The organism is Bacillus sp. 05T21, assembly GCF_056396785.1.
In genome coordinates, this window is sequence record NZ_JBFTMD010000016.1 from 1 (window position 1) to 115,343 (window position 115,343).

109 protein-coding genes and 10 pseudogenes (1 of these 119 running past the window's edge) are annotated in these 115,343 nt (G+C 33.1%); 28 read left to right on the forward strand and 91 right to left on the reverse strand.

Annotated elements, in window-relative coordinates:
* The 3 genes from AC1DKZ_RS22495 to AC1DKZ_RS22505 all read right to left on the reverse strand — a co-directional run.
* A partial coding sequence (locus AC1DKZ_RS22495) for an HBL/NHE enterotoxin family protein (RefSeq protein WP_476997073.1) occupies positions 1-895 on the reverse strand: 895 nt, incomplete at its 3' end.
* Between the two features lie 699 nt (positions 896-1,594).
* The gene (gene bla / locus AC1DKZ_RS22500) at positions 1,595-2,521 is read right to left on the reverse strand and encodes a class A beta-lactamase Bla1 (RefSeq protein ID WP_476997123.1); all 927 of its coding nucleotides are present in this window, start codon (positions 2,519-2,521) and stop codon (positions 1,595-1,597) included.
* A 282-nt stretch (positions 2,522-2,803) separates the two neighbouring features.
* Entirely contained in the window at positions 2,804-4,939 is a 2,136-nt protein-coding gene (locus tag AC1DKZ_RS22505) for a peptidoglycan D,D-transpeptidase FtsI family protein (protein ID WP_476997074.1), read from the reverse strand.
* A 411-nt stretch (positions 4,940-5,350) separates the two neighbouring features.
* Between AC1DKZ_RS22505 and AC1DKZ_RS22510 the strand changes: the two genes are divergently transcribed.
* Positions 5,351-7,111, forward strand: coding sequence for a peptidoglycan D,D-transpeptidase FtsI family protein (locus AC1DKZ_RS22510; RefSeq protein WP_476997075.1), 1,761 nt, complete (start codon positions 5,351-5,353; stop codon positions 7,109-7,111).
* An 11-nt stretch (positions 7,112-7,122) separates the two neighbouring features.
* Here AC1DKZ_RS22510 and AC1DKZ_RS22515 read toward each other — a convergent pair whose 3' ends face one another.
* The 16 genes and pseudogenes from AC1DKZ_RS22515 to AC1DKZ_RS22590 form a co-directional block, all read right to left on the reverse strand.
* Entirely contained in the window at positions 7,123-7,950 is an 828-nt protein-coding gene (locus tag AC1DKZ_RS22515) for an SH3 domain-containing protein (RefSeq protein ID WP_476997076.1), read from the reverse strand.
* Complete coding sequence (locus AC1DKZ_RS22520) at positions 7,940-8,473, reverse strand: RNA polymerase sigma factor (RefSeq protein WP_002127457.1); 534 nt, start codon at positions 8,471-8,473, stop codon at positions 7,940-7,942. The genes AC1DKZ_RS22515 and AC1DKZ_RS22520 overlap by 11 nt, the downstream gene beginning before the upstream one ends.
* A 203-nt stretch (positions 8,474-8,676) precedes the next feature.
* Positions 8,677-9,357 carry a lipoprotein BA_5634 family protein gene (locus AC1DKZ_RS22525; protein WP_476997077.1) on the reverse strand — a complete coding sequence of 227 codons (681 nt, stop codon included), beginning with the start codon at positions 9,355-9,357 and terminating at the stop codon, positions 8,677-8,679.
* Between the two features lie 35 nt (positions 9,358-9,392).
* Positions 9,393-11,330: an FtsX-like permease family protein gene (locus tag AC1DKZ_RS22530; protein WP_476997078.1), complete on the reverse strand. Its 1,938-nt coding sequence runs from the start codon at positions 11,328-11,330 to the stop codon at positions 9,393-9,395.
* On the reverse strand, positions 11,305-12,075 hold the full coding sequence (locus AC1DKZ_RS22535) for an ABC transporter ATP-binding protein (RefSeq protein ID WP_002017024.1): 771 nt from the start codon (positions 12,073-12,075) through the stop codon (positions 11,305-11,307). Before AC1DKZ_RS22535 ends, AC1DKZ_RS22530 begins: the two co-directional genes overlap by 26 nt.
* Positions 12,076-12,203: 128 nt before the next feature.
* Positions 12,204-13,190: a sensor histidine kinase gene (locus AC1DKZ_RS22540; protein WP_002017026.1), complete on the reverse strand. Its 987-nt coding sequence runs from the start codon at positions 13,188-13,190 to the stop codon at positions 12,204-12,206.
* Positions 13,191-13,192: 2 nt separating this feature from the next.
* On the reverse strand, positions 13,193-13,897 hold the full coding sequence (locus tag AC1DKZ_RS22545) for a response regulator transcription factor (protein ID WP_476997079.1): 705 nt from the start codon (positions 13,895-13,897) through the stop codon (positions 13,193-13,195).
* A gap of 396 nt (positions 13,898-14,293) precedes the next feature.
* Positions 14,294-16,267: a penicillin-binding transpeptidase domain-containing protein gene (locus tag AC1DKZ_RS22550; RefSeq protein WP_476997080.1), complete on the reverse strand. Its 1,974-nt coding sequence runs from the start codon at positions 16,265-16,267 to the stop codon at positions 14,294-14,296.
* 451 nt (positions 16,268-16,718) lie between these two features.
* Complete coding sequence (locus AC1DKZ_RS22555; protein WP_002085498.1) at positions 16,719-17,312, reverse strand: SGNH/GDSL hydrolase family protein; 594 nt, start codon at positions 17,310-17,312, stop codon at positions 16,719-16,721.
* Between the two features lie 169 nt (positions 17,313-17,481).
* Complete coding sequence (locus tag AC1DKZ_RS22560) at positions 17,482-18,513, reverse strand: VanZ family protein (RefSeq protein ID WP_476997081.1); 1,032 nt, start codon at positions 18,511-18,513, stop codon at positions 17,482-17,484.
* 162 nt (positions 18,514-18,675) lie between these two features.
* Positions 18,676-18,807 (reverse strand): annotated as a pseudogene (locus AC1DKZ_RS22565) (Fic family protein); the annotation flags it as partial.
* A gap of 89 nt (positions 18,808-18,896) precedes the next feature.
* Entirely contained in the window at positions 18,897-20,054 is a 1,158-nt protein-coding gene (locus AC1DKZ_RS22570) for an acyltransferase family protein (protein ID WP_476997082.1), read from the reverse strand.
* Positions 20,055-20,196: 142 nt separating this feature from the next.
* Positions 20,197-20,712, reverse strand: a complete 516-nt coding sequence (locus AC1DKZ_RS22575) for a transglycosylase SLT domain-containing protein (protein ID WP_476997083.1) — start codon at positions 20,710-20,712, stop codon at positions 20,197-20,199.
* A 911-nt stretch (positions 20,713-21,623) separates the two neighbouring features.
* A complete protein-coding gene (locus tag AC1DKZ_RS22580; RefSeq protein WP_476997084.1) occupies positions 21,624-22,937 on the reverse strand; it encodes a D-alanyl-D-alanine carboxypeptidase family protein in 1,314 nt (437 codons plus the stop codon).
* A gap of 1,046 nt (positions 22,938-23,983) precedes the next feature.
* Positions 23,984-24,121 carry a hypothetical protein gene (locus tag AC1DKZ_RS22585; RefSeq protein ID WP_372475720.1) on the reverse strand — a complete coding sequence of 46 codons (138 nt, stop codon included), beginning with the start codon at positions 24,119-24,121 and terminating at the stop codon, positions 23,984-23,986.
* Between the two features lie 359 nt (positions 24,122-24,480).
* Complete coding sequence (locus AC1DKZ_RS22590) at positions 24,481-25,950, reverse strand: aminoacyl-histidine dipeptidase (protein ID WP_476997085.1); 1,470 nt, start codon at positions 25,948-25,950, stop codon at positions 24,481-24,483.
* Between the two features lie 251 nt (positions 25,951-26,201).
* On the opposite strand from AC1DKZ_RS22590, the gene AC1DKZ_RS22595 reads away from it, so the two are divergent.
* A complete protein-coding gene (locus tag AC1DKZ_RS22595) occupies positions 26,202-26,591 on the forward strand; it encodes a YxeA family protein (protein WP_002085522.1) in 390 nt (129 codons plus the stop codon).
* 19 nt (positions 26,592-26,610) lie between these two features.
* Here the strand turns inward: AC1DKZ_RS22595 and spoIISB are convergent, their stop codons facing one another.
* From spoIISB to AC1DKZ_RS22665, 14 genes are all read right to left on the reverse strand, one after another.
* Complete coding sequence (spoIISB, locus tag AC1DKZ_RS22600; RefSeq protein ID WP_002017052.1) at positions 26,611-26,787, reverse strand: stage II sporulation protein SB; 177 nt, start codon at positions 26,785-26,787, stop codon at positions 26,611-26,613.
* Positions 26,788-26,862: 75 nt separating this feature from the next.
* Complete coding sequence (locus AC1DKZ_RS22605; protein ID WP_476997086.1) at positions 26,863-26,988, reverse strand: D-alanyl-D-alanine carboxypeptidase; 126 nt, start codon at positions 26,986-26,988, stop codon at positions 26,863-26,865.
* Between the two features lie 112 nt (positions 26,989-27,100).
* Positions 27,101-27,841, reverse strand: a complete 741-nt coding sequence (locus AC1DKZ_RS22610; RefSeq protein ID WP_476997087.1) for a type II toxin-antitoxin system SpoIISA family toxin — start codon at positions 27,839-27,841, stop codon at positions 27,101-27,103.
* 339 nt (positions 27,842-28,180) lie between these two features.
* On the reverse strand, positions 28,181-28,918 hold the full coding sequence (gene gpmA, locus AC1DKZ_RS22615; protein ID WP_002032137.1) for a 2,3-diphosphoglycerate-dependent phosphoglycerate mutase: 738 nt from the start codon (positions 28,916-28,918) through the stop codon (positions 28,181-28,183).
* Between the two features lie 153 nt (positions 28,919-29,071).
* The gene (locus tag AC1DKZ_RS22620; RefSeq protein WP_002017049.1) at positions 29,072-29,548 is read right to left on the reverse strand and encodes a MarR family winged helix-turn-helix transcriptional regulator; all 477 of its coding nucleotides are present in this window, start codon (positions 29,546-29,548) and stop codon (positions 29,072-29,074) included.
* Between the two features lie 484 nt (positions 29,549-30,032).
* A complete protein-coding gene (locus tag AC1DKZ_RS22625; RefSeq protein ID WP_476997088.1) occupies positions 30,033-30,446 on the reverse strand; it encodes a VOC family protein in 414 nt (137 codons plus the stop codon).
* Positions 30,447-30,564: 118 nt separating this feature from the next.
* Positions 30,565-31,275: a class I SAM-dependent methyltransferase gene (locus tag AC1DKZ_RS22630; protein ID WP_476997089.1), complete on the reverse strand. Its 711-nt coding sequence runs from the start codon at positions 31,273-31,275 to the stop codon at positions 30,565-30,567.
* Positions 31,276-31,381: 106 nt separating this feature from the next.
* Positions 31,382-32,143: an ABC transporter ATP-binding protein gene (locus AC1DKZ_RS22635; protein WP_476997090.1), complete on the reverse strand. Its 762-nt coding sequence runs from the start codon at positions 32,141-32,143 to the stop codon at positions 31,382-31,384.
* Positions 32,144-32,155: 12 nt separating this feature from the next.
* Positions 32,156-34,495, reverse strand: coding sequence for an ABC transporter permease (locus tag AC1DKZ_RS22640; RefSeq protein WP_476997091.1), 2,340 nt, complete (start codon positions 34,493-34,495; stop codon positions 32,156-32,158).
* 6 nt (positions 34,496-34,501) lie between these two features.
* Positions 34,502-35,764, reverse strand: coding sequence for an MFS transporter (locus AC1DKZ_RS22645; RefSeq protein WP_269729734.1), 1,263 nt, complete (start codon positions 35,762-35,764; stop codon positions 34,502-34,504).
* Between the two features lie 46 nt (positions 35,765-35,810).
* Positions 35,811-36,446 (reverse strand): TetR/AcrR family transcriptional regulator, encoded by a 636-nt coding sequence (locus tag AC1DKZ_RS22650; protein WP_476997092.1) that lies wholly within the window; start codon positions 36,444-36,446, stop codon positions 35,811-35,813.
* Positions 36,447-36,842: 396 nt separating this feature from the next.
* Positions 36,843-37,322 carry a DUF1648 domain-containing protein gene (locus AC1DKZ_RS22655; RefSeq protein ID WP_367964654.1) on the reverse strand — a complete coding sequence of 160 codons (480 nt, stop codon included), beginning with the start codon at positions 37,320-37,322 and terminating at the stop codon, positions 36,843-36,845.
* A 276-nt stretch (positions 37,323-37,598) separates the two neighbouring features.
* A complete protein-coding gene (locus tag AC1DKZ_RS22660) occupies positions 37,599-38,951 on the reverse strand; it encodes a DEAD/DEAH box helicase (RefSeq protein WP_476997093.1) in 1,353 nt (450 codons plus the stop codon).
* A gap of 73 nt (positions 38,952-39,024) precedes the next feature.
* A complete protein-coding gene (locus tag AC1DKZ_RS22665) occupies positions 39,025-39,294 on the reverse strand; it encodes a hypothetical protein (protein WP_476997094.1) in 270 nt (89 codons plus the stop codon).
* An 18-nt stretch (positions 39,295-39,312) separates the two neighbouring features.
* Between AC1DKZ_RS22665 and AC1DKZ_RS22670 the strand changes: the two are divergent.
* A pseudogene (locus tag AC1DKZ_RS22670) lies at positions 39,313-39,501 on the forward strand (hypothetical protein); the annotation flags it as partial.
* A 239-nt stretch (positions 39,502-39,740) separates the two neighbouring features.
* Here AC1DKZ_RS22670 and AC1DKZ_RS22675 read toward each other — a convergent pair.
* Positions 39,741-39,909 (reverse strand): annotated as a pseudogene (locus AC1DKZ_RS22675) (N-acetylmuramoyl-L-alanine amidase); the annotation flags it as partial.
* A gap of 529 nt (positions 39,910-40,438) precedes the next feature.
* On the opposite strand from AC1DKZ_RS22675, the gene AC1DKZ_RS22680 reads away from it, so the two are divergent.
* Positions 40,439-40,762: a hypothetical protein gene (locus AC1DKZ_RS22680; RefSeq protein ID WP_476997124.1), complete on the forward strand. Its 324-nt coding sequence runs from the start codon at positions 40,439-40,441 to the stop codon at positions 40,760-40,762.
* Here AC1DKZ_RS22680 and AC1DKZ_RS22685 read toward each other — a convergent pair.
* Positions 40,720-40,869: pseudogene (locus AC1DKZ_RS22685) on the reverse strand (exosporium leader peptide-containing protein); the annotation flags it as partial. The gene AC1DKZ_RS22680 and the pseudogene AC1DKZ_RS22685 sit on opposite strands and share 43 nt — an antisense overlap.
* Positions 40,846-41,532, reverse strand: a pseudogene (locus AC1DKZ_RS22690) (N-acetylmuramoyl-L-alanine amidase); the annotation flags it as partial. The pseudogenes AC1DKZ_RS22690 and AC1DKZ_RS22685, both read right to left, overlap by 24 nt.
* 270 nt (positions 41,533-41,802) lie before the next feature.
* On the opposite strand from AC1DKZ_RS22690, the gene AC1DKZ_RS22695 reads away from it, so the two are divergent.
* Positions 41,803-42,132 (forward strand): YkvA family protein, encoded by a 330-nt coding sequence (locus AC1DKZ_RS22695; protein ID WP_078174372.1) that lies wholly within the window; start codon positions 41,803-41,805, stop codon positions 42,130-42,132.
* A 273-nt stretch (positions 42,133-42,405) separates the two neighbouring features.
* On the opposite strand, the gene AC1DKZ_RS22700 is transcribed toward AC1DKZ_RS22695, so the two are convergent.
* The 10 genes and pseudogenes from AC1DKZ_RS22700 to AC1DKZ_RS22745 all read right to left on the reverse strand — a co-directional run bounded on the left by AC1DKZ_RS22700 (position 42,406) and on the right by AC1DKZ_RS22745 (position 51,201).
* Positions 42,406-43,641: an MFS transporter gene (locus AC1DKZ_RS22700; protein WP_476997095.1), complete on the reverse strand. Its 1,236-nt coding sequence runs from the start codon at positions 43,639-43,641 to the stop codon at positions 42,406-42,408.
* Between the two features lie 208 nt (positions 43,642-43,849).
* Positions 43,850-44,320 (reverse strand): MarR family transcriptional regulator, encoded by a 471-nt coding sequence (locus AC1DKZ_RS22705; protein WP_404493219.1) that lies wholly within the window; start codon positions 44,318-44,320, stop codon positions 43,850-43,852.
* Between the two features lie 240 nt (positions 44,321-44,560).
* On the reverse strand, positions 44,561-45,562 hold the full coding sequence (gene tdcB / locus AC1DKZ_RS22710; protein ID WP_113936510.1) for a bifunctional threonine ammonia-lyase/L-serine ammonia-lyase TdcB: 1,002 nt from the start codon (positions 45,560-45,562) through the stop codon (positions 44,561-44,563).
* A 106-nt stretch (positions 45,563-45,668) separates the two neighbouring features.
* A pseudogene (locus tag AC1DKZ_RS22715) lies at positions 45,669-46,364 on the reverse strand (GNAT family N-acyltransferase).
* Positions 46,365-46,481: 117 nt separating this feature from the next.
* Positions 46,482-47,030: a glycerol-3-phosphate 1-O-acyltransferase PlsY gene (plsY, locus tag AC1DKZ_RS22720; protein ID WP_219302265.1), complete on the reverse strand. Its 549-nt coding sequence runs from the start codon at positions 47,028-47,030 to the stop codon at positions 46,482-46,484.
* A 135-nt stretch (positions 47,031-47,165) separates the two neighbouring features.
* Entirely contained in the window at positions 47,166-48,065 is a 900-nt protein-coding gene (locus tag AC1DKZ_RS22725; protein WP_476997096.1) for a BadF/BadG/BcrA/BcrD ATPase family protein, read from the reverse strand.
* An 18-nt stretch (positions 48,066-48,083) separates the two neighbouring features.
* Positions 48,084-49,235 carry an anhydro-N-acetylmuramic acid kinase AnmK gene (gene anmK / locus AC1DKZ_RS22730; RefSeq protein WP_476997097.1) on the reverse strand — a complete coding sequence of 384 codons (1,152 nt, stop codon included), beginning with the start codon at positions 49,233-49,235 and terminating at the stop codon, positions 48,084-48,086.
* Positions 49,236-49,256: 21 nt separating this feature from the next.
* Positions 49,257-49,523, reverse strand: a complete 267-nt coding sequence (locus AC1DKZ_RS22735) for a hypothetical protein (protein WP_085311091.1) — start codon at positions 49,521-49,523, stop codon at positions 49,257-49,259.
* A gap of 77 nt (positions 49,524-49,600) precedes the next feature.
* Complete coding sequence (locus tag AC1DKZ_RS22740) at positions 49,601-50,884, reverse strand: PTS sugar transporter subunit IIC (RefSeq protein WP_404493212.1); 1,284 nt, start codon at positions 50,882-50,884, stop codon at positions 49,601-49,603.
* An 11-nt stretch (positions 50,885-50,895) separates the two neighbouring features.
* Positions 50,896-51,201, reverse strand: coding sequence for a PTS sugar transporter subunit IIB (locus AC1DKZ_RS22745; protein WP_000865888.1), 306 nt, complete (start codon positions 51,199-51,201; stop codon positions 50,896-50,898).
* Positions 51,202-51,427: 226 nt separating this feature from the next.
* On the opposite strand from AC1DKZ_RS22745, the gene AC1DKZ_RS22750 reads away from it, so the two are divergent.
* The gene (locus AC1DKZ_RS22750) at positions 51,428-52,987 is read left to right on the forward strand and encodes a glycoside hydrolase family 10-like protein (protein ID WP_476997098.1); all 1,560 of its coding nucleotides are present in this window, start codon (positions 51,428-51,430) and stop codon (positions 52,985-52,987) included.
* A gap of 56 nt (positions 52,988-53,043) precedes the next feature.
* On the opposite strand, the gene AC1DKZ_RS22755 is transcribed toward AC1DKZ_RS22750, so the two are convergent.
* The 3 genes from AC1DKZ_RS22755 to AC1DKZ_RS22765 form a co-directional block, all read right to left on the reverse strand.
* Positions 53,044-53,877: a DUF3974 domain-containing protein gene (locus AC1DKZ_RS22755; RefSeq protein ID WP_476997099.1), complete on the reverse strand. Its 834-nt coding sequence runs from the start codon at positions 53,875-53,877 to the stop codon at positions 53,044-53,046.
* 24 nt (positions 53,878-53,901) lie between these two features.
* A complete protein-coding gene (locus AC1DKZ_RS22760; protein WP_002119468.1) occupies positions 53,902-55,014 on the reverse strand; it encodes a toxic anion resistance protein in 1,113 nt (370 codons plus the stop codon).
* 348 nt (positions 55,015-55,362) lie between these two features.
* Entirely contained in the window at positions 55,363-55,956 is a 594-nt protein-coding gene (locus AC1DKZ_RS22765) for an O-methyltransferase (RefSeq protein WP_002085565.1), read from the reverse strand.
* A 305-nt stretch (positions 55,957-56,261) separates the two neighbouring features.
* Here AC1DKZ_RS22765 and AC1DKZ_RS22770 point away from each other — a divergent pair, with 305 nt between their 5' ends.
* Positions 56,262-56,420, forward strand: coding sequence for a hypothetical protein (locus tag AC1DKZ_RS22770; RefSeq protein ID WP_002085567.1), 159 nt, complete (start codon positions 56,262-56,264; stop codon positions 56,418-56,420).
* A 34-nt stretch (positions 56,421-56,454) separates the two neighbouring features.
* On the opposite strand, the gene AC1DKZ_RS22775 is transcribed toward AC1DKZ_RS22770, so the two are convergent.
* The 3 genes from AC1DKZ_RS22775 to AC1DKZ_RS22785 form a co-directional block, all read right to left on the reverse strand.
* Complete coding sequence (locus AC1DKZ_RS22775; protein ID WP_476997100.1) at positions 56,455-57,306, reverse strand: sigma-70 family RNA polymerase sigma factor; 852 nt, start codon at positions 57,304-57,306, stop codon at positions 56,455-56,457.
* Entirely contained in the window at positions 57,284-58,594 is a 1,311-nt protein-coding gene (locus AC1DKZ_RS22780) for a phytoene desaturase family protein (RefSeq protein ID WP_476997101.1), read from the reverse strand. The genes AC1DKZ_RS22775 and AC1DKZ_RS22780 overlap by 23 nt, the downstream gene beginning before the upstream one ends.
* A 72-nt stretch (positions 58,595-58,666) precedes the next feature.
* A complete protein-coding gene (locus AC1DKZ_RS22785) occupies positions 58,667-58,984 on the reverse strand; it encodes a luciferase domain-containing protein (RefSeq protein WP_219303719.1) in 318 nt (105 codons plus the stop codon).
* A 291-nt stretch (positions 58,985-59,275) separates the two neighbouring features.
* On the opposite strand from AC1DKZ_RS22785, the gene AC1DKZ_RS22790 reads away from it, so the two are divergent.
* Positions 59,276-59,908, forward strand: a complete 633-nt coding sequence (locus tag AC1DKZ_RS22790) for a cupin domain-containing protein (protein WP_219302258.1) — start codon at positions 59,276-59,278, stop codon at positions 59,906-59,908.
* 618 nt (positions 59,909-60,526) lie between these two features.
* On the opposite strand, the gene AC1DKZ_RS22795 is transcribed toward AC1DKZ_RS22790, so the two are convergent.
* Positions 60,527-61,807: an exosporium glycoprotein BclB-related protein gene (locus tag AC1DKZ_RS22795; RefSeq protein ID WP_476997102.1), complete on the reverse strand. Its 1,281-nt coding sequence runs from the start codon at positions 61,805-61,807 to the stop codon at positions 60,527-60,529.
* Between the two features lie 469 nt (positions 61,808-62,276).
* On the opposite strand from AC1DKZ_RS22795, the gene AC1DKZ_RS22800 reads away from it, so the two are divergent.
* A complete protein-coding gene (locus AC1DKZ_RS22800) occupies positions 62,277-62,567 on the forward strand; it encodes a DUF4183 domain-containing protein (protein ID WP_002136293.1) in 291 nt (96 codons plus the stop codon).
* Positions 62,568-62,632: 65 nt separating this feature from the next.
* Here the strand turns inward: AC1DKZ_RS22800 and AC1DKZ_RS22805 are convergent, their stop codons facing one another.
* Positions 62,633-63,553, reverse strand: a complete 921-nt coding sequence (locus tag AC1DKZ_RS22805; protein ID WP_476997103.1) for a DUF4183 domain-containing protein — start codon at positions 63,551-63,553, stop codon at positions 62,633-62,635.
* 139 nt (positions 63,554-63,692) lie between these two features.
* On the opposite strand from AC1DKZ_RS22805, the pseudogene AC1DKZ_RS22810 reads away from it, so the two are divergent.
* A pseudogene (locus AC1DKZ_RS22810) lies at positions 63,693-63,893 on the forward strand (BclA C-terminal domain-containing protein); the annotation flags it as partial.
* Positions 63,894-64,263: 370 nt separating this feature from the next.
* On the opposite strand, the gene AC1DKZ_RS22815 reads toward AC1DKZ_RS22810, so the two are convergent.
* The gene (locus AC1DKZ_RS22815) at positions 64,264-64,878 is read right to left on the reverse strand and encodes a helix-turn-helix domain-containing protein (RefSeq protein ID WP_242311477.1); all 615 of its coding nucleotides are present in this window, start codon (positions 64,876-64,878) and stop codon (positions 64,264-64,266) included.
* A 59-nt stretch (positions 64,879-64,937) separates the two neighbouring features.
* Between AC1DKZ_RS22815 and AC1DKZ_RS22820 the strand changes: the two genes are divergently transcribed.
* On the forward strand, positions 64,938-65,522 hold the full coding sequence (locus AC1DKZ_RS22820) for a LysE family translocator (protein ID WP_113936520.1): 585 nt from the start codon (positions 64,938-64,940) through the stop codon (positions 65,520-65,522).
* A 560-nt stretch (positions 65,523-66,082) separates the two neighbouring features.
* Here AC1DKZ_RS22820 and AC1DKZ_RS22825 read toward each other — a convergent pair.
* The 4 genes and pseudogenes from AC1DKZ_RS22825 to AC1DKZ_RS22840 form a co-directional block, all read right to left on the reverse strand.
* Positions 66,083-67,879 (reverse strand): ABC transporter ATP-binding protein, encoded by a 1,797-nt coding sequence (locus tag AC1DKZ_RS22825; RefSeq protein ID WP_476997104.1) that lies wholly within the window; start codon positions 67,877-67,879, stop codon positions 66,083-66,085.
* Entirely contained in the window at positions 67,872-69,626 is a 1,755-nt protein-coding gene (locus AC1DKZ_RS22830; RefSeq protein WP_113936522.1) for an ABC transporter ATP-binding protein, read from the reverse strand. Before AC1DKZ_RS22830 ends, AC1DKZ_RS22825 begins: the two co-directional genes overlap by 8 nt.
* Positions 69,627-70,213: 587 nt before the next feature.
* A pseudogene (locus tag AC1DKZ_RS22835) lies at positions 70,214-71,099 on the reverse strand (GNAT family N-acetyltransferase).
* A gap of 260 nt (positions 71,100-71,359) precedes the next feature.
* Entirely contained in the window at positions 71,360-72,046 is a 687-nt protein-coding gene (locus AC1DKZ_RS22840) for an MOSC domain-containing protein (protein ID WP_404511922.1), read from the reverse strand.
* A gap of 154 nt (positions 72,047-72,200) precedes the next feature.
* Here AC1DKZ_RS22840 and AC1DKZ_RS22845 point away from each other — a divergent pair, with 154 nt between their 5' ends.
* Positions 72,201-73,103: a LysR family transcriptional regulator gene (locus tag AC1DKZ_RS22845; RefSeq protein ID WP_219303718.1), complete on the forward strand. Its 903-nt coding sequence runs from the start codon at positions 72,201-72,203 to the stop codon at positions 73,101-73,103.
* A gap of 101 nt (positions 73,104-73,204) precedes the next feature.
* Here AC1DKZ_RS22845 and AC1DKZ_RS22850 read toward each other — a convergent pair whose 3' ends face one another.
* Both AC1DKZ_RS22850 and AC1DKZ_RS22855 read right to left on the reverse strand, forming a co-directional pair.
* Entirely contained in the window at positions 73,205-73,468 is a 264-nt protein-coding gene (locus tag AC1DKZ_RS22850) for a hypothetical protein (protein WP_113936527.1), read from the reverse strand.
* A 54-nt stretch (positions 73,469-73,522) separates the two neighbouring features.
* Entirely contained in the window at positions 73,523-74,647 is a 1,125-nt protein-coding gene (locus AC1DKZ_RS22855; RefSeq protein WP_088032974.1) for a C45 family autoproteolytic acyltransferase/hydolase, read from the reverse strand.
* Between the two features lie 390 nt (positions 74,648-75,037).
* Between AC1DKZ_RS22855 and AC1DKZ_RS22860 the strand changes: the two are divergent.
* Positions 75,038-75,468, forward strand: a pseudogene (locus AC1DKZ_RS22860) (hypothetical protein).
* Positions 75,469-75,575: 107 nt separating this feature from the next.
* Here the strand turns inward: AC1DKZ_RS22860 and AC1DKZ_RS22865 are convergent.
* A complete protein-coding gene (locus tag AC1DKZ_RS22865; protein WP_002085641.1) occupies positions 75,576-76,619 on the reverse strand; it encodes an aspartate-semialdehyde dehydrogenase in 1,044 nt (347 codons plus the stop codon).
* A 129-nt stretch (positions 76,620-76,748) separates the two neighbouring features.
* Between AC1DKZ_RS22865 and AC1DKZ_RS22870 the strand changes: the two genes are divergently transcribed.
* Complete coding sequence (locus AC1DKZ_RS22870; protein ID WP_002085642.1) at positions 76,749-77,618, forward strand: LysR family transcriptional regulator; 870 nt, start codon at positions 76,749-76,751, stop codon at positions 77,616-77,618.
* Between the two features lie 113 nt (positions 77,619-77,731).
* Here AC1DKZ_RS22870 and AC1DKZ_RS22875 read toward each other — a convergent pair whose 3' ends face one another.
* The 3 genes from AC1DKZ_RS22875 to AC1DKZ_RS22885 all read right to left on the reverse strand — a co-directional run bounded on the left by AC1DKZ_RS22875 (position 77,732) and on the right by AC1DKZ_RS22885 (position 80,149).
* Entirely contained in the window at positions 77,732-78,337 is a 606-nt protein-coding gene (locus AC1DKZ_RS22875; protein WP_219302247.1) for a PRK06770 family protein, read from the reverse strand.
* Between the two features lie 256 nt (positions 78,338-78,593).
* Positions 78,594-79,235, reverse strand: coding sequence for a nucleoside/nucleotide kinase family protein (locus tag AC1DKZ_RS22880; RefSeq protein WP_431183071.1), 642 nt, complete (start codon positions 79,233-79,235; stop codon positions 78,594-78,596).
* A gap of 17 nt (positions 79,236-79,252) precedes the next feature.
* Positions 79,253-80,149, reverse strand: a complete 897-nt coding sequence (locus tag AC1DKZ_RS22885) for a CPBP family intramembrane glutamic endopeptidase (protein WP_431183062.1) — start codon at positions 80,147-80,149, stop codon at positions 79,253-79,255.
* Positions 80,150-80,532: 383 nt separating this feature from the next.
* Here AC1DKZ_RS22885 and cspD point away from each other — a divergent pair, with 383 nt between their 5' ends.
* Positions 80,533-80,736, forward strand: coding sequence for a cold-shock protein CspD (gene cspD / locus AC1DKZ_RS22890; RefSeq protein ID WP_002012849.1), 204 nt, complete (start codon positions 80,533-80,535; stop codon positions 80,734-80,736).
* 86 nt (positions 80,737-80,822) lie between these two features.
* On the forward strand, positions 80,823-81,008 hold the full coding sequence (locus AC1DKZ_RS22895; RefSeq protein WP_000286202.1) for a cold-shock protein: 186 nt from the start codon (positions 80,823-80,825) through the stop codon (positions 81,006-81,008).
* Positions 81,009-81,051: 43 nt separating this feature from the next.
* On the opposite strand, the gene AC1DKZ_RS22900 is transcribed toward AC1DKZ_RS22895, so the two are convergent.
* The gene (locus AC1DKZ_RS22900) at positions 81,052-81,603 is read right to left on the reverse strand and encodes a GNAT family N-acetyltransferase (RefSeq protein WP_002031946.1); all 552 of its coding nucleotides are present in this window, start codon (positions 81,601-81,603) and stop codon (positions 81,052-81,054) included.
* Positions 81,604-81,833: 230 nt separating this feature from the next.
* Between AC1DKZ_RS22900 and AC1DKZ_RS22905 the strand changes: the two genes are divergently transcribed.
* The gene (locus AC1DKZ_RS22905; RefSeq protein WP_476997105.1) at positions 81,834-82,382 is read left to right on the forward strand and encodes a hypothetical protein; all 549 of its coding nucleotides are present in this window, start codon (positions 81,834-81,836) and stop codon (positions 82,380-82,382) included.
* 65 nt (positions 82,383-82,447) lie between these two features.
* On the opposite strand, the gene AC1DKZ_RS22910 is transcribed toward AC1DKZ_RS22905, so the two are convergent.
* The 4 genes from AC1DKZ_RS22910 to AC1DKZ_RS22925 form a co-directional block, all read right to left on the reverse strand.
* Positions 82,448-83,848 carry a protoporphyrinogen oxidase gene (locus AC1DKZ_RS22910; RefSeq protein WP_476997106.1) on the reverse strand — a complete coding sequence of 467 codons (1,401 nt, stop codon included), beginning with the start codon at positions 83,846-83,848 and terminating at the stop codon, positions 82,448-82,450.
* A gap of 158 nt (positions 83,849-84,006) precedes the next feature.
* Positions 84,007-84,156, reverse strand: coding sequence for an aspartyl-phosphate phosphatase Spo0E family protein (locus AC1DKZ_RS22915; RefSeq protein WP_002012842.1), 150 nt, complete (start codon positions 84,154-84,156; stop codon positions 84,007-84,009).
* Between the two features lie 164 nt (positions 84,157-84,320).
* Entirely contained in the window at positions 84,321-85,268 is a 948-nt protein-coding gene (locus AC1DKZ_RS22920; RefSeq protein ID WP_476997107.1) for a hypothetical protein, read from the reverse strand.
* 33 nt (positions 85,269-85,301) lie between these two features.
* Positions 85,302-85,862 (reverse strand): helix-turn-helix domain-containing protein, encoded by a 561-nt coding sequence (locus AC1DKZ_RS22925; RefSeq protein ID WP_033708329.1) that lies wholly within the window; start codon positions 85,860-85,862, stop codon positions 85,302-85,304.
* A 171-nt stretch (positions 85,863-86,033) separates the two neighbouring features.
* On the opposite strand from AC1DKZ_RS22925, the gene AC1DKZ_RS22930 reads away from it, so the two are divergent.
* Complete coding sequence (locus AC1DKZ_RS22930) at positions 86,034-86,921, forward strand: DMT family transporter (protein WP_476997108.1); 888 nt, start codon at positions 86,034-86,036, stop codon at positions 86,919-86,921.
* 42 nt (positions 86,922-86,963) lie between these two features.
* Here the strand turns inward: AC1DKZ_RS22930 and AC1DKZ_RS22935 are convergent, their stop codons facing one another.
* From AC1DKZ_RS22935 to catA, 4 genes are all read right to left on the reverse strand, one after another.
* Positions 86,964-87,473, reverse strand: coding sequence for a GNAT family N-acetyltransferase (locus tag AC1DKZ_RS22935; protein WP_002085659.1), 510 nt, complete (start codon positions 87,471-87,473; stop codon positions 86,964-86,966).
* 185 nt (positions 87,474-87,658) lie between these two features.
* Positions 87,659-88,603, reverse strand: a complete 945-nt coding sequence (locus tag AC1DKZ_RS22940; protein ID WP_476997109.1) for a GNAT family N-acetyltransferase — start codon at positions 88,601-88,603, stop codon at positions 87,659-87,661.
* Between the two features lie 37 nt (positions 88,604-88,640).
* Positions 88,641-89,165 (reverse strand): GNAT family N-acetyltransferase, encoded by a 525-nt coding sequence (locus tag AC1DKZ_RS22945; protein WP_476997110.1) that lies wholly within the window; start codon positions 89,163-89,165, stop codon positions 88,641-88,643.
* A 224-nt stretch (positions 89,166-89,389) separates the two neighbouring features.
* On the reverse strand, positions 89,390-90,040 hold the full coding sequence (gene catA, locus AC1DKZ_RS22950; protein ID WP_002085665.1) for a type A chloramphenicol O-acetyltransferase: 651 nt from the start codon (positions 90,038-90,040) through the stop codon (positions 89,390-89,392).
* Positions 90,041-90,392: 352 nt separating this feature from the next.
* Here catA and AC1DKZ_RS22955 point away from each other — a divergent pair, with 352 nt between their 5' ends.
* Positions 90,393-90,575 (forward strand): DUF4021 domain-containing protein, encoded by a 183-nt coding sequence (locus AC1DKZ_RS22955; RefSeq protein WP_002012828.1) that lies wholly within the window; start codon positions 90,393-90,395, stop codon positions 90,573-90,575.
* A 48-nt stretch (positions 90,576-90,623) separates the two neighbouring features.
* On the opposite strand, the gene AC1DKZ_RS22960 is transcribed toward AC1DKZ_RS22955, so the two are convergent.
* A complete protein-coding gene (locus tag AC1DKZ_RS22960; RefSeq protein ID WP_476997111.1) occupies positions 90,624-92,855 on the reverse strand; it encodes an MMPL family transporter in 2,232 nt (743 codons plus the stop codon).
* 122 nt (positions 92,856-92,977) lie between these two features.
* Between AC1DKZ_RS22960 and AC1DKZ_RS22965 the strand changes: the two genes are divergently transcribed.
* Positions 92,978-93,601, forward strand: a complete 624-nt coding sequence (locus tag AC1DKZ_RS22965) for a TetR/AcrR family transcriptional regulator (RefSeq protein ID WP_476997112.1) — start codon at positions 92,978-92,980, stop codon at positions 93,599-93,601.
* Between the two features lie 126 nt (positions 93,602-93,727).
* On the opposite strand, the gene AC1DKZ_RS22970 is transcribed toward AC1DKZ_RS22965, so the two are convergent.
* Positions 93,728-94,381, reverse strand: a complete 654-nt coding sequence (locus tag AC1DKZ_RS22970; RefSeq protein ID WP_476997113.1) for an MBL fold metallo-hydrolase — start codon at positions 94,379-94,381, stop codon at positions 93,728-93,730.
* A 66-nt stretch (positions 94,382-94,447) separates the two neighbouring features.
* Positions 94,448-94,855 (reverse strand): GNAT family N-acetyltransferase, encoded by a 408-nt coding sequence (locus AC1DKZ_RS22975; protein ID WP_113936542.1) that lies wholly within the window; start codon positions 94,853-94,855, stop codon positions 94,448-94,450.
* Between the two features lie 629 nt (positions 94,856-95,484).
* On the opposite strand from AC1DKZ_RS22975, the gene AC1DKZ_RS22980 reads away from it, so the two are divergent.
* Together AC1DKZ_RS22980 and AC1DKZ_RS22985 are read left to right on the forward strand one after the other, a co-directional pair.
* Complete coding sequence (locus tag AC1DKZ_RS22980) at positions 95,485-95,913, forward strand: MarR family winged helix-turn-helix transcriptional regulator (RefSeq protein ID WP_476997114.1); 429 nt, start codon at positions 95,485-95,487, stop codon at positions 95,911-95,913.
* A gap of 42 nt (positions 95,914-95,955) precedes the next feature.
* Complete coding sequence (locus tag AC1DKZ_RS22985; RefSeq protein ID WP_431183043.1) at positions 95,956-96,777, forward strand: class I SAM-dependent methyltransferase; 822 nt, start codon at positions 95,956-95,958, stop codon at positions 96,775-96,777.
* A gap of 372 nt (positions 96,778-97,149) precedes the next feature.
* Here the strand turns inward: AC1DKZ_RS22985 and AC1DKZ_RS22990 are convergent, their stop codons facing one another.
* The 4 genes from AC1DKZ_RS22990 to AC1DKZ_RS23005 form a co-directional block, all read right to left on the reverse strand.
* Complete coding sequence (locus AC1DKZ_RS22990; RefSeq protein ID WP_002085671.1) at positions 97,150-97,653, reverse strand: GNAT family N-acetyltransferase; 504 nt, start codon at positions 97,651-97,653, stop codon at positions 97,150-97,152.
* Between the two features lie 297 nt (positions 97,654-97,950).
* The gene (locus AC1DKZ_RS22995; RefSeq protein WP_476997115.1) at positions 97,951-98,478 is read right to left on the reverse strand and encodes a GNAT family N-acetyltransferase; all 528 of its coding nucleotides are present in this window, start codon (positions 98,476-98,478) and stop codon (positions 97,951-97,953) included.
* 84 nt (positions 98,479-98,562) lie between these two features.
* A complete protein-coding gene (locus AC1DKZ_RS23000) occupies positions 98,563-98,703 on the reverse strand; it encodes a hypothetical protein (RefSeq protein WP_002085673.1) in 141 nt (46 codons plus the stop codon).
* A gap of 398 nt (positions 98,704-99,101) precedes the next feature.
* Complete coding sequence (locus AC1DKZ_RS23005; RefSeq protein ID WP_219302235.1) at positions 99,102-99,587, reverse strand: DUF2798 domain-containing protein; 486 nt, start codon at positions 99,585-99,587, stop codon at positions 99,102-99,104.
* Between the two features lie 225 nt (positions 99,588-99,812).
* Between AC1DKZ_RS23005 and AC1DKZ_RS23010 the strand changes: the two genes are divergently transcribed.
* From AC1DKZ_RS23010 to AC1DKZ_RS23020, 3 genes are all read left to right on the forward strand, one after another.
* Positions 99,813-100,415 (forward strand): DUF2441 domain-containing protein, encoded by a 603-nt coding sequence (locus AC1DKZ_RS23010; protein WP_242311494.1) that lies wholly within the window; start codon positions 99,813-99,815, stop codon positions 100,413-100,415.
* Positions 100,416-100,448: 33 nt separating this feature from the next.
* Positions 100,449-101,390, forward strand: a complete 942-nt coding sequence (locus AC1DKZ_RS23015) for a nucleoside hydrolase (RefSeq protein ID WP_476997116.1) — start codon at positions 100,449-100,451, stop codon at positions 101,388-101,390.
* A gap of 136 nt (positions 101,391-101,526) precedes the next feature.
* A complete protein-coding gene (locus AC1DKZ_RS23020) occupies positions 101,527-102,177 on the forward strand; it encodes an SMI1/KNR4 family protein (RefSeq protein ID WP_476997117.1) in 651 nt (216 codons plus the stop codon).
* Positions 102,178-102,274: 97 nt separating this feature from the next.
* On the opposite strand, the gene AC1DKZ_RS23025 is transcribed toward AC1DKZ_RS23020, so the two are convergent.
* The 4 genes from AC1DKZ_RS23025 to AC1DKZ_RS23040 form a co-directional block, all read right to left on the reverse strand.
* Entirely contained in the window at positions 102,275-103,156 is an 882-nt protein-coding gene (locus tag AC1DKZ_RS23025; protein WP_431183038.1) for an MBL fold metallo-hydrolase, read from the reverse strand.
* A 375-nt stretch (positions 103,157-103,531) separates the two neighbouring features.
* Complete coding sequence (locus AC1DKZ_RS23030; protein WP_113734483.1) at positions 103,532-104,845, reverse strand: hemolysin family protein; 1,314 nt, start codon at positions 104,843-104,845, stop codon at positions 103,532-103,534.
* Positions 104,846-105,524: 679 nt separating this feature from the next.
* Positions 105,525-106,961, reverse strand: coding sequence for a YcdB/YcdC domain-containing protein (locus AC1DKZ_RS23035; RefSeq protein WP_476997118.1), 1,437 nt, complete (start codon positions 106,959-106,961; stop codon positions 105,525-105,527).
* A 232-nt stretch (positions 106,962-107,193) separates the two neighbouring features.
* On the reverse strand, positions 107,194-107,400 hold the full coding sequence (locus AC1DKZ_RS23040) for a tyrosine-type recombinase/integrase (RefSeq protein ID WP_427284051.1): 207 nt from the start codon (positions 107,398-107,400) through the stop codon (positions 107,194-107,196).
* A 208-nt stretch (positions 107,401-107,608) separates the two neighbouring features.
* Here AC1DKZ_RS23040 and AC1DKZ_RS23045 point away from each other — a divergent pair, with 208 nt between their 5' ends.
* Positions 107,609-107,932, forward strand: a complete 324-nt coding sequence (locus AC1DKZ_RS23045; protein ID WP_002116589.1) for a hypothetical protein — start codon at positions 107,609-107,611, stop codon at positions 107,930-107,932.
* A 117-nt stretch (positions 107,933-108,049) separates the two neighbouring features.
* Here AC1DKZ_RS23045 and AC1DKZ_RS23050 read toward each other — a convergent pair whose 3' ends face one another.
* Complete coding sequence (locus AC1DKZ_RS23050; protein WP_427284052.1) at positions 108,050-108,508, reverse strand: putative iron-sulfur cluster-binding metallochaperone; 459 nt, start codon at positions 108,506-108,508, stop codon at positions 108,050-108,052.
* Positions 108,509-108,537: 29 nt separating this feature from the next.
* Positions 108,538-108,941: pseudogene (gene merR / locus AC1DKZ_RS23055) on the reverse strand (Hg(II)-responsive transcriptional regulator).
* A 222-nt stretch (positions 108,942-109,163) separates the two neighbouring features.
* Between merR and AC1DKZ_RS23060 the strand changes: the two are divergent.
* Positions 109,164-109,901 (forward strand): ZIP family metal transporter, encoded by a 738-nt coding sequence (locus tag AC1DKZ_RS23060; RefSeq protein WP_219302231.1) that lies wholly within the window; start codon positions 109,164-109,166, stop codon positions 109,899-109,901.
* A gap of 82 nt (positions 109,902-109,983) precedes the next feature.
* Positions 109,984-111,684 (forward strand): pyruvate oxidase, encoded by a 1,701-nt coding sequence (locus AC1DKZ_RS23065; RefSeq protein WP_219302230.1) that lies wholly within the window; start codon positions 109,984-109,986, stop codon positions 111,682-111,684.
* 45 nt (positions 111,685-111,729) lie between these two features.
* On the opposite strand, the gene AC1DKZ_RS23070 is transcribed toward AC1DKZ_RS23065, so the two are convergent.
* The 4 genes from AC1DKZ_RS23070 to AC1DKZ_RS23085 form a co-directional block, all read right to left on the reverse strand.
* The gene (locus AC1DKZ_RS23070) at positions 111,730-112,734 is read right to left on the reverse strand and encodes an ABC transporter permease subunit (protein ID WP_016092643.1); all 1,005 of its coding nucleotides are present in this window, start codon (positions 112,732-112,734) and stop codon (positions 111,730-111,732) included.
* Between the two features lies 1 nt (position 112,735).
* Complete coding sequence (locus AC1DKZ_RS23075) at positions 112,736-113,602, reverse strand: ABC transporter permease subunit (protein ID WP_002141702.1); 867 nt, start codon at positions 113,600-113,602, stop codon at positions 112,736-112,738.
* Positions 113,603-113,826: 224 nt separating this feature from the next.
* Positions 113,827-114,858, reverse strand: a complete 1,032-nt coding sequence (locus AC1DKZ_RS23080; protein WP_476997119.1) for an alpha/beta hydrolase — start codon at positions 114,856-114,858, stop codon at positions 113,827-113,829.
* Positions 114,859-115,090: 232 nt separating this feature from the next.
* A protein-coding gene (locus AC1DKZ_RS23085) for an ABC transporter permease (RefSeq protein WP_219302229.1) crosses the window boundary here: on the reverse strand, positions 115,091-115,343 show its 3' end. 1,631 nt of this gene lie beyond the right edge of the window; the window shows 253 of its 1,884 coding nt (coding positions 1,632-1,884); its start codon lies beyond the right edge, outside the window; its stop codon occupies positions 115,091-115,093.

The following is a 115,343-nucleotide window of genomic DNA, read 5'->3' on the forward strand; positions in this document are numbered from 1 at the left end:
CAATTTCACCTTTTTTACTTTTCTCTATCGCTTCACGTACTTCTTTTTTGGCAGCTTCAATTTCTATAGCTGATTTTCCTTTTTCTGTTGCTTCTTGCTCTGCTTTCTTCTCTGCTTCTACAATAGCATTGTTTATTTCTTTTCCTTTGCTATACGCTACTACCGCTGTTTGAGCAGCCGGTTCAATGATATCTTTCGATAGGCTATAAATTTCTTGGAATACCTTTAGCCCTTGTTCATTTAAAGCTCCTGGTAATAATGCTATTTGCTCTAAATCATTTTGAATTGATTTTTTTGTATTTAGCATTTCATTTTTTAACTTGTCTATTTTTCCTGTTCCCTCTGAACTAAGTACACTCTGTGCTTTTACCACATCTGTATCAAGATTTTTCAGTTTCTTATCTACCTGTAGTTTAAGATCTGTTAACTCATTAATCTGACGTTGCACGTTTTCTTGGTTTGTTATAGTCATATCTTGAAGAACTTCCAGTCTATCTATAAACCCTTCTTTATCTTCCTTATTATCTACAAATCCTTTTAATGTTGGATAATAGCTATTAAATTTGGTTGCAAATCCTTTACTTTTTGAATTTAGTAGAATTAATTTTGGATATAGTTCTGATGACCACTCTTTCATATCTTGTTTAATTAGAAATTGAGTTGTATTTAAAGATGGAACTTCTTCAAGTTGCACATTCGGACTTGCTAAGGCTCCATCTATAAAGGTTTGTGTTAATTTGGAGTGTGCACCTATTTTTCGTAATGCTGAGGAAATATCTATATTTTCTTGTTTCGTTTCTGCCTGAACGATTGGCGTTGCGAGAGTATTGATAGGAATAGTCGCTCCAGTAACGATTGATGTTATTAAAAATCCTGTCATAATTTTATTCTTCATTCCGTACACCTCTTCACTATTGTTTTTTACAGTTTTAATCGTAAATGTTGTACAACCTAACGTTAGGATTTCTTCACATATACTTGAGGATAGAGATTTTTTCAAAAAAGTAATTACATCTCGTTTTTTATTTATTTTTGATAGAATATAAGGACCTTACTTCCCCCTCATTTTAAACACTATGTTTTTCATAAGTAAGCCAGAAAATCGCTTTGATTAAATTTGATTTTTCAGATATTTATTATTCAAATTATAAAATATTATATTTAAAAAAGTTAAATCCAAATTTCATTTCATAAAGTGAAATAATTATACTATGATAATTAAACATAAAAATCCTTTTATTCCCCAAATCCTATATGAATCCCTCATTCGAAAATGATTTTAATATAATTTAATAGTGATTGACGCATATGTGTCTTTTATATGGATATGTAAAATTACATATTCATATAGGAGTAACTAGCATACATACGCCAAAATATTATTATCGTATATATAATAATCATGTTACTACGAACACCACAGGAGAAAACTCCCCTCATGCACTTTAGAGGATAAATTATCCATGAAATAATAATTTTTTCTTATATACTTACTATTATTATAGGAATACAAAAAAGCGATTCTTTTCACAGTAAAAGAATCGCTTTCTAGGTTCCTATTTTCAATTACATTACATAAAGAATTGAGAAATTATCATTTAAGAGCCTTAACTATCACTTCAGTTGCCTCTGCAATTAGTTGATTATCATAGGCAGCCTCTTTTTCATCTTTACTAGATAAAATTGCGATGATAATGGGTGCTCTATTTGGCGGCCAAACGATAGCAATATCATTGCGTGTCCCATAACTTCCAGCTCCTGATTTATCTCCAACTATCCAGTCAGTTGGTACGCCTGCACGAATAAGTTTGTCTCCTGTAGCATTTCCTTTCATCCACTCTGTAAGAATTTTACGTTTATCAGCTGGAAGTGCATTTCCGACCGTAAAAGCCTTAAGATTGGTAGCAATCGCTTTTGCTGTACTAGTGTCACGAATGTCTCCTGGAATAGCCTCGTTTAGCTCTGTCTCAAAGCGATCAGCCATAGTAACCCGATCACCCATCTGTCTAAGCGCTTTTTCATATCCTTTAGGTCCGCCTATTTTATTAAATAAAATGTTCCCTGCAGTATTATCACTGGAACGAACAGCGGCCTCAGCAATTTGTCCTAATGTCATTCCGGTATCTACATGTTTCTCTGTAACGGGTGAATATTCCACCAAGTCGTCTTTCGTATAAGTGATAACTTCATTTAATTTCTCAGTTGAGTTTTGCTGTAGCAATACTCCTGCCGCTAATGCCTTGTAGGTTGATGCAAAGGCAAATCTTTCGTTAGGTCGATAAGCAATTGTTCGATTTGTACCAGTATCAATAGCATACACACCTAATCGAGCATCAAATTTTTTCTCAAGTTGAGAGAATTCTTTATACGTCGCATGATTTTTATGTTTAACTGGTCCGGTCTTTTCTTTCGCTTCAACTTGCAATGCCCCTCCTGTAAAAGCTTCTAGGCTTGTAAGACTTAAACCTAATATACCAACACATAAACCTATTTTTAACATCCTCTTGTTTTTCAAAATCATCATTCCTTTCAAATTTTCAATACTGAAAACAAGTAGTAAATTCAATACACTGTATCCTATTTGAAAACCTGTTTTTATACGTACACATAATAGACCATCTAAGAAACAAGTTTGTTCCATAAATTTAAAACCTTTTTAACTAGTAGCCAAGATATTAACAAAAGTAAGAGATAGCAACTATGATAGCCGCTATCTCTTATTTCAAATTTTCCTTTTTCTTTAACTTATAAAGGCTTTTATATAAACAGGGTCTCTTCCCCTGAGAAAAGTGCACAAATTTTACTAATTTTGATTCGAACTATCTGTACTAGCAGCTTCACCATGTATACGTTGCTTTTTTAAATCAAAGTATACATCTAAAATTTCCTTTCCAATTATAGAATTAATTCCATTTTTATCATCATGAAGCCATGGGACTACTACAGAAAATGCTACTTCTGGATTATCATATGGAGCATATCCAACTAATGTTAAGTTGTAACATTCCATACGTTCTCCTTTTGCATTTCTACCAATTGGATCATCTCCACCATATACAGTTTGAGCTGTCCCTGTCTTTCCTGCTGGTTTATATGGCGCATTTTTGAAATACTTCACGCCAGTTCCATCACCTTCTTGGAATACCCATCTAAAACCTTCTTTTATCCGATCAATATGTTCTTTCTTCATATCAACTCGATTTAATACGACAGGCTCTATAGAGCGTATAACTTTACCGACCTCTTCTTCTTTTATTGATTGCTCTCGTATTTCTTGTACAATTTGGGGTTGCATTCTATATCCACCATTTGCAATAGTTGAAATATATTGTGCCAATTGCAATGGCGTATACGTATCATACTGACCGATAGAAAAATCTAGTAAAAACCCAGGTTGACTATCTACTTTTCTCGTTTGCCCAATTATTTCATTCGGTAAATCAATACCTGTTGGTACCCCTAAACCAAATTGTTTAAAATAATAACGCATTTTATCAAATGCTTCTTGTTTAATATCCAATGAACCATTCGGTACGTAATTAACTCCCGCAATTTTTAAAGCTGTCTGGAACATGTATACATTCGAAGATACTTGTAAAGCTCGTAAATCATTAATATTACCAAATCCGGATACATTCCATGATTTCTTGGCTTGTGTACCTTTAAATTTCATCGGTGCATCATAAAATTGATCTCCTGGCTGTATTGCCCCTGTCTCATATCCAGTTAATAACGTTGCGCCTTTTACAGCTGATCCTAGCTCATACGAAGTTGTCATGTTACCTAATGCCAAATCCTCAATCTCTATTTTCCCTTCTTTTTCTACAATCTTTTTGCCTGCCATAGATAAAATCTGTCCGTTATTTGGATTTGTCATGACGACAAACGCTCGGTCCAACAATGGCTCTGAACTCTTAAAAGCTCTCAAATTTTTCTCTATACTTTCTTCCACTTTCTTTTGTAATTCCATATCAATCGTTAATGTTAAACTACTACCACTTTTTCCTTTAGAGATTATTTCTGTGTTTATAATGTTTCCTGATTTATCAGTAATGTTTTTCACTTCTTCTTTTGTGCCGTGTAATACATCTTCATATCGTTGTTCAATATAACTTTTTCCTACACGATCATTACGGTTATATCCACGTACCAAATAAGAATCTAAGTTTTCTTTCGGTAATCCTTCTTCACTACTTGTAATATTACCTAACACGGAACGAAATAAATTACCATTTACATAATTACGTTCCCAATCAACTGTTGTATCTACTCCTGGAAACTCCGCAAGTTTTTCACTTATCCGCGCATATTCTTGATCTGTCACATCTTTTTTTATAATTTGTGGTGTCAGTTGATAACCTGAACTCATTTTACTTTTAATAGCTAACACCTTTAAATCTTGTGCTGTTAATTCTGCCAATTCTACTTCTGTAACGCGACTTCGTCTTAAGTCTTGAATTTTTTTGTCGAGTTCTTTTCCCTCTATTCCCTTTTCTTTAAACTTTCCTATGTCGTTTTTAGTAATCTTTGATTCCGCACGTTTCGTATTCAATTGCATCCAAAAATCTTTTTTATCGATATCGGTTAATTTATTTATATCTTGCTCAGGCATTTCAAGTACCTTCGCCAAGTCTTTTGCTGTTTTTAAAATATCTTCACTCGTAATCCCCTTCACCCTTGTATACGTAATTGTGCGAAGAGATTTATTATTAACGACCGTTTTCCCTTCTCGATCTAGAATCTGTCCACGTGGAACTGGTATACTAGTTGTTTCATTTTGACTGTTTTCCACTTGGTTCTTATAAGCCTCTCCCTCAACGATTTGTACTTTTCCTAGCTGCATAATAATAGCTGAGAATAGTACAAATATGCAAAGGAACATTATATTCAATCGAATAGATATACATGTCTTCTGTTTCTTTACTTTTTGTTCTTTCATAAATCCTCCATATAATTCTTCAGGAAATCCTCACTAATACTTAGTAAATAAATATACTAAAAGCGTTCCCTATATATTAGAAACCACTATTCAGTTATAATAGTGTCTTATCTTTTTTGTTAAATCCTTGTAAGCATCCATTCCTTTTGGTTTAGCCGCGTAATTGATAAATCTCCCTTCCTGTTTTTTTTCTCTATTTTTTTGTCGCCTGCATTAGAAATGCTAAACTGTATAATGACTCATATTAAACTTACACATAGACTTACTATTAACATGTACTTTTTTTCATACTGATTGTTCCTTTCTTCATGCTGTAATACTTAATAGACAACCTAAGTAATAAAGTTGTTCCACATTTACAAAAAAAAAAATTAACTATAAGATGGAATAGGCTACATAAGGGAGGGTTATATGTTACATACGAAAAGATGGAGATTTTTTGCGGTTCTTTCTATTGTAAGTGTGATTTTACTAATTTTATTAAAAATCAACTTCATTTCAATTACTATCGCAACTTCTTCAGCTGAAAGAGGAAAAATTCTTGATCAAAATGGTGTAATACTAGCTACAAATAAGAAAGTTAAGTCTCTATATTGCACTTCTAATGATGAAAAACTATCGAATAAAGATACATCAAACACATTAGCTTTTTTCAATCAATTTTCAAACGAGTTTCAACATGACATTTCTACAGAGGACATAAAATCTCAATTACAACAATCCAGTAATAAGCAGACTATGAATGAAATATCCTTATACTCTGATATAAATGAAAATGAAATTTCATTCATAAACAAGAATAAACCTAAAAATGTAGTGATCAAAGACGAATTCATTCGATATTATCCAAAGAACGAAATTGCTTCACAAGTAATTGGGTATGTAGAAAATGACCTTAATTCTAAGTATGGACCTGTTGGTAAAAGTGGGATTGAGCTTCAATATGAAAATGATTTAAAAGGAAAACCCGGAAAAACTCTGATTTTTAAAATGAATAATAAAAAGTTCTTATGGAACATTCAAAAAATACAAAAAGGAAAAGATGTCCGGCTAGCTTTAGACTCTAAATTGCAGCAAAAAACAGAGGAAGCACTAAGATCTCAAATTAAGAAAGTACCTGATGCTAATGCTGGTTATGCAGTAGTAACCGATGTAAAAACTGGCGCAATATTAACTATGGCCAATTCGGCAGTTTTTGATCCAAATATATTAAATAGACATGTATCATCTAAAAAAGAAAACATTAAATCCCTTTCGCAAAATAAAGCAATTCAAAAATTAAAGTATGGTGAATCTTATGTAAATATGGCCTCTACTATAAAGCCACTTACTATTTTAATCGGATTAAACGAAAAGCTTTTTCAACCTGAGGATACATATTTGGATAATGGTAGTTTTCAGTATGATAATCAAAATAACATCACTAATGCTCCTGGAACACCAACAGGTGAAATTACACCGAGTCAAGCTATCATTAATTCATCAAATACATTTATGACAGCAAAAGTAGCTCTCCCCTTATTCAACCGAAATAATGGGAATATAGAAAAAGTAGCAAATATATGGACAGATTATTTAAAGCAATTTGGCCTCCGCTCTAAAACTGGTATTGATTTACCCTTTGAAGAAGACGGAGAATATGAATTTCATCCATCTAATAAGTTTGAAAATGGAATCTCTGCTTTATTAAATGCATCTTGGGGAGGAAATGAAGTACACACCCCTCTTCAACTTGCTCAATATGCAGCAACTTTGGCAAGTAAAGGTGATAAATATAAACCTCAAATCGTAAGTGCTATTATTGGTCAAGACGATAAGGAAACAAAAAAGTTTAAACCACTCTTAGAAAGTTCAAATCGTTATCCTATGAAATTTTGGGGTGTCGTGCAAGGTGGGATGAGTCAAAATATAGAGGAGATTAAAAACTTGCCCTTTGATGTCGCGGGTAAAACAGGGATAACTGGCTCTCCGAACGAGCAAGAAAGAATGATAAATCATTCTCTTTTCATTGCATATGCTCCTACCAAAGATCCAAAAATTGCTATTTCTGTCGTTATTCCTGGTAGTAATTCGGAAAAAAATATTGCTGCTCTCGTTACATCAGAAATTTTAGAGTGCTGGAATTCACTTCAAAAAGAGGATAAAGATAAAGAGAAAGGTTCATTAAAGTGAACCTTCCTCTTTTACCAAATAGAATCTATATTCGTTATTTTCCATTTACCTTCATCATTTTTTTCGAACATGAAAGAATATTTAATATCAGTTAAAACATACTTTGTTTGTACATATCCAGTATTACCGTTAATAGTCGATACTTTTATAAATCCATCATTCTGTACTTTTTCCGGAATCCAAGCTTTTACCATTTCATTAGAAACTTCATATAAAGCTTGTGATTCTAGTTTTGGTTCAGCTAAAATTTTTGTTTTGTTTCCAGTAACAGTTGCATATATAAAATGCGATTGCTTTGGTTGGTTACTTTCTGTCAATCCACTTGGTACTTTGTATGCTTTCTTTGTATCATTTGCAAATTCTCCCCCCATTGTAAGAGCGACTTGCAACTCATGAAAAATATCCTCATCAAACTTCAATTCATCCTTCTGATAACTTTTCCCTTTAAATAGAACTTCATCATTTAACGCTCTATACAGGTCATTTTCATTTTTTGAATTTGTACTTCGATATAACTCATTCATAAATTGTTTTAATGATGGATCTTGAGCAGACTCATCTTTTGTTTTAGGCTTAATTTGAGTACTACTTTGTACCGGTGATTTATTATCATCAAGCCAAGGTTGTTGAACAATAAAAAATAACATTGTACAAACCAAAACAACTACAATAGGCAATGCTTTTTTACGAAATGGTCTCTTGTATGGTACAGAGTCTACTTCACTATTTTGGTATATCGATTGCTTTATTTTATAAATAAATGCTTCTTCATCTTTACGACGCTCCATTGGTCCATTTTTTAATTTGCTATACCAGTCAGGATTTTTTTTACTGTTCATCACTTCTACCCTCCCCTATTAATTTTGAAACTTTACTTCTTGCTCTGCTTAACCTAGATTTGACTGTTCCAATGGATACACCTAATGTTTCAGCCATTTCTTCATAAGATAATTCATATTTCGCATCCAATATTAGTATTTCGCGGTGTTTTTTAGGTAGTTTTAATACAACATCCCACACATCATTCATTTCCTCTTGATTAAAAAATTCTTGTTCTGCCGATGGAGATTGCTTATCGTCACTAAAAAATCCCACTAAAGATATCCTTTTAAAATAAGAGGATTTCAAATAGTTTATTGCCGTATTTCTTGTAATTTTTAATATCCACGTTTTAATAGATGACTCCTTTCGAAACGAATTCCAATGTTTAAAAACCTTAATAAATACATCTTGTGTGATGTCATCTGATAAGTGTGGATCTTTCGTAATAATAAATGAATAATTCCATACATCTTGCCAATAGTCTTTTATAACATAGTCAAGCTCATCATGATTACATTTTTCAATAAACTTCTGTTCCATTTCCACACCTCAAACTTATTTGAATAAACATAAAGCTGCCCTCACTTTTAATATGGTTTCAATATATAGACATGATACAAGTTTCATTTGTTCCATTGTTTATCTTTTTTTCGACAGATGATATTTCTTAAAAAAATGTAATAAAAAAGACCAGGATAAATTCTTAAAATCATCCTGGTTTTTCTGTATTAAATATATTTTCATTATTTTTTTATAATAGAAACCGCATCTAATACATCCACTTGACTCCCCATAGTTTTAGTGAGTTTTTTCCATTCAGTTTCTGCTTGTGCAGCTTTAACATCATCTGAGTTGTATGGTCTATCTTCTCCATACGATTTATTGAAATGTAGGATTTCCATTGATGTTTCATTTACAGGAATCTGATTGAAAGTTGCATTATCAACAATTACAATCAATTCCTCGTAATTTGGATTACGATAGTGACCGAACCAAGTATCACTAGCATACTGGACATCTATTTTCTTTTCATTAATTGTTAATTCCTTGATTTTTTTATTTTTCTTACTAGCTAGTAAGACAGCTTTACCTTTTGGAACTGAAGGTACTGACTTAATTGGGTCTGAACTCCATACTTCATCATCATTATCTGACTCTCTTAATACACCTAACCCAACCATTTTTTTCGCTGTTTTTTGATCCATCATTAATACTTGTTTACCATCAATTTCTGCTTGCTTCACTTTATACAAAGTGTTGGTCTTAATTTCACTTTTATGTTGATTTACTATTCCTTTTAATGATTGTTCTCCTCCAATTAATAAAGCGGCATTCCTTGGTTCTTCTTTCTTTCCAAAAGAACAAGCCCCTAACATAGAAATTGATACAACTCCTGCCATACACACTTTCATTACTTTTTTCATTTCTTTTTCTCCTCTTTGCTTGTTTTATCAATACGCTACATAATTTTTTTATATAACCGTTGTAAATAACGCCAACGGACAGTGAAAAAGTACACACTTTGAATGGATATAAAGGCTAGTATAATTAAAATCGAAATCTTTAAAACAGAGTAGTCAATTAGCTGTTGCAAGGCTATAAAAGCGACCCCGCTATGAATAATCGCTATAATGATAGGCAAGAAGAACATTAGTATAAGCTGTCGTGTTACGATTTTCTTTAGTTCTTTTCTACTTAGACCGACCTTCGCAATCATTTCGTATTGTTGTTGTTCTCTTTCTAAATCTGCATATAGCCTGAAATATAATAGGCTGGCTGCAAACGTAAAGAATACGATCCCTACTAATACACTGACAATAAGTAAAATACCGTTCTCTTGTTTCGAAGAAATCCATTCAGAATACAACGCTTTAAAATAATGGTGTGCTTGCCCCGAATTATGATTACCCATTGTTTCTTCTAATTTTTTTGTAACCACTCTTGATTTCTCCCAATTTTCCACGACAAAACCATATTGACTTTTCATTACGTAAGAATCATCTTCCGTCTTTCTGTTAGGGATTTTATCGTACAGAGAATCCGAAACAACAATAATGGCTCCAATTGAATTTGGGAGAACTATATGTGGGACCGCCTTGTTGACCCGGAGGGACATTTCTAAGTTTTCCTGTACTACATCTATTTTCTCGGGTATATCTTTTCCTCTTGCATACTTTTCTTTTTGCGAAATGATTGAGGGTACTATAATCGCTTCTTGATCATTATCTATCTTTTCCATTTCATACCCGAAGATTTTTGCAAACTTGTTATACTCTGATACTTTGATTAGCACTAAATTATTTTCCGTGAATTTAGGATTCGTAACCGCTACCTGATAAGAGAAATTTGAGCGAGTAAGTTGTTTTTTTATTTCTGTAATGTGCTCTTCTTCTTGTGCATTTTCTCCTAACGAAGTATATGTAAATGCAAATGGATTGGTCATTTCGGTTAATCCCTTATTTCCCATTGCTAGGCATGTACCAATCCCTGTGAAGGCCACAGCGGAAACAATCGCTAGCATAAAGAACATAGTTGCATTATCCTTCATACGATAGGCCAATTCAGATATAGTAAGAAGGTTTGTTTTATTAAAAAACAAAGTGTCTTTTTTCTTTAAGACACGTATTACATACACGCTCAACTGTGAAAATAGAAAATATGTCCCTATCACTACAAAGACTACCCCTCCAAGTAAGTAAGGCATAATGAAGTTTCTTTCTAGTACGAAATAGAACACACATCCATACCCTAACCCAATTAATAATACGGAAAGTAATGCTAATGCTTTTGATGCCTTTGGCTCTGGTTTTGGCTTTTCCTCTGATTTCATCAAATCAATTAACTTGTTTGCTTTTACCATTTTAGAAGTAAACAACGAAATGACTAGAAACAGAATCAAAAATGCGCCAGTTGTCGTAAAGACAGCTTTTATAGGAACGTAAAAAGGAAGACCCTTATCAATCGCTAATATATTTTCACTTGCCAATAAATTGAGCTTTGAAAATATCAAACCAATTAAGATACCAAATGTAATTGAAGCGACTCCAATTAACATATTTTCTAAAAAAATTAATTTATTTAACTGCGCCGGTGTCATACCATGCATGATTAAAATTCCAAATTCTTTTTTTCTTGTTTTTAAAAAAGAACTCACCGAATATAAAAGAAAGAAGAATGAAAATACAAAAATGAGATATTGAGAGATTTGCATCCCCATTGTTCCTAAAAGGCTCATTGTTTTACTTGTGGAGGCTAGTTCTCCTTGTAAATCAGGATGAAAAAGTAAGAGTGAATATGTGAAAAAAACCATAACTGAAAATGAGCTACTTAGAAAGTGTGCAGCATAAGTCCGCTTACTTCGAATGATATTATTAAAAGCGAATCTTTGAAAAGTCATGCTTACGACCTCCTAGTAATGCAAGTACATCTATAATTTTTTGATAAAACATTTGTTGGTTTTCTCCGTTATAAATTTCGTTATATAATTTTCCATCTTTAATAAATACAACGCGATCACAAAAACTTGCAGCCACTGGATCGTGCGTAACAAGCATCATTGTTGCATCTTGTTCTTTATTTAATCGTTTTAATAACTCCATTACATCATTAGCCGCTTTTGAATCTAAGTTTCCTGTCGGCTCATCTGCAAGTAATAATTTAGGTTTATGAATTAGAGCACGTGCAATTGCTGTTCTTTGTGCTTGTCCGCCCGATATTTCATATGTTCGTTTATTTAATATATCTTGAATGCCTAATTTTTCTGCAATACCTTCTACACGCTGATTCATATCCTCAACTTTAGTACCATCTAACGTCAGAGGAAGAACAATATTTTCTTTTACAGTTAATGTTGTAAGAAGATTGAATGCTTGAAACACAAAACCTAATTCACGTCTTCGAAATAATGCCAGTTCATTTTGAGATAATTGATATGGATTTTCTCCATTAATCAATATTTCTCCTGATGTGGGAGAATCAATAGTAGAAACCATGTTCAACAAAGTAGTTTTTCCACTTCCTGATGGTCCCATTATTCCTACAAACTCCCCTTTTTTCACACTCAAATTAATGTCGGCGAGCGCTTCATAAGATACCTTTCCTGTATAGATTTTACTCAGTTCACAGACCTTTAATATTTCCATATCGTTTTGCTCCTTTTTATCTTTTAATAACCTAAGTTTATCTAAGCGTCCCTTCTTCTCATATCGATTAACCTTTCATATATCTAACAGGTCTGTAATATTTCTGAAAAATCAAACTAAACACCGTTCTAACGATTTGCATAAGGGAAAATAATACAGATTGTTGTTCCTTTTCCTACTTCCGACTTTATTTCAATATCATGTTCCAATCTTTTTATAATATTTTTCACAAGATATAATCCCATCCCAGTAGATTCCTTAAATTTCCGACCGTTTATTCCCGTATAAAATGGGCGGAATACTCTCGGGAGGTCTTCTTTTGGAATTCCCACACCATGATCGTGTATTTCAAGGATTACTGAGCGCTCTTCTTCTAATGTAGTAATAGTAACGTTTTTTCTACTTCCTGCTGAATACTTAATGGCATTGGATATCACTTGATGAATAACAAACCGAAGCCACTTTCTATCGGTTTCTACCATAATAGTTTGTTTTACTTTTACTTCTGGATAAACATAGCTACGGATAAACAGACGTTTATTTTCACGGATTACTTCTTGAACGATTTCCTGTAACGAAACTCTTTCCACATAAAAATCTTGCTCAAACGTTTGTAATCGCGCCATATATAAGACCATTTCTAATCCGTACTGCATTTGATCTACTTCTTCCACAATACTTTCAAAAACCTCCCCATTCTCTTCTTGTGTGATCAGTTCAATAACTGATAGGGGCGTTTTCATCTGATGCACCCATTGATTAATAAATGTAAGGTGCTCTTTTTGTTTATATTCCCAAGTCTTTAACTGTTGATGATATTGACTGTATTGTGTCTTTAACACACGCTGAAGTGCTACTGATAATGGAGTGGAATCGAGTTCTTCTAAGGAGTCCTCTAATGTTTCAGAAGGGTTGGATAATTTGTTATAAAATCTACGATGGCTAAAGTAGCGATAAAGTAAAAACGCAATTAAAAAGCATCCTCCTAAAAACACACTATATAACGCAGTAGATAAGTGGTTATATCCATCCAGCCAATAAACAGTTAGAACGACAAATAGCTGAATGATTGAGAAACAAATGAAAGGGATATGTTCACGTAAAAATAAATTCATTATTATACCTCATCATTCTTCCAAGTTATTTTCAAACGATATCCAGCACCACGAACTGTTTCTAATGCATTTTTTATTCCGATTTCCTCTAATTTTTTTCGGACACGTGTAACATTTACACTTAACGTATTATCATCTACATACGTATAGTCATCCCAAAGTTTTTCTAAAATTTTCTCTCGACTAACAATACTAGGAGATTGTCGTAAGAGAGTTTCTAGTAAAACAGTTTCTTTTTTTGACAGTATACACATGCTATCATTTAGCTTTAATTCCATTTTTTCTGGATAAAGTATTAAACCGGATTGCTGAACAACTCTTTCTTCCGCTTTCGGTGCGTATTCTCCGTAAATTCTTCGAAGATGACTTCGGGTTTTTGCCATTACAACTTCATAATGAAACGGTTTAGTGATATAATCGTCTGCACCATGTTCAAGTGCCATAACTTGCTCCATCTCTCCACTACGTGCTGATATAAATATAATGGGACAAGTAGAGACCGTTCTAATTTGTCGGCACCAGTAGAAACCATCAAAACTCGGTAAATTTACATCTAATAAAACTAAATCAGGTTGAATTTTTTCAAAGTTAGCCAAAATATTTTCAAAATCCTCTGTAATATTTCCTTCATACCCGTACTTATTAATATGGGATTGAAGTAGTTTAGAAATTTTTTGGTCATCTTCTACAATCATGATTTTATACATATATTTAGCTCCTTTTATTTATGTATCTATTTATTATCTAGAAATATCTAATTAATACTTTTATCTTTTAGTATAAAGAAATTCCCCTCTTACTTATATTGAATAACCTTACTTCAAACTAACAGCTTTGTAATATTTCTGAAAATAAAGTTAAGTATAATAGCTCTTATTTTTTAAATTTCAATTATCTAATTTAACATTTTAAAATTTGTTGTTTTATAATTTTTAAATAAAAAATAATCGTATTTAATTGTGTAAAAAAACACGTAATTAAATACGATTATTAAAATCATAAAATCTGCGTTTAGACATAAATTAACCGATTCCTAATATAATCTTGAATCGGTAAGGTTTGTATATTTACTAAAGAAGTAAATTTCACCTTCTAATTAAGTATTATTTCTGAAAAACATGTTTTATTTTTTCACCTGGAACGTTGCTCCCGCCCCTTCCTTTTACATCTTCAATCATCATGGTAACAATCATGTTTGGCGCGCTTGCATCGAAAGCTGCAAACCATCCAAGTTCTTTACCCTCTGCTTCTTTCGATTCTTTCAGTTCTGCTGTACCTGTCTTACCAGCGAGAGTTACACCATCAACTTTAGCAATTCTCCCAGCACCATCAGGATCATTAATAACCTTTATTAACGCACTTTTTAATATCTCTTGATTCTTGGTAGAAATCACATTTTCTTTCCAATTTCCCGCTTCTTTTGTTTTTTTTATAAGATGCGGTGACGGAATGTTACCCTCATTGACAATCGGTGCATAAGTCAATGCTAAATGAAGAGGTGTCATTAATACTTGTCCTTGTCCGTACCCCGTGTCTGCTAGTTGAATATCATTTTTTATCCCATCTTTTGCAATGATTGAAATAGGGAATTCGTATTCAATTGGTAATTTTTCATGAAATCCGTATTTCTTAAATTCATTTACATACTGATCTTTTCCTATTTTCAATGCTTGTTGAGCAAAATAAATATTATCAGAGTACTTCATTGCCTTATCAAAATCAACTGGACTAGCATCCTTCACACGTGTTACATAATAATTTCCCCAAGATGAATCTTTTGTCCACTTTAATCCTTGAATTTTAAATTCTTCCTTAGGATTTATTGTGTTTGTTTCCAAACCAATTGCACCTGTAATCGTTTTAAATACGGAACCTGGTACAAATGCTTGTGTGAAGCGATTCATCATTGGCAGTTTCGAGTCGTTATTCCATGCTTCCCGTTGAGCTTTTGATGCTCCTCTAACTATTGTATTTGGATTATAAGCAGGGCTACTTACAAGTGCGATTGTTTCACCCGTTTTAGGATTGACCGCTGCACTAGATCCTGCTTCATTTTTCATCTCATTAAAGATTTTTTCTTGAATTGCAGCATCAATAGTTAACGTAACATTTTCTCCTTTTTTTGCTTCTTGTTTTGCTACGTTTTTAATCTCTTTCCCGTTCTCATCTTCCATAAATACGCGTCCACCCTTTTCACCACGCAATTTATTCTCTAATACTTTCTCTAAACCTGTCTTACCCACTAAATCATCTGCTTGATAACCTTTTTTTTGAAGCGATTTTAACTCCTCTGCATTTACCTTTCCTATATATCCCGTTAAGTGTGCCGCTGCTTCTCCTAATGGATACGTACGAATATTTACTGGGCGAGATAAAACTCCTTCTAATTCAATATAATCATTCTGTCTGGTTCCCTCTTTTAAAATACCAATTGGTACAAAGGAATCTGGTTTTATCCATTTCGCTGCGAGCTTCTGATCGACCTCTTCTGTAGACATATCAAGTAATTGTGCTACTATTTCTTTTGTTTGCGCTGCCGTTTCACCTAGTTTCTCTGGAATAATTCCAACTTCAGTCGCTTTACCATTCGTTGCAAGCCCTTTTCCATTTCGATCATATATTTCTCCGCGTTTTCCTTGCTCTGTTTGCATACGTACTTTGTAATCTTTTTTCATACCTGGGAAAATGAAGTCTGGTGTCCAATCTATTTTCCAAGATTCCTTATCTTTATCTTTCACGAGTTTTGCTTCATGGATGAATGAAACTGTTCCTCCATCCGTATCCATATTAACTTCAAAAAGAAAAAGTTCTTTATCTTTATTATTCTCTCCTTTCGTTTTAATTTTTAAATTCTTAACTCCAATACCCTCATAAATTTTTTGATATTTCTCTGTGAACTCCTTTTTAGAAATCGTTTTTTTTGCATGTTCTGATAAATGATCATACATATTTGTAAATTTTTTATCATTCCATAAATTGATATATTCTTCAAATGCTTGTTTTGAGGGTTCGTTTTTATTACATCCTACCAACATAATTCCGAAACAAAAGAAAAGTAGCATCCATATTTTTTTCAATTCAATCTTCTCCCTTAGTTATAAATGATTATTCCTTTCTTAATTTATTAAATAAAAAATGTTTTGACGCTTAATAGACAGTGTAAGTAATGAAATTGTTCCACATTTACAAAAAAATTTAATTTATGGTTAAGCTGCATTCAAAAAGGGAAGATTTTAAGATTCTTACAAACGACGAATATATTTAGCGAACGTTATCATTATTAGTGTTGTTTTAACAATTCATTTAAAATACCTTTTAGTTCATTTTCGCTAATTTCATCTTTTTTCTTTATAGATTATTGATACAAAAAAAGAATCCTTATACTAAGGATTCTGCAACAGAAAATAACAAAAATATAAACAATAAAAAGAATTACTTAAAGTATAATTTATAGGCACTCTATATCCTTCTTTTTCGCACAAAAAACCCCTGTACAGCATGCGACAGGAGTTTAGGTCATTCTACAGCTTATTTAAAAGAGTCATGTACAGGCAAACTACTAAAAATCAATTCAGCAACTTTTACATATCCTTTTGAGTTTGGATGAATTAAATCCGTAGACCAAAGCGTATTGTCATTAACTAAATGATGATTCCAAAAGTCAACATGATGAAGCTTATACTCTCTACTCAGTGAAAGTATAACTTCATTTGCCTCTAATAATTGTTCTTTTAATACTTGTTTTTTTTCAGAAGGAAATGGAAGCCTAACTGTAAAATCTGGAAGGTTTGCTATAATAATATCAGCACCTGCTTTACTTAATTTATCTATCATAAATTCCATATCGTTCTTATATGCTTGATGATTCCAACGTCCTTTTAAAACATCGTTTGCACCTGCAATTAGACTAACCAAATCTGGATTAAAAGTTAATGCCTGCTCCAATTGCTGTGAGCGAATTTCTTTAGTTACTAACCCACGTTTTGCAAAATTAGCATATTTTAAATCATCTACACACAGTTGAACAAAATGATCTACCCAGCTTTTTAATGCTATTCCCTCAACTTCATCCCCTATCCCCTCTGTAAAACTATCACCAATCGCTACAAATCGCTTCCACATATCTAGTCCCCCTTTTTTGTTATTCATATCTACACTATACAATAGCCCACAGCGTAATTGTTCTTCTTAAATGTTTTTCAATTTCAATTAAATTCCATAGGAGATTTTTCAAATGAGCAAGACAACTCGATTTAACTATTTCACATGAACAAAAACATGAAAATCTACGTTATCTTCTCGCAGAAATAGGTTGAGACCAACTATCTTTCCCATTATCATTTAAGCGTACTTGAAAAACATATATAGGTTGAGAAAAGCCTTTTGTATCAGCGTAGTAATCTATATTATAATCTGTAATGACTAATGTATCACCTGCTTTGAAAGATATTATAGGATCAAAGTCTCCTTGTTTTAGTTTTTGAAATACTTCTTTGGGAGACAGAATTTCGACATCTCGAATATGTAATTTTTTTGTAACTGGCTCATTGTCATTAGGCATTTTTGTAATTTCCTCTTTGTAAACAGGCATTTTATTACCTTCGTCTTTTAACTCTATTGATGTTTTTATAATGACATCAGTCATGTCTGTTTTTGTAATGGGATCTAAAGGCATATTCCCAAATTCCTTCATTTGATACGAAATCATTATTCCAAGTGTAACAAAACTTACTGTAATCGGAAGAAATAAATATTTGGTCATTTGTGTATCTGTTTCTTTTTTCTTCAACAATATAAGAACTATATTTAACATAGAATATCCTAGCATCATTCCTAAAGTATTATGAAGTAAATCGGCTAGTTCCATACTTCCACGTTGCATTATAAATTCAAGGATTTCAATCAATAAACTTGCTATAATTGAGCTGATTAACATCCATTTTGTTTTTTGAAAAACATTACTAAATAAAGGTAATAAAATTCCTAACGGAAAAAGCATACCTATATTCACAATGATATGGAAAAAAGAAGAAAATGAAAAGGTATTCCATGCTTTTTTATAAACACTAAGTACATCAAAGTCAATTGTTCTTGCAAAAGTTATATCATCTGGACGACCAAATGAAGTAGCTGATAATACAAGGGAATAATATCCTATTATCAATATAAACAATATAACTTGTTGTACGGTAAATTCCCCCCCTCCTTTACATACCTTTTTGTATACTACAAAGTAACTAAAAACAAAAATGAGTAGTAACAAGAATGTGAGTTGTATTGTAGGAATTGCAAAGGTAACAAGTAGTTCGGAAATAAAATTCATTTTACACCTCTGTTTTTACGAATAAAATATTCAATAGTTTTATATAACATTTTAGATATAGATAGCGATGTGTTGTTACCCCTAATAATTATTAATACAGAATTAAACCTGTATACATTGAGCATTTCTTCCTCTTAAAACTAGCTTTATTTGACCAAGCAGCTACAAGGAAACTAGCGTTTTACTAATTGTACTTTCGGCTATGTCTGGAAAAACGTTACGAAGATTCTCTTTAGTAAGAGGATTTTTGGAGTTAAGTATAAAATTAAAAATTTGTTCAATTTTAGTATATTTATATAGAATCCGTAATTGACCGATTCCTAATATACTTAGGAATCGGTCATATTCGTATATTTACTAAAGAAAAAAAATTCCTTCAAGCATTACACTTTTTTTCGAAAATTTGTTGTTCTTTGTTTTGCCCAGTTGATACATTTCTTTTCAATTAAATGATACGAAACTATAGAAAGAAGTATTGTCATTGAAATACACAAAGCAAGAAGGAAAAAGATAGGTATCTTTGTATACAAAAGTTTAAATAGTACCATCATGATTGGAAAATGACACAAATAGATACTGTATGAAATTTCTCCTAAGTATACAAATACACTCTTATTTAAAAATGCTTTCACTTTTAGGTTACTCATGGCCATTATTATAAATATACTAACACCAATTACGACACCCCAATCTTTTAATAAGAAAGTAGTATCATTACGGGAAAAACCATAAATTAAAATGGAATATAAATATAGAATAATCCCTAATGCAATAAGAAATCCTTTATTAAATTTTTTCATATTCCTATATAAGTAGATAAGCTTTTCCTGATGCTTAAAAAGTAACATTCCAACCATAAACATCGATGTGAAATGCAGTGTATCGGCATAACCATTATAAAATCCCTCTGCTTTCCCTATATGCAACATATTAAGGAAAACACTAATTAAAGAAAAGCTCAAAGCAAATAGTATCGTTTTCTTCCAACTCAGTTTATAAAAAAGAAGGAATAACAACGGAAACACAATAGATATACGCATTTCTTGAGCCAATGACCAGATAACTGGATTATAATTTTCCGTAAAAAAGTTATTAAGAAGCACAAAATGGTTTATAATATCTATTTTTGTTATAGACCCTTGCCACCTATCATAGAACCAATCCCGTAGTCCAGCCACTTCATACGGCGAGAACAAAATAAATAAAGCAAAGGTAATGATTATCCAAAAATAATAAGGAATATAGATTCGTACAAATCGCTTAATTAAATATCCCCAATAATTTGTTTTTGAATGATAAAGTGCCATAGATAACACAAAACCACTGAGTACATAAAAAACGATTACAGCTTCCCCGCCAGCCCATAAAAACCTAAGCGGAGAAAATTTAATAGAATTAGGCAACGATGGTAGCATTAAACAAAAATGTCCAAATACCACTGTCAGTGCCGCTAACCCTCGTATGGAATCTAATTCTTTTATTCTCTTACTCATAAAATGTTCTCCTTGTAAATTGTAGATTTTGCTGTTAATAAAGGCCACTATACTATTGTAGTGGGATAATTATACATATTGTTTCTTTAAATTCCTAATATAAGCAGTACAAAGTCAATCTATGTATCTGTTTTAGGAAACTTTCGTATTTAGGCATAAGTTATATAATAATAGAAAGAAAAAAGAAATTTCATTCTATAAAATCATATTGTCGTTTAGAAAACATTTTAAAACTGTTTTCTAAACCCTCGTTATAGTCTGTCTGCTTATTTGTCCATTGAACACCCTTATTCCCAGGCCTCCCTGAGGTATTAGCAACATATTTTAATAGCTCTGGTCCTTTTAAATTTTGCTGTAAACCACGGTTATATGCATTTATCATATTAGATATTGCAATTCGAGTATTGGTTTCTGCATTTTTCAAATCTTCGTTCGTTAAATCTTTAGGTGCTAGTCCACCTCGATGAAGCTGAAACAGTCCAAATGATGTGCCCTGATCTCCAATTGCGTTTCGATCAAACTTACTTTCATGGAATGCAATAGATAAAGGAATCCATGGCGGTATACCATGCTCTATTGATATTTGTTGAATCGTGTCTCTTACTTTAACTCGGTTAGTATGATGGTCATATGCGTATTTTGTAAGATATAGCCCTCCTGTTAAAACTAAAATAAATACTCCACTTTTTATTAATGTCCCTCTCATCGACGTCACCTCAATTGTCAGTATCAAAGATTGTCACTAGTAATCCTATCTTTTGGGGATATTAACTCGTAATCATGTATCATCTTGTTATTGTTTGTTTCATTAATTACCGATTTTCAGGTGAAATTATTAGGGGGTTCCCTCCATATAACATTCGCTTTTATCACTTTCGGTACAATTTACTTTTGTATGGCAGAGCGTTTTCTCTGTATGGTACCGTACTTTTTTCTCGAATACCTTGCTTTTTTGTTCGATTGAAATTAAAGAATAACTATATACATAGGGATAAACACTATAAAAAGATACTTAAATTTCTTTAAAAAATTCATTTTTCGGCCTCCATTTCTTTATATAATTAATTTAAAACAAAATATTTAATAAGAAGAAAAGATTTTATTAAATTTTTATAAAATTTAATAACAGGAATAAGTACCAGGTATTTATTTTTATTGTCACTTGATGGAATAATGAATGTGTTTTCATCATGTAACTTTATTAAACTAGCCTTGCACCAGAACCCTTTGAATCGAACAATTCATAATAAACGCCATCCTTTCTGTATATTTCTACAAAAAGAATAGCGTTTTTTGATTATATGGATATAAATTTATCTTTGCTTGATAGCGATTTGGTACTACCCCATCGCCATCAAGCTAACGAAAATGAGATATAAAACCGTAGAGAAATTTAGAAACCAAATATTTAATTAAAAATTTTATGCTAGTAATACCCACAGTTACGATGAAACAAATTTGAGAATTAACGCAATCCTCAATTCCAAGCCCTTCACATAGGAATCTATAATACTTTAATCCCTTTTGTTTCAAGCTAATCTTTAGCCTTACCCTATAGATATAAATGGTATTGAGTATATCGTAAGAAAGGGCTCCCACAAGGGGGATCTCTTAAAACTAACCTTTTACTATATCAACCGCGCTATTCCACATGCCGCTAAAGAAAGATCCTATTTCGCGCATAAAACGTGTAAACCAATTTGCTTGTTCTACTTCAGATTTTGTTACAAGGTCTACTTGTAATGATTTACCTGATAAGAACCCAGGATCTGTAATATCTTTAGGCGATATAATCATTTGACTAATTGTTACACCTTTTTTAATAGGCGCTTCTTGTTCTTTATTCGATACTTTAAATTCTTTTTTATAAACGTCTTTGTTGCCCTTTGGCATTGGAAATGAAACAGCTTGCTTCGTTTGAACAACTACATCTTTGTCCTTTGCATTTGCTACTCGCACTGTTTCATGACCTTTTACTACTGAATCTTTTTCATAGACCTGCTTCACTTCAAAATTCGCAAATCCATAATCATATAATTTCTTTGTTTCATCAAAACGTGCTGTATGAGAGTTTGCTTTTATAACTACAGAGATTAGACGCATACCGTTTCTTTCTACTGTACCAGTAAAACAATCTCCGGCTTCTGGAGTAGTTCCTGTTTTTAACCCATCTACACCTTCGTATTGCTTAATTAAGCCTTTTAACATCCAGTTAAAGTTCGTCATATCAATCGGATACTTGCCACCCTTTTGGAATGTTATTTTAGGGATTTTTGCTGTATCTAATATTTTCGGGAAATCTTGAATAAGACGTTGTGCTAAAATCGCACAATCTCTTGCGGACATTTTATTTTTCTCGTCTGGAGTTGTCCCTTCTGGGTGATGTCCTTTTAAATCATGGTTTGTTAAACCTGTAGAGTTTACAAATTTATAATTTTTCATTCCAAACTCTTTTGATTTATCGTTCATCATTTTCACGAAATTGACTTCTTTTCCAGCAATCTCTTCAGCTAAAGCAATTGTTGCACCGTTTGCAGAGTAAATTACCATTGCCTCATATAACTCTTTGACCGTATAAGAGCCACCATTTTCTAATGGAACGTTTGATAATGAGCGATCTTGCGAAATCTTATATGCATATTCAGAAATTTTAACTTTTTGATCCCATTTAAGTTTTCCTTTATCCACCGCTTCATGAACTAAGTATTCACTCATCATTTTTGTCATACTAGCAATTGCTAATAATTCATCTGCATTTTTTTGATATAAAATTTTTCCGGAATTTGCTTCTACTAAAATTGCTGATCCTGCTTCTACGTCTAAAACAGGGACTGTTTCCGCTGATGCTCTTCCAGATGTAACAACCATGCTACAAAATAGTATAAGCACTGTTCCTATTGCAATAAATCTCTTGTAAAACATACCTTTCACTTCTGTTACCTCCAATATCTTTGTGCTCAAAAAAACGTTATTTTAACATAATCCTCCAAAAAATAGACAGTGTTATCAAATTCTATATACATATAAGGCATTAGGATCGCTTTCATATAGACCATCTCATCACACCCTTTTAGGCTCACTGACACTTAGTATTCCCACACACATCCCTATTTTTAATACCCTTGTATTTTTCAAAATGATCCGTACTTTCATATTTTTTAGGATTACACTTAATAGACAATCTAAGTAATACATTTGTTCCACATTTACAAAAAATAAAAACAGTGCGCCCCGATTAAATATCGAAACACACTGGTAGCTTAGCCGTTTTTTTATTATCTACTTGACAGGGTCTGTCGGTCTCTTTTCAAAAATTACTATATTTGCACCATTTGCTAGACTCATACCAAATATGATTACACAAGTCAAATTAACCAAGTTATAATAAATCCTAGAATGCGGACAAGAAAACCATTTTATATTTTTTTGAAACTCTTTATTTTTTTATTTAAATTACGGCACATGAAATTCACATGACACTTGTGTAGTAATACTTTCTCCTTATCAAGAGGATATAATATTACAGCAGAACTTTTACATAGGTGTAGCTTTTGAATAAAGTTTGATTAAATTAACTTAATAAACCTTGATAAAAGAGCGAATAGAAAAAGCGTGTTTTGAAAAAAAGATTGATCAAAACACGCTTTTTCTATATTCAATTGAATCATCCTTTTATAAAGAAGTTTGATGATTTTTGTGAACCTTACTCAATTAAAGCGCCCGACTGTGGTAGATACATTATCCTCAATTACTGCTTGGGGTAGCGTCAGGAAAATGCGGATTTACAACGCTAAGGAAATGTCACTTATTAAAAAAGCCGATTTCCATCTCAAGGAATCGACTTTTTAGTTCATTAAGTATGAGGTTTAAAAAAATAGCCTGTATATATTTGAACGATGAATAACTTACCTATTTTCTTGTGTTTATTTGCATTACATAAAGAAAATTCAGAAAAACATAACGTATTATTTATCTGTTTATTTTTGCTTCTTTTTCAAATACTCCGCACGCAATTTTTCAAGTTGCTGCTTTTTATCAAATTTGGCAGGCGTCTGTTTTTCATGAAACTTTGCCACAGCTGCCTGACCTTTGTAATCCAATTGATATTTCCCCACTTTGTTCACCTACTTTTCTTGTCTTTAAAGAGAATCTATTCAACAAATATAATATACCTTATTTTACTGAAGTAAACCTTATTAGTCAAAGGAACTTAAAGTAAAAAGCTTGATAACAAGGGGAAAAACAATCTAAAAAGTCGCTTTCCTTAGGTAAGGGACAGCGACTTTTTGTTTAGTCTTATTCAATTAAATGGCCCGATTGTTGAAGAAAGAGATCCTCTGCAAAATAGATCTTTTTATCAAACTTTATTTTAAATCAACAATAGGTAAATTTCTTGGCCATTATTTTGCTTCACATAAAATTCTATACAAAAAAGCAACCTATAAATTTAGGCTGCTTTTTATTCCGTCTTTTATTACTTAGCTAATTCTTTCGTTCCCTGCATTACATCAACGAAAAATCCCCAGTTATTCACAACAGAAGAAATACTAATATGTTCATCTGGAGTGTGAACATTAAAGATATCTGGACCGAATGAAATAGCATCTAACTCAGGCATTTTTTGAACAAATACACTGCACTCAATTCCTGCATGTACTGCGAAGATTTCAGCATCTTTGCTGTATTTTTCTTGGTGCACTTTTTCGAATAAATTACGGATAGGCGAATTAGGATTATATGGCCACTCTGGATATTCAGACTCTTTTTCAAATGTTGCCCCTACTAATTCCGCAATATACTTAATTCCATCTACAATATGTTGTTTTAAACTACTTACAGAACTTCTCACTTCGCTTCGTAATTTAATCTCATCTTGCAGTGTTTGAATAACTCCTAAATTAGTTGAGCTTTCTACAAGACCTTTAATATCCATGCTCATACTTTGTATACCATTTGGAATTAAGAATAATGAAGAAATAAGCTGTTTTTGTGTTTCTTTAGAAAAGACTTTTCCCGCCTTTTCTTCTACTTTTGTAAGTGAAACATGAACATCCGGATCAACAGCACGTAGCTCTTCTTGTAACATACGTGTCCATAATTTTAGTTTTTCTTCTACTTGCTGTACATCTTCTGCACGTAATAAAATTGTAGCTACACTTTCACGCGGAATTGCATTTGTTTTTAAGCCGCCATGAACTTCACTCATATTAAACTGAATGTGAAGTGATAAATCACGTAAAACTCGTCCTAATACTTTATTCGCATTACCGCGTTGTTTATCAATTTCCAAACCAGAATGTCCACCTTTAAGTCCCCCAACATATAGTCGATATGTGTCCATATCTACTGACGCTTCATCCCAAATCACTGAAATCGTTTCAACTGCTTTCGCACCACCTGCGCTACTCACTAGTAATTTATGATCTTCTTCAGAATCAATATTAATAAATATTTTTCCGTCAAAATGATTTGAATCAACAGCGAATGCACCGCCCATTGTCGTTTCTTCTTCAGTTGTAATAACAACTTCTAAAGCTGGATGCGGGATGTCTGTTGAATCTAATAATGCTAATGCATATGCAACGGCAATACCATTATCAGCACCTAAGGTAGTTTCGTTTGCATATAACATATCTCCAATAATTCTTAATTCAATTGGATCTTTCTCAAAATCATGAACTGTCGCTTGGTTTTTTTCACACACCATATCAGAGTGCCCCTGAATGATAATAGCTGGAACATTCTCATAACCAGAAGTAGCTTCTTTTTTTATAATGACATTTAACGCTTCGTCTTGAATAACTTCTAAATTACGTTCCTTTGCGAAACTCACTAAGTAGTCACTAATTTCTTTTTCATTACCTGATCCTCTAGGAATCTTTGAAATTTCTGCGAAATGATAAAATACAGGGTGCTTTGTTAATTGTTCTAAAGTAGAATACATTTTTAAGCTCCTCTCCAATTGACAAAATAATATGTACGTCCTTTATTATTATACCATGATTCATTATTTTACTTTTATTTTAAGATTTCAAAAATTCATTATAACCTATTCATTCCATCCTTATATTTTTTAATTTAGTATAAATAAGCTATACTCTTACAAGATTGTAAGAGTGCTGTAATCAAAATCGATTTTTCTATTAAAAAAATAACCGTATACTTTAAATACATAATTTAAAGGAGATAATGAAAATGAAAAAAATTTTATCTGTTATTACACTAAGTTTATTATTTTGCAACTTAACTATCGGGTGCGAAAGAGCTTCTCTAAATAGAATCGGTAAGGATGTATATTACGTACAGATAAAAGGTGAAGGGTTTATTGAAAAGATAGAAGGTAGAAACTTAAGGAACTACACATTGCCGGCATATGATGAAGATGGAGTAAGAAAACAAATTACATTTAGAAGTAAAAAACAATCAAACGATCAAAAATTAAATGAAAAGGCATTTTTGTGCATTTATGTAGACCAAGAAAATAAAGATAAAAATGAAATATCATCGATTGAAGTAAAATCCTATGAAGAAATTCAAAAAGCGGATTTACCTTTAAAAGTAAAAGAAAAGTTTAATGCAAAATAAAAAATAAAGGAAAATGCTCTTATGCATTTTCCTTTATTTTTTTCACTCGAGCATATTTCGAACTATTACTATCCATAAGTTTTTCTAAACGATTTATATTTTCTGTCAATGCACCTTTCACAAGAGAGAAATCTGTATTTGATTCTTCTTTTTTAGTTTTAAAAAACGAAGATTTTTGAGCATTTACTTCTGCCATCTCTTCTCCCCCTTTTCAAAAAGATACAACCTTTTATTTATATTATATAGCAAATGCAGACAGAGTGTACACGTATCATTTTCTTTTTAATTCTTCTTCTAACTCTTCTACTTGCTGCAAAGTATCTCCTTTTATTAAAGAGAAATCTGTTGTATCTTTATTATCTTCTTTAAAAAAATCATTGTCATAATCTTTTATCACTACAATCACCTCTACGTGCTAGTGTAGGAATGATTGTCCAATTTTATACAAGCTTGTCTGAATTTGTTCTCCCTTTATGTATAGGTGAAAAGGACAGAAAAAGATTCTGTCCTTATTTACTAAAATAACTATGATGAATTGTTAAATTATATACATTTTCAAAATCTCGATCTTGAAGGTTATTTTTCTTCCCATCAATAACAATGAAAACATCACTAACTATTTTTGCTGGTATAATTCCGACATTTTCTACTTGCACCGCTTTCTGCTCATTCAATTGCTCGATGTGTCCTAATGGTACAATAATACTAAATTGAGAGCGGATACCACGAAAGTTTGTATTTAATTCCTTCACCGCTTCAAATACAACAATTTTCGCACCAATCTTTTCCCCATATGAATCTAAAAATGCGTTTAAGCTTTTTGTATATTCCTCTTCCGTATGCCATTCCATTGTCCCAAAGGCTGTTGGATTCACATTTTGAATAATTGTCGTATATATTTCTCCTCTTGCTTTTGAAGCAATTAATGACCTTTTAATTGATTGGACCGTCTTTCCAATATCGCTGAATTTTGCGCCCCATATTTCTGAAATATTTGGTGTCAAAATGAATGCAATATCAACGAAAATTACCATCGCAGTAAACATTAAAAGATTTTTCCAGAGGGTTAAATCTATTCCTTTTATCGTGAAATAAACTGTGACTGATGTTATGAACAAACCGTACCACGTTTTTCGAATTCGTTGTTTCTTCTCCTCGTACAACTCTTCATTTCTCCAATAAAAGAAAACAAGAGCAATAAAGACGATTGCTAAAATAAATAAGCCAATTCGAATGTTAGAGATCGTCAATCACATCACCCTCCATTCCAAAACTACTCACGATACCATTACATGCACAAACAGCTCTATTTATGACAAAAGACGTGGACAACCTTCTAAAGTTAGCAACATCGCATATACATTAGAAGCAGGCCACGTCTTTTATCCCGCATTAACGGGCAGTAAGACCCCCACACCTCAAAATCCAGCGAAAGCAAAGACGTTAGGTGAGGGATCAACTGCCCATAAAAGCCCGATTGGTGAAGGCTAATAATCAGTGCGGGATGAACACCCTCCACTGATTAAAGTTTCACTTTATCATGAATCTACATTGTATATGTAGACAAGCATGCGTTTCAAATTTGCATGTTAAAAAGAAATATGTTTCGGAATTTCCCCTTCAGGTACTTCTCCATCCATGCTTAAGTAATAATGACGAATCGGACGTAATTTTTCATCTAACTCATAAACAAGCGGAATGCTAGTTGGAATATTTAATGAAACCACACCATCACTTGAAAGGTTGTCTAAGTATTTCACTAGCGAACGAATTGTATTACCGTGCGATGAAATAATTACTTTCTCACCACTTTTTAATGACGGTGCAATTTCTGAATGCCAATAATCAACTACTCTTTTCTCCGTATCCTCTAAACATTCAGTCAATGGGAATTCATCTTTTTTTAACGTTTTATATCTTGGATTGTTCGCCTCATATCGAGGATCATCTTCAGTAAGTGCAGGCGGTCTCACATCTATACTTCTTCTCCAAATATGAACTTGTTCATCTCCATATTTTTTTGCAGTTTCGTCTTTATTCAATCCTTGTAGTGCACCATAGTGGCGTTCATTCAACTTCCATGAGTTATGTATAGGGACCCAAGTGAGATCCATTTCATGCAGTACAATCCATAATGTACGAATTGCTCGTTTTAGTACCGAGGTATACGCAACATCAAATGTATATCCATTCTTTTTTAATATTGTTCCTGCTTCTCTCGCTTCACTTAATCCATTCTTTGATAAATCCACATCTGTCCATCCTGTAAATCGATTTTCAAGATTCCACAAACTTTGTCCGTGACGAATGAGTACAAGTTTTATCATTATAATTCCCCTCTCGGAAATATGAATTTTAAAATTTCAATACGTACACATATAAAGTTTTTGGCAATGTGAATTTTTTATCCATAGTTGCCAAATATACAGATAAAAATTTATGATTTTTCAAACTACAAAACAAGATACTGTTTCTATCTTTTATTCTACTGGTATTTCACGCTTAGACGTCCATGCATCAAATCCTGAACGGCTATTTGCCATTTCATTCATAACTTGATGCCAATTTTCTTCACATGATTCGCCAAACTGTGAGAAAATAGCTCCCATTTGTTCTCTTTGAACATCGCTCAGTTTTTTCTCTAAGTCTGTTCCTTCTTCTGTTAAAGACAGCTGTTTCACACGACGATCATGTGCAGCTTCATTACTCTCAATAAGTCCTTTATCTAACAGTTGGCGCAACGGTCCGTGAAGAGCTTGTTTACTTATTTCTAAAAGTGATAGCAGCTCATTTACACTAAGCCCTGGAAAACGAGCGATAAAAAACAAAATTCTATGATGTACACGCTGTATACTATACTCTTTTATTATTTCATCTGGTTTTTCTGTAAAAGTTTTATATGCAAAGTAAAATAATGCTAATGCCTCATTCATTTGCTCTTCTTTATGTTGTGTCATCTACTTTCCCCCTGTATGTAAATTATACCACAACTCAATTATGAATAATTGAGTTGGTATATTGAGCCTAATTTCTTCATTCTAAAACCAACAAATTTCAACTATTATATTTTTTGAAGGTTGTTTAATTCGTAAACCATAACTTCAAATAAAGTATCCGAATTACTTTTTAAAGACTTCTTAAGGAAATTGGTTACATTCACCTGAATGCTTCTTCCAGTTAATGAACTCCATTACTAGATAAGCTGAAAAATTAAATTAGCAGTTTTATATTATATACAAACCTAAAGTTGTTATAAATACAACGGGTAGCTAAATCTATTTTAATCTTATTGAATAACGATGGTCTTTCTTCTTTAGTTATAATAATGAAACGTTCTTTAAAAACCAGTGACGTTTGTAAAACAAAAAATAAAAGGGATGATACATATTAATCTTGAATCATCCCTTTTGTTATGACGTTAATGTCACCATATTATTTTAATTATTTATCTTCAGCAAGAGTTAACTGCCAAGATACACCATACTTATCATTTAACCAGCCAAACTTTTTACTAAATGGATAGGCACCTAAAGGCATAAGTATTGCTCCATCCTGCGCTAGTTTATTAAAGACCGTTTCAATTTCTTCTTCCGTCTCACAAGTTACATAAAGAGACATAGCTGGAGTGAATGTAAAATCATGCTTTACATAACTATCAATACACATGAACTCTTGTCCATTTAGCGTAAAAGTTGCATGAATTACAGTTCCCTTTTTACCTGGTCCGTTCTCATCATAACGAGAGATACTTACAATTTCTGATTGATTAAATAGTGATGTGTAAAAATTCATCGCTTCCTCAGCTTTGCCCTCAAACATTAAAAACGTAGTGATTTTTTGATTTGTGTTACCCATTTAGAGACATCCCCTTGTTATGTATTTATGCAAAACATACATCGGACAATAAAACCGAACGTACATTCTCATAAGTGTATTGTCTATAAAAACGATGAGTTTGTCAATTATCTATGTTTTATTTCTTCTTAAATAATGCTGTCCAAAGAAATGACTCTCCAAACATATTATTTGGTTGTTCAATTTGTTTCATCTTCCTAATTTCAATCACTTCAAACTCTTTAAATATTTCCCTTAATTTTTCTTCCGAATAGGCAAGACCACCTTGTAAACTCCAACCTCTATATACGTCCCAATCCGTTATTTCTGATCCATTCCTCTCATCTAAATCGCCAGCTGCAAAACATGTTAATCCGAAATAACCACCAGATTTCAATGAGTTTTTAATTAAATCCACATAATTTATTCTTCTATGCGGTGGAATGTGATGTAAACAGCCCGAATCGTATAAAAAATCAAATTCATTTTGAGCACCTAAATTAAAAATTGAATCACAAATAAAGTGAATTTCTATTCCTTTTTCTAATGCTCTCTCTTTCGCCCAATTAATACCTTCTATAGATAAATCTACTGCTGTTACATCAAATCCCTCATTCGCTAAATAAATTGCGTTTCTTCCTGGACCACATCCAAGTTCTAATACTTTCCCTTTTGAAACACTCTCTTGTTGTATATACGAAACTAGATTCTCATCTGGAACATTTTCAAAAAACGGAACATCTTTTTCTCTATTCACATAAAATTCATTCCAAAATGGTTCTGCAGGTCTTAATAATGAATCAAGCATTTTTAATATATCTTCTTGTGTACGTAACGTTTCATTTTTCATTTATACCCCTCCATAATCAATAGTCAGAAAATTATTATATCTCTTTTTGAACTTTCAAACAAAGAAAAAACTCCTATATTCAATAGGAGTCAAAAATATTATCTCTTTAAAATCCAAGTACGGTTAACCATTTTAACAACTGCTCTTCTCGCACTTTCAAATCATCGTTTCTATACTTACCCATCTGTATTTCGCTAACAATTTCCCCGTCCACCATAAAAAGAACTCTTTCTGTTTTAGCTGCTACCTTTACGTCATGAGTAACTAGCAAAATTGTAGTTCCCATACGGTTTATATTTGCTAAAATATCCATTGCCTCTTCTGTCGCTTTTAAATTCAAAGCACCCGTTGGCTCGTCAGCAAAAATAATATTAGGTTTATTTATGAGTGCTCTACAAATAGATACCCTTTGTAATTCTCCTCCTGATGCTTCAGTTATATTATTAGTTGCAATTTGACTAATTCCCGTTTTTTTCATCAATTCAAGTGCACGTTTATTTATTATTTTCCTGCTCTCAAATTTTGCTAAATACGCAGGCAAAACTATATTATCAAAAAGATTCAAATTTCTAAGAAGATTGCTCTGTTGAAAAATAAATCCCATTTCGCTGAGTCGTAATTTTGCTAACACTTCTTCTTTCATACATGTTATTTCTTTACTATCAACTTTCACACTTCCTGATGACATTTGATCCATTCCGCTAATATTATATAGTAACGTCGATTTCCCTGAACCAGAAGGTCCCATAACCGATATAAACTCTCCCTCATAAATCTCTAAATTTATATTTTTTAACATATGGTAAGTTTTATTTCCATCCATTTCGTATTTTTTATTTAATTGTTTTACTTCTAAAATTTTTTTCAAATTACACACCTCCTACTCCCCATTTAGCTTTAAATCATTTGTTTGTTTCACTGTAAAACTACTGAAAAGTGTTGCTACGGTCACAGATATAAATAAAATAGCTGGACATATTACATAAGAAATGATCGGATTAACAACAAACTTTATGTGAGCTGCTCCCATAAATGAACCTAACCAGCTTATTAGTGTTTCTCCAAACGTAGCAGCTATAAATGTCCCTGTTAAAATACCTACTAATACTATAGAGATAGAACGAGTAACATATTGTATACGAATATCTTTGTAGGAAAAGCCGATACTTTTCATAATTAATATTTGCGAAGAATCTTTTACCAATAACATTTTAAAAAACATCGCAGTTATTAAAACCGATATCAATATAGCAATCAAAATTGCCACTTGTGTCACGAGTCTTAATTGTTTAATTGTCTCTCCTAAAGTTTGAGATAAATAATTATCCGTATCTGTTATTTTTGCAGAATTAAAATTTTGTTTATACTCCTTCACTTTTTCTTGTAGATTCACTTTGGGTTTCATATCTACATTTACTACGTACCATAATATATTTTCTTTATTATAAGAAAAACTCGCTTTAGCTGTTTTTCCTCCATTCGTTACATCTTGATATATACCACTAATAGTTAGCATTTTCTCTTTTCCTTCTACAAATAAAACGATTTCATCCCCTATATTCTTTTTTAATTCATTTGCGTTCATATAAGAGAGAGCGATCTCATTTTCATTTTTTGGTGCCATACCTTTAACATATTCTATTGGAAATTGGGCGAAATCTCCCACTTCTACATTTAAGTTTTCATGTGTACCATCAGCTTTCACCATTTTAAATGTACTCGTTACAAATGCTGCATATTTTTCTACCTCTTCATCGTTTCCGACATACGATATAACGTCATTAAACCGTTTTTCTATATTTTCAGATTGCTGTAAATCTATTCGTATATCACTCTTTCCTGTTCCCATATAATTAACAAATTGCGGTGACTGAATCGTGTACAAAAAGTTAACTGGTACAACAATCATGAACACTGCAATAATTAAAACGATACTTAATACTCGATATAACTTAAATCGTTTCACTACATCTTGTATACCAATAAATATATTTACATTTGTAATTTTAGTTTGATAGAGAGAAAAAAATCTTCTAATCTTTCTTTTTCCTAGTTTATCTCTTGATCGTAAAGCGTCTATTGCTGTAATTCTCCTGAAATTCCGCAAAATGATGCGGCAAAAAAGGCTAACGGCTAGAAATAACAATGTTGTGACTATCAATGGCACAACATAATATAAAATACTTTTATTAGCTGTCCCCATATAAAGTGCGATATTAGAGGTAAATATTTTTGTAACAAATAACGAAAGGATATATCCACATATACATCCGATAGCTGAAATAACAACATATTTTGTTACATATAGTTTTTGAATATCTTTACTTTGAATGCCTATAGCTTTCATAACACCAATTTCCCGATAATCTTCTTCCATTGAAGTCATAATCGTAAATCTAATACATAAAATCGCGATTAGCATTAATAATGCACTTATAATGATCAGCACTGCAGCTATTATTCCATCTGTTAATGAATTGAGTGTTTTAAAGAGTGAATACGTAATAGAGGGACCTTTTTGAGGTAAGTTTGATGACTGGTATAAAGTTTCAAATTCATTTATTTTATTTAAATCTGTTAGCTGGAATTCAATAAGATATTCACTTTCTCCAAAATTACCCTTTATTCTTTCGAAGTCTTCATCGCTTATTACAAATCGTTTTGAACTAACAAGTGATGGGTTCATTTGAACATCACGAACAAATGCCGAAATAGTAAATTCTAGCTCATTATTATTTTTCACAAGCCTTATTTTATCTCCAATACGCAAATTATATTTTTGCATATAATAAATTGGTACACCTATTTCCCCTTTCCTAACATCGATCAATTCATTATTTAAATCTAATAAAAAGTCAAAAATAGTATTTTGCTTAACGAAGCTAATGTCCATTACACTATTATGTTCCGCTTGATTTTTCTTCTTTATAAAAATGTTAGATCCGCCTATTTGAACCATCTCTGCTGTTTGTTGTTTTTTTACAAAAGGAGTTTGCGCTACAAATGAATCAATTGACTTTTGGTTTATTTCTCCGGCATGCATTTGTACGAAGTGCGGTGCGTTTGATGCTTTAAACAATTGATCCGTTGAGTTCAATAGATTTATAACGTTACTTGAAGCACTTGCGATTAAAAGACTTGATAACATGATAAACATAAATAGAATGGTAATTATCATTTTATTTTGAGAGAAATCTCTTTTTAACATTCTCCTAATCATATGGAGCTAGTTCCCTTCATTCCATAATATTTTCTTCGTCACTATCGCTATTATTATCATTATGAAACTAATAACTAATATAGGTAAATAAATTTTCATACTGAATCCTTCAAACATAAAACCATAAATGACTTGCCCAATTGGTGCCATACATTGAGATACCGCTGTTATAATTGCCATTACTTTTCCTAGGTTTTCATTTGGTGTTTTCTTTTGGACTACAGTAATCACATAGATGGATACAATTGTCACGATCATTGCAATTAGAATAGAGGAAAGTATAAAGAGGATAAATGGTGGATAGTATCCTAAATTAAGAATAACTGGCGTAACTGATAGTGCCATTGGTAGTACTAATAAAGCTATTAAAAGCATCCAGTAATACAATGTTTTCATCTGTAGCTTTTTCGCAAAAAAACCTATCGATAATGCACCTAAAATAGTAGCAAAATCGATCAATCCCATTCCAATTCCGTATAACGTGTCGCTACTTTCCATTGTTACTCGTATAATAATTGGAGCACCAACAACAAATAGCGGTGTAAGTATTAAATTTAGTAATGCAGCTAAAAGCATAGATTTCAAAATAAATGGTTGTTTTAAAACATATATAAATCCTTCTTTCATATCCTTTACAATTGTCGGTATTATATGACTTTCTCGTGCTCTTTTTATAAAAGGTATTTTAATAAACATTTCTAAAATCGCAGATAAAAAGAAAGCAAGACAACTTATTATTACGAGCATTTTCAAACCAATTATGCCGTACAGTATTCCTCCTAATACAGGAGCAACTATATTCGATAATGCTTGCACACCATTTACGATACCGTTCGCTTGCTCTAACTTATTCTCTGGAACTAATTGCGGAATACTCGCCATTACAACAGGTGAATACATTGCACTAACGACTGCTAGTAAAAACATAATTGTTCCAATCAATATAATAGATACAGGTCCAGTAAATAACAAAACTATAAAGCTTAATACAATCGCAGCGTTGATAAAGTCAAAAATAACCATTAAATTACGGCGATTGAAACGATCTGCTATCGCTCCGCCGAGAGGAGCTAGTAAAAACGGAATACTCGTTACCGCATATAATCCTGCGAATATATCAGCACGCCCTGTTATATCTAGCACATATAATGACAGGGCAAAACGTAAAAGTGTTGAACCTAAAATAGTAATAATTTGTCCACTCACCATTAAGTGAAAATCTTTCATCGAAGACCTTATACTAGCTGACATACTTATCACACCTTTCATTCGATTCAGACCGACTGTCGGTCGATAATATCCAAACAGAAAATTACTATTTCTGTTTGATTAAAACCTCCACCATGTAATCAAAGGCTCCCTCTTTCGCTCCAACAGATGCTTCCATCATTTTGATATAAGCTTTAGCTCTCCTCATCATTTCTTCCGGCTCCCACTGGAATAAACCCTCATCAAATATGACTTGTGCTGAAGAGAGTAATAATTCAATCGTTTCTTGTGGGTATGGAGTAGAAAATATGCCTTCAGCGATTCCTTGTTCTAAAATTTCTGCTAAAACAGGAGATAAATGAATAATTGATTGTACTATACTTTTTTGATGCATTTCCGCATTATTTGGCTGATGAAATTGTTCAATCATTTTATCTTTTACATCTCCTGATTTTGGTGATTGTTCCATTAAAACTCGAAATAACTTATCCAAAACTGGGATATTAGGGTTAGAGACAATTGCTTTCGCTTTAGCAACATCCGCTTTAATAATCCTCATAATAATTTCATCCATTACTTCTTCTTTCGACTTAAAATAATGATAAAACGTCCCCTTTGCTATACCAATCTCTTTTAAAATGTCATTTACTGTAGTTTTCGTATACCCTTTTGTAACAAACAAACGTTCAGCAGTTTCTAAAATTTCATTTCTACGCTCCCCATATTCTTTTACGATCCTCATTCATGTACTCCTTCCTACGGACCGACTGTCGGTTTATTTAAAGTATATGTTTAGTATGTGAAAAGTTTCCTGTTATCGTATATATACAACAACCTACTTTATATTTCCTTTATGAATTTTAAAATTTATTTTTAATACGGTGAATGAAATTTTAAAATTTCATTTTTGGTATCCCCCTGTAGAAAGACATTAAAGTTATTAAATTTTAAAACCGCAAACACGCATACCCCCGTCCTAAAATTAGGATGGAGGTAAAATAAAGTTGTTTAATTTTTGATTAAAAGAACTTCCCTATACGAAATTTATAATAAATTCATTTAAAATTCTAAATTGCATCCCATAATAGCGCCCGATAACGAAATAACGTCATAAATTAGAATGTTTATTCACTCCGTATTATTTAATTTTCCGTTGCCTTATTATTCCTATAACAATTGGAATAACTGTTCCGATAATTATTATTGGTAAAAATAATTTACCTAAACCCCCGCTCCAACCTAAAGCTATTGAAATTGTCTCAAATTGGATTAAAGCAAAAATAACTAAACAAACATTTTTTAATTGATTAATCATTTTTCGGCTATTTAAATAAAACTGCTTAGCATTCGATTCATTAAGTCTTTGCGGATAGTTATTAACTTCTGGAAACTTCTCTAAAGTCTGCATTAAAAGTAGTATAAATGTCCCGATTCCTGGTAGAATCAAAAGTTCCCATTTTGACCCCCAGCGATCTACAACCCCATTTGCGTTATAATGTCCCGGTACTTCCTCAGGTAATCCTCCCCAAATGGTGATCAAAAAAATTATTGATCCTAAGAAAAATGAATATCCAATGATATCCCAAATCCATTCACTTTTGGTTTTTTGGATTTTCATTCTAGGTCTTCCCCATGAATTCACTATATTTCTCCTCCCCCTTCTACGATATCTATAGTAATACATATCCTGTATTACATTTTAAATTCCGATTCATATAACCAAATCATCTCAAATTTACGATATTTTCTCAATTGATTATTATAGAATATGTCCCAATTATTAAATAACAGGACTCGTGTTTTTTAGAAAATCTCATTATCTTTCAAACGACTTCATTGTATAAAAATAAAAAAGAGCCGCAATTATTTGCGCCTCTTTTAAAATTATAACTATTTAACGGCCACGTCTTTGCTGACCTTGTTTTTCACTACTTTTCTTATTAATTGGCTTATTAAATGATCGATTGTTATCATTTCTAGAACTATTTCTTGAATCGTTTCTTGGTCCACCTTTTGAACCACTTCTTGAACCTTCACGGCTATCTCTTTGACGATATTGACCTGATTTCTTTGGAGCCGGCTTTTGTACCGGTTTTCCATTTTCATCTACATTTTTTATCATCGGTTGTTCGATTATTTCTCTTTGTATTGGTGCACCAAGCGTTTTTTCAATTTCTTCTAAATGTTTTTCATCTTTCGCTGCAACGAACGTAATTGCAAGACCTGATCCACCTGCACGTCCTGTTCGGCCAATGCGGTGAATATAACTTTCTACATCTTCAGGGATATCAAAGTTAAATACGTGCGTTACACCATCTACATCAAGTCCACGAGCTGCTACATCCGTTGCGATTAAGTACTGAATTTTTGCTTCGCGGAAACTCTTCATAACTCTTTCACGTTTCGCTTGAGGTATATCACCATGAAGTTCAGCACAATTATAACCTAGTCCTTTTAAATTATCATAAAGCTTACTTGCTCTAACCTTTGTACGACAGAAAATAACTGCTAAAAATGGCTGATCACGATCCATAACAAAACGAAGTGCATCTGGCTTTGCACGATCTGTCGTCTCAATGACACGCTGCTCAATTGTATCTACCGTTACTTCTTCACTTTGTACTTGAATCATTTGCGGCTCTTCCATATAACGTTTCGCCAATTTTTTAATATCTTTTGGCATCGTTGCTGAGAATAACATCGTTTGTTTACTATCAGGTGTCTCATCTAAAATATCTTCAATATCATATAAGAATCCGAAATAAAGCATTTGATCTGCTTCATCTAGTACAATCGTTGAAAGATTACTTAAATCAATTGTTTCACGTCGTATATGATCTAATAATCGTCCTGGTGTCGCTACAACAATATGTGTATTACCTTTTAATTTTCTCAATTGTTGTGCTACATCTTGTCCGCCATATATCGCTAGTACATTAATATCTTCTCTTTGAACAAGCATTTTTTTAATTTCAGTTGTAATTTGCAGTGCTAGTTCCCTTGTTGGTGCAACAATTAAAGCCTGAACATCACTAGACTCTGGATCGATTTTTTCTAAAATCGGTAACACGAATGCTAACGTTTTACCCGTTCCTGTTTTCGCCTGCCCAATAATATCTTTACCTGACATAATAACAGGAATTGCCTTCTCCTGAATCGGTGTTGCTTCTGTAATTCCATTTTCACGTAATGTATGATTAAAAGTTTCACTAATTCCTAATTCTAAAAAGTTTTTCAAATAGACCACTTCTTTTCCTTATTTTTCACATTAGCTTTCATTGTACCATTTGTTTCGCCAAATATGAAAAATAAAAAAATTCTTATCTTCTTTTTTTATATTCATCCTGTACTAGATGAACAAATTCTTTTTGTTTTTTCTCGGATTTTATTAATGCTTCCATATTTACAGAAGTCAAAATATACTTTTTAATTTTTCTATTACTCCAAATTAAACTTGTATAATTCGGATCTTCATGTAGATTTCGAAACCACTCTAATTCACTTAATTTTGCGATATAATGTTTTAATTTCATGTCATTTCGAGGATAAAATAAAATAACATCTGCTATTACATCAAATAATGAGCCCAAGTTATTCCCTCCTATAACTTCTTTAATGAAGATATTAACGTAATTTTAAAAATCATTGTTTCACCAATTCAAAATAAATTACACCAATATGTACATCAAGGAACTAAGTTCTACAATTTAATATGTAATACGAAAGCATTATATAACCTTCATTTTGATTTAGCATATGAGCTTATCTTTCAGAAAGATGGTTTGCAATATAAAATGAAAAAATCCTAATAGTGCATTAGAGATATTTATTATTTTTCATTATAATTTTTATAGCCTTACCATATCAATTTGGGAATTTTGTGCGTTTAGAAAACCATTTAGATACATTTAGCCATATATTGTACGCCAAGAATATAGTAGTAATAAATTTACAAATTAAGGATATAGAAAGAGTAAGGGGGCATGGTTAATTACTCATGAAGGTATAGTGCGTTAGATGAATAAATAGGCTTCATTTAGTATGTTTTCCCTTTACTGCTGTGTGCTTTGTACTGTGGCGAACCATTGACACTCACTTTTGCATCAATCATAAATCCCTGCATCTACAGAACCAGCTCCATCTTTATATTTCCAAGATGGAACATCCTAGAAACGTAGATTGTCCACTTTGAAAACAATACGTTTTCAAGGTGGACAAATAAACTGTGCTTTTCTTATCGAGTAGCAACAGATACTTCTGAAAGAAATAGACTACATCGTAATAGGGGTTATATTCACAGCTGTAATTTTACAAGTTGAAATTGCAAACCTAACGGTTGTAGTTGGATTTATAGGTAATGTCCCTAGTACTATCCCAAGTCCTGTTTGTTCCACGCTAAAATCTGCTGCAATAGAACCATTACTTGCTAAAAGACTTACTGTAGATCCGATAAACGCATCCAGTAATTGTCTAATTGGTCGTTCACGACATTCACACTCGCATCCTACATCGGTAGGTGGAAGTAATGTAATAGGTGGTCCTGGTGGTAAAAAACCTACCCCTGTTACATCAGATATATTGACCACAAAGGTTGTGGTGCCATCTGTAACTGTAACTAAAAAATCATTCACAGAAGTGATAGTAAATAGAAAGAAAAGCGGGGGCGTGTTGGGTGTGTCTGCAATAGTGCCAAGAATAACAGTTTCTCCAATAAGTTGTTGTAAAACGCTTTGCATAGGTAAAACACAGCAATCACAAAGACAACCTTCAGTTCCTCCTGTTGGACCCGTTACTCCCGTTGGACCCGTTACTCCTGTTGGACCCGTTACTCCTGTTGGACCCGTTACTCCTGTTGGACCCGTTACTCCTGTTGGACCCGTTCCCCCCGTTGGACCCGTTACTCCCGTTGGACCCGTTACTCCTGTTGGACCCGTTACTCCTGTTGGACCCGTTACTCCCGTTGGGCCTGTCCCTCCTGTTGGACCTGTGGGTAAAGTAAATGGTGGGATTGGGGGAAGTGTAGGGCCAATTAAATTTGGATTTAATGCATTAGCTTGAAGTATCCCATTTATCTTTTGTATTTCATTTTTATCAAACACATAACTACCTCCTATGAGTGTACTATACTGTAGTAATACAGTTACATATACATAAACTTCATTGATCGTAATATAATATGTTTTCCCTATACTATTGTGCACCTTAAATTGTACTGAATCTTCCATATTTAACTTCCTAAAAATTGTAAATACCTCACCTACATCTACAAAACCATCCACGTCTTTATCCTGCCAAGATCGAGCATCATAGAAACGTAGAATGTTAACTTTAGAAACAACACGCTTTCCTACAATAGAACAATCTACTGTACTTTTCTTACTAAACTTCACATAGGATGGATTGTTCTTAATCCATTGCTCTCCACCAAGGTTTAACCAACCAGGCTTTTCGCCCCATTCAGCATAAGCTAGTTGACGAATCTTAGAATAGCTTGTGTCTGGTCCTTTACGTAAATTAACGTTGTAGCCTTCAATATAAGCTATAACCATTGGTTACAGCTGTTGGTACTTCTGTTGGTTTAGGTGGCTTTCAGGTACAGAAACATCCACACTAGAATTATTGTATGCGCGTTGTACATCAGCACGGGATTGAGTTCCTGATCCCCCATGAGATTTTAAATAATCAAGTTGATCTTCATGATCTGTACCGCCAAGATATTTAATCATATCGTAGTGAATCCACAATCCTTTTCCTACAGATAACTTGTTATCTTTTAAGATTTCCGCTAAAAGTTTTACGTATTTTTCATATGAACGCTCGAGCTTTGTATTAAGAAATCAAAAGTTTTTTCTGCCTTCGTTGCAGAACGCAAATAATTCATTGAAACCTCTATCGGAAACTTATTTGCTTTCCAAAACAGATTTTCTCTTCATCCATCTCCATAATCGTATCCGCTTAACAAGCATTGTTTTATTTTGAACAGGTATTCGCTTATAAATATCGAAATATACAATAAGAAAAAACAATAAAATTGATTATTCTTTCGCTTCTTTGTCCATCCTTTTAAAAAATCTATTTTTTGGAAAAGGAGTGTTTATATGGAGAAACAGACACTTTGGAAAAAATTCAAAAAAAGCTCAGCAAACCTCGGGAAATCAAGCGTATATGAAAGTATTATTTTATACTACACAATGAGAAAAAAAGGGTTACCTACTAAAGCGAAATTCATAATATTAGCTGCTTTATCTTATTACGTATTAGCAATCGACTTCATTCCAGATATAGCTGCTATTATTGGGATCGGCTTATTAGATGATGTTTTAGCAATCGCTATAGCACATAAATTTGTAATGCGCCATGCGGACAGTGAAATTCGAGAAAAGAGCAAAGTAAAAATGGAGTCATTATTTACTTCAGCACAAGCATAATTAAACTATCTAGTCATTTACATAGCTTTTTACTTTCAAAAAAGCTAACTTTAATTATTGATAGTTCTATTTAACCTTCACCATGAGAGCATTACAGAATAAATTCTTAATTTTTCTTAGCTCTCAAACTGTAAACAAATAGGGGCCAGTACTTGTTCCTAAGTTCTGACACCCTATTATTTGTTCTTATATTTATCTGTTATACAATTCATTCAGGAAAGATTCCCGTAGAAACATCCTTATATAAAGAAAGACCATAATAGTGCAGATAGTTTATACAGTTACATGCGTCCCTTTATACAAAACTGCTATTGCAACTACTATAAGAATCATCCCCATAAAAGCAGGAGCAGCATGACCAAGTGATACATAGATTTGTCCTCCAATAATTGGACCAATCATTCTTGCCAAAGCTTGAATAGATTGGCTACCACCTTGAATCCTCCCTTGTTCACTAGAATCGACAGACTTTGAAAGCATCCCATTGAATGAAGGTCCGAAAATTGAGTCACCAAAACCAAACAGTAACATCCCAACGATTAGAAGAGGATATAGGGAAAACAAAGCAGATGCTGCAATAAAACTGTAGCCAATAATCTCCGAAACCATTCCAAGTATAGCTATTTGTTTATCACTAAGCTTGATCAAAAGCTTTGGCATTATAAAAGCTTGTGAAATGATGTCTTGAAAGCCCATAATTGAAAACATAAGTCCGATTAGTGCAGGCTTCCAGCTAAAAGTATCCATCGTAAATTGTGTGAAAATTGCTTGTAAAGATCCGTTAGGTATCCAAAGTAAAAACGCTGAGACAAGTAACCATTTTAAGTTTTTCATGGAAAGTATGTTTGCAAGTTGTACAAAAGGATTTAACCTTACAAAAGTAATCTCTTTTAACCTATTATTTTTGTCAAGACTCTCAGGCATATATTTCATCCCATATAAGACATTTAATAAAGTTATGAACGCTCCAAAATATAAAGGTACAGAATGACCAAACTTGGCAAGTAATCCCCCAAGTGTTGGTCCAATAATGGTTCCTGCACCTACCACTGCACTCACCCATCCAAAGTACTTCGTTCTCTGTTCTGGAGGAATGATATCTGCAAAATATGCGAAAATTGTACTTATACTCCCGCCTGTTATACCTTCTATTATGCGTCCAGCAAATAGTACCCATAAGGCCCCTCCTATACCAAAAACTAAGTACCCGATTGCGGAACCGAAAAGGCATATTAAAAGTAATGGACGACGGCCATATTTATCGCTCAAAGCCCCGAGTGCAGGAGCAGCAAAAAACACGCAAACCGCATAAACAGWGGTCAGTAGCGTAACAACTAGAGCCTGTTCTTCCGGACTACTTATATAAGGCTGCACTAAGAATGGCACTACAGGCATAATGATACTGAAACCTATTCCACAAAGAAATACAGAAATAAGGCCGAATATTAAAGCATGTTTATCTATGTTTTTTTCAGTTTCGCTTTCATTTTGTGATTTAAAAATAGACATTTAACTTCTCCCCTTAAAACATTTTGTTGCTTTGTCAACAAAATAATAACTCTTTTTTGTTGATTAGTCAACAAAAATACAATAATAAAAAGGTAGCCTTACTATGAACAGGCTACCTTTTTATTATTTAAATGTATCCCGCATGAACGGGAAAATAAGTTAGTTTTCGGGATTAACTACCCGTAAAAGCCCGAATGCTTCAACTTTATTATGACTTAATATGTATACCTTGTTTCTTTATTTCTGCATCCAAATGCCTACTATACTTTTCCACGAAGTTAATTATACTGTCAAATTCTTCCTCGGTTACTTGCTCAAATACAGCTTTATCCCGCTCTTGAAACTCTTTGTGCAGTTCTTCATGAATTTTATAAACTTCTTTCCCTTGTTCGGTAAGCCTAAAATAAATCTCTTTCTTATTTTCCGACTTTTGATAGCTTTCAATAAGGCCTTTTTTTATGAGCTTCTTAGTCATTCTACTTATTGCACCGCGAGTCACATAAAAAGCCTCTGCAAGTTGTGTCACGTTAGAATCTGTATTGTTTTCAATATATTCAATACAATGTACTTCAGAAGACTTAAAACCCTTCAGACCTGCTTCCATCTTATCCTTATTTAGCCAAACCATCTTATTATATAATTCCCTGAAACCGTTCATGACCTGTTCTTCCTTATTCATGGCCTATCCTCCTAACAGCTCATTCATACATTAAAACCATTATATTAAATTTCTGTTTCTGTTTCGACAATATTGATATAATTATTTGAGTTATCTATGAAAATAGACGCTTAAATAAAATAATTCACTATACGGAAAATACAGCATGTGTATTACAACTTGTACCATATAGTAGACAAAAAGCAGAGCTAAGATTAGTTTTCTTAGCTCTGCTTTCATAAAATTTATGTTTTTTAAATACTATTTCACTTCATTGGCTACAAAAAATTGCTCACAAACACTCGAAATGCGTTGCAAGTCTACGTTTCCACCAGATATAACGGCTACTACTTTTTTTCCTTTTATATATGTATCCACTTTCCCTGCAAGTAGAGCAGCAGTAGCTAATGCACCTGCACCTTCTACAACGGCTTTACCACGCTGTAATAAGTCTTTCATCGCTACTTCTAATTCACCTTCTGACACTGTTACAATATCATCTACTAATTCTTTTACAACTTCAAAAGTTAAATCACCTGGTATTTTAACTGCGCAACCATCTGCTATAGTAGGTGCCTCATAATGTTCTACGATTGTCCCTTTATCATAAGATGCCTTCATCCCATGAACATTTTCAGCTTGTACACCAATTATATTGATTGATGGATTAAAAGACTTTAATGCAACAGCAATACCAGAAATAATGCCACCTCCGCCAATTGGTACAATGACCGTATCTACATCCCACATATCATCAAGAATGTCCAAACCAATTGTACCTTGACCAGCCATTACCTCCACATCATCATATGGATGTAAGTATGTTTCACCTGTTTTCCTAATAATCTCCTCACATTTTGCCTTCGCATCATCAAAAGTTTCACCATATAAAATCACTTCTGATCCGTATCCTCTAGTTGCTTCAACTTTCGCCTTCGGTGCAGAAATCGGCATCACAATTTTACTCTTAATACCAAGTAAATGAGCAGATAAAGCAACTCCTTGCGCATGATTACCAGCGGAACAAGCAATTACGCCTCGCTCTTTTTCTTGATCTGTCAACTGTGACATTTTATTAAACGCACCACGAAATTTAAAAGAACCCGTTAATTGCATATTTTCTAATTTCAAGTGAATTTCTCCGCCTGTTTTACTAGTCAAATAAAATGATTTTACTAAAGGAGTTTTACGAGCATTTCTGTCTAAAATGTTTTGAGCTTTTTTAATGTCTGTTATATGTAATGGTAGTTTTTTAGTTATCATGCTAACACCTCTTCTAATAATTTATAATCTACTGTTTGTCTCATTTTTAAGTTTTCGTAAGTAATAATCCCTTTATACGCAACCAACTATGTTCAAAAATCATTGCTCATATATATACGCCATTCTTTAATGTACATCTGTGTAAACAATTCAACATCCTTTTCATATCACGTTCTTTGTAATGATTCAGACATGCAATTTGGATCCAGTTATTCTTTTGTAAATACGCTGATTCATAATGAACAATATATCCTTGTAACGCTAACGCATCACCTAGCGCCTTAGAAGACTGATCTTCATTTAATTGAATGGTAACTATAATTGGCACGGCATGTTCTTTAGGTGAAACAAGATTTAAACCCATATTAGTAATAGCTTGTTCAATATATGTATACGTCTCTTTTATTTTTTCAAATACCATTTCATCTTCAAATATTTTTAATGCTTCTTGCAATGCATAAATTAAATTCCATGAATGGGAGTATGGGATACTTTCATTTTCTTCGTACATACCAATGTCCATATAAGCAGGTACTGCCTCGTTTACTTTTACAATTGAAAGTAAACGAATTTCATATACGTTTTCTCCATGTTCTTGCAAGTAAAAATCTAAATTTGAAATTTTATGATCTAATGAGAATGGTCGTTTTCCTCGCAACGCAACCATACCTACTAACTTATCACCATCTAAACAAATTAAATAAGTATTTTCTTCATGAAAACGATCTATACGAACATGCTCTTTCGTTTCTTCATGTTACGGAATTTCTTCTACAAATGTTTTATAATTCAATTTATGTATACTTTCAAATTCCCAAGCTTAATCAGCAACTTTATAAATTAACCCCATGTTGTATCTCCTTTATGTATTTAATAAAAATTATAAGTGGAGATTAACTCCACTTATTAAAATTTCATTTCATTCTCGATTTACATATAAAATAAGTACAATGATAAGTGCACTTAAAATAGTCGTAACAATAGAGTAAGAATACAAAATCATGCAAACTGGTAAACAAGCGATTGTAATTAGTCCGGGCTTAGTAAATCCTTTAAAGATTAAATAAAATATAATGAAAACAGCAATAAGAGTAAGCGCTATCAAATGATCAAATGCAATTAACCCTCCAATAAATGTTGAAATGCCTTTTCCGCCCTTGCCTTTAAATAAAATTGGGTAAATATGTCCAAGTATAACAGCCAATAATGCCAGCATTACGAATGTAGCATCTTCAAAAAGGTATTTTGCTATATAAACTACAATTGCACCTTTAATCGCATCACCTATAAATGTAGCGACAAAATACCCTTTTCCATATACTCTCCCCATATTTCTTGCACCGGGATTTCCGCTTCCTTCATCACGAATATCAACGTTATGTCTCCATTTTGTTACTATATAAGCGGTCAATATGTTTCCAAACAAATAAGAAGCCACTACATAAAACAATTGCATACTATTAATCATGTAATCATTCACTTTCTACATGGGAGTACTTATACAATATTCAATAACTATGTATATTGTACTTTTTCTTGCTTTACATCCCTTTGTATATTTTAACATCATATTTTTACAAATCATACAAAAATTCTCATACTTCTATTTTATAAAATATACACCCTTCATTAAATGATATGTTCCTTTCACTGCCATTTCTGATGGTGATACGAATGTAACTTCTCCCATACTTTTCTCACAGCATTTCTTAAATTCAGCATATATTTCAGGTACTGAACACAATATACTACCACTAACTGCAATTAAAGGTGATAAATCAAACTGCATCTTGTTGTAAATATTCACCGTAATTATCGTTAATTCCTTAGCCGCTTGCAGAATAATTTTATGTGCATCATCATTCCCATTCCTCGCTTCCTCTATAATTAATGGTGCAATTGCTGCAACTTTATCTTTTGAAGAACTATATACTAGTCTTTTTATATGAGATGATGTTAAAAGTCGAAACTCGTCTTGAACCCTTAAGCTTAATGGACAAAGTCTAACTCCTTGATCAAATTGATTTGCCATTCTCTTTAAACCTTGTAACGCAATCCAATAACCGCTTCCCTCATCCCCTAAAATATGTCCCCATCCACCGCTATACTCGTACACTTCGTCTTTCTTTCCTATACAAATTGCACCTGTACCACCTATAGTTAATATTCCATTCTTACCTTTTAAAGCAGCTGCATGTGCAATCATTGCGTCATTAAAAACTTCAATTTTCGTTTCATATTTCTTTATTAATCGTAATGTTAATTCATTTGTATTCGCTCCACTTATACCCGCTAACCCTAAACAAATACAAACGCAGTGCCCATCTATTAAAGCTTTCTTGCATTGATCGATCGCCTCCATAATATGCGAAACTGCTTTTTCATAATCTATTAATATATTTCCAAACCCACTCGTACCTCTTACAACTTCGTTTCCGTCTTGATCAAATGCAATTGCTTCTGTCTTCGTGCCCCCACCATCTACTCCAATCATATACTTCATATGTTCGCCTCATTTTCATCATCTTATTGGAGGGAATGTTATATTCCCTAAAACTACAGATTGCTTTGCACCTGTTGCGCTTGGCACATTACTCGGATTACGATGATGCGTTTCGTTTGCTAAAATCGCAAAGGCGATTGCTTCTTTCGCCTCTGAAGAATAGCCTATATCTTCTTGAATGAATATCGCGCACTTTTCTTCCTTCAATCCATTTCGTATCATTTCAACAAGTGTACGATTATAACTGCCCCCACCACCTAAAATTACTTCATCGATTTCATAATACGGCAGAATAAACTCCTTATAATGATGAACAATTGAACTTGCTGTAAACATCGTGACAGTCGTCAAAAGATTTTCTTTACCATGCTTTTCAAACCGCTTCAATAATTCACTTACAAACTCTTCTCCAAACTGTTCTCTACCAGTTGATTTCGGTGGATTCATTTTCAAAAATGGATGGTTCATACAATATGTCAAAATTTCATCTACAACTACTCCTTGTTTTGCAATCCTACCATTTTGATCATATGGCAACTGAAATAATCTTTGACATACATCATCGATTACCATATTTCCTGGGCCAGTATCAAAAGCAATAACGCTCTTATCACTTAGATGACTTGGTATTACTGTAACATTACCGATCCCGCCAATATTTTGTAGTAATCTATTTTTAGTTTGATGACGATACAAAATGACCTCTGAATATGGCACAAGTGGTGCACCTTGTCCCCCTGCTGCCATATCCATCGTTCGAAAATTAGAGATAACCGAAGTGTTCGTTTCATACGCTATAACTGCTGGTTCCCCAATTTGAAATGTTGAAGAAATAATATTACCTTCTGGTGCTGGTTGATGATAAATCGTTTGTCCGTGAGAACCTATTAAATCTAATTGTTTTAGCGACAAATCAGCCTGTTTACAAACTTCCTTTACAGCATTGGCGAAACATAAACCAAGTTTGAAATTTAAACTACATATTAGTTGCACATTTGAATTCTCTATTGATAATGCATGTTGTATCTCATTTTTTATATCATTGCAAAATGGAACAGTAGTAAAATGGATGAGTTCGACCTTAGAATCTACACCGTTCCCTTGTATATGAACGAGCGCTACATCTATTCCATCTAACGATGTACCGGACATTATTCCTGCAATATACATAAAATGCATGCCCCCTATTCACTAAAAAACAATTATGTAAGTAAACAACGTACAACCTACAGAAAACAATATAAATCTAATAAACAACTGGACTTTCGATACAAATGTGCCATCAATGAAAGAAACAACGATCGTAAGCAAAACACTTGCCGCAATGCTTGTAACGATCCATATACTATGCATTTGTGGTAGATTTAGCATTCTTAATAAAGGTACTAAGAGTAAATTTGCACATATTACTCCAAACAATAATATAAATACACCTTTATAACTAAATTTTATATTCATTCCATTTCACCTCTCTCGATTTAATATGAAAGAAGTGATAGACAAAAAGTCTATCACTCAAAATAACAGTATAAAACTTAAGGGCTAACAGATTCCCCGTCACCATTCTTTTCAATTTCAAGCATATTTTTGTCATACATTTTAAAGAATGGTAGGTAAATAAGGAATGATATTGCTATATTTATAAAAACTAATACTACTGCACGCCAATCTCCACCTGTGGCTAAATACGCGCCAATTGGAGCTGGTAATGTCCACGGCGGCATAATATGTGTTGGCGTTACAAATCCCATCGCAGTTGCTGAATATGCAACAGTTGCTGTTACGAGTGGTGTAATGATAAACGGGATAATTAAAATTGGATTTAGTACAATCGGCAATCCAAAAATAACAGGTTCATTAATATTAAAGATACCAGGCACAATACAAGTTCTTGATAATGCTTTCGAATATTTTGATCGACCAAATACAATCATAGCTAATACAAGTCCTAACGTCGCACCAGAACCACCAATCCATATAAACCATTGGTATAATGGTTCTGGTGAAATGAATGGCAACTGGTTTGCTCCACTAGCAACTGCTTCACCATTTTTCCCTAAATATACTTCCCATAATGGCCTGGCAACAGTTCCAACAACCGACACACCATGGATTCCGAATGACCAAAAAAATGTAATTAAAAATACTGGAATGATTACACCGAAGTAACTATCACCAGCTTTTACTAACGGTGCCGCTAATTTATCAACTACATGATGTAAATCAATACTAAAAACGACAGTTACTAAACTCATTAAAATAATAACGAATGCAGCAGGTATAAGTGCTTCAAACGAACGTGAAACAGACGGCGGTACTTGTTCTGGCATTCTAATCATTACATTTTTCTTCTTACAAAATCTTAAAATCTCTACTGATAAAATAGATACGATCATCGTTACGAATAATCCATGCCCCCCGAGATTTGTCATCGGAAGCATAAATCCTTTTTTATCGATTAATTCAGGCGTCAATGTTAAAAGTAGTGCGCATACTGCTAACTGCGCCCCTGATAAAGCATCTAACTTATAACTTTTCGCTAAATTGTATCCTATTCCAAATGCTATATATAAAGACATAATAAACATCGTTAAACGATATGGTATTAATATACTTGTTTGATTTTTCAATGCCCAAACTGATATGAAACTATCTTTCGGTAATGGTGGAAATGCTACTATTAAAAAGAAACTCCCTACGATAATAAATGGTAACGCCGAAATAACTCCATCACGGATTGCTTGTAAATGCCTCTGTTCAGAAAGCCTTGCCATCGGTCCAGATAAGTTTTTATCAAGAAACGTGACAAACTTATTCATAACGCTTCCCCCTAACTAATTAATTCATTTACAGTTTTTAACAAAGTCGGACCACCAAGCGGCGTGTATGCTTGCGGCGGAATAATACCGCACGGAATAGATTCTTGTTCTGTAAGTTTTTTTACAGCGTCAAATCGATGTCTAACTTGAGGTGCAACCATTACAACATCCCAACCATTCTTTACTTCTTCCTCCACCTCACTTGTTCCAATAGCATGCACTTCCATGTTCATACCTTTTTTCTCTGCTTCTTTTTTTAAAGCGTTTACAACAATTGCGCTGGACATTCCTCCAGAACAAACGAATAAAACTTTCATTATTGAATCCTCCTATACTTATAAATTGTTTCCTTCAAATGAAAGAAAGTTTCACTTTACTAACAAGCATATGAAGAAATGAAACGATTTAGTTATACTGAAAGTAAATTTCACTAAAAATATTTTTCCTATTAAATTAATGTTTCAATATGCAATTTTCTCTATTGCAAGGCCAACCCCGCCTCAAATAATATATTAGATAATCATATGATAGGGAGGCGTATAAATGATTGTTAAACGTTTATTAATGATATGTTGTACCGTCATCTTTTTTATTCCTTTCTCTTTCATTTCCCCTCACTCTACTTATGCTGAAGTAAATACTACTTACAAAAAACATGAATTACGGGCTGTATGGCTAGCATCTGTTCTCAATATTGATTGGCCTTCAAAAACTGGCTTACCTATTGAAAAGCAGAAACAAGAATTTATAAGACTATTAGACGATGTAAAAAACACTGGTATGAATGCAGTCGTTGTACAAATTAAACCGACTGCTGATGCTTTCTATCCTTCAAATTACGGTCCTTGGTCTGAATACATTACGGGTACACAAGGAAAAGACCCTGGATACGACCCACTCGCATTTATGATTGAAGAAGCACATAAAAGAAATATCGAATTCCACGCATGGATTAATCCATACCGAATAACGATGAATCACACTGATATAAATCGATTATCGGATAATCACCCTGCAAAACAGCATCCCGATTGGGTTGTACCTTACGGCGGGAAGCTATATTACAACCCTGGTATTCCAGATGTGAAAAACTTTATAACGGAAAGCGCTTTAGAAATCGTAAAAAATTATGATGTTGATGCAATTCATATGGACGATTATTTTTATCCTTATAAAGTAGTTGGCGAAGAATTTCCTGATCAAAAAACATTTGAATCATATAATAATGGGAATTTTCCAACTATCGAAGATTGGCGTCGCAATAATGTAAATGAACTCGTAAAAGGTTTAAATACTGCTATAAAACAAGAAAAATCATACGTAAAATTTGGCATTAGTCCATTTGGCGTATGGCGAAATATAGCTGATGATCCAACTGGCTCTAACACAACTGCAGGTCAAAGAAACTACGATGACCTTTACGCTGACACACGTGAGTGGATACAAAAAGGATATATTGACTACATTACACCGCAAATATATTGGAATATAGGTTTTACACCTGCTGCATATGATATATTAGTAGATTGGTGGGTAAAAGAAACCAATAATAAACCCATTCACCTATACATCGGTCAGGCGGCCTATAAAATTAATAACAACTCTGTCCCTGCTTGGTCTGATCCTGAAGAATATCCAAAACAAATCGCATTAAATCGTCAATATCCTGAAATAAAAGGAAGTATGCATTTTAGCTTAAAAGATATTAATAACAATCCACTAGGAGTTAAAAACAGACTCTCAAAAGACATATATAAGCATCTTGCATTAATCCCACCTATGCCTTGGCTTGATCAAGACCCACCAAAACAACCTACTTTAAAAGGTGCTATTCCAAGAGAAGAAGGTATTGCTATAGGTATCATTGATGATAGAGAGAATGACTCTGCTTATTACGCAATTTACCGTGTAAATGGAAAAAATGAAGTGGATATAGAAAATCCAAAACATTTACTTACTACTGTAAGAAAAACAAAACTTGGAGAAATTTACGTAGATAAAACGGCTATTTCTGGAGAAACGTATACGTATGTGGTAACTGCAGTTGATCGATTGCATAATGAAAGCATTCCTTCTAGTTTTACTACCGTTAAGGCAAAATAAAATCTCAAAAAAGGCGCCTTAAAGCTGAGAAATACTTAGCTTTTAAGGCGCCTTTTTTATTTATTCTTAAACTTCTCAGTCGCTGCTCTCATCTTCACATTCAAATCATGATCAATGGAGTCGCGAATATCACGCTCTACTACTTCCAGTTCTTTTTGGAAATTTTGCAAGTAGACTTTTAACTCTTCTTCTTTTTCTGGTCGTTGTGATGGAGGTAATTGCACCACTAAAGATAACATCGCAGTTAAATCTTTCATTAAAAACGTTTCAAGTTTATGTTGTTGTTCAAACATACGCTGCTCTTGATAGTACGGCAATGCATTTAATACTGAAATTGTAATGTCATCAACCGTTCTTTGTAGTGAAGGATTAATCGAGCGTTTATATGCTTGAATTGTATTTAATGCATCTGGATATCGATCATAGAAATACAGTTTATAAAACGATAAGTCTGTCGGCTTTACAGTTTGCTGCGTTTCTTGTCTTAAGAAATCTTTCACTTTCATCGCGGCCACATCGATATCTTCATTTGTAAGCTTTTTCGTTGTTTTTGCCATTACATGCACTTTTTTCTGTTTTTCTTTCGGTAACATTGAAAATACTTGTTCTCTCGTACGTTGACCTGATGTACAGAAAAGAGTATTCAATGTATGTTGTTCTTTCTTTCCTTCCGTACGAATCCAGCGATAAAAGAGTGGATGTTGCGTAAACTCTTGTAAAAACGGTGTCGATTTGTTTGATAATTTCTCAATGGAATCGTGTGCTCTCTTATATGGTTTCGTCCATGAAAAATAAAGTTTACGTCCGAAGTATACAACTAAAACAACGACAGTAAATGCGATTAAAAGTAATGATCCTAATAGTAATAATACTCCTTGAATGAAACTCATTTTTTCACCTCCTCTAAAAGTCTGTTATTTCCTTGGACGCTGAATGAGTTTCTGCTTCATCTCATCATTAAATGTATCTAGTTCAATTACAAATTTCTTACTAGACTCAATAATACGTTCTGACGATTTCTCAGATGCTTCAATAGCGGCAAATACATTTTGGAATGATTCACGTAATTTATCCATGCTAATTGCAGGATTTTCAAGGAGTTTTGTTGTTTCTTCTGTATTTTGTTTTAATGCTTGTGAATTGCTTAATACCATTGATTCAATCGCTTCATTTGTTGCATTAACAGCATCAATTGTTTTACGTTGATTTGTTAATGCAAGCTGTATTGCAGCGGAAACCGTTACAACATTTTGCGTCATCGTAATTGCATTACGAATTGCCTCTGATAGCTTTTCATTATTTTTCTTAATGATGTCTACAGATGCGATAGATTGTAATAATACACTTTTTGCTTGTTGCATATTACGAGTACGCACAAGTATCTTTTCTAATGCATCATTTATTAACGGAATATCCCTTTGACGTTCTGGATTTTGTTTCTCAGCTTCAAGCATACCAGCAAGTTTTCTTCCTAAGTATACTTGTTTATCAAGAGCGTGAATTTTATCGTGTGATTGCTCTTTTAACATTTCAAGACCAACCGTATCCTCTTGCAAGTTATCACGGCCAATGAGAAGTGATCTTATAATCTCCTCGATTTGCTTATCTATAGATTGATATTTATGCACGTAATTTTCAAGCGGATTTTTCTTAAACACTTTAAACATAAGTTTCTTCATACCAGTTGCTTTTAATGAGTTTGGATCAAGTTCTGATACCACTTTTCGTAATTCTAACAATGTATTTGGAATTTCTTCATTCTTTCCATTCATCATCGCTGTCACTGGACGTTTTAAAGCTGATAGCGTTTGTCCTGCCGCTTGCTGCTCTTTATCCCCTAAGTCTCCAAGCTGCGACAATACTTTTGATAAATCTGTATTTTGCTCGCTATTTAACTTTTGTACATAAAGATCTGCTTCTTTATTCAGTTCTTCAAGTTCTGCATCTTTTATTACTGTATCCACTACTACTTCTACATTATTATCTTTCACAATCGATACAGGTTCTTTTTTCTCGAGTTCAGTCAACAAAATCGCTCCTTTATTTATATGTGCGAATTTATGTGCACTATATTTCATCTAATATATCGTATTTCATATACATTTTTGCTTGCTTGAAATCGATTTTTCAAGAAATACCTGCTTATGCAGTCATTCCCTGTTTCATAGTATAAGTATACCTGTTCTCGTCATTATTTTCCTCAGACTTAAGACCTAGAGAACAACATGCTGAAGACGGATTCTTCACAGCTTACCTTACTTATCACCACTGACTATTAATTTTAAATTCCATTTAGTTACCTTCTTAAATTCATACAATGCTCTATCTTTTGACATATACTATCTTTCAATGTGATAATTATATTAGGTCCACTTCTAATTATTCTTCCGCGCAACAAATGCTCCCTTTTGAAAAGCTAATAATACGGTTTCAAACGTAACGTCTTCTTCAATCATCTTTATAAATCCAGCTAATTCCCCCGCATGAGAAGTTGCATTATCAATTACAAGAAAACCTTTTGGCTCTAAAATACGTTTTATATGTTCCCACCACCACATGTATTGCGTGCGCTCTGAATCTAGGAAAATAAAATCAAATGAACGATCTACTTGCGAATCTAAAAATGCCCCAGCCTCTTGATTATGAATATCGATTCTCTGTGTAAGATTTGCCCTTTCAAAATTTCCAAGTGCCTCTCCAACCCGTTCTGAAGAAAGTTCTACAGTTATAACATTTCCATTTGTTTCTTCTACCGCATTTGCTAGCCACAATGTAGAATAGCCATTTGAAGTTCCAATTTCTAAAATTTTTTTTGCATTGCACCCCTTTACTAATACTGATAAAAACTGCCCCATTTCACGAGAAATATTTCTTAATTTTTCTTCTCTTTTTTCTTTATGTCGATCATGCTCTTCTCCATATTGTTCAAGTTGCAATAATAATGAATCTAGAGTATTCATTTTCTCCATCACCTTTCCAAGCAATATGATGAAAAAGTACATGATGCCCGTCTACTTTTCATTATATGCGAAATGCACACCTTTTTCCTGTTATACGACAAAGAATTAAAATTTTTTATAGCATATTGTTTCGTTTTTTGGTAAAGTTAATTTCTACGTGCAATTATTTAATTCACATTATTTTACAATCAGTTTTCAATTATAAGATAATCTAAACCCCATTTAAATGAATCGGTATTTCTAATTCAACTAAGCGCCCTTTTCGGACGCATTTTCTTTTGTTTATATATTTCTGTAAGAAAGGATGCTTACACATGAACGTGATTAACTTAGATGCTGCTAGAAGACGTAAACAGCATAAAAAACTAATGATAACTATACCGATTATTAAACGCATTTATGAAGAAGACGGGGAAATTAAATTCGAGGTAGCCGGCGAAAAAGATGTACCTCTTGAAATGTTAGAAAAATAAAAAAAAGACGCACTTCTAAAGAAATGCGTCTTTTTTATACTATTACATTTAAGTGCATAAGTTTTTCAGGATTAACCATCATATAAATGTTTGAAATTTTCTCATCCTCAAATATGAATGAAAGTACATACGTCACTTTATTATTTATTGTAACTATAACGCCTGGTGCACCATTTACTATTTTGAAATCAACACTATACTTTTCTGGCAATCGTTTTGCAATTCCAAAGAACAAACGTATTATTTTATCTGCAGAATAAATCGGATTAATTGCAGTTGTAACTTTACCACCACCATCTGTTTTTAATACTTCTAACATGCCTTGCGTATCCCCACACTGTAATGATGATACAAACTTTTCCACATAGGCAGCCATTTTCTTCGTACTTAATGTTGATTGCTTCGGCTTATCTAAAATACTTTTTCGTGCGCGTTGAAAGATCTTCCGGCAATTCACACTACTCTTATCAACAATTGAAGCTATTTCCTCGTAGTCATAACTGAAAACCTCTCTTAATATGAAAACAACCCTTTCTACCTCAGACAATTGTTGTAAAAGTAATAAATATGCCGTAGAAATTGATTCTTTCATTACAAATGACTCTGCTGGCTCATCAGACTCTTCCACAAATGGCTCTGGTAACCACATCCCTACATATACATTACGTTTGTGCGCTGCCGAACGTAATGTATCAATTGAACGATTTGTCGCCATTTTACACAAATATGCTTTCATATTTTCTATAGATTGAACATCCTCTATATTATTTACCGCGATAAATACGTCATGAACGATATCTTCAGCGTCCATAACACTCCCAAGGATTCTATATGCTAATGAAAATAATAATGGTTGATACGCTTCATATAATTGCTCCGTTTCCATGATGAACTGCCTCACTTTCTAATTGCTTTAAAATGTGTAACGCTGCACGTTTCCCGCTTGCTACCGCAGCATCAGCTAATATTTCATCATGCCCAGCCCAATCTCCTGCAACGTAAACACCTGGCATTTCAGGTATATTAGGGCCCGGTTTTTCAACACGGTCAATATGAGGAAAATCATGTACTACCGTTATTTTCGGTAAATATTGCTTTGCAACAACTTCTCTTTTCCAATTAGGATGTAGCAACTCCATCGTATTTTCTAACTGTTCTTGATCATCATGAAAATGATTTATCTCTAGCATAGGATTATGGTACTTAATTAAACTCACTACAATTGCTCCATCTTCACTTAATTTTGCTGCTCTTGATTGATTCGTGAAAAATATAGGTTGATCTAACCCTAATGCAAATTGATGTGTAGGATTGGTTAAGCGTCTTAAACCAATATCTAATGCAGCGACGGTAACCCGTACCGATTGTTCACTCCATCTATACAAACTTGTTCCTTCTGCACCTTTTATTATTTTACAAGCTTCTTTAGGTGGCATCGTCACGACAACYGCATCAACTTCAAATACTTCATCATCCAAACATCGAATTTTTTGTACACCTTCACAATGTTCTACTTCCAATACATGCTTACTAGCCTGAAATTGCACCCCAACATTATTCGCTATATCTCTTAATTTTGTTATTATCGTCTCCCAACCACCATCTACATAAAATACTCCTTCTTTCATAGACAGCTGTATTTGCTTTAGTACAGATGATGCTAATTGTATTGTAGGAGCAAACGTATATGTTGTTGTTCGGCATAGTGCATAAAATATATTTCGAACCATCGGATCTTTTATTTCATTTTCTGCCCATGTAGATAAACTCATTTTTTGAACTTCTCCTACATCTAATTTCCCTAAATGAATCATAAGACGAGAGAATTGTACTTTTGCAGCCCATGAAAGTAACGGTGTTGATAAAATGGAGCGAAAATCTGTTGGAATGGTAAATACATCCCCTTTCCATATTCCATGTGCTTTTGTAGATGGCATTCCACCTGGAAGATTCAAACCTAACTCATTAAAAGTTAAAAATGCTGCTCCTCCTCTGTATAAAGCATGTGCACCAAGATTCATGCAAATGCCATTTTTATTTATAGTCATCCCCCGACCACCAAAGCGACTGGATTTTTCTAATACAATAACTTTCCTTCCAGATTTCGCTAAATATATAGATGCTGTTAACCCAGCAAGCCCACCGCCAACAATTGCTACATCAAATGTATTCATAATAAAATCCCTCCTTATCGTTCTACATACAAGACGAACGATTTAGGAGGGATGTGACATAAAAATAAATTTTTATTTATCTACTTTATTTCTTTTTTGTATTCGGTCATATTGCATACGAAATAACTCAACTGCGAATGGAATATCCTCTTCACTCTTTATATAATAACTTATCCATCCTGATTCGGGTAATACATGGTGTGGTTGAACTGATCCTTGATTAATTAATTCATCTCGCTTTAGTTTCGGAAATGGTAAATCAGCTAACTTATCCCCGTGAAGATGCCCTAATTCTTTCTTGCCATAGTTTAATTCTACTCCACCAAATCGGTGTGGCTTTTCAGAAACACCTCCCCAGCTAAGCACTTCTTTTCTAATTACTTCACTAATAAAAGGCCAATTCCTTTCTATAAGGCATTAGTCTTTTCATATAACGTAACCATTAAAATATACGAAATAAATTTTAATATTTTTACTCCTAACCTAACATCAATAATTCCGACTTTCATTAGTTCGCTCTAATTTTTATCCGTATTTACATTATGAGAAATAAAAAGCACAACCTATATTATTTATAAAACAGGTGAATTTATTATGATACAGACAAATGCACATAACTAACACTAGGCACATATCCTAAAGTTGTATCCATACTTACCTATAGAAAGGCGGGTAATACAATTGACTTCTAATATCGACTACGCTTCCCCCTCAACTAATTTCACTCATGATTTAAGTAAAAGTAATTTTTTTAAGAAAGATGCCCAAAATTATATAAATGTACTTGGCATTAAACAATTAAATACTTTAGAAAATACTTCTTTATTAGATATTTATTTAAGTACAGGCAACGTTGTAGAACCACATATTCATCAAAATGCAGCTGAACTTGTTTACTGTATTTCAGGATCTGCAGTTGTTTCTTTACTTAACCCATTTACGAATCAAATATTAAACTTACCGATAAAACCAGGGCAAGTTGCCAACATTCCACAAGCGTGGTGGCATTATGAAATTGCTTCAGCAGATAATACTCATTTATTAGCTATATTCAATGCCCCAACCCCAGAAGTTATTTTTGGTTCTGATATTTTAAGATTAACTCCCGCTAATATGATGGCTCATACTTATTGCCTCAATGAACAACAATGGAAACAAGCAGTATCCCCAATTCAATCAACTACGGTAATTGGTCCCCCGGCGAACTGTAATCAAAACCGTGACATGATAAATCAGTCAACTCAGCCCCCTACTCAACAACAAAATCTATATTACCAAGATTCTTATTACTTCCCTCTATACTGGGGGTATTAATTAGTATCATTTTAATAGAACCATCATTTATCTCCTCGGAAAATACCAAGGAGATTTTTTATCGTAACAATTAATAGAGTTCATACATATAATATTTATATATTTAATTGGAGGTGATAGTACTATGAGTAATTATAACTATCGAAAAAACTACTCTAATAATAAAAATAGTAGCTCTTCAGCATCCTCTCAATCTTCGAACTCTCAATCTTCCGATTCCCAGTCACAAAGAGATTTAGCCGAGCAAGGCTATGTAAAGAAAAAAGGATGTAACTGTAATAAAAATAAATAGTTTATTACTAATTTGAGCAATGACATTTCACCGCTTATGATTAACAATTTAACCCACTAGTATATAGTTTATTTAATGGATGAATTCTGTTTTTAATAGAATTCATCTTTTTTGTTTATATGTAATTTTTCAAACCATATAACTTATTCCATAAACAATAAAGTGTAAATCATAAATTTTGATTTTTCTTATATACCAACTTAATAAAGAGTAATTTCCCAATTGGTTTATTACCTATCTTTCAAAAAAATATAGCCCCACCTAATAAAATTAGGTGGGGCTATATACAAATGCCTGTTTAAATTTCAAACAAACATTGTAACAAGTTAGACGATATTAATACCTGCACTTACAAATCCAGCAACTGCAGCTATTGGACTAGCTGCTGTTAATGAAACATATAATAGTATTTGATCCCCAGCAACTACTGGAATACTTTCAGCTACGATCCCTGATGCTGTGTCCAAAATTGCTATTGTAGTAAATGTTGGTGTTAATAATAGAGGCGCTCCCTGAACTGTAAACGTATTACTTCCTGCAGGTGCAATTAATATTTGCATCTGAATTTGTACCGGTGTTAATACCGCTAATGCAGCTGTTGCACTAAAGAAACCTGCTAATGACGTAATAGTTCCTGCACGTGGCGCTACAAATGCATAATCACCTACCCCTAACGCTAGTGTGATATCAGTTCCACCTGTTAATGCTACGCCAGGCTGACTAAAACCAAATCCAAGGAGAGTTCCTGTATTAGCTACTAATGCGTTAACTAACGCAGCTGGCGTTGTACCTGAAGCATACGGAATAATAGCTCCGCCTCCTGTTGCTCCGGTTGAACCTGTTACTCCTGTTGCTCCTGTTGCTCCCGTTGCTCCTGTTGCTCCTGTTGCTCCTGTTGCTCCTGTTGCTCCTGTTGCTCCTGTTGCTCCTGTTGCTCCTGTTGCTCCTGTTGCTCCTGTTGCTCCTGTTGCTCCTGTTGCTCCCGTTGCTCCTGTTGCTCCTGTTGCTCCTGTTGCTCCTGTTGCTCCTGTTGCTCCTGTTCCTGCCGGGCCTGTCGCTCCTGTTGCTCCTGTTGCTCCTGTTGCTCCTGTTGCTCCTGCTCCTCCTGCTCCTGTCGCTCCTGTTGCTCCTGTTGGGCCTGTTGGGCCTGTTGCTCCGCCTCCTGGAGTAGCACCAATTAGTTGTGTTAATAAGTTTAATAGAAGTTGTAAACTCGCAGGATCAATAATTAAAGAGAAGAAGAATGGTGCAAGGGCACTGTAGAATTGTTGTAATAAAGAAAGTAATTCGCTTAAGTTTGGATTAGGGGATTGTAGTACATTGATAATACTTTGAATTAGTTGTTTTAAATAATTACCCTCTGGAGATGGTGCTAATCCATTTAGTAAATTTAATAGTTGAGTAAACAAATTGAGTAAATTTAATCTGTTTGCATCACTTGGATTTGCAAAAAACGCTGCAATAGCTGAAATTAAAGAATTTAGTAAAGTGATTAATTGTCCTAATTGAGTGCTAGTAATTGGAACTGTTTGTGGATTATTACAACATTCTGGAGTGAAAACTATCGGATTGCAGTTATTATGACCAAAACAATTGTTATGTGACATTTATTTCCTCCTGACTTGTCTTATAGTTGAGTGTTTTCCTATTATAAGAACCATAAAAGTGTACAAAGAGTTATGTTATATATTCACTTAAAATAGGAAACATGAATTATAATTAAACTTTAAAACGACATTTAATTATGTTCATGACTCACATATTAATTATATGTTTTTAATAATTGACTGCTTAGATTAAACACCTAAACTTAAGAGTTTATTTTATTTTTCCACGTTTATCTATTAGGTCCAAAAGCACATTTTCATTTAAAAATTAAAACATAAATAAATCATTAGCATATATTCCACAAGTAACAACATCATTCTTTCAAATAATTAAAAATGATACCTTTACTAATATTGTGTTCCTTCTATAATCATGAAGCCGTTTCTATTATAAAAAACTTTCATACAATATAGTGGACAAGTTTTTCTATACTTCGTTCAAAAAAATAATTAAAGGAGTGAAATTTAATTGCCAATCATTCAACCATTTATCGCTTCTAGGAGATTTACATCTACACTAGGAGCTGGAACAGGAACAGGTGCTGCTTTTGCAATTGCTGCAACAGCTTGTTTAAACGATGCCGGTACTACTGCAACTGCCTTTCCGACTTTTACGTATTACAACCTCTATGTAAACGGCATAATTCAACCTAGCGTGAACTCCAGTGTCACCACAGGTCCTACTGGTGCTATTACAATTCCTGGCGGAGATGCATTAGACGGTGGAATCCCAATAACAATTGAATTTATCGTCACTTAATTTTAACTAATGTAATTTAGAACAAAAAAAGACAGATTTCTTTTTCCATTAAGAATCTGTCTTTTTTAATTAATAATAATAAATTGTAATATAATTGATGACCCTTGCGAAGGTGGTTGATTATCCAATAAAGTTAGTTTACCAGTACTAACTTCATAAAATGGTTGTGGTTGCAAAATTCCATTAATAAACAAATTTATATATGAAACCTCACTAGGTGATAATATATTCGTTGTCCCATATTGAGCTATCCCATCTGCATCTGTATATATAAGTTTCTCTCCATCTGAAAAAGTATAATATAATAAATTGGTTGTTGTTATGGGACCAATAACCCCAGGTTCTCCTGTTGGTCCTGTTAGTCCCGTTGTACCTGTTGGTCCCGTTGTACCGGTCGGGCCTGTTACACCTGTGAATCCCGTTGTGCCGGTCGGGCCCGTTACACCTGTGGATCCCGTTGTGCCAGTCAGGCCCGTTAGACCTGTGGATCCCGTTGTGCCAGTCAGGCCCGTTACACCTGTGGATCCCGTTGTGCCAGTCGGGCCTGTTACACCTGTGGATCCCGTTGTACCAGTCGGGCCTGTTACACCTGTTGGTCCCGTTAGACCGGTCGGGCCTGTTACACCTGTTGGTCCCGTTGTACCAGTCGGGCCTGTTACACCTGTTGGTCCCGTTAGACCGGTCGGGCCTGTTACACCTGTTGGTCCCGTTGTACCAGTCGGGCCTGTTACACCTGTGGATCCCGTTAGACCGGTCGGGCCTGTTACACCTGTTGGTCCCGTTGTACCTGTTGGTCCCGTTGTACCAGTCGGGCCTGTTACACCTGTGGATCCCGTTAGACCGGTCGGGCCTGTTACACCTGTTGGTCCCGTTGTACCTGTTGGTCCCGTTGGAATATAAATTGGGGGAAGAACTGGAAATGTAGGTCCAATATTTCCAGGTTCTATCATAGCTTTATTTATTGATAATTTATCATCTCGCTTCAATTTAATACCTCATTCCACATTTTTGTCTACTAATTTATATAATAATAACTCTATCATTTTAGAAAAATTCCATAACTAATCTTTTTTTCATTCTCAAATGATTTTTACATATATTAAACATTTACCTTTGCTATAACTACTACTTTTAAACTCTTCCACTCCACTTCCTAGATTTATTTTTACTCCCGCAATATCAACTTCAAATTATAATAATAATTTAATTACCAATTTATTTGCTGGTAATACAATTTCGCTTCAATTATTCGGCATATTATCCATCTTTAATTTAGTTGAAGGTGGTTCAACAGGTACCTTTCTAACAATTATACGAATCGATTAAAAAATGATTCATTCTTTTTTTAATAAACATTTTTAGATACTAAACTAGTAACTATGACGACAGTGATTATGCAACAAAAACACATTGCACTATATTCATAGTAGTAACTATCTTTACTAAATTTTCCGTATATATATTATCAATTTACACTGCGCCCATGCTGATGTTACATTAAATAAGAAGACAGTTTCTCCTTTACGAACCATCTCAATACGTATTTGAGAAATATTCTCCAATCCTATACGCGAGAGCAATACTGTGTTGACACTCAAATGAGTGTCTTTTTTTGTAAATTGTAATAAATAAAACCATCTTTTATAGATGGTTTTATCAAAACGTATCTCTTTATATTTTAAATAAAATAGCAAGTTTATGAAGCTGGATAATAAATGGTCATACTTAACCGAGTTAGCGTTCGTCCGGAATTATGATAAGAGTGCGGTCTATCCGCCTTAAAGCGAATTGAATCTCCGCTATTTAATGTATATTGACAATCATTTATTTCAATTGTCAATTCTCCCTCAAACACCGTTATAAATTCTTCGGTCCCTTCTTTATGGCCTTCCGAACTTAATTTTCCTTCCTTTTCAATTTCAACCGTATAGATTTCAAAGTTCCTATCATCTTGAAAAGGAAAAGAAGGATACACTTTATATCTCCCATTGTCTTCTGATAATACTTGAACATCGTTTCGTAAAACCACTTTCGTATCAGGCTGTGGATTATTAATTAAAGACGTAAAAGACACTTTTAAACCATTCGCAATTTTCCATATCGTTGTTAGTGTCGGGCTTGAATCTCCTCTTTCAATTTGTCCAATCATCGTTTTACTCACACCCGTTAATTGGGAAACCTTTTCTAAACTTAATTTTTCTTTCTCACGTATTGCCTTTATATTTTTCGCCAAAATAAGTTGAATTTCTTCCATAAAAAACACTCCTATACTATATACAACATAACGACCGTTATGTATAATAAAAAGCACACGTTATATTGTTCTTTTCGGTCATTATAACACACAAAAAATACTTAGGGGGTTTTGAAATGCCTTTATTTTCTTTTTTATTATTTGTTTTTATTAGTAGCTTCACACCCGGTCCTAACAATTTTTTAGCTATGACATACGCAAATCAACTTGGTTTGAAAAGGAGCATGCAATTTTGCTTTGGAGTAGCTTTCGGTTTTTTCCTCCTCACTTCTTTATGTAGTTTCTTTAATATCGTACTAATTAATATTTTACCCAAAATCGAATTACCTTTAAAAATTTTAGGAGTAGCATACATGCTATATCTAGCTATTAAAATACTCACTAGTAAAGGCAGTACAGATCCCGATGAAAAAGATAATAAAAACTTATTTACAGTGGGGATTTTTCTTCAGTTTGTTAACCCTAAAGGGATATTATTCGGACTGACTGTAGTTTCTACTTTTATTCTCCCTTACTACAATTCATATTCCAGTTTTCTACTTTTTTCATTATTTCTAGGTGTAGTCGGTTTAATGAGTACATTTAGTTGGAGCCTGTTTGGTTCAATATTCCAAAAACTTTTATTACAACATACTCAATTATTTAACATCATTATGGCTGTTTTATTGGTTTTCAGCGCTATATCAATCGTTATAAACTAGCTCTATACTCATTCCGGTTACTTATAAACTACCTTTCTATATATTTTTAAAACTTAGATTGTTTTTAATAGTAATCTATTTCATAGTTCTAATTCATTCATGGGTTGAGGTGATACTCTATATACCATTTGTGACATATCGAAACGAACTAATTCCGATATGTCACAAATGCTTAAAGTTTTTACCTAGTCAGCTCAAATCTCCCACCTATTTATTGGACTCTGCTCTATTCACTCCTTAAGGCGGGAGTTTTCTGCAAAAAAATAATAACGTATAGCTTTAATCGAAGCGGATTTTTGTTCATTTCCCACTAAATATAAGCTGAAACCAAACTGACTTGCCCCCCAACATAACAAAGCAACAAACACCGAATCAATCTTACTTCAAATTTACTCAACTTCATACCACCACCCTTATGATCAAGCCAACCTCTTTTCACCTAGTCTGCAAAAGTACGCTGTTAAAACATTCAGTGAAAGACTATTCGGATAGCAATGTTTGCAAATATAAAAAATGAGGTTTCTCTTTTCTAGAGAAACCTCACCACATCAATATTTTTGTTAAATTTTAAACTGACTCGTATACAAATCAAAGTAGAATCCTTTCTCTTCCATAAGAGATTCGTGATTTCCTCTTTCAAAAATACTACCATCTTTAATTACAAGTATTTGATCTGCTTTTTCAATCGTTTTCAGCCGATGAGCGATTACAAAACTTGTTCGCCCTCTCATTAAATTATTTAATCCAGATTGAATTTGTAATTCTGTTCTCGTATCAATATTAGATGTTGCTTCGTCGAGAATTAATATATCTGCATCTGCTAAAATCGCTCGTGCAATCGCAAGGAGTTGTTTTTGTCCTTGACTTAAATTCGAACCTTCTGAAGCAATTTTCGTTTCATATTGATTTGGTAGATGTTTTATAATAGAATGTGCTGATGCTGCTTTTGCTGCTGCAACTACTTCTTCATCACTTGCATCTAAACGTCCATATCGAATATTTTCCATAATCGTTCCTGCAAATAAATACGTATCTTGTAAAACAACCCCTATTTTACTCCGCAAAGAATTAATATCATAATCCTTTATATCTTTTTCATCAATGCTAATTTGCCCTTTTTGAATGTCATAAAAGCGAGTTAACAAATTAATAATTGTTGTTTTTCCTGATCCAGTTGGACCGACTAAAGCGATTGTCTCCCCAGGATTCGCCTTGAGACTCACATCTTTTAAAATCATGTTGTCCTGTGCGTATCCAAATGAAACTTTCTCAAGCCTAACATGTCCTTGTAAATTTTGTACAAGTACTGCATCTTTTTTATTTTGAATTTCTGGTACTTCATCCATAATTTCAAAGACACGTTCTCCTCCAGCAACTGCCGCTTGAATCGTATTCATTAAAGTTGCAAATTGACTAAGTGGCCTTGAAAATTGTCGAGAATAATTAATAAAAGCTGCAATGACACCTACTGTTGTCATTCCGTTTAATACCATTACCGATCCAGTTCCAATTACAAGCCCCATTCCTAAGTTATTAATAAAGTTCATACTTGGAAAAATAAATGCTGAAAACGTTTCAGCCTTCGTTGCTGAAATTCTTAGCTGTTCGTTAATTTTATTGAAGTTATGTACGGTTTCTTTTTCTTTTCCGTATAACGTAGTTACGTCTGCACCTGTAATGGCTTCCTCAATAAATCCATTTAATTCTCCTAAATCCTTTTGACGCTTCGCAAAGTTTTTCCCACTATAAGCAACTAGTTTTTTCGTAACGAAAAACATAATAGGTACTGTAATTAAAGTTACAATCGCTAAAATCCAATCTAATGAAAACATCGCAATTGTTACACCTATAAACGTTAACGCTGATGAAATGATTTGCACAACACTTTGTGTCAAAGCTTGATTTAAGTTATCAATATCATTTGTCACACGGCTCATTAAATCACCTTGAGAACGTACATCAAAGAATCGTAGAGAAAGTGTTTGGATTTTTCCAAAAATATCTTGTCGTATTTTTTGTATCGTCTTTAATGCAACATTAATCATTACAAATGTTTGTAACCATGTTAACAATACGGTTATCCCATATATTGCAATGAGTAGCATGCACATTCTCGCTGTCCCGCTTAAATCCTTCGGTACAATGTATTCATCAATGATGACCCCCATATAATATGGCCCAAGTAAACCTAGTAATGTCGTGATAAATACAAGAATAATAACGAACATAAGAGATGCTTTTTGATACCCCATGTAGTTCCATACTCGCATTATAGTTCCTTTAGTATTCTTTGTTTTTCCAGTTTTCGGATTGTTACGTCCACCTTTATTTCCAAATTGTCCTTGAAAATTACGCATGCTCTTCCCCTCCTTCTTGCTGCAGGCTACCACCTTGGGAAAGATAAATTTCCTGATACACTTCACAAGTTGCCAATAAATCCTCATGCGTACCATTTCCAACTAATTCACCGTTATTCAAAACGAGGATTTTATCAGCATCTATAATAGAAGATATTTTTGATGCAATTAAAAATGTCGTTGTGCCACTATATCTTGTCCTTAACGCTTCCTGTATTACAGCTTCTGACTTCGCATCAACTGCCGATGTAGAATCGTCTAATACAAGAATAGATGGCTTTCTCACTAGGGCTCTTGCAATAGATATACGTTGTTTTTGACCACCAGATAGATTGGTTGCACCTTGTGTTAAGTTATATTCATAAGAGTCTTCCAGCTTATTGATAAACTCAGTCGCACAAGCAGATGAAGATGCTAATTCCAATTCATCATAAGTTGCATCTTCTTTGCCATAACGTAAATTCTCTTCTATACTACCTGAAAAAAGAAGTGCCTTTTGTGGAACGAAGCCAATGGAAGCACGAAGTTTTTGCAAATCGTATGCTTTCACATTAACATCATCTATACATATTTCACCTTGATCAACATCGTAAAGTCGTGGCAATAGTTTCGCCAATGTAGATTTACCACTTCCGGTCGATCCAATAATCCCTATTTTTTCACCTTTACGTACAGTAAATGAAATATCTTTTAAAACATATTCATTATTTTTCGTATAACTATAGCTAACATTTTTAAACTCTACATTACCACCCACTTGTTTTGGTTCATATACGTCGCCTTCAGTTGTAATATCAACTTCAGTATGTAAGACTTGTTGTACACGATCAGCTGATGGAAAAGCACGGGCAATTTGAATAAATACCATACTAATAGACATAAGTGACATTAAAATGATATTTAAATAGTTAATAAAAGCTAAAATGGCCCCTACTTGGAGTGTACCGTTAAAAACTTTCTCGCCACCAATCCATAAAGTTGCTACAATTCCGCTATTTACAACTAGCATAATAATTGGCATCATCAATGAAATAATTTGTATTGCACGAATATTTATTTCAGTTAAACTTGTATTAACTTTCTCAAACTGTGCGATTTCATATTTTTGTCTTACATATGCTTTTATAACACGTACACCGGATAAATTTTCTTGTAGCTTTGTGTTTACTTTATCTAATGCTTCTTGTACTCGCTTAAATGAACCGCTCGATTGACCTGCAATCAATACAATTGCAACTAATAATACGGGTACCACAACAAGTAAAATTGGAAATAGGTCTCTCGCTGTTACAAAGACTATAATGATACTTCCAATAAATAATAACGGTCCACGGACAAGTACACGTAACGTCATCGTCATTGCCGATTGAATAGATGTAATATCATTTGTCACGATTGTTAATAATTTACCTGTTCCAAATGAATCACGATTTTTGCTAGAAAATGTTTCTATTTTCGCAAACACATCTTTTCGTATGTCTGTAGCGAAATTAACAGCAGCTTTTGTAGAATACATCATACAACCAAGTCCTCCAACTAAACCGATTGCTGCTGCTCCTATCATAAGAAGCCCCATTTTTATTACATAATTCAAATCCCGGTTTGCAATTCCAACATCAATAATATGTTGCATTATTGTCGGTTGAATTAAGTCCATCGCAACCTCAAGTACCATAAATAGCGGTCCAATAATAGCGAAGAACATGTATGGTTTTAAATACTGTAACAACTTGCGAAATGATTTCATACACAATCTCCTTTTTTCATGAAATTACCATCGAATAATTTATATTCCTCCTTATTTGAGCGATATAGTCTGTAATTTCTCCATTAGTCCTATTATATTAGGTAAATTAATATTTAACATTATTAAATGATAAGCATTTATGACTTCCCGGTCAATAAATGTGCTTTATCTTACGTAAATAAAAAACCACATTCTTAATAGAAAGAATGCGGTTTTTATTTATATTTGTTCAATTGTAAAATTCAATCGCGAATCATTATTTTAGATGAATTTCGGTTTGGCATAGCCAAAAACTTTTGCTAAACTAGCTTTATGGAGTTCTTTGATAACTTGATATAGAAGGTTGCAGGAAGAAAATAGCGTGCGAAAACCAAGCCATTCGGTTCCTGCGTAAAATATCAACCGTATAAAGAGAGCATCCAAGCGTTGGACATCTAGGGGTGGATCGCCCCGAAGTAACACTCATGGAGACGAAAGGTTACTTTCGTCGTGGAACTGAGAAGCTCCCACTTCTAGCTTTGCTAAGTGGTGAATAGTTCACTAGGATTATTACCTTTATCCTCCATCAAAAGCATCTATATAAACATTTAAAACTCCGTTAAAACTGGGAATTTATGTCCTTTAAAATCTAATTCTTTATTACTTCGAACCATCAAAGATTTACTAGACTGTAATTCTGTATATTGTACATCATCAATCCCTAATTGATCTGGGCAAAAATAAAATTCAATCTCTGTAAATGATTCAGAGATTTCCTCACATAGTTCATCTAAAATCGGAAGTACTGGAGCAAATACTCCATATAACTTTAGCTTTTCATTTTCTACTTCATAAACAATGATCGCATCTAGTTTCTTAGAATAATACAGTTTCTCATTCCATTTTAGGTCATACATTTTCAAATAAAATGAAGATTGATAATTTATTGTCGAAAACATATTAGAAAGTCTTTGACTATTTTCAATGATTTCATTTATTAAAATTCTATCCTCTTCATTATAAAAATCTAGCTTTCTAAGTATAGAATCTTTATTATTCTTTAAATCATACGGTATAGTCATCAGATATTCCTGCACCACTTGAAATCCAAATGATTTATATAGTTCAGGGGTCTCAGTAAACAAGAAAGCACATTCACATTGCTTATCTATTTCTTCTATCATCTTATTAAGCAATTGTGTCATTAGCCCTTGTCTACGAAAATCCGGATGTGTCATTACCGATTGAATACCCGCTGCATTTTATTTTTTCACCGTTAATTAGTAACGGGAGTGAAAATACCGCAACATTTGCAATCGCATTACCATCTTGTAAATATGAAAATGCTTTAAATGTATTATCCCAATATCCTTTCTCTGAAAAATCATGTAATGTTTGACTCGTAATCCCAAACACTTTTTCAAATAAAGGAAATAACTGCTCTCTGTTCGGTTCTTCAAATAGAATATTTGCAACCTTTTCAACATTACCCATGTTGTACCTCCATACGTCGATTCCATTAAATTATATAAGCTTATAAGACCTACCCAAAAAATAGTCCTTATAATTCAATATAATATCATAAAACATAAAAAAATCATCTAATTAATTTTATGTTTTGACTCTTTAAAACTAAGTCGAATAAACCAACATTGAGATTGTTGAATATTAATAAGTTTATTATATAAAAATAATGCTTTTTAACTAGCTTTTACTAATAGAAATGCACCATTTATAAAAATATTATTCACTTATTATTTTGTTCCTTCAAGTCGCTCCTTCGTACTAATTTCTTCGCCCCTAATACGCTTTTCAAACGTCTTTCTCCAACTAGTAGACAGTGCATTTACTTCTAAAATCCTTTTTAATCCTTCAGAGTTTTGTTTTTCTTTATGCATTATGCGATTCGCAAACGAAACTGACACACCTTTTGGATCAGGCTTCAACAATTTTAAAGTATCTACCGGTAATATCCATCCTTCTTTTAATACTCGAAAATAAAAACCTGTGTATCCTGTATCTTGAAAATATAATGGTAGCTTTGGAATATTATATTTCTTTGCTAATTTAAAACAAGGTTGTCTTGGCTGCGTTACTTGTACAATCGCTTCTCCGAGTTGAAACGTGTCACCAATACAAACATCTTCTTCACGCATTCCGCTTACTGTTATATTTTCACCGAAAGCCCCATATACAAGTTCCTGATTCAATTCTTTTTCCCAGTACGGATAGTGATCACCAGTATAAACACAAACCGCTTTATCTACCCCTCCATGATGAACTAAATCCGCCTGTCCATCTCCATTAAGCTTTAAAAATGATAAAAAAACAGGTTCCTTTACTTGCTTTTTATTTATCCCTGTTTGAATTAACTTCCCACCATACATAACCTCTTTTGGCAGTCCTATATTTAGAGATAGGACTTCATATGCTTTAGTCATTTTAATCCCTCCTCTTACTCACGACACAACTTTTCAAACTGATAGATAACTTGAGAATCCACTTCTGATAAAATGATTATAAATCCTACAAAACCATTGTTCAATTCAATTATTTATATAATAATGATAGGTATATCCTATGGTTAAACTTGAGGTGATTTCAATCGAATTACGACAATTAGAATACTTTTTAGCTGTTTCGAAAGAATTACATTTCACAAGAGCAGCCGAGAAATTAAATATTTCACAACCTTCACTAAGCCAACAAATACGTGCATTAGAACATGAAGTAGGAATGCCACTTTTTGATCGAATTGGTAAAAAAATATCTTTAACTGAAGCAGGAAAAGTTTTATTATCGCACAGTAAAACAATCTTTCACGAAGTCGAACAAGCCCGCTCTGCCATTCAAGATTTAAACGGATTACAACATGGATCCTTAACAATCGGCTCATTGTTAACCGTCGTAAATTATCTACTACCACCAGCCATTTTAAATTTCAATAATTTATATCCGAATATTGAACTTTCTGTATTAGGTCTTCGTACAGGGGAAATTCGTGAAAAATTATTACAAAATGAATTAGATATTGGCATTACATTTCTTCCAGTGCAAGATAAAGAGATTGTTTCTATCCCACTATATAAAAGTGAACTTACATTAGTCGTGCCGACCGGTCATCGATTAACTGAACATGATCATGTATCTATTGCTGAATTACAGAACTACCCTTTAATTCTTTTACCTAAAAATTTCTTTTTAACCGAACTAATTACATCTCATTGTCAAAAATTCAACTTTACACCAAAACCAATTTTAGAAATTAGTACGATGGAATCTTTAATTCAAATGGTCTCAAAAGATATGGGAATTACAGTATTACCAAAACCTTATATAGATTTTTTGCAAAGCGAACACATTCAATCTATTAAAATTGAAAACCCCACTCCAACAATAGATATAGGACTTATTTATAGAAAAGATAAATACATGTGCGCTGCTACCCGAGAATTCATTGAACAACTAAAGTTAACAGTACAATCTCTACAAAATTAAACATAAAAAGAGATTATCCTATGTAGCCGTTACACAACGCCCTATTAGAATAATCTCTTTTCATTATGAAATAAAACCGATACGTATAAACTCATATAATTTTAGTGTACCTTTTTTGAGATTGGAATATATTTTGTAAAATATGCCCCTACTAGCAACAATACAATTGAGACTAGCCAAGTAAAAATACCGCCAAAACGAAACCAATATGCAAACAAATTTAAGATTGCAATTAAAAAGCAACAAATAGAAGTTAATGCACTTTTTAATCCTTTTATCCCTGCTTTTTTTCTTTTTTGATAAGTTATATACATCGAAACGACTAAAAATAAGATAAGAACAAATGGTAACATGGCTTGTAGCAATATCAACCCCTCCTGTCTATTTTCACTCCCTTCATTTTACCATCTTATTCCTTTTTAATCTTTAGGAGTCATTTCATTTTTCTCTTCTCTCCAAAAGTCAGCATAAGTTTTATTTTTAAAGTTCACATTCACTTCGGAAAACGGAAGGCTTTCTCCGACTTTCAATGAGTACCACTCGTTTAAAAGTGGCGATCCGAAGCAAATATTCAATGTACGATCCTGTAAATCAATTAATACAGAATGCAAAGTCCCAAACCACTCTTCATAATTATGCACCGTCACCCCAATAGGATATTCTTCTTCTACCAATCCTTTTAAAGATTCCATGCTCACCTGTTCATTTCGATTTAAATGCTCATGTAAAATGTGATATCTTTTTGTAGATTGTTCTAATTTCCTATTATTTAATTTCTGAATAGGTGAACTGACTGCATGGTTTGTTGATACGGTAAAAGCTTGACTTTCCTCATTAATTGTTGTTATTGATTTATGCCCGTCAAATATTTCAATATGTGCTGCGTTTAAAGGATCCGCTACAATTATATTAATATTACTTGCTATAGGCATTTCTTTTATTAAAGATGTAGCTTCATGCGTATTTCTACATTTCTCCAATATTACTCGAATTACCGCAAAACATTGCAAACCATTTACCATCGGTTTTCTTAAACCTTCAATATTCCCTACAGGTTGACCACATGCTGAAAATGTAATAGATAACCCATGCTCATTAACTCCTTCTGTTCGGCCAAAATATTGAGTAGAAAAACCACTATGTGCATATGCACCTTCAACATGCGTCGAACAAAAACGCATATCATCTATTTTGGGTGATAAATCAAAATTTCTTAATACATATGTATGCTTTAAATCAGTTTTTTTRGGTAATACTGCACAATGACTACAACCTGCTTTTAATAGTGTCTGATAATAATACATCATATTCCTTGAAGGAATTTTCAATACTTCGCAAAAGCCTTCAATTTCTTCATTAATTCCTGGACAATATTGTTTTAGTACATTTCTAGATTCTGTCCAATGATTATCCCATATTAAATTTTCTTGCTGTATAAATTGTGGAATAAGATACGGATGTTTCTTTACGAATTCTCCTTGTTGCTTACCAATTTCATAATGATTTCCTTTTAGTGACGAAAAATACCCCTTTATTTGATACACATTAAATTCCCCCTCACATTGAATATATCCATATTATCCTAAAATTTTCTTGTTCATTCTTGATGTTTTTCGCTCTTTTCCACATACATTAACGATCCTTTTTTCTTTTCAATCAGGTCAGTTAATAACTATTTGATACCTACTCAAAACATTGTTAAAATCACTGTAAGAATAAGTGTTCGAGAAGTTATTAGGATGAGCACAGTATTTCGAAACCAGTTAAAATAATATCAAATGGAATAAACTCTACATTGAACCTGTTTATTGGCGTTCAACTAATTATGAAAACGCGAAAACTTGTATTTCAAAGGGATGCAAATGGCCATATTGTTCAGTTGAAGAAAGATTTTTTTAATCATCCATTTATTATGATAAAGGGAGTAATTGTATATGAATAAAAGCAAACCAGTTGATGAATTGACTATTGAAGACTTGAAACAAAACCCGATATGGGAATGGGCAATAGATGAAGAGGAAAATGAAGAGTGCGATGAAAAGTGGGTAAAACCAGTGGAAACTATAAATTTCACAGAAGAATTAAACGGTTCAATAGTACTGGCGAATTAATAATACATAATGATGAGAAATTCCCTATGATGTGTAGTATTGATATTGAAAATAACGAGGTATTAATTAGTTCCATTGTTTTTTATAACGAAAAAGAAAATGAGTATTTTGCTATAGAAGATGTAGTGAAAAAGGTTGAGATGCCAATCTCAATTAATATTTATCTCACAATTAATGGAGAGCCTAGATTTTTAAAATTCTCAGCAAATAAAATTGATATTTATAAAAACACTATAAAAACTAACTTAAATTAAATTCAAATTGAAGTTAGGAGAATACTCATTAAGTAAAAAATGGGAAACCATTATAATTAACGGTTTCCCATATATCCTCCTATTTTCAATGTTTATATAAATTTATACTAAATAATCCCCTTTTCCACCAATGTCTCTGCGATTTGAACTGAGTTCCAAGCCGCACCTTTTAATAAATTATCAGAAACAATCCAAAGATGGAATCCTTTTGGCGTATCCGGATCTTTGCGTATTCTACCTACAAATGTATCTCTTTTACCCTCTGCATATAATGGCGTTGGATAAATTTGTTCACTAGGATTATCTTGTAAAATAACACCTGGTGCATTCAGTAGTACTTCTTTAATTTCTGCAACGGTCGCTTCTTTTTCAAGTTCAATATAAACCGATTCAGAATGCCCCGATACAACTGGAACTCTGACGCAAGTAGCTGCCATTTTCAGATTTGGATCTTCTAAAATTTTCTTCGTCTCTTGAATCATCTTTACTTCTTCGAATGTGAAATCGTTGTCTGTAAATATATCCACTTGCGGCAAAACATTAAATGCAATTGGATAATGTTTTTTATCTTTTTTCGCTGGTAATATAGTACTCTTCACTTCTTCACCTGTAAGCATTGACTTAGCCTGTTCTTTTAATTCATGAATCGCATGAATTCCTGATCCTGATACGGCTTGATACGTTGAAACAATAATTCGTTCTATACCAAATGATTTCCGAATAGGTTGAAGAGCTGTTACCATCTGTAGTGCTGAGCAATTCGGAACTGCAATGATCCCTTTATGTTTCCTTAAAGTATGTGCATTTACTTCTGGAACGACGAGTGGTACATCGTGTGCCATTCGGTATTCACTTGTGTTGTCAATTACAATTGCACCACTAGAAACTGCATGATTTACATATTGTCTAGAAATTTCTCCTCCAGCACTAAAAAATGCAATGTCTACACCTTCAAAACTAGTTGATTTTGCCTCTTGTATTTTAATCTCCCTGCCTTTAAATTTTACTGCCTTACCAGCAGATCGTTTTGACGAGAGTAATGTAATTTCTTCTATATTAAATTTCGTTTCTCTATCTAACAATGCAATAATTTTTTGCCCTACTGCACCTGTAGCCCCAACTACAGCTACATGATAGCTCTTTTCACTCATTTTTTCTCCTCCAATTTCACTTGAATAAATTTCTCCACAACTTAATTTTAAAAGAAATTTAATGATTTGAAAAATTGAAATACATGATATAATCATTCACAAATCATGATAATAAAAGAGGTATCACTTATGGAAATGAGACATGTTAAAACATTTTGTGCCATTGTTAAATATGGCAACTTTTCTAAAGCTGCTCATGCATTAGGTTATGTGCAATCTACTGTAACAGCTCATATTAAATCATTAGAGAGCGATTTAAACATTCCTCTATTCGATCGATTAGGAAAAAAAATACTTCTTACAAAAGCAGGTCATCAATTTCATCCGTACGCATTAGAATTACTTACTATTTATGATAAAGCGCAAGAAATCCCTCAAAACAGTGACCATTTAGAAGGAACATTAACTATTACATCTAATGAATCATTGGCAGTGTATCGATTACCACAATTATTACGTACTTACAAACAGGAAAATCCGAAAGTAAATATCGTACTTGAGACAAATACCAATGGGCAAGCATTGAAAAAACTACATGAAGGAGAAACCGATGTTATCTTCATAATTGGAGAAAGTATAGAGCATAATGATTTTATTACGTGTAATTTATGTAATGAAACATTTGGATGGATTTTCCCTGCTCATTTCCCTTCAAACACTGATCCACTCCTTTTATTACAAAATACTCAATTTATATTTACTGAACAAAGCTGCGGCTATAGACCGATGGTAGATCGTTTTTTACGTCAAAGCGGGAATATTCCCGCTAAAACATTCGAAACTTCCAATGTTGAAGTCATTAAACAATCTGTGATGTGTGAGTTAGGAATTTCAATTCTCCCTTACATCGTTGTACAAGAAAGTTGTCAAAAAGAGCAACTCTGTTTTCAGCCCATCGAAACTCCAGCAGTCATTCAAAGCCACGTAATCTATCATAAATCTAGATGGATATCACCAGTTTTACAATCGTTTCTTACATTGTTAGAGAGAATAGAATAGAAAAGTAAGCGAGTAATTACAAAAATGAGTAACTGCTCTAAAAAGCAATTACTCATTTTTATTAAAACATTTGTGTTCATAACAATACAGGTGTTTCAAAATCAATATGTACCTTATTTATTAGTTTGTCCCCCACCTGCAATTAATTTACTACCTGAATATGTACCTTTTTGTATAAAAACTTGATTAATTAATTCTTTTTGCTCCTTTTCTGACATTACTCCTTTCCCTTCTCCTAAATTCCCACTTTGTAATTTCCAAATCTTGTTGTGGTCCACATCAACCTTTTCATATTTTCCTTGTTTCCATCGTTCTAAAATATCCACATATGTACTTTTTTGTGCAACATCATTACTATTTATAATTTCAAGTAAACTTTCAATACGTTCTTGTGTAATAAAGATATATCCCCATTTTTGATCTGCTTTCGCTTTTTGATGTGCCATTTCATGTAATGCTGTCTGTATGTTCTCATCTGTCCATTTGAAATTTTTATTAAAACCACTATTCGGCAATGAATAATTCCCATTTTCTAACATCTTTGCATCTTCGGCTTTTACATTACTATCAGCTAGCACTTCTACTGCCGGAGCGGCTGGTGATTCCTTTTTCGCAGCTGGTTTACTATTATTCAGATAATACAGCATACCATACGTTACACCTACCCCGATTACCGCCATACCAGCTATAATTCCTATGATTTTAAATAATGTTTTCATCTTGCTTGTTTCCTCCCAAATATCTCTGTTCTTACTACCTCATTATTTCTTATATAAAACAGTTCCTTCATTCAAAATAGTTCATCCCACCCCCTATCATATTATTTATATATATTTCCTTATATTGTATTTCTTTTTTTGTGAAATTGAAAGATTATTCTGTTAAAAAATAAAGATATTCTACAAAATTTCCCTTTATATTTATATGGAAACAAAAAAACAACGAGCGCCTTCTAAAACACTCGTTGTTTTTACTTTATGCTCGATTCTCTTTTAACCACTCCGTAATAGCATCTAACCTCGAAACATCAAAACGTCTTTCTTCACACACGTTTAAGCTGTTTAAACTTTTCACAATTTCTAATTCATTCGACTTTATACTTTTTGCTTCAATCAATTTACAGTACCCGTCTGTGACGTTATTTAAATTTTCATAATAACGCTGAAATGCTTTAGATATATGTAAATGTTTTTCAAAGTTTCTTCTTTTTTTCGTCCCATCAGACTCTTTCCGTTTTCTAAGCTCTTCATCACTTGTATATAAATAAAAATATTGATCTGGAAAACCAATTTCTTCGTTAATTATCTTTTCTTTATAAAAGTTTTCTATTAAAGATAACGGCTGATTAAATATATCAAAATGGAAACACCAATTATAACTAAGTGGCTGATAAATATCACCATCGAGTATTACTAACTCATATTGCTGCGACTTCTGCATTGCTATATTCCAGCGCTCTACTTGTTTTTCAAAATACCATGTTCTATGTTCATTTTTTGGTCTTTCAAATAATAGATTAACTTCAGGTATAATAAATGCACCGTAATTTTTTTCTAATTCACGACATGTTGTACTTTTACCAACAGCGCTCGCTCCCTCAAACGCTATAATCCCCATAGTTTCTCCCACTTTCATTAACTTAAATCTCTTTGCTTCGCATTTTTCCCCCATAACTGTCTCCATAAAACAATTGAAGCGATAGAAAGCATTATTGTTGTAATGATACTACCTTCAATACCAAATGAGCCTCCATAAAGCACTTCTGACCCATTTGTTACAGGTTTAAATAGCGGCGTTGAATATATCGTCATGCCACTAACTGCAAAACCATAGACGTTATATTGCGCCCAATTCCAAATGGAATGCCACGCGCATATCCCCCAAAGACTACTGTCTTTTAAAACGTAAAATGCTGCAAATACACCAACTAATATTATATTCGATATTGAAAGAATTGTAATACCAGGATTAAGTAAATGAAGAAAACCGAATAAAAAGGACGTCACTATAATCCCAACCCATATACGACTTCTAACAGAAATAACTGGAAACAACCAGCCTCTTACAATAATTTCTTCCGTTGCACCTTGTATTAAAAAAGCAATTAAAGATCCTACAATACCAAATATGGCGGTTGCCGTAATTTGTTGCATTTGTAGTTTTACAATCCCTGTTAATACAAGTACAATTACTGGTATTGAAATGAAGACAAATCCTATTAACGCACCTCTCAAATACTTTCTCATCCATTGCACTTTCCAAAAACCAATGGATGAAAATGACCTTTTTTCTACAAACCTAATCCATAAAAAAATAAAGAATATAGCCCCACCAAACGTTAATATCATCTCAATATTATTATAAATTGCCTTTACAAATGATGTATCCGCTTTCGGTAAAAACAGCATAAATAACATAAAAAATTCACCTAAAGTTAAAAATACAATAGCTAGTATTACAGCTAAAATAGGCTGAACTTTTCTTCTTCCTTCTTTCGCAGCTTCGATTATTTTAAATTGAGTATTTCGCAATATTCTCTCCTCCTAAACAAATAAATCACAACTGTTCTTAAATATATATATCCTTTCCCTTATACATACTTATTAATTAAAATGTTCTCATTTTAGCATAAATCCAAATTAGGCATAATATATAAATAAAAGAGATGTCTTTGTGCCTTTTGCTATAAAACCCCCTATTTTTTCTTGATTTTCCCAACACTTGCTATTTCCCACCATTTGTTGTAAGATAGTAATTAAGGTCAATTTAGCACTATATTTTCTTTGCATATTATCAAGTATCAATCAGGAATGTTTTATACTCCTTATGGATTTTTGATAATATGTGAACTTTTATTTCCAATCGAATAAGGCCGATCATATTGTAATCTTTTTAAATTTTAGGAGGCATTACCATGACATTAACAGGTAAAGTAAAATGGTTTAACAGCGAAAAAGGTTTCGGTTTCATCGAAGTTGCAGACGGTAGCGACGTATTCGTTCACTTCTCAGCTATCACTGGCGACGGCTTCAAATCTCTTGACGAAGGTCAAGAAGTTAGCTTCGAAGTTGAAGACGGTAACCGTGGACCTCAAGCTAAAAACGTTGTAAAGCTATAATTCAATCAATAAAAAGGTTGTTACCAGCTCGGTTAACAACCTTTTTAATATATAACTAAAAATTTTTACATAAAAGGAGTGGTTACATGTATCGCAATCGAAAGAACGATGTAGCAGAAGTACCACCAGAACAAACCCCTGTTTGGGAATGTGAATCAGAGGATTGTTTAGGATGGATGAGAAAGAACTTTTCATTTGAAGAAGAGCCTAAATGCCCTTTATGTAAAAGTAGTATGAAAAGCGGAGAACGTTTATTACCTAAAATAGGTTGATTTTTACAAGCCCCTCTTATTTTAAATAAGAGGGGCTTTTTTATTAATAATGAATATCCTCTACATCTGTTCGTACAATAGAATACATTAATGCATCGTGTTGTTTATTTCCTTGATGAATGTATCCACGTAACAGCCCTTCTTGTTGAAAACCTAATTTAGATAACATATTACACGAAGTTATATTTTCAGGATATGTAATAGCTCCAATTCTAAATAAGCCTAAATCTCGAAATCCATAAGTAATAATTTCTCGAGCAGCTTCAGAAGCATAACCATTCCCCCAATAACGAGGATGCAAATCATATCCAATCTCTGAGCGTTTACTCCAAAGTTGTAAATTATTTAATCCAATTGTTCCTACTAAATTATTTGTGTCTTTTAATACAATCCCCCAACGCATTGCCTTTTTCTCAAAGTAATTTTTTGAAAAAGATTCAATCATACGTGAAGCTTGTCCAAACTCAGTAAAAGAATTCATACCGTAATAACACGTTACCTCATCTAATGAGAATATTTCATATATTTTTTGACAATAAGATTGTTCTATTTCAACTAAGCGCAAGCGTTCTGTTTCTAACATAGGAAATACCATAGGATCACTCCTTTCTCTCTACTCATTTATTATAGCAGAAAAAGTATTTATAATTAGGAAAGTCCTTAATGTCCCACAAATCAAATATTTCTAGCGATGTTTATCCTATTAATAATATATAACTTCGTTCTATTTATTAATTCCCCTCTAAAAACCACCCCTAATTTATACCCTCTCATGTTAAAATATAGAAAAACAGTAAATATTTCTTACGGAGGTGCTTAAACTTTATGTATATTTTCATTGGCTTATCCCTCTTGCTCATTTTACTCATTTTTTTATTCGCAAAAAAATTCACACCAAACTCATTTATGATGACAAGTTTTAAAGGAAATAGCTTTAAGACATTTTCAGTTGGTATATTAATCGCTGCTACACTCTCTCTTTCATACGGAATGTATCACGCAGCAACATATCAACCTAGATATTTAGATATTAAATTGCAAAATCAAAATTTCACTGTTTTTGGTAATGTTGGTGAGTTTGGTTATTTCTCAGAAGAATTACTAAAAAAAGATGCAGAAGTTGAACTGTATTTTGTCTCTTGGGAAACAATACAATTAAATAATCCAGAAATAATAGTAGACTACCCTTCAGGCAAACAGGAAACATGGAAGCCTAATATAACATTAATTCCTACAAATAAATTAAAAGAAAAACATGGTATTAAAGAACTTTATCGGCTCTCACCGTATTCCTTTGAAGAATCTGGAAAAATAACATTAACTATTAAAGAGAATAAAGCCAATCATAAAAAGATTGCAATTAATGTGAAATAATTACAAATAAAATGTCCCTCCATTATGTTGGAGGGACATTTTATTTACATATGTATTCAATATTATTATTTTGACTGTTCATTCAATGTCGTAATTATTTCATTGGCAGTATTCTTTCCATTTCCAATACAAGCACCAATTCCTACACCGTAATATGAAGCACCAGCTAAGTATACATTAGGATAAAGCACGGCCAATTTTTCTTGTAATGATTGAACAGCTTGATTATGTTCTAAATGATATTTCGGCATTAAATCTTTCCAATTTGTAACTTCAATTACTTCCGGTTCACCTTTAATTCCGAGGCTCTTTTCAATATCATATAAAGCAACTCGTACTAATTCTTCTTCACTATAACTTTTGATCGTTTCATATACTGGATTAGTGCTCTTATAAAACATTCTTACTAATAGCTTTTGTTTACCAGATGTATGTTTCCACTTCCTGCTTGTCCATGTGCAAGCATCACAATGTAAATCACTGTTTTCCGTTACGATAAAACCTGTGCCGTCAGCCGGTAGTTGTTCATCTAGTATGTCAAAACCTAAGTAAATACTTATAAGCGATGAATTTTTAAATTTATTAAAATGCTCATTTAACTCATTAGACTGTAATAACGTTTGTGCGATATCATGTGGAGCTGCTAAAACGACATAATCAGCTTGTATTGTCTCATGATTTGCAAAAGAAACCTCATACCGATCCCCTTTTTTACTTATCACTGTTGTTACAGCACCTTTATTAATGACAGTCTCCGTCAGCACTTCTTCTAAGCGATTAATAATCGTAGATAGTCCACTTTTAAATGATACAAACTTTTTATTTCCTGCTGACTGAAATTGTTTTTTATTCTCTTCAAAACCTTTAATAATACTTCCATATTTATTTTTATACTCAAGTAAATATGGTAACGTAGATGCCATTGTAAGCTCATTCAATTTACCAGAGTATACACCTGAAAGCACAGGTGCAATTTGTCTTTCCACTAACTCTTTCCCTAAAAAGCTTTCTAAAAATAGAGCAAGTGATGTATCCTTTGTAAACTCCTTATTTTTCGTAATAAAATCTTTTAAAGCAACGATTTTCCCTTTTTTTGAGACTAGCGTACTGCTAAATAATGATTCAACACTCATAGGAATCCCAAATATAGTGTCAGCAGGAATTGGATGTAATATGTTATCAGAGTATATGTAAGAAATACCTGTTTCGTTATATACCATTTCATTTTCTAAATTTAAATCTTTTACAAGCGGCAAAACATCTTCATTACGAGCTACAATAGAATCTGCTCCAGATTCCATAATAAAATCATTTTCTTCCACACTGTGGATTTTACCACCTAAATACTCTTCTTTCTCAATAAGGATTAAATTTAAATCTATATTATAATCCTTATTTAATTTTTCTAAATAAAACATAGTAGAAAGTCCAGTAATACCTCCACCGATGACAACGATTGTTTTCATATTTGCTGCGCCCCTAACCGATACAATTAATAATTCCTTTATTATTATAACCAAAAATTATCATAGTCGACTAGCGACTTGCGCATTCTGTAAGAAATTAGACAATATATATGAATAAAAAAGAACTATAACATATTCAACTCACGTCATAGTTCTTTCTATTTTAAAAACATAAACCAGTTTATTAATTTGTCAATTTCTTGGCTGAGTGCTATTACTTTTTCATGTTGAAGTCCATAATTTGAGACTAGATTCAATAATTCTTCTTTTTTCAATTCAATTATTTTTTCTAACTTCACTAATTCCATGTCGTCTTTATTCGCTCCAATTTCAAAATATATGTATTTTAGTATAGCCTACTTACATAATAAGTAAAAGTAAAATACGCATGTAAAATCTTACAAATATAAAAATAATATACTATCAACAAAAAATTTGAAATTTAGCCCCTTTATACAGATCATTGACTTCATTACGTATTAATAACAAATCGGAATTTTTCTAATGTTATATCTTTATATTCCGGAGTTCTCTTTATATGATCAAAATAACTATATGAAAATTTGAACACATGTCCAAAATCCCAATCAAATTCACTATAGTCTTTTAGCCAAAATTGATTTTCCATTGGTAATACGTTAGCACGTTTAGATTCAATTAAAGGTAAATGATCTATAGGTGAATGTATATTTATTTCAGTATTCAGCATGAGCTTTTTACTAGCACGCAGTACGTATACTAGTTTTAAAAGTGGACGTATTCCTCTTTGAAATATATCTTTATATCCTAAATCATACATTATATTAATTGCGTGGGAAAAAGTAAGCATATGGCCAATTAAATCATGATGTGATTCTGCTCTATAAATAATCTTAAACTCCGATAGTTCATTTAAAATAAACTTAGATAATTGTTTTGAATTTCTTAATTCACTTTGTATCTCATCTTTTATACTTAATCGTTTTACTTCCTTCGTCGTAAAACCAATCCACGATCTACCGGGAATTGTTTTTTGAAATGATAATATAAGGTCCGTTATCCCTTCTATTGCTTGACTATCGCCCCATTTTTGTAGTTCTTTCATAGCTAATAAACTTAATGCCGCATAAATAACATTATGCCCCACCCAATGAAGTTCATCAATTGTATTTTCCAATGATTTTATTATCATTTTTTCGGCACTTTGAAAATCAATTTCTTCTTTACTATCGATGATTTCATCTAAGTTTTGCTTGTTCAGCATCATTTTTGTATGGGAATGCATATTACGAGCTATCTCTTTTTCAAGATTATTATCTTTCATGAAAAAATAACTAGCAATTGCAGCTGCCCCGTAATGTGCATGCCAAATATCATTTGTTTGTTTTTTGCATTGAGAAATAATTGAAAGGCCGCCTTTTAAAACACTTCTATCTTCCATTTTCTATCCCCCATTATAAAGCTCACTTTATACTCATCCTAAAGATGGCGTTAATACAAATAAAATGTGATTCGATTCATCACTTTTATTCAAAAATCGATGCTTCATGTTTGGTGGGATACGTACAACATCACCTTCTTCTAAAAAATATTCTTGTCCTTCTAATTCCACATACACTTCCCCTTTCATGACAACCGCAATCTCTTCCTTATCTTCATGTGAATAATGACTTTCCGTTGTGTTTGCTTTTTTATTTAAATCCATCATCAACATTTCAATACGCGCTTTCATAAAATCCGGTGTTAATACATCATATACAATGTGATTATTATTTTCCCGATATACTTTTTTTCGATCTTTTTTCTTAGAAATGAGTGAATCTGTATCAATCTCATTAATAAAAAGTGTAAATAGCGGTACATTTAATGCTTTCGCAATTAATTCCAATACATTTAAAGAAGGGTTCGCATATCCTCGTTCAATTTGACTAATTAGTGAAGTACTAATCCCTGCATAATCAGCAAATTCACGAATTGTCATCTTATTTTTCTTACGATAACTTAATACAGTTTGTCCGAGTCTATCATGTATCATTGTAAAAACTTCCTTTCGTCCATCATATTGCATGTTTCGTTGCCTTTGTGCTGACATACTAAACAAAGGAAACTAATCCTTTCCTATCGTCTCAGGGTCTTATATACTTACCTTTGTACATTATATCTCATTAAGTTTATTATAATAAACATTCTATCGGAGGGACAGAGTTTGAAATCACCTATTCTTTCATATTTCATCTTATTTTTCGGTGTATTCGCCTTATCAACTTCAGCAATTTTTGTAAAATTGGCAGATGCTCCTGCAGCAATCATTGCTTTTTATCGATTATTATTTGCTACAGTAATTCTGTTACCGTTATTACTATTTAATAAAAGGAATCGAAACGAACTAAAAACATTATCGAAAAAACAATGGGGATTCGGATTTCTATCCGGGCTATTTTTAGCTGCACATTATGTACTATGGTTTGAATCCTTACAATATACTTCCGTAGCAAGTTCTACAGTTATCGTAACGTTACAACCTTTATTTTCAATGATTGGTGGTTACTTTTTATTTAAAGAGAGATTTACGAAAGGAGCGGTTATCGGTTGCCTCATTGCCATTTCAGGAAGTATCGTCATTGGTTGGCAAGATTTCCAAATTAGTGGCGACGCTTTATACGGAGATATTTTAGCATTTATGGCGGCCGGAATTGTTACAGCTTACTTTTTCATTAGTCAACACATTCGTAAAGATTTATCCCTTATACCATATTCGATAATTAGTTATGGAAGTAGTGCATGCTTTCTCGGTATATTTGCTTGTATGCAGCAACAATCTTTCATTCATTATGCTACACAAACTTGGTTGTCCTTTATTGGATTAGCTTTCATTGCAACGATTTTAGGACAAACGATATTCAATTGGTTATTAAAATGGATGAGTGCTACTGTTATTTCGATGAGTATTTTAGGTGAAACAATTGGTACTTGTATTCTAGCCTATTTTATTTTGAGTGAAATCATTACTTTACAACAAGCACTAGGAATTTCAATTATTTTCATTGGATTAGCATTATTTTTATTACAACCGAAACTACCGAATCGCAAATAACAATTAAAAAAGCATGACATTAATTTGTCATGCTTTTACATATTAATTATGTACAATTAAACCATCAGGTCTAAAACGACTCATCATAATTTCATTTATAAACTTTCCGTGAGCCTTCAAATTCCCTACCTTTACCCCTTCTACTACAAACCCGAATTTTTCATATAGATCTTTTGCTTTCGGATTCGTTTCTAAAACACCAAGTTCTACTCTCTCTAACATTAACCAATTATCAGCTAAATCAAGCATTTTTGTAAGAAGTGCTTTTCCAATTCCTTTATTGTGATACTCACTATCTACTCCGATGAATAAATCACCCGAGTGAGATCTTCGCCCTGGACTTTGGGTTAAACCGACAAATCCAACAACTTCTCCATCATATTCTGCTACAAATTCAAATTGATTCTGTGCTAAATTTCGAATTCTATTCTCCATTGCATCTACACGCATACTAGGTAAGAAAACCATATAAGGTAAAACATCATCTTGTATGCATATACGATGAATTGCTCTAGCATCTTGTATTTCTACTGCTCTAACGTTAATCTCCATCTTTCTCCCCTCCATTCAAATATTCATATTCTAATATCCCATATTAAAATCCTGCCAACCCTTATTTCTTTGTGTTATTTTTATATAATTATTTCGATATAATATTCGCTTTTTGAACATCATCTCTTAATTCCCTCTCGTTCAAAATGAAAAAATCACTTAGAATATGCTAAGTGATTTTTTATTTAATTTTTCACCCTATTATACAACTCAAGCAGTTCTTCTACTGAAATACCATTTATTTTCATACCGGTAATATCACAATTTTCTATTTCAATATTTTTCAGATTACTACTACGTATTGTAGTACTTTCCAAATCACATCTATCAAATGAAATAGGATCTTTATCCTCTCTAAGGCTTGTATCTCTAAATTGAACTCCACCTAAAGTCACAAAATTAAATTTACTGCCAGAAATATTTAAATCTGCATATGAGGACCTTCTAAAATTTATATTTCTAAACTTTGATTGACTTACATTACAATTACTCATATTCATATGCATTATATTACTACCAACAAATGCACCATTTTTTAAATTTACTTGATAATATTCTGTATTAACCAAATTACAGTTTTCGTATTGACCATTTTTCATATCTTTATTTTTAATTAGGTTCTCTCCAACTGCATCTACATTTTTTCTTTTTACATAGCAATACTCATCTTCAGATTTAAAAATTATTTCATAGCCCATTTTTTTATAAAAATGATGATTACTAATTTGTCTACTAGATGTTTCAAGATCCCAAATCCTTATGTTCGGAAATTTTTCTTCTATTAACTTAATAACCCGCGATCCAATTCCTTTTCCTTGAAGAAAAGGCTCTACAAAAATACGATCAATCCTTCCGTACGATTTACCAGAGATCGTAACTATAATTCCCCCGATTACTTTTTCATCCATTATCACTTTGTAAGTATCCAATTCTTCAATTGAATATTTCATCATTTCAACTGAAGAATATCCTGGCGGTTGAATGTTATAATCAATTACATCACCTTGGCCGTATAACCATCGCTTTGCTTCTTCATCAAATGTTCTTTTCATTATTTCTGTTAACTTTTCAGCATCTAAAATTGTAGCTTTTTCTATAGATATTATTGTCATTTTTGTTTTCCCCTTCATTGTTATAAACCGATAACTTTTGTGAACGATATAGTTATTAATTTACTTTTGTCTTTAATATTTTTCCCATTATTACATATGGGGCATCACTTTTACTTGGGTGAAATGGCTCTAATACATCCACCCAATCCAATCTTTTATATAAAGAACGCGCTTTTTCATTGTTTATTTGTGTTGTTAAAATACTCGTTCTATTTGAAATCCCTTCTAATAATTCATTATGTAATTTCATTCCAAGACCTTCATTTCGATATTGTGGGTGAACTGCTAACTCTACAAATTCAAAACAATCTTGTAACCATTCGTCTGCTTGTTCTAGATTTAACGCTTCTCTCATTAATTGATTATAGTACTGCCCTTCTAATGAGCGATAACCATAAGTAAAACCAACTACCTCATTTTCATCATTTATTGCTACTATACCTTTAAAATCTGCATATTCTATATGTCTTTTTATTCTCTCAATCATTTCAGTAAAAATTGTTTTTTCAAATGCTTTACAATACAATTTTGCCATATTATTAATTAGGATTTCATCTTTTTCAATACGTATGAATTTCACTTTACCTTCCCTCTATTAAAACATTTGAACCCTTAAATAATTATAAAATAAAGAAATTTAGAACTAATCACTCTATTTACTATTAAACTACAAATCAACCTATATTTTCCACTGTTACTTAGTATGAATGAATAAAAAGAAGAGAACATGTAATATACATATGTTCTCTTCTTTTTATTTTAACGCTTATTCATTTTCAATTTTATATAATTAAAAATTAGATATTACTTAAGCCACTCGTTACAAGTATTAGCTAGCTCCTGTAAATCCTCTATAAATCGACTCGCATGATATCCATCACAAACCGCATGATGTACTTGCAATGAAACAGGTAGCATAACCCTGCTTCCATCATTGAAATATTTCCCACAAGTAATAATTGGTAATAAAAAATCACCATCATTATTAATATTTAAATTAAATCCTGTAAAACTAGTCCAAGGTATACCAGAAATCGGAAAAATATTTGGCGGAATATTTTCTTTCGTGAAGAAACCATGAACATTAGCATAACATCTCATATCCTCTTCATAGTTTTTATAGAAAATGTGGAAATCGCTAGAATAATCCGTCCATATACTTGAAAAAGATTTATCATCTTTATGAAAGATTGTATAACTAGGTATCATTTCCTCCCAATACCCTAAAACTCCTTCATCATTAAAACATGTTCGAAATTCTGTATGTTTATTTATCACTCTAGAAATTACATAAATAAAAGTCGGATAAAATTTAATTTCCTTTTGATGTATTTCCTCTAGCATCATCGTAATATCAACATTCGCTGTCATACTAAACGAACACTTTAATTTTAAATAATGTTCAAAATACTGCTCTCTATTCCAATTTTCTCTGTCAATTACATGAAACTTCATTTTAATAGCCTCCTAAAATTTTATTTTTATTTTAGAAGGCTAACTTTCTTGTTTTCACCACACTTGTTTACTCCTTACAGTTTAAATTTAATACTAAGCTTTTTATTTAACTATATAACATCTGCAGAAATTTGTTCACATATTTCTGGAAATCCATCCACATACTATTAATAAAGTGAAACTTTAATCAGTGGGGGGCACTTCATCCCCCACTGATTATTAGTTGAACCAATCGGGCTTTTACGGGCAGTTGATCCCCCACCTAACTTCTTTGTTTTCGCCGAATTTTGAGGTGGAGGTCTTACTGCCCGTTAATGCGGGATAAATCAAATGACGTTTGGAGGATTCAAACATGAATGACAAAAATGTAAATAAAAAAGAAAATGTTATCGAAAACACTACATCTATTCAAAATAATAATACTGCAAATCTTAATATCGAAGAACAAGCAATGAACGGCTTATATGGAATGCCCGAAACAACCATTGAAGATGCTGATCACGTTGTAACTGATGATTTGACTTCAAAAAATTAATGAACTACATAGAAAAGAGCCAAGGAAAATATCCTTGGCTCTTCTCTATTATATATCCAATTTTTTTACTTCTTCTCTCTTTTTAGAAAGTTTCCCTGGCCAAAAAGCAAAGCGGCCTAAAACGACTGTGATTGCTGGTACAAGTAATGGTCTTACAATAAATGTATCTAGCAATACACCGATTGCTGTCACAATACCGAATTGAACTAAAACTTGAATTGGCAATGTACCTAATACTGCAAATGTTCCTGCTAAAATTAAACCTGCGGATGTAATTACACTACCTGTTTGTATAACACCATTTTTAACTGATTCTAAATGATTTTGTTTCTTTTTATTCTTCCATATTTCAGAAACCATAAAGATATTATAATCCTCTCCTAAAGCAACTAAAAATACGAATGCATATAACGGTATCGCACCTTGTATCGCGGGAGCTCCCATACCGAAATGCAGTAAAATCCAGCCTGCTCCTAATGCAGAGAAGAAAGATAAAACGACAGTTACAATTAAGTAAATCATCGCAACGATTGAACGTAAATACACGAGTAAAAGTAAAGCGATGATACTAATCATAACCGGAATAATAACCGCTTCATCCCGTTCAGTAATTTGCTTTGTATCATATAAGGAAGCTGTTTCTCCGCCAATCCATAAATGATTCTCAGCTTTACTAATTCCTTCATCTTTTAATACCTTTTCTACACTATTTTTCAATTCAGGGATTTGATCTAACGCTTCAATTGAGTATGGGTTTTCCGCTAAAGAAACTTCATACATTTGCAATTGATTATTTTCTTTTCCCTTCATTGGCTCTTTCACTTTATTAACAAAAGATAATTTCTCTATTTCTTGTTTAATAGGTAAATCTTTTCCGTTTGAATCAACTACAATCTTTACCGGTGCTAATTCTCCAGCTGAAAAATGATCAGTAATTAATGTAAACCCTTCACGTGATGGCATATCTTTCGGGAATGATTCTAATAAATCGTACGTGTATTGAATACGTGGTACAAATGAAGCCAATCCTCCTAATAAAAATACAGTTAGCATAATAATTGTCCACGGTTTACGTACAACAATATCCCCAAGTTTTTTACTAAAGAACCCTTTAGTATTTTTTACTTTTACTACTTTCTTTTTCTTTCTTGCAAACTCTTCATTCATTTCAGCTGTTCTCGGTATGAACGGGAAAAATGCAACTCTACCGAAAATTAATAATAATGCTGGAAGAATCGTTAAAGCAGCGATTCCCATAATGAAAACAGCCACACTAAATGGAACTGCGAATCGATGAAAAGCTCCATAATGAGCAAGTAATAACGTTCCTAACCCTAGTACTACAGTAAGTGCACTCATTATAATTGCTCCACCTGATGCTTTTATCGCAAGTTGCAATGCTTTATACTTACTTTCTTCTTCTAGCAAGTACTCTTTATATCTTGAAATAAGAAATAAACAATAGTCTGTTCCTGCTCCAAACAGTAAGACAGTCATAATCGATATAGCCTGTGCATCTACTTTAATCCATCCATTGTCTGCTAAAAAGCCCAGTGTCGGACTGATAATTCCGTATGCAAAACCAACAACGAGTAAAGGTAAAATTGCTAAAATTGGTGAACGGTACAGTAAAATTAATAAAACCAATACTAGTAGTACAGTAGCAACTAATAATTTCACATCAGCTTGACTAAATAAACTTACCGCATCCGTTTGAATACCTACAGGTCCAGATAATCGAACATGTAAACCAGAGTCGGTAATTTTTTGTTTGAATGGATCTTCATCCACTTTACTATTCACTATTTTTCGTAACTCTTCTAAATTACCTTTTAATATATCCGTTCCAGCAGATTTATTAAAAAATATTGGTGTGACAAATGATGTACCATCTTTTGATGCACTTTTTGATAATACTTGCTCTGGAATTGTATCAAATGGTGGTAACAATGATTGTTCTTTTAAAGGGTCCGTTTTTAACTCTTTATAAACGTCCTGTATTAATTTGTAGTCTTTTGACTCTAATCCACCATCCCGATGCCATACAACTAACAACGGGTTTCCTGTATTATTAGGAAATTCTTTTTTCATAAGTGCTTCAGCTTGCTGTGACATAGCTGTTTCAGGTAAATTTTTCGGATTCGGTTCTTTCGTACTGTTTACTTGTGGTAACGTAAATGAAAGTACTAATGTAATAAGAATCCATACCGATAAAGTTATCCATTGCGTATTCTTCCCTGCTACAAGCCTCCCTAACATATGTAACGGGTGCTTTTTCATAAAACCCCACCTTCCTTTTTTCCTCCAATATTAATTATATATACTGGTCGGTTAATTAATCAAGAATGATTAAAAAATTATGTTATAATTATCTCAATAATAAATGTCAGGAGCGAATGTATTTGGATCAAAAACAACGTCCTCTCGGAAGGCCTCGTCAAAATAAAAATACAAAGTCTACAAAAGAAATCATTTTAGAAGTTGCAACTAGGTTATTTCTCACTCAAAATTATCAAGTTGTTTCAATGGATGAGGTCGCGAAAGAATGTGGAGTTACAAAAGCAACTGTCTACTATTACTATTCAACAAAAGCTGATCTATTTACCGCTACTATGATTCAAATGATGGTGCGCATAAGAGAAAATATGGATCAAATACTCTCTACGAATAGAACCTTAGAAGAAAGATTATTGAACTTTGCTACAGTATACTTACACGCAACGATGGATATTGATATGAATAATTTTATGAAAGATGCAAAACTCTCTTTATCTGAAGAGCAATTAAAGGAATTAAAAAATGCCGAGGATAACATGTATGAAGTGTTGGAAAAAGCGCTAGATAACGCAATTCTCCTTGGAGAAATTCCTAAAGGAAATCCTAAATTTGCTGCCCATGCTTTCGTCGCTTTATTATCAATCGGGAATTTTAAAGATGAGAATCACAATCCTACTCTTGCAAATATAGATGAATTAGCAAAAGAAATCGTTTCGTTTTATTGGAATGGGTTAAGTCATCAAAATTAAATTGATTATATTTAATAAAGAGCACATTTGAAATTCCTTCAAACATGCTCTTTATTAATTTAAGGGTTTTATTTATATACTAGCAATTAGATTATACTTTAGCACCGATTAACCAAAAACTCTTATCTATAGCTCTTGAATTTGTGCATTTATATTCCCCTTACTTAATCCACCATGGTAACAAACTACAGAATCAATTTCTAGATTTAAATACTTCTTCAAAGAATTTTGCGCTTCTTTTATATCCAAAGTAGTTGGGGCATGAATTCCCCCTAAAATTCCGTTTACGCTATACATTGAATCCCCAGCGATAAGAGTTTTACTTTGTCTCAAATATAAACTAATATGACCAGGAGTGTGCCCTGGGGTATGAATAATAAGAATACCACCGCAATATGGAAGTTCTTGGCCGTCAACCAAAGTATCATCCACTTTTCCTTTTGGTGGATTCTCTACATTTCCATCTTTCAATAAAGGTAAATCCCCTTCAATATATGGCTTATCTAGCTCGTGAGCATAGACTTTTATATTACTTCCACAGTTTTGTAATAGTTCAGGAAGACTACCTATATGATCTATATCTTGATGCGTCAAAATCACGGCTTTTAGTTTATCAAACGATACTCCAACCTTACCCATTTCTACTCGTATATCTTCAATTTGTCCAGGAAATCCAGTATCTATTAAAACTGCCATTTCATCATCCCATAAAAGAATTGGGTGAATAATAAATTCTTGAAATTCAAGGTGTAGCATTTCTACTCCTTTAGCAATCTCCATACAGCAATTCTCCTTTATAATGAAGTTTGAAAATATGTACGAGTACACCGAAAATATAAAGCCCCGCTATCTTATAATATGTTTTGTCATTCCAATAGAGAATGCCTTAAACCCTATAGATTCATAGTAAGATTGCAGATTTTCTACACACATAAGTTGGGGAATAACTTTGTTTTGTTCACAGTGCTGGATTAATCGTCCCACTATTTCTTTTCCAATGCCCATGGACTGATATTCTGGCAATACACATACACCGCAAATAATACCCGTTATTACACCATCTGATATTACTCGTCCCATCCCAATTAATTGTTGCTCCTTAAAAGCATATATCACATACCAACTTTGTTTACACATTTGCTCTAACTCGTTAACCGATAATTTAAGAGAATTCCATCCTAAAGATTCATACATAGTTAATAATTCATTGAAATCTTTAGGGGGTTCAATCGTGTAATTTAAAATAGTTTTCATGTAAATACTCCCTATCATCCTTTTTGTTTTATTCCAAAAAAATTTTGACCGTCGTTAAACTGACTAGAACAATACTTCAATAAGAAAAAATGAAACTCCTTCTCTTTAAAAACATAAGGAACTTAATAAGATTGGTACCATATATATTTCTCTATTTAATATTTGTTTAATATATCAACTAATGGTGAGTATAAAATATATACATTTCAACCATCACCAAATACTGAATCTAAATTACAATTATAAGAAAAAGAAGGTATCTCATCTTTGTGAGATACCTTCTTTTATATCAATCTATCATTATATTATCAACCGAAAATCATACAGCTACATACGATAAGAACAAACAAAACTAATAAACTATTTGAGAAATAACCCATAGAATACTACCCCTTTATTTCATTATGTAAAAGATTTTACCATAAAATTATTTACAGCATAATATCTGAAAAAGACATTAGCTTCATTAGTTTTTTATATATAAAGTAATATTTTATAATATTTCTATTCTCCTCTCATAAAAAAACTTTAACTTTTCCTCTACTGTATCTCTCACGATTTAAATAACATTGATATTAGTAAAAATAGTAATAAAATAATTACTAAATTGATAAAGGACACGAAAAATAATGACTAATAAAGAATTAATAAACGAATACATGAATTTATTATTAAATATGTCAGGTACTTTCAAATTATTATCAGAGAAATCCACTGAATTTACACATTTAGAGCAACACATAGTTGAGTATATTGCCCAGCAAAAAGTCGCTGTAAATTTAAAAATGATTGCTAGTTATTTAAACATACCTAAACAACAATTAAGTGTAACCGTTCGTAATTTAGAGCAAAACGGATACATTGTAAAAAAACAAGATACAGTAGATAAACGAGCTGTTTTAATTTCCTTAACAGATAAAGCTGAAAAAGTACATTATGAAAGATGGAAACAAATTTATAATAATTTCACTAGTAATCTTGAAAAACTCTGTGAAGAAGATCAACGTGATTTAACTTACGGACTGTATAAAACAAATAAAATGCTAAATAACGACTAATCATATATATAATATTTTTTATTATTAAACGGGGGACGTTTCATGGTTAAAGAAATAGATTTACAATCAGTTCAAGGTACTATGCTTATTCCACTATGGGGACGAGCATATGGTAGTGAGAAAAACAAGGATATTTTAGATGATACGGAAGCTATTCGGATTATTAAAGAATGCGACTTTGATTTCTCTAAAATAGCAGATACATTTGGCGAATACGGATGTATCACTTACATTACCCGTGCACGAAAAATTGATGATACTATAAAACAATTTATTACAAAGAATCCGAATGCTACTATAGTAAATATCGGTTCTGGTCTAGACACTACTTTTTCAAGAGTTGATAACGGTACAATACAGTGGTATAACCTTGATTTGCCTGATGCAATCGCTTTCCGCAAAACATTAATTGAAGATACACCACGAAATATAAGCATTGCCAAATCATTCTTTGACACTTCTTGGTTCAACGATATAAACTATGATCCGAAGGACGGGATTCTTTTTATATCAGCAGGTGTGTTTTATTACTTTAAAGAAGAGGAACTGAAGGAGATAATTGTCGCTATGGCAAAACGTTTTCCTGGAGGAGAGTTATATTTTGATGCTGAATCAAAGTTTGCACTGACGCTTTCGAATACTACTGTAAAAAAATCTGGTAATAACGGTGCTATGATGTATTTTTATGTAAACAATCCAAAATCAATAGAAAGATGGTCTTCTAACATAAAAATATTAAGCTGTTCCCCTTTCTTTAAACATATACCTACAAATAAAGATTGGGATGGAAGTACACGAATCATGATGCGGATTGTAAATTTAATAAAGATGTTGAAGTTCGTTCATATACGGTTTGAAAAATGATTAATCTATAGCTTATATATTATATCGTATACAAAAAAGACCTCGATTTTATTAAATTCATATAATAATAGGATAGTTAGTCCATTATGAGGGCTAATTATCCTTTTTTATTTACATAATGAATGAAATAAGTAAACAATAAATATTTAGTTTAATCAGTATAATAAAGATATATAACTTGAAACGTTCGATTGTTTTTGGGAGGAGGACAAAGCCTCGGTGCGAAGGCAGCACTCCGCTTTCGAGGACATGCTTCAGTTATAGTTTGTCACTATTTGGATTATAAATCAGTTCTTTTATCTTTATCTGGATTCTCGCCCAAACTAATGACCTCTTCTCCTTTTCAATAGTTTCGAGTTAGGTCCGGGATTTCTAAAGGTCGCGTACGTTCCAAACAATCTCACCGCGCTCGTCCCACGTACTGTGATGCCTCTCAAATCCTATCTTTTCTAACACCCGGAAGGACGCAACATTCCATGCGCCTACAGTCGACCAAAGTCTGTGGCGCCCGGTAGCAATCGCAGCGTCCAGAACAACAGATGCTGCCTCAGTCGCATAGCCTTTGCCATGAGCACTGCGGAACAACTCGTATGCGATCTCCGGCTCTTCCAGTGTGGAACGACCGATAATCAAGCCACAGTATCCGATGAAATCACCTTCGTCTCGTCGGCGGATAGTGAGAAGGGAAATACCATTTTCGACTGCCCTCTTACGCATCTCGATAAGCTTGCTACGAACGGCGTCAAGGGTTGGCATATCCACACCACGTTCGCCAATTAATTTTCTCATCCAGACTGAATCGGATTCCTCCCACATACTCAGATCAAGTCGTTCAGTTTTCAGCTGGAACTCCATAGCTTTAAATAAAGCTGTCATAGTGGAAACCTCCTAGTTATGTCACTGCACTCATAATAGCTTCGCACCTCATCAGGTTGGAAACCCGGCTATTTTCCAACTCTCGCGAGAATTTATAGCAACAGTGTACAAAAAATTAGTGTTATTTTATGCATAGGTACTTACCCTACCAAATAGACCTTTTTGTCAAACTTTTTTCAAAACTAACTATAATATAAAGGCAAAAACATATTATACATATCAAATAGGTCCTTGCCTTTACTTTTATTGACTTCAACAACTATAACCTAAATATAATTCGGACGAGGTCTTTTTTACTTATCTTTCAACTAAGCTAATTGCTAACTCACGTTTGTATCGAATAGAGGTGAAACCTTCGCTTACAGGTAGCCCATAAGCTGGTCTTTCATCTTGGTATTTAAATCCAACCGCTTCATAAAATGGAATTCCCATAGCATTATCTTTTGCAACTGAAACCCATTGTTCTTTTGCACCACGTTCAATTTGATCATTTGTAATTATAGAAAGTAATTCTGTACCGATTCCTTCTCTTTTTCTATTTGGATTTAAATATATTACAAATAACTCTGCTGTCTCTTTGCCAGTGAAACCACCTCCACCAGCACCGAGTATTTCTCCATTATCACTTGCAACAAACCAACCATTCCACTCTTGGCTAATATTTAATATTTCACTCCTCACTCTTTCTTCATTGTAAAACTCCTCGATCGTACTTTCTATGTATTGCTGGGGCAACAAACCTGGATATGTATTTCTATAACCATCGGAACACACTTTAATAATCCCTTGTATATCTTCTACTCTTGCTTTTCTGTATTCAATCATATTGCTTCCTCCCGTTCTTAAATAAACAATTCACACCTTATATAATTCAATATTCAAACAATAAATCCTATCCGTGTTTTTATACTATATTTCTAAAAAACCTATAATCGTTTCACATACATTATCTGTTTCTTCGATATCTGGAAAATGTGCACTATTTTCAAATATAACAAGATCAGATATATCTAAATATCGTTCACCATCTTTTAACATATAATTAATCACTTTGCGTCTCTCCCTTATATATAATGCCCTTACTATTAGACTTTCATTTTTAACTAACTACTAAATGTATTTTATCCCACCACAAATCGAGATCACATTCACTTATATTTTTTCTTTACATACTTAACTCTCTCCTTTAAATTGATATTAATTTTTTTACAGGTGAATAATCGCTACATTTCCCCATATAAATTCCAAACAAATATTAAAACAAAAGCTGTACCCTTATACAAAAAAGGTACAGCTTTTTAACAACATACACTAAGAGGTTTATTATCCTAACTAAATCACTTTCACATGACTTCAATAATACATTTGTTAACATGCATTTCAAATTCTTTCGATACATTGAATTCATATTATTGTTTAATTATTATAATCAAATAAAACATTTTTAACTACGCTACATTAACAGCTTTATTCTTCAAAACAAACTTTCCAAATAAGAAACGTACAAGAGGTCCCATTATTATTAATTGAAGTGGGTACGCCATAATAAAATTTTTAATAAAGACCGAGAAATAAATTGAAATGAATGAGTCACCATGTAACCCATTATGTAAATACATCATAGCCATTCCGTAAAATGACATAAAGAATACCATTCCGATTACCATTGTTGTTGCCATCGCAATAATCATGTTTACTTTTTTTGATTTATCAAATGGTAATGCAAATACAATCTTTTTCGCACACGGTCCAACGATACATATTTCAATTAATAACGCAATAATAAATCCAATTATTAGTTCTAATGCGATCTCCTTAATATGAATTGGCCCTCCTGCTCCATTCATTAATAAATTGTAAAACGTCATAACGATAACCATCCCGAGGCACATCATCATACCAAATTGGAGGTTTTCCTTTCTTGTTGTTGGCAATTTTCATCATCCCTTCTCTTTGAGTCTTTGTCATTATATCGATATTGGAAACTCCTTCGTAAGTGAACATTTTGTGAACATTTTTAAAGCGTTTACGTGCATTTCTTTCACTTTCCACTCGAATCCTATCCCACTCTATAACTTTATGATTATAAAGGTTTTATATATTTCAATGTTGAATTACTAAATTTAACATTGAATTACATTACTACTAGGAGGATAACCATGAATGACACAAAATTTTACGTATACCACATCGTTACAAGGAAAAAAATGAATATTGGACAAATCATTCATTTCGATAAAAATCAAACTAATACCCTCTATCACTTCTTTTTTGAAAGAGAACAATTAAACTCTAACGGTAAAGATGGCATAAAAATTTTAAACAATCATTATAAAAGTGACGGATTACATATAAATAATGAAAATGCTAAAGTAGTTATGAATTATATAGATCAAACAATTAGAGCTGTTAGAGAAACGATTGTAGAAATGGTTAGACTGCAAGAATTCCCTGAATATCCCTCAAGGTTGTCTTGCTTATATGCTTCCAAAAGCTATGAGGATGCTTTGAAATGGAAAGCTTTATTTGATTCTTATAATCGAGATGTTTTACAGATTGTTAAACTACGAGTGATCGGTAGTTCTTTTGAAGGTGACGGAAATCTTTTACCGAAAGAAGATGGTATCCCTTTCGCTCAAAAAATGGAACAAGCTAGAGAGTATTGGAAAGGAAACGTTAGAAATGAACTTCCTGAGTTACTGATTAATGGGAGAATTGAAGTAGTGGAAATTATTGATGATTTTTCATCAATTAAAATTTAATTTCTGGTTAAATATTAAAGAATGGAGATTAAAATGATGAAAAAAGTGTACTTCAATCATGATGGTGGTGTAGATGATTTAATATCACTATTTTTACTACTCCAGATGGAAAATATAGAACTTACAGGTGTTTCAGTTATTCCTGCAGATTGTTATTTAGAACCAGCAATGTCTGCCAGTCGTAAAATTATAGATCGCTTCGGCAAAAATAATATTGAGGTAGCAGCGTCCAACTCTCGTGGGAAAAATCCATTTCCAAAAGAATGGCGGATGCATGCATTTTATGTAGATGCTTTACCAATTTTAAATGAGTTTGGGAAAGTTGTTACACCTGCATCAAAAAAAACTGCACATCATCATATAATAGAGACTCTTCTACAAACTGATGGAAAAACAACTTTATTATTTACAGGGCCCCTGACTGACCTTGCTCGTGCACTATATGAATCTCCAATAATCGAAGATAAAATTGAACGTCTCGTTTGGATGGGCGGTACATTTCGTACTGCAGGCAATGTACATGAGCCAGAACATGACGGAACAGCCGAGTGGAATTCATTTTGGAATCCCGAAGCAGTAGCTCGTGTTTGGAATGCTAATATAATCATTGATTTAGTAACTCTAGAAAGTACAAACCAGGTTCCGCTAACTATAGACATACGTGAACAGTGGGCAAAAGAGCGTAAGTATATTGGTGTTGATTTCCTTGGTCAATGTTATGCGATGGTCCCCCCTCTCGTTCACTTTTCAACTAACTCTACCTACTATTTGTGGGATGTATTAACTGCTGCGTTTGTTGGGAAAGCTGATCTTGCAAAAACAAAAACGATTACTAGTATCGTTCATACATACGGACCCAGCCAAGGGCGTACAGTGGAAACTGCTAACGGAAGACCAGTAAATGTCATTTATGATGTAAAACGTGATACATTCTTTGAATATATTACCGAATTAGCTAAAAAAGCTGCTACTTGAAACCTCAATTTCACGAAAAATAACTTTTAAGATTACAATACATATATTCTGAGAAATCACTCCTAAAAGTTAGAAACCCAAACGAAAAGTATATTAAGAATGATATACTTTAATTAATATAACATGGGGTGATATGATGGATTACGAGTTACTAAAAGAAAGAATAGAAATAATAACTTCTAGAATTAAAGAAATAGGCGGTGAAGTTCAAGAAGTTTGTATAGATGAACCATCTTCTCTTGAAAAGATAATCCAAGTGGAAAAAAAACTTGGTGTTAAATTACCAAATAGTTTCAAAAAAGTACTTTTAGAGTTCTCAGGAAATTTTAACTTACGCTGGTTTTTACCTGACGATATGGAGCTACCAAATGAATTTCGTGAAATTTTTTGCGGAACACCCCACTGGAGTTTAGAAAGTCTTTCTGCGTTTGAAAAAGAACGAAAAGACTGGATTGACACGGTTTTTCCAAATCCTGAAGATGAATATGATATAGTGTGGCATAATAAATTAGCATTTTGTGAAGTGGGCAATGGGGATTATTTAGCATTTGATATGCAAGATAATATAGATGCTCCGATAATTTACCTAAGTCACGAGGATGGAGAAGGACATGGATATAAGATTGCGAATAATTTCATTGAATTCATTGATAATTGGTCAAGAATAGCTTTTGTAGGATGCGAGGATTGGCAGTGGTTACCGTTCACAACCAGTCTTGAAAGTGGTGTAAACCCAGATGATGAGCCAGCAAAAAGATTTAGAAATTGGTTGGGACTGGATATTTAATTATTAAAAAGAGTATTGAATTAACTTTCAATACTCTTTTTGTACAGTTTAATTATATTCAAATCAGAATAAGCTTCAATCTGATTTGAGTTAGGTTTTACAGATTAACCATTTCATAACCATTTACAAAGTACATTATTGTTTCTAGCTCATCTTCATTTAATTCTCTATCTAGTTCTTGTTTATATGCTGCCTTTATCTTCTCTTCATCGCCTTTATGAGTTTCCGTATAAGTTCCTACTGTTTTTAGTAAACGAATCTCTCGCAAAAATTCATTTCGATCTATAGCTTTCCCATGTGAAAGAATATAGGTCTCGGCATCAAATGCCTCTAACTCTTCTATTAATTTAAACGTTCGTTTCGTCGTATAGTTCCACTTAGAAGAAAAAATATCTGCATAAATACAATCTCCTAAAAACAATATCTTTTCTTCTTTAATATAAATGACAACAGAGTCATGTGAATGATCACCGCCAACATGTTTTAACACACATGTCACTTCACCAAGGTCTAATTCAAGTTGATTCTGGAACGTTAAGGTCGGAGGAATAATTTTAATATCTCTCGATTGCTCACTGAACTCTTTTTTGATACATTCTGCACAAAATTCAATTTCAGTACCTTCTTTTACTCGTGCGTCCAATGCCTCATCCGACCACTCATAAGAAACAAGTGTGTTCATCTCTTTTTTTGTTTCAAAATGTGCGATAGGCAATGCGTTTTGTAATACAGGCAATCCAAAAATATGATCCCAGTGCCAATGCGTTAATGCTACAAAATCAGGATTTGAGATATTTTGCTCTTTTAGCATTTCTAAAAACAATTGTGCATGTGCTTCTGAATTACCTGCATCTATCATCAAAGTCTTTTCATTTCCAATGACCATTCCTAATATAGGTCTATCTGTTTCAGAAACAGGTGTCATATACCAAAATGAGTTTCCTATTTTTTTAATTTGCTGCATAACTATTGCCTCCATTTTATGAGTGTGTAACAATTTCCAGCCGAGAAAATTCTTTATTTTGTATTTTGATTACTAATAAATAACAATGTCAGAAATAAAATCCTTCTACATTTTTTATTATCTAGTGAAATACAAATACTAATTTTGACAAAGGAATCCTTTCTCAACATTTGTTACTTTTAATCTATTTTACGCTACGAATTTACATTTAAATTATATTACAATTTGTATAAATGAGATACATTTTACAATATCGAAGGAGTGTTGAACCATGAATGCAAAGGAAACAATCATTCCCTATTTCGGTAATGTGTTAACAGATACAGAGTTGATCAATCAATGAATTTAATGAGGAGGGCTACCATGTTATCAGCTGAATAAAAGCAGCAACTATACAGTTGCTGCTTCCAACATTTCTTTTTGTATTTCAACACGTTTGATTTGGTGAGGGTCTTTAGAAAGAATTTTAAATGCATATCCTTCGCTATTTACTGTTTGCCCTTCCTGGATATCATAATTCTGCATCAGAATCCAACCACCAATCGTGTCAACATCACTATCATTCATATGTAATCCTAGTAAATCATTTAATTCGCTAATTAATACTTTACCTTCTACGACAACATGACCTTCATTCATTTGCTGGATGGGCGGACGCTCATCTTCATCGTATTCATCACGTATTTCTCCTACAATCTCTTCCAGTATATCCTCAATGGTTACAATACCAGCCGTACCGCCGTATTCATCATATAAGACAGCCAACGGAATACGTTTCTTTTGCATTTGTAGTAAAAGATTATGTATTGGTATGGTCTCAATTACTTCAATTACTGGACGCGTATACGATTGAATAGAACTGAATTCTTTTGTTTCCTTATTCATATAACGGATAAAGAAATCTTTCACATTCACCATACCAATGATTTCATCTTTATCTTCCCCAAATACTGGGTAACGTGTGTACTTTTCATCACGGATTATTTTCATATGGTCTGCTAAAGAATTATCTACATGTAGCCCTATAATTTCTGTACGAGGGACCATGATTTCTTTCGCAATACGATTATCAAATTCAAAAATATTATTTACATATTTGTATTCAGCTTGATTAATTTCTCCACGTTCATAACTTTCAGAAAGAATCAATCGTAATTCTTCTTCTGTATGTGCTACATCATGCTCTGATGCAGGTTTTAAGCCGAACATTCCTGTTATCATCCTTGCAGATCCATTTAACAAGCGAATAAACGGATACATGATTTTGTAGAACCAGATAAGCGGAGCCGAAAGTAATAAAGTAACCTTCTCAGCCTTTTGAATCGCGAATGTTTTTGGTGCTAATTCACCAACTACAACATGTAAGTACGTCATAATAGTAAAAGCAATTCCTAAAGATAATACACCTGCAATGGAAGGATTGATGTTCCACTTATCAAATAAAGGATGTAAAAGTCTCTCAATCGTTGGTTCACCTAGTGCCCCGAGTCCCATTGCTGTAACTGTAATCCCTAATTGACAAGCTGACAAATACTCATCCAAGTTTGATGTCACTTTCTTCGCTGCCAGCGCACCCTTCTTTCCTTCTAATACAAATTGATCAATCTTTGATCCCCTTACTTTTACAATAGCAAACTCAATTGCTACGAAAAATGCAGTACATGCGATTAAAACCACTACCATGATTAAATTAAATATGTCCAACTAATTCCCTTAGCTTCCTTGAAACTAAAGGATTCACCTCCTGATATATTTTCTCTTTCCAGACCTACTTCATACACATTGACATGAGATTGTATAAAATCTACATTCTCAAAATGATGAGGGGTACTCTGAGAAAATCGAGGTCATTTAGCCACCTATCCGAGTCAACATCTGAGTCCAATACATTTCCACCGCCTTGATTAAATTATCTATATGTTAGCATGAGAAATAAATCCCAGTCAACGTTAACATTTGAAATACCCTGAAAATTAAACAAAGAACTTCTCTCCCCTGTTTCCTAAGATTTCTTAACGCTTGCACCAAACACTATAACATCCTCTTCGCTTCCACTAACTATAAGACCCTTTAGGCTTTTGCCTAACCGCCATTTATCTCCCCCTACTCATTGGTCCATTTCCTACCCATTCCTTGGGGGCGGAGCTGTTCAAGATTGATCAAAATGGATTCAACTTTTGAGATTAATTATTTAGCTTTTATAAAAAAAGTTTGATCATTTTCTGTCTGTATTGTTCAACAATCGCGCCCTTTAATGGAATAACTATCTTAAAATCACTTAATCCTTAATTAACTATAGATTTAGTTGAATAAGAAAACATAGTTGTAGTTTGGTTAGTTAATTTTGTCCCTTTGAACCTGTGCAATTTGACGTCATCACATGTTATTTATCTATATTGGAAATAACTGCTCCAGTCATGGCATCAATGTACTGGATGGAGGTCCTGGAATGACGATCACACGCTCGATAAACAAGGATATAGGATTCTGTTTCACTATCATAATTTTTGTTCCAAGCTAATTCAAAGTCCAAATGATTGATAAATATTTCACCTGCTTCTTTTTTTGAAATAACCGGTTCAACAGGGATTTGGCTCAATTGTTCCATATCAAAACGCGGTCCACTATAATGATCAACCTGCCCTGTTTGACGATTAACAACAACCATAACTAATTCAAGTTGAATTGGTATACCATGGCCGTTATGCATATGGAATGTAAATGATTTTTTCATTGAAGAATCATCCTCTTCTTCCTCGTTTTCTCGAACAATCAGTTGTAAATACCGATAATAATCTGGAACAATCATTTGTAAACACGCAATGGCTTTTTGATAACATGCCTCACGACTAAGTCTAAGATCACCACTTCGTTCATTAAACCACATAAAGCCTCTGATTTTACCAGTTTTCTTTGAAATGAAGGCTTTAACTGTATCTTCTGACTGTCTTTTGAAAAAGCCATTTATAGATAAATCCGCTTCCTTCATCTCCCAGTCTCGATTACGCCACACTATGCCCGTTTCTTCTCCAATATCTACTTCACGAATGACTTCCATCCTCTCGGTAATACCAATGATATCTTCAATAGATAAATCTTTTCGTACGGTCGTACTCGAAGGAGGAGTAAGCAAGACATATGTTTGCGGAGCGTCTTCGTCATGTATAATCGTTAACGTTGGTTTCAAAACGTCAGCTTTATATTTCATAAAAAATTGCTCAGGTTCGTACACAAGACGGAGTCCATCTACTGCTACATCATGAGTAGCAGTAGACAACTTTGCAATTGTCAGTTGAAAATTAAGTCTATTTTGTACGTGTTCAACCAGTTTTTCTTTTGAAATCAACATTTTTGGAATAACAAGAATCCTTTTTACACCTTTATATGTAAAGTTAACAATATTCCCCGCGAGGTCTATATCAATATAACAACCAGCATGTTCTAACGGTAAGTCCATAACGATTTGTTCATAGTAAAAACGGTCTGCACAAGTAATTTTTTTTGTTTTATAGTATGTTAAATCTTTTAATGCTTCAGGATAATTGCTAAGTAAGAATTGTTCGGCACATTCTCTTTTTCCCTCTATATTTAAAGGAATCACATCTGAATTTTTATCGTTATTATCAATTGTTAAACCAATCAAATTACCAGATAAATCTAGATTAACAGTAATACCCTCATCTTGTTCTTCGTTTGTCCATGAAAAAATAGCCTCGCCTTCTCCATTCTCTCGCTCAACATACTCCTCTATGAGAGGTTGAAAATGACTAGGAATTTGGACCATCGATATTGCACGTTTCTTTAATTCTTCTCTTAGCAAGCAAGCCACCTCTGTATTTTTGATATTTCTTTCTCTTTCTCAACTATTTTAATTTTACATTACTTAAAAGAATTGATATATTTTCTTGCTCCTTTGAATAACGTCAGTATAATAACTACTTCGAAACTTTTTCAAGAAATTCCTGCATATTCCATTAAGTGGCCCAATTCAAAAAGATACGTCTTTATATATGCACGCCTCGATTTTGATTAAAGATTAATTTCAGTAGCTTTCAAAAATATTCACTATAAAAATCGTGTCTCAGCTTTCCGCTCAGCTGAGCATATATTCTCGTGGTTTCACTCTTCTTATGACCAAGTAAGCTTTGTATTACTTCAAGTGGCGCACCGTTGTTAATCATATGTGTAGCATAGCTGTGACGTAATTGATGAGGATGAATACTCTTTTTAATCCCGGCACGGCACGATTCGATATACATTTGAATTGTTTCATTCCAATCGACTGCAAAATGAACGAATACGTTTCTCCCTGTCTCACCAGATTTCTTGGATTTAAAGCCATTTTCCCTTTTAGGGTGATATAGTCCTTAAGATCTTGTTAAACCTGTGCAATTACGGTTGGCATTTCATTCTGTTTGACACATATCCCCAGGCTCTCTGGACACGATAAAAGATGAGGTGACTGACATGAAGGATAAAATATTAGAATTAGTACCAGGATCGGTAAAAAAATTACTCCAGAAAAAAGTTAAAGATGGAAACCGATGCCTCATTGATTTGGTTGTGGATGATGCAACTGCTTATGGATTTGAACCGGAGCAAGTAGTCCCCTGTATCATGGCGGGTTATTATGTTTATGAATCCACCACCTATCCCAGTGAAATGGAGGAAGAATGGAAGCTGAACTTGGTTTTTCATGCGGCCAATCGCTCGGCAATGAAGCTTCTGTCTTATGGGAAGTATAAAGCGAAACAATCTGAAAGTGGATGGATGAGATATACAAATCCATAAGGTTTACTTAACATACACTAACTAGCTTGGTGAGCATGGGGCACCGTCACATACCCATCAACTTAAGATTTTGAAATACCCCAAATATTTTGGTAAAAAAAACAACATTTAGGTTCCTTATGACATTTTTCTAATATAAGTTGTAACATTGCCTAAACAACAACTACCTTGTGGATTGTTTACTTCACAACCACATCGGTTTTCTCTTATGTTTTCGCGAATATGCTCTACTGGATTAGGAGTAAGTCCATTTTCCACATATTGTTTAATTTTTTCTTTTGTCCAATCAAAACAATAACAAATTGGTGTAGTTGCTGAGTCATCTTTTTGATGTACAGCTACCTTTATGGCAGATACAAAGTATTTTTTATTATTCGTATCAAAATAGACTACATCACAATCTTCGTTTGAACAAAAATAGTGATTTTCTTTAACATTTAATGTTTCTAATGCAGATGGTTTAAGCAATGATTTTAATGTAATCAACTTTACATTCTTAGCTTTATTTTTACATGATGGACAATGACCATTATTTTCAATTTTTATTCCTTTAAGGTTACTACAACAATCTTCCATTATTCTTCCACCTTTACAATTTATTATTTTTATAAATATTCTTCTGCTTTCTTTTCTGAATCCATTAAAGTTTCGATAATAGGACATTCGTAAATATCTTTGCTTTCGGACATCTTTCCTTAAGGTCTATCAACAGTTGTTTAATTTTTTTAAGGTCTTGAATTTTACGTTGGATGTCCTCTAATTTAAGAACAGTGAAATCATATATGTCACCGCACTTTGCTTCATTGCGATCGACACCCCCTAGCAATTTGTCAATTTCATTTAAGGTAAACCCCAATTCCTGCGTCCGTTTTATGAAATTCAAACGATCGACCATTTGTAGGGAATACATTCGGTATCCTTTTTCGGTACGATTAGGCTCTGGAATTAAGCCTAATCGTTCATAGTATCGAATGGTCTCCTTGTTAAAGCGACATCTGTTTCGTTGTATCTGAAATGATCGATTATATGTATAAAATAGAAACAGTTGTTAACTATGCTCTAATTTACTACTTCTTCGTAATACTATCTTTTATTACATCCATTTAAATTCAATATATAAATTATAACGAGTTGATAGATTTTTCTCTATAATCAAACACAATTATTTGGACTAATCTTCCTCCCCCATTAGTAAGCTGAAAACACGGGGATAGAATTGGAGTGTGATGATATGGAACGTTTATGGATTCCTATAATCGTTACGTTTTTTTCGTTCGGTGGATTACTATTAGGAGGTGCTGTTGGAGTAGCAACACGCCAACTAATTGAAGAAAAGATGCATCGCTTATACGCATTATGTGGTGGGATTTTGCTTGGGCTTTTATCACTTGAAATTATTCCTGAAACATTTTCAAGCTATGAAATAATTGGGCCTATGCTCGGTATAGCTATCGGTATTTTAGTTATGAGCTTATTAGATAACTATTGTCATCATCCGATTATACATAAGAAAGATCAACAAGCATGGCAAACCTTCCTTTTTCTTTCTTTCGCTATATTCATTCATAATATGCCGAGTGGATTTGCGTTAGGAACAGCGTTTATAAATCATAATGACTCTGCCATTCCTTTCTTACTTGCGATTGTCATTCACCATATTCCAGAAGGGTTAGCTTTAATTATTCCATTTCTTTTTACAAAACATAAATACATTTCATTTTTATTAACAACTTTATTACTTTCTCTCATCCTAGGGACCGGTACTGTTTTTGGCATTATGATGGACGGGAAAGCTCTTCATTTACAAGGACTTATTATGGGAAGCGCAATTGGTTCTCTTGGCTATGTCACAATTCACGAAATGCTTTGGAAAGCAAAAAAACAGCTACCTTTCCTTCCGTTTCTATCGTGGTCTATTAGTGGATTTTTACTAATAATAGCCTTCACTCTTTTCACTGGACATCATTAAAACAAATAAGTTATATCATTTGTATATTTTCCCTTTTTCTCCAAAACATAATAGTATCTACCTATTATAAGGAGGAACGATTATGTTTGGAAAAACAGCCGGTGAAGCATTAGTGGATCTTTTAATTGACTGGGGTGTAGAACACATATATGGTATGCCTGGAGATTCCATTAATTCTATTATTGAAGCTTTAAGAAAAAAACAAGATAAAATTAAATTTATTCAAGTTCGCCATGAAGAAGCTGGTGCGTTAGCAGCGGCAGCCTATGCGAAATTAACAGGAAAACTTGGTGTTTGTATGGCTATTGCAGGACCTGGAGCTATTCATTTATTAAATGGTTTATATGATGCGAAACTCGATCAAGCTCCCGTATTAGCAATTTCAGGACAAGTCGAAAGTGATTTACTCGGAACGGATTTTTTCCAAGAAGTAAACTTAGAAAGAATGTTTGATGATGTCGCGGTTTATAACCAACGAATAATGTCAGCTGAACAGTTACCTGCTGTAGTTAATCAAGCGATTCGAATGGCATATACAAAAAAAGGTGTCTCTGTTCTTACAATTCCAGATGATGTTCCAAAATTTGAAGTGAAAAATGGTGCGCGCATTACAAACTCTTCCTTTACATTACCAGAAATATTTCCGCAAGAAGAAGATTTAGCTGTAGCGAAACTCGCACTTAATGAAGCAAAAAAACCTGTTATTTTAGCCGGAAAAGGAGCTAAACATGCGAGAGATTCTTTACTTGCATTTGCAGAACATATCGGTGCTCCAATCGTACTTACATTACCAGCTAAAGGGATTGTTCCTGATGAACACCCTCTTTGTATCGGTGGATTAGGATTAATCGGGACGAAACCTTCTTATGAAGCAATGAAGCATGCAGATACTTTAATTATGGTTGGTACTTCTTATCCGTTCACTGGTTTCTTGCCCGAAAAAGCAAAAACACTTCATATTGATACAGACCCTGCACAAATCGGGAAACGTTATACGACAGATATCGGCTTAGCTGGTGATGCTGATAAAACATTAAAATGGTTAATTGAAAATGTAGAAAAACACGAGGATCATTCCTTCTTAGAGCATCATCAAGAAATGATGAAAAAGTGGGAAGAAAAATTACACACTCAAGAAGAAGATTCTTCTACTCCAATTAAACCACAACGAGTTATGCATGCACTGCAGAAAGTAGCAGAAGATGACGCAATTCTTTCAGTCGATGTCGGAAATGTAACAGTATGGACTGCAAGGCACTTCCGTATGACAAACCAGAAATTTATCATTTCTAGTTGGCTTGCAACACTTGGCTGCGGTTTACCTGGTGCACTTGCTGGACAAATTGCTTTCCCGGATAAACAAGTGTTTGCAGTTTGTGGTGACGGCGGATTTGGAATGACAATGAATGATTTCGTAACAGCTGTTAAATATAAACTACCAATCGTTGTCATTGTATTAAACAATAATAAAATTGCTATGATTAAATTCGAACAAGAAGTTATGGGGAATATTGAATTTGGTACAGACTTAACGAATCCTGATTTCGCAAAATACGCAGAGGCGTGCGGTGGTATTGGATACCGTGTAGAACATTTAGATGACTTACTTCCTGCCTTTGAAAATGCGGTAAAACAAAGTAAACCATGCATTATTGATGTAGTTGTAGATGTAAATGAAGCACCAATGCCAGCAAAAATCACATTTGGTCAAGCAGCTGGTTATACGAAACATATGATAAAAGAATTATTTGAAGAAGGTAAGATTGATTTACCACCACTTTAAACAAAAAAAGATAGCTGAAAACAATTTGTCTTCAGCTATCTTTCTTTATTTTTGTACCTCTTTATAGAAAGAAAAATCATTCATAGTAGGTTGTACTTGCTTCTCTACTTTCACTTCTTTATCCTTCCTCTTCGGCATTCTTACATTTCCTAGTTTAATCGCATCTTGCATACTATTACTAATAAGATTTCCTGACAAAATTGTCATACTATAAAAAGCAATCGGAATAAGTACAATCCATGTATGAGTAGTTAAGTGACGGAAGTTTTGACCAATTAGGCCAGTCCATTCCTTTGTTACACTATCTGCATCTATAGCGCCAAAAATTATTGTTCCGCCAAAAAATAATTCCAACAAACCAAGATGCAAGAGGAGTAATAAAGTACTTACAAATTGCTGGGCTACTAATAAAAGAAATGATGGTAACATATGCGGCCATACATGGCGTTTCAACCTCTGCCACTTACTTCCGCCGAGCACAGTGGCCGCCAACATAAATTCTTCTTTCTTAATACGCTTGACTTCTTGCGCTACATACAACATAACTGTCGGTACTGCAAGACATGCAAGAACTATAATTTGAAACGCAACTCGCAAATGAAACGGAGCAGCTGCCTCTCCACTGTCGAACATTAAAACTCCCCTTAATATAAAATAGGAAATCATAACCATTGGTACAATGCTGAATGGGTCAAAAAAGGACGAAATAATTGGAAAAGAACGCCGACTATACATACCGAGAAGTAAGCCTATGCCCCCTCCAATAATTACTCGTAAAATCGCTATAATTAAACTCGCACCAACCGTCCATTTCGCTCCCTCTATTATTAGTTGAAAAAGATCGCGGCCTTTCGCATCACTTCCGAACCAAAATTTACTCGATGGTGAAAACGGAGCAACCTCTAATTCTCCTTTTGCGTTATACATCATCGTTAGTTCACGAATATTCCCATCGAAAAACAACGTATTCCCAATACTAACAATCATAAGGACACTTAAAAAGGTTACACCAAACCAAAACCTTACATCTTTTTTAACAACTTGCCACATATTACGCACGCTCCTTTATAACATTTTGCAAAAGCGTATGTAATAAACGAAACAAGATAAAGATCGGTACATATAATATAATTAAACTTACTGTGAAAATTTCTATGTTCGAATGTTCCTTTACAAATACAAACATTCCATATGTGTTAAAAATCCATTCAATAATATATAAATTGGATAGCATAAATAAAATATTTGTTTTCGCATAATAAACTGTCGTCAATAAAACATTTCTTGAAATATGATGTGTCAAAATATGCCGTAAGCTTAACCCTTTACTCTTGGCAAACATACTATAATCTTTCTCTAATTCTTCTCTGAACCTTAATAACAAAAGTTTAATAAACAATAACGTTGTTGGTATTGTAAGACATATAATCGGTAACAAACGTACTCTTTCTTCCCCTAATCCAGCCAGTTTGATTGGCATAAACCCTGTTTTTTGAAAAATAATTACGACAAGAAGTTGCGATAATAAAATAAGTAAAATATCTGGTATGCTCTCAAGGGTAAGAAAAATCCCATTCCATATTCTTTGTTTCATATGAGTTCGCTGCAGTACAAAAACAACAAGTACATACGCTATACATAAAGAAAGTAAAAATGCTGAAAGAAATACTATCATCGTTTCAATATAATGGATCCAAATTTGCGGAAATAATTTTCTCGGCGCTTGAAAACCATATGTAATTTCAGTTGGGTGAAGTACTTTCTCACCAACATATATAATTGCATTCCAAAAACCGATTAAATCAATTTGTAATCCCTTAAATAACCGAGGGAGCGCACCTAGACAGATTATACATAAGATTGCAGCAAATAATTGTAAACAAGTAACCCCACACCACTTACCAATTCGAATGAACATAACTATTACCCCTTCTATTTAAATGAATATTCAGAAACTAAAACTATGTATAGTACCTATATCTTTTAATAAAATAACTCCTCTCTCGACAAAACATATCGATTCTCGCCATTTCTCTGAAGTTGTATTATATCTTTCGACTATTATCCAACATTTTCCTTCTTGATCGATTAAATACTATAAAAAAGCACTTATTTTTAAAATAAGTGCTTTTTTATTTAATTTCATTTTACGAATGTATCACACAACCACTCATAAAACTTTTCCTTCTCTTCAAATTGAGGGTAATGTGCTGAGTTTTCAAAAGCTATAAAGTCTTTTTGATTCGCTTCAATCCTATCAAAATACTGTTTAGCTGCATGAAATGAAGTATTATAGTCATATTTACCCATAAGAAAATAAAGCGGTAACTTCAGTTTAGTTACTTTAGTAGGTAATGGATTCTTTAAGTCTTTTTCTAATAAGACAGTTTGAGAGTGTGATAATCCAACGTTATAACGAATTACATCTAACAAGTTATATTCATTACTGAATAACATCCCCATGTTATCACCATCTGGATTTTCAATGAGTCTTGATGTTCCACCATATTTCGCAACATAATTTCGCGGGGTATATGTATCACCATTTTTAATTTTTTCAGTTAACCCTTTTAAATGTGAAACCTCATCCGCATTCCCAGCATTTTGTGCCTGTTCAATAACGTAGTTTAAACTATCCATCTCACTTTCTACTGTATCGCTCATCTGTCCAATGCCAATATATGCTTCATATTTTTCAGGAGCTTTGTTGGCAGCCTGTATTCCAATATATGTACCATAAGAATGGCCTATTAAAATTACTTTTTCTTTGCCTAGACGTTTTGAAACGTAATCCGTCATAGCTAATAAATCCTCCACGAGTAGATCTGATGAAAGGTTAGAATAGTCTTCAAAGAAATGATACGATTTTCCACTTGCTCTTTGATCGTAATTGACAACCGTGAATTTCTCTTCCAATAAGTCTTGGTATTTTTGAGCATATGGTATTTCCGAAGAACCTGGTCCACCATGTACAAAGATAATAACTGGATTACTCTTATCTTTGCCGCGTATCATAATTTCATGACCAGTTCCATTTATCTCTACTTGTTCTAATGTACTTATACTGTTTTTGACCCTTATTTGTGAGGTCCATGTAGGAAATACCAACGCTATGATTAGTAATAGTTTAGTAATGACTCCGATAAGTTTTATTAATTTTTTTATCTTCCTCATACAACGTTTCCTTTCCTTTAAATTTATAAAAATATCAATTCCATCTAAATTTGTTTTTACATTATTAGTCTCCCATACACTTCTTAACTTTCCACTACATAAACCCTTAACATTTCCTTAATTTTCTATATATTCATTACAGAAAGACTTGAAAACATCTCGCATACACGTATTTATGTATCACAAACACAGAAAAAGCCCTTGTTTTCATAACAAGGACTCAATTGTTTTCCTATTTCGCTATCTTTTCTTTCGGCATTACCATACCTTTATAAAGTTGGACAGTAATCCAATAATAAATGAAATAAATTACTATGAAGATTCCTATTGGCATCCACACTTTTACAAATGGGTCAACTAATATGAAGCTGAATAAGTTAAGCCCTACTAACACGTGGGAAATTCCAATAATTGCTGGGAAGATAAATAAATATGAGATTTCTTTATATATACTTTTTGTTAACATACTACGTCTCACACCGATT

What these genes read in the sequence shown, in the direction of transcription:
- AC1DKZ_RS22830 (WP_113936522.1), bottom strand. Translation starts at nt 69,626, where the DNA reads ATGAAATCATTTCGCAAGTTGTTACAGTATTTAAAACCATACATGTTC.
- AC1DKZ_RS23070 (WP_016092643.1), bottom strand. Translation starts at nt 112,734, where the DNA reads ATGTGGCAAGTTGTTAAAAAAGATGTAAGGTTTTGGTTTGGTGTAACC.
- cspD (WP_002012849.1), top strand. Translation starts at nt 80,533, where the DNA reads ATGACATTAACAGGTAAAGTAAAATGGTTTAACAGCGAAAAAGGTTTC.
- catA (WP_002085665.1), bottom strand. Translation starts at nt 90,040, where the DNA reads ATGAAGTTTCATGTAATTGACAGAGAAAATTGGAATAGAGAGCAGTAT.
- AC1DKZ_RS22765 (WP_002085565.1), bottom strand. Translation starts at nt 55,956, where the DNA reads ATGGAGAAAATGAATACTCTAGATTCATTATTATTGCAACTTGAACAA.
- AC1DKZ_RS23045 (WP_002116589.1), top strand. Translation starts at nt 107,609, where the DNA reads ATGAAGGATAAAATATTAGAATTAGTACCAGGATCGGTAAAAAAATTA.
- AC1DKZ_RS22925 (WP_033708329.1), bottom strand. Translation starts at nt 85,862, where the DNA reads ATGATACATGATAGACTCGGACAAACTGTATTAAGTTATCGTAAGAAA.
- AC1DKZ_RS23060 (WP_219302231.1), top strand. Translation starts at nt 109,164, where the DNA reads ATGGAACGTTTATGGATTCCTATAATCGTTACGTTTTTTTCGTTCGGT.
- AC1DKZ_RS22840 (WP_404511922.1), bottom strand. Translation starts at nt 72,046, where the DNA reads ATGACTAAAGCATATGAAGTCCTATCTCTAAATATAGGACTGCCAAAA.
- AC1DKZ_RS22515 (WP_476997076.1), bottom strand. Translation starts at nt 7,950, where the DNA reads ATGAACAGTAAAAAAAATCCTGACTGGTATAGCAAATTAAAAAATGGA.
- AC1DKZ_RS22980 (WP_476997114.1), top strand. Translation starts at nt 95,485, where the DNA reads ATGACTAATAAAGAATTAATAAACGAATACATGAATTTATTATTAAAT.
- AC1DKZ_RS23020 (WP_476997117.1), top strand. Translation starts at nt 101,527, where the DNA reads ATGGATTACGAGTTACTAAAAGAAAGAATAGAAATAATAACTTCTAGA.
- AC1DKZ_RS22575 (WP_476997083.1), bottom strand. Translation starts at nt 20,712, where the DNA reads ATGAGAGGGACATTAATAAAAAGTGGAGTATTTATTTTAGTTTTAACA.
- AC1DKZ_RS22985 (WP_431183043.1), top strand. Translation starts at nt 95,956, where the DNA reads ATGGTTAAAGAAATAGATTTACAATCAGTTCAAGGTACTATGCTTATT.
- AC1DKZ_RS22530 (WP_476997078.1), bottom strand. Translation starts at nt 11,330, where the DNA reads ATGACTTTTCAAAGATTCGCTTTTAATAATATCATTCGAAGTAAGCGG.
- AC1DKZ_RS23065 (WP_219302230.1), top strand. Translation starts at nt 109,984, where the DNA reads ATGTTTGGAAAAACAGCCGGTGAAGCATTAGTGGATCTTTTAATTGAC.
- bla (WP_476997123.1), bottom strand. Translation starts at nt 2,521, where the DNA reads ATGATTTTGAAAAACAAGAGGATGTTAAAAATAGGTTTATGTGTTGGT.
- AC1DKZ_RS22905 (WP_476997105.1), top strand. Translation starts at nt 81,834, where the DNA reads ATGTATATTTTCATTGGCTTATCCCTCTTGCTCATTTTACTCATTTTT.
- AC1DKZ_RS22995 (WP_476997115.1), bottom strand. Translation starts at nt 98,478, where the DNA reads ATGATTGAATACAGAAAAGCAAGAGTAGAAGATATACAAGGGATTATT.
- AC1DKZ_RS22920 (WP_476997107.1), bottom strand. Translation starts at nt 85,268, where the DNA reads ATGGAAGATAGAAGTGTTTTAAAAGGCGGCCTTTCAATTATTTCTCAA.
- AC1DKZ_RS22870 (WP_002085642.1), top strand. Translation starts at nt 76,749, where the DNA reads ATGGAAATGAGACATGTTAAAACATTTTGTGCCATTGTTAAATATGGC.
- AC1DKZ_RS22555 (WP_002085498.1), bottom strand. Translation starts at nt 17,312, where the DNA reads ATGTGGAAGCGATTTGTAGCGATTGGTGATAGTTTTACAGAGGGGATA.
- AC1DKZ_RS22625 (WP_476997088.1), bottom strand. Translation starts at nt 30,446, where the DNA reads ATGGGTAACACAAATCAAAAAATCACTACGTTTTTAATGTTTGAGGGC.
- AC1DKZ_RS22630 (WP_476997089.1), bottom strand. Translation starts at nt 31,275, where the DNA reads ATGAAAAATGAAACGTTACGTACACAAGAAGATATATTAAAAATGCTT.
- AC1DKZ_RS23080 (WP_476997119.1), bottom strand. Translation starts at nt 114,858, where the DNA reads ATGAGGAAGATAAAAAAATTAATAAAACTTATCGGAGTCATTACTAAA.
- AC1DKZ_RS22865 (WP_002085641.1), bottom strand. Translation starts at nt 76,619, where the DNA reads ATGAGTGAAAAGAGCTATCATGTAGCTGTAGTTGGGGCTACAGGTGCA.
- AC1DKZ_RS22645 (WP_269729734.1), bottom strand. Translation starts at nt 35,764, where the DNA reads ATGAAAGGTGTGATAAGTATGTCAGCTAGTATAAGGTCTTCGATGAAA.
- AC1DKZ_RS22590 (WP_476997085.1), bottom strand. Translation starts at nt 25,950, where the DNA reads ATGTATTCTACTTTAGAACAATTAACAAAGCACCCTGTATTTTATCAT.
- AC1DKZ_RS22650 (WP_476997092.1), bottom strand. Translation starts at nt 36,446, where the DNA reads ATGAGGATCGTAAAAGAATATGGGGAGCGTAGAAATGAAATTTTAGAA.
- AC1DKZ_RS22960 (WP_476997111.1), bottom strand. Translation starts at nt 92,855, where the DNA reads ATGAAAAAGCACCCGTTACATATGTTAGGGAGGCTTGTAGCAGGGAAG.
- gpmA (WP_002032137.1), bottom strand. Translation starts at nt 28,918, where the DNA reads ATGATAAAACTTGTACTCATTCGTCACGGACAAAGTTTGTGGAATCTT.
- AC1DKZ_RS22545 (WP_476997079.1), bottom strand. Translation starts at nt 13,897, where the DNA reads ATGTATAAAATCATGATTGTAGAAGATGACCAAAAAATTTCTAAACTA.
- plsY (WP_219302265.1), bottom strand. Translation starts at nt 47,030, where the DNA reads ATGATTAATAGTATGCAATTGTTTTATGTAGTGGCTTCTTATTTGTTT.
- AC1DKZ_RS22695 (WP_078174372.1), top strand. Translation starts at nt 41,803, where the DNA reads ATGGAGAAACAGACACTTTGGAAAAAATTCAAAAAAAGCTCAGCAAAC.
- AC1DKZ_RS22510 (WP_476997075.1), top strand. Translation starts at nt 5,351, where the DNA reads ATGTTACATACGAAAAGATGGAGATTTTTTGCGGTTCTTTCTATTGTA.
- AC1DKZ_RS22820 (WP_113936520.1), top strand. Translation starts at nt 64,938, where the DNA reads ATGCCTTTATTTTCTTTTTTATTATTTGTTTTTATTAGTAGCTTCACA.
- AC1DKZ_RS22525 (WP_476997077.1), bottom strand. Translation starts at nt 9,357, where the DNA reads ATGAAAAAAGTAATGAAAGTGTGTATGGCAGGAGTTGTATCAATTTCT.
- AC1DKZ_RS22795 (WP_476997102.1), bottom strand. Translation starts at nt 61,807, where the DNA reads ATGTCACATAACAATTGTTTTGGTCATAATAACTGCAATCCGATAGTT.
- AC1DKZ_RS22880 (WP_431183071.1), bottom strand. Translation starts at nt 79,235, where the DNA reads ATGGGGATTATAGCGTTTGAGGGAGCGAGCGCTGTTGGTAAAAGTACA.
- AC1DKZ_RS22655 (WP_367964654.1), bottom strand. Translation starts at nt 37,322, where the DNA reads ATGAAAATCCAAAAAACCAAAAGTGAATGGATTTGGGATATCATTGGA.
- AC1DKZ_RS23015 (WP_476997116.1), top strand. Translation starts at nt 100,449, where the DNA reads ATGATGAAAAAAGTGTACTTCAATCATGATGGTGGTGTAGATGATTTA.
- AC1DKZ_RS22640 (WP_476997091.1), bottom strand. Translation starts at nt 34,495, where the DNA reads ATGATTAGGAGAATGTTAAAAAGAGATTTCTCTCAAAATAAAATGATA.
- AC1DKZ_RS22535 (WP_002017024.1), bottom strand. Translation starts at nt 12,075, where the DNA reads ATGGAAATATTAAAGGTCTGTGAACTGAGTAAAATCTATACAGGAAAG.
- AC1DKZ_RS22775 (WP_476997100.1), bottom strand. Translation starts at nt 57,306, where the DNA reads ATGGAAACGGAGCAATTATATGAAGCGTATCAACCATTATTATTTTCA.
- AC1DKZ_RS22560 (WP_476997081.1), bottom strand. Translation starts at nt 18,513, where the DNA reads ATGAATTTTATTTCCGAACTACTTGTTACCTTTGCAATTCCTACAATA.
- AC1DKZ_RS22520 (WP_002127457.1), bottom strand. Translation starts at nt 8,473, where the DNA reads ATGGAACAGAAGTTTATTGAAAAATGTAATCATGATGAGCTTGACTAT.
- AC1DKZ_RS22735 (WP_085311091.1), bottom strand. Translation starts at nt 49,523, where the DNA reads ATGAATATAAAATTTAGTTATAAAGGTGTATTTATATTATTGTTTGGA.
- AC1DKZ_RS22895 (WP_000286202.1), top strand. Translation starts at nt 80,823, where the DNA reads ATGTATCGCAATCGAAAGAACGATGTAGCAGAAGTACCACCAGAACAA.
- AC1DKZ_RS22705 (WP_404493219.1), bottom strand. Translation starts at nt 44,320, where the DNA reads ATGAATAAGGAAGAACAGGTCATGAACGGTTTCAGGGAATTATATAAT.
- AC1DKZ_RS22915 (WP_002012842.1), bottom strand. Translation starts at nt 84,156, where the DNA reads ATGGAATTAGTGAAGTTAGAAAAAATAATTGAATTGAAAAAAGAAGAA.
- AC1DKZ_RS22620 (WP_002017049.1), bottom strand. Translation starts at nt 29,548, where the DNA reads ATGACACAACATAAAGAAGAGCAAATGAATGAGGCATTAGCATTATTT.
- spoIISB (WP_002017052.1), bottom strand. Translation starts at nt 26,787, where the DNA reads ATGGCAGAAGTAAATGCTCAAAAATCTTCGTTTTTTAAAACTAAAAAA.
- AC1DKZ_RS23075 (WP_002141702.1), bottom strand. Translation starts at nt 113,602, where the DNA reads ATGTTCATTCGAATTGGTAAGTGGTGTGGGGTTACTTGTTTACAATTA.
- AC1DKZ_RS22935 (WP_002085659.1), bottom strand. Translation starts at nt 87,473, where the DNA reads ATGGAGATTAACGTTAGAGCAGTAGAAATACAAGATGCTAGAGCAATT.
- AC1DKZ_RS22750 (WP_476997098.1), top strand. Translation starts at nt 51,428, where the DNA reads ATGATTGTTAAACGTTTATTAATGATATGTTGTACCGTCATCTTTTTT.
- AC1DKZ_RS22990 (WP_002085671.1), bottom strand. Translation starts at nt 97,653, where the DNA reads ATGACAGCTTTATTTAAAGCTATGGAGTTCCAGCTGAAAACTGAACGA.
- AC1DKZ_RS22595 (WP_002085522.1), top strand. Translation starts at nt 26,202, where the DNA reads ATGAAAAAAATTTTATCTGTTATTACACTAAGTTTATTATTTTGCAAC.
- AC1DKZ_RS22955 (WP_002012828.1), top strand. Translation starts at nt 90,393, where the DNA reads ATGAATGACAAAAATGTAAATAAAAAAGAAAATGTTATCGAAAACACT.
- AC1DKZ_RS22755 (WP_476997099.1), bottom strand. Translation starts at nt 53,877, where the DNA reads ATGAGTTTCATTCAAGGAGTATTATTACTATTAGGATCATTACTTTTA.
- AC1DKZ_RS22740 (WP_404493212.1), bottom strand. Translation starts at nt 50,884, where the DNA reads ATGAATAAGTTTGTCACGTTTCTTGATAAAAACTTATCTGGACCGATG.
- AC1DKZ_RS22540 (WP_002017026.1), bottom strand. Translation starts at nt 13,190, where the DNA reads ATGAATTTATTTTTACGTGAACATATCCCTTTCATTTGTTTCTCAATC.
- AC1DKZ_RS22910 (WP_476997106.1), bottom strand. Translation starts at nt 83,848, where the DNA reads ATGAAAACAATCGTTGTCATCGGTGGAGGTATTACTGGACTTTCTACT.
- AC1DKZ_RS22745 (WP_000865888.1), bottom strand. Translation starts at nt 51,201, where the DNA reads ATGAAAGTTTTATTCGTTTGTTCTGGAGGAATGTCCAGCGCAATTGTT.
- AC1DKZ_RS22505 (WP_476997074.1), bottom strand. Translation starts at nt 4,939, where the DNA reads ATGAAAGAACAAAAAGTAAAGAAACAGAAGACATGTATATCTATTCGA.
- AC1DKZ_RS23010 (WP_242311494.1), top strand. Translation starts at nt 99,813, where the DNA reads ATGAATGACACAAAATTTTACGTATACCACATCGTTACAAGGAAAAAA.
- AC1DKZ_RS22875 (WP_219302247.1), bottom strand. Translation starts at nt 78,337, where the DNA reads ATGAAAACATTATTTAAAATCATAGGAATTATAGCTGGTATGGCGGTA.
- AC1DKZ_RS22725 (WP_476997096.1), bottom strand. Translation starts at nt 48,065, where the DNA reads ATGAAGTATATGATTGGAGTAGATGGTGGGGGCACGAAGACAGAAGCA.
- AC1DKZ_RS22940 (WP_476997109.1), bottom strand. Translation starts at nt 88,603, where the DNA reads ATGAAGGGGAAAACAAAAATGACAATAATATCTATAGAAAAAGCTACA.
- AC1DKZ_RS22825 (WP_476997104.1), bottom strand. Translation starts at nt 67,879, where the DNA reads ATGCGTAATTTTCAAGGACAATTTGGAAATAAAGGTGGACGTAACAAT.
- tdcB (WP_113936510.1), bottom strand. Translation starts at nt 45,562, where the DNA reads ATGATAACTAAAAAACTACCATTACATATAACAGACATTAAAAAAGCT.
- anmK (WP_476997097.1), bottom strand. Translation starts at nt 49,235, where the DNA reads ATGTATATTGCAGGAATAATGTCCGGTACATCGTTAGATGGAATAGAT.
- AC1DKZ_RS22770 (WP_002085567.1), top strand. Translation starts at nt 56,262, where the DNA reads ATGAACGTGATTAACTTAGATGCTGCTAGAAGACGTAAACAGCATAAA.
- AC1DKZ_RS23040 (WP_427284051.1), bottom strand. Translation starts at nt 107,400, where the DNA reads ATGTATATCGAATCGTGCCGTGCCGGGATTAAAAAGAGTATTCATCCT.
- AC1DKZ_RS23025 (WP_431183038.1), bottom strand. Translation starts at nt 103,156, where the DNA reads ATGGAGGCAATAGTTATGCAGCAAATTAAAAAAATAGGAAACTCATTT.
- AC1DKZ_RS22970 (WP_476997113.1), bottom strand. Translation starts at nt 94,381, where the DNA reads ATGGAGATTGCTAAAGGAGTAGAAATGCTACACCTTGAATTTCAAGAA.
- AC1DKZ_RS22900 (WP_002031946.1), bottom strand. Translation starts at nt 81,603, where the DNA reads ATGGTATTTCCTATGTTAGAAACAGAACGCTTGCGCTTAGTTGAAATA.
- AC1DKZ_RS23050 (WP_427284052.1), bottom strand. Translation starts at nt 108,508, where the DNA reads ATGGAAGATTGTTGTAGTAACCTTAAAGGAATAAAAATTGAAAATAAT.
- AC1DKZ_RS22975 (WP_113936542.1), bottom strand. Translation starts at nt 94,855, where the DNA reads ATGAAAACTATTTTAAATTACACGATTGAACCCCCTAAAGATTTCAAT.